Origin of the sequence: Paraburkholderia sp. 40, from assembly GCF_050434105.1 — a bacterium.
GTDB lineage: Bacteria > Pseudomonadota > Gammaproteobacteria > Burkholderiales > Burkholderiaceae > Paraburkholderia > Paraburkholderia tuberum.
This window is the reverse complement of the sequence record NZ_JBNPVY010000002.1, coordinates 1725347-1840689: the sequence shown is the minus strand read 5'-3', so window position 1 is coordinate 1840689 and position 115343 is coordinate 1725347. Positions and strand designations below refer to the sequence as shown.

Below are 115343 nucleotides of genomic sequence, written 5' to 3'. Positions count from 1 at the left end.
CCACAACCGCCGCACGCGCCGGCACCTTCTGATCCGGCTGCACCGCGTCTTCCAGATCGAGAATCACCGCATCCGCGCCGGCCGCATAGGCCTTGTCAAACCGCTCAGGCCGATTCCCAGGCACGAACAGATACGACCGGGGCAACGCGCTCATGCCGCCACCATCGTGCGCGAAGTTGCATCGAATACCGAGCCAATCTGCTTCTCTTCGGCAATATGCCATGCGCGGCGAAGCAGTTGCGCCGCCTCCTCTTCGCTAGCCGCACCCGAAAACGCCGCCAGCCGATGCAGCTTCGTCGCAATCTCGTCGCGCGACAAGGTATTGCCTGGATCGCCCTTCGGCTCATCGGCACGCCCATCGAACACGCGGCCGTCGGTCGTCGTCACCGTGACCTTGCCGATCCAGCGTGCGGGATAGGCGGCGTCGACTTCAGCGTCGAGCGCCATTGTGACCTTGTCGCGAAACGCGGCGATCTCGCTCGCGTCGAAACCCTGCTCGAATTCGGTCACGCCGGCATAGCCGTGATGCGCGACCAGCCCGAGCACTGTGCCCATGTTGAACTTCGCCTGATGTACGCTGCGCGGCGCGACCACGGGACCGAGGACATCGATCGCGCCTTGATGCACGTGCGCGACGACCTTCGCGATGTCGCGCGGCGCGAAACGATGCGTCTGCACGACGGCGAGCAGCGCATCGGCGGCCGGATGCGTATGGCGGCACGCCGCGTGATACTTGAACGACGTCTCCGCGGTCGCCCAGCGGCTGCCAAGCCGATCGACGAGGCGCGCCGGATCGGCGTCGCTCGACATGCCCGCGGCCATGCCCTGGGCGCCTTCGAGAATGTGCGTCGCGCCCTTGAAGTCGTCGGCGGCGAGTTGCGCGGCCATCAGGCCGTTCGCGGCGGCCATCGCGGTGTGCAGTTGCTTCGAGTCGGCGGCGTCGCGCAGAAATTCCCATAGGCCGCTCGCCTGCGTGCCCGCCGAGCCGAACGCATCGAGCATCCGCGACGGCAACAAACCCAGCAAGCGTCCTGCCGTTGCCGCGGCCGCGACCGTGCCGACCGTGCCCGTGGTGTGAAACACCTTGTAGTGCGAGCGCCCGAGAAATTCGCCGATGCGAATGCCGACCTCGTATCCCGCCACCGCCGCCGCGATGAAGTCGCGCCCCGACGCTCGCTTTGCCTGTGCCAACGCGAGCGCAACCGGAAACACCACGGTCGCCGGATGAAACACCGAGCCATTGTGCACGTCGTCCTGTTCGGCGAAATGCGATGCCGCGCCGTTGATCATCGCGGCGAAATACGGCGTGGTACGACCGCGGTCGATCAGCACCTCGCAGAGGCCCTCGTTCGTCGCCCCCGCTGCCGTGCGTGCGAACCGCGCGATCGTCTCGACCGGGCGCGCGCCTTTGCCGGCCAGCGCCGAGCCGAGCCAATCGACGTACAGGTTGACGGTACGCTCGACGACCTCGTGCGGGATACGGTCGAAGTCGAGTTGCGCGGCGAAAGTGGCAAGCGTGAGACTGGGATGGTCGTTCATGGGGTCGTTAGCGAATCAGATCGTGCCCGCCGCGCGCAGCGCGTCGATACGCCCATTGTCGTAGCCAAGCTCACGCAGAATTGCTTCCGTATGTTGACCAAGCGTGGGCACAGGGTCCATTCGCGGCTCGAGGTCGGAAGGCAGACCGGGCGGCCGCAATGCGGGTATCGTCCCCGTTGCCGTGCCGACTTCCTGCCAGCGCTCGCGCGCCTTCAGTTGCGGATGCGCCCACACGTCGGCGAGCGTATTCATCTGCGCGTTCGCGATGCCTGCCTCATCGAGTCGATCGATCACGTGCGCCGCGCTCTGCTTCGCGAACGCCGCGACGATCACCTCGCGCAAGGCGTCGCGCGCCGCAGTGCGTTTCGAGTTCGATGCAAAGCGTTCGTCGGTTGCCAGTTCAGGCTGTTCGAGCACGCGCTCGCAGAACAGCTTCCATTCCCGTTCGTTCTGCAGGCCAAGCATGACCGTCTTGCCATCGCCAGCGGGAAACGGGCCATAAGGATAGATCGTTGCATGCGCGGCGCCCGCAAGCGCGGGCTGCGACTGACCGTCGATCGCGTAGTAGAGCGGATAACCCATCCACTCGACCATGCTCTCGAGCATCGATACATCGATGCGGCAACCGCGCCCTGTGCGCCCACGCTGCAACAGCGCGCTCAGGACGTTCGAATACGCGTACATGCCCGCCGCGATATCGGCGATCGAACAGCCCGCTTTCGCTGGCGCGCCGGGCGAACCGGTGATCGACAGGAAGCCGGACTCGCTTTGAATCAGCAGGTCGTACGCCTTCTTGTCGCGATACGGACCGTCCGCGCCGTAGCCGGAAATATCGCAGACGATCAACTTCGGATACTTGTGGCTCAATGTGTCGTAGCCGAGGCCAAGCCGTTCGGCCGCGCCTGGCGCGAGGTTCTGCACGAGCACGTCGGCATCGGCAACCAACGCATCGAGAATCTCGGCCGCCGCGGGCTGCTTCAGGTCGAGCGAAAGACTCTCCTTCGAGCGATTGGTCCACACGAAGTGCGACGACAGCCCATGCACACGTTCGTCATAGCCGCGCGCGAAATCGCCGACGCCGGGCCGTTCGATCTTGATCACGCGCGCCCCGAGATCGGCCAGTTGACGCGTGCAGAACGGCGCGGCAATCGCGTGTTCGAGCGTGATGACCTTGATACCGTCGAGTGGTCTCATGATGTCCGCCAGCGGGTCAGAACGAACGCGGCAGCCCGAGGATATGCTCGGCCACGTACGAGAGAATCAGATTGGTCGATATCGGCGCGACTTGATACAGACGCGTTTCACGAAACTTGCGCTCGATGTCGTACTCGCACGCGAAGCCGAAACCGCCGTGAAATTGCAGGCACGCATTGGCCGCTTCCCACGACGCATCCGCCGCGAGCAGCTTCGCCATATTCGCCTGCGCACCGCACGGTTGATGTGCGTCGAAACGACGTGCCGCTTCGAAGCGCATCAGGCTCGCTGCCTCGACGTTGATGAACGAGCGCGCGATCGGAAACTGCACGCCCTGGTTCTGTCCGATCGGCCGGCCGAATACGACGCGCTCCTTCGCGTATTCGGTGACTTTATCGACAAACCAGTAACCGTCGCCGATGCATTCCGCGGCGATCAGCGTGCGCTCCGCGTTCAGGCCATCGAGAATGTATTTGAAGCCTTGCCCTTCCTCGCCGATCAGATTCTCGGCCGGAATTTCGAGGTTGTCGAAAAAGAGCTCGTTGGTCTCGTGATTGACCATGTTCAGAATCGGCTGCACGGTCAGGCCATGACCGATCGCCTCGGGCAGATCGACGATGAAGATCGACATGCCCTCTGATTTCCTCTTCACGTCCGCGAGCGAAGTGGTGCGTGCGAGCAGAATCATCAGGTCCGAGTGTTGCACGCGCGAGATCCACACCTTCTGACCGTTGATCACGTAACGGTCACCGCGCCGCTCTGCGGTCGTCTTGATCTTCGTCGTATCGGTGCCGGTGGTCGGTTCGGTCACGCCCATCGATTGCAAACGCAGGTCGCCGTTCGCGATCTTCGGCAGATACTTGCGCTTCTGTTCTTCCGAACCGTGCCGCAGCAGCGTGCCCATGTTGTACATCTGCCCGTGGCACGCGCCCGAGTTGCCGCCCGCGCGATTGATCTCCTCCATGATCACCGACGCTTCCGTGAGCCCGAGCCCCGAGCCGCCGAAGTCCTGCGGAATCAGCGCGGCGAGCCAACCGGCCTTCGTCAGCGCGTCGACGAACTCTTCCGGATAACCGCGCGCCTCGTCGATCTTGCGAAAGTACTCGCCGGAAAACTGCTGACACAGATCGCGCACGGCCTCGCGAATGTCCTCGAACGAATCGTGTTGCGTGGTTTGCATAGTGGAGTCTCGCGGAATTCAGGCGAGCGCGGCGGTCGCGCGCATGGTCAGATAACCTTCGTGGTCCTTCGCCCACAGGTCGATGGTCTTGCCGTCGGCGGCCGCCTTGCCGCATACCGTGAACGGCTGGTCCGCGAACGTGGGGCGAAGCGCGCGAAACGCGAAGCTTTGCAGCGTCGCTTGCGGCAGTTCTCGGCGCACGAGATCGACCAGCAGCGTCGCAATCAGCGGGCCATGCACGACGAGGCCCGGATAGCCTTCGACCTGCGTGACATAAGGATGGTCGTAGTGAATGCGATGGCCGTTGAAAGTCAGCGCCGAGTAGCGCAACAGCATCACGGCATCGGCGTCGATCGTGCGGCGCCATGTTTCGTCTTCGGGCGCGGGCGCCGGCTGTTGCGGCCGCGCGCCCTCCTGCGGCGCGTCGCGATAGACGATGTCGTGCTCCTCTTCGAGCTTCAACTCACCATCGACTTCGATCGTATGTTGCACGGTGACGAACACGAGGCGGCCCGAGCGGCCGGTCTTGTCCTCGATATTGGCGATCGTCGACGTGCGCCGCGCATGCTCGCCGATCTTCAGCGGCGCATGAAACGTGAGCCGGCCGCCAGCCCACATGCGGCGCGGCAGTGGCACGGGCGGCAGAAAACCGCCACGCTTCGGATGTCCGTCGGGACCGACTTCGGATAGCGGCGTGACCGGCAGAAAGTACAGCCAGTGCCACAACGGCGGCACGGTGTTACCGTTTTCCTCCCGATCGAGCGTGGCGGCAAGCGCCTTCAATGGAAACGCGGTGATGTCGTCTTCGGCCACCGCCTGCTTGTTGAGCCAATCGTCGAGTTTCTCTGGGGCAGCGGACATGACGGAGTCTCCAGATTCAGTGTGTTGATCCTCGTGAGGGCCCACTATGACCGACGCGCTGCGTTCCGCGAAGTTCGATTTTCCGAAGCGGGCCTTTGTTTTTCGTTAAGACGTTGAGCCCAGCGAGCGGCGCTGACGATCTGTTGTCAGCGCGATCGGCGGTTCGATGTGGCTTGACCTTAGTGCCGGGCCGCGACGGCACCCCTGCGCCTGTTCGCTTATTTGAGCCCGAGCCGTTTAGCCAGCCGATTCAGATTCGCCCGGTCCAGCCCCAGCTCGCGCGCGACCGCCGCCCAGTTCTGCCTGTTGCGGATCAGCGCTTCGAGAACGAGATTGCGTTCGAACTCGGTGACCGCGCTGCGAAAGTCTTTCGTCTCGCTTTCCTCGCTCTGCGTGGCGATTTGATTGGCTTCATGATCTTGTGCGTCCGGCAACGCGAAGTCCGCGGCCGTCAACGTCAGAATACGGCGGCGCTCACGATTGGCCGCCAACGCCTTCAGTGCACTGCGTCCGATCAGATGCTCCAGTTCGCGCACATTGCCGGGCCATGAGTAGTGCAGCAATGCGGCCTGCGCGTCAGCCGCAAGGCGCAGGCTCAGCAAACCGAGCCGGGAGCGATTGTCTTCGAGGAAGAAGCCCGCCAGCAGTAGCACGTCGCGGCCACGCTCGCGCAACGGCGGCACGCGTAGCGGATACACGCTGAGGCGATGATAGAGGTCGGCGCGAAAGCGGCCCGCGCGCACTTCTTCGGCGAGGTCGCGATTGGTTGCGGCGATGAGCCGCACGTCGACTCTGTGTTCGTGGTCCGAGCCGATGCGCTGCAACTGGCCGTTCTGCAGCACGCGCAACAGCTTTGCCTGCACCGCGAGGGGCAACTCACCGACTTCGTCGAGGAAAATGGTGCCGCCGTCCGCGAGTTCGAACTTGCCGCGTCGATCCGCCGAGGCTCCCGAAAACGCGCCGCGCACGTGCCCGAACAGTTCGCTCTCGACGAGCGTATCGGGCAACGCCGCGCAGTTCAGGCTGATCAGCGGCTTGTTCGCGCGCGGCGACAGCGCGTGGATCGCATTGGCGACAAGTTCCTTGCCGACGCCGGTCTCGCCGGTGACGAGCACGGTCAGATCGCTGGCGGCCACCACCTCGATGTCCTTGATCATGCGGCGATGCGCGTCGCTGCTGCCGATCAGCTCGCGCCGGCTCTCGCTGCTCGCCAGCCGATACGCTTCCGCGCGGCGCTGCGCCTCCTCGCCATTGCGCGCCAACGCGTCGATGCGTTCGACGACGCTCACGGTCGCGGCCGCGAGGCCGAGAAACGCCTGCAGCGAGGCCATGTCGAGTGTGTCGAAGCGCGCCGGGTCGAGTGCGTCGAGCGTGAGCAAGCCCCAAGGCTCGCCGCGGATGAACAGCGCGCACCCCAGACAGTCGTGCACTTCGAGGTGCCCGGCCGCCATGACTTGCACGAGGCCATCGTAGGGATCGGGCAGACCGGAATCGGCGGCGAAGCGCGTCGGCCCTGGCTGGGCCAGCAGCTCCTGAAAGCGCGGATGCTCGGCGACGCGAAAACGCCGCCCGAGCGTATCGCTGCTCAAGCCGTCGATGGCGAGTGGCACCAGCGTATCGCCTTCGAGGCGTAGCAGAGCCGCCGCGTCGCCCGGAAATAGCGAGCGCAGCGCGCTGAGCAGCCGCCGATAACGCTCGCGCTCGGACAGCTCGCGCGACAGGTCGAGAATCAGCGGGGTAAGAACATCGAGGACCGCCCCTGTAGTCAGATCGACTGCGGGTCGAGTCTTTTCGACTAGGGTCGAATGAACCATCTTAATTGCCAGATCGTTGATCTAAATGCATTTTATACCTGGCACGAATCGTGGATCGTAAAGGCAGTCTGCCGAAACCGGCTGTGACATTCGCTGATAGACAGACGCTCACTCAGACTCTCACCAGGACTTAAAAACATGCTATCCGCCGAACACCGCGCCATCATCAAAGCAACCGTGCCGCTCCTGGAAAGCGGCGGCGAGGCGCTCACCACGCACTTCTACAATCTCATGCTCAGCGAGCATCCGGAAGTGCGCCCGATGTTCAATCAAGCCAATCAGGCAAGCGGCGCGCAACCGCGCGCGTTGGCCAACGGCGTGCTGATGTATGCGCGCCATATCGATCAGTTCGAGCAGTTGGGCGGGCTAGTCGCGCAGATCATCAACAAGCACGTGTCGCTGAACGTGCAGCCTGAGCACTATCCGATCGTCGGCAAGTGTCTGCTGCGCGCGATTCGCGAAGTACTCGGCGCGGACGTCGCAACCGACGCCGTGATCGAAGCGTGGGCCGCCGCGTATCAACAACTCGCCGATCTGCTGATCGGCCTCGAAGAGAAGATCTACGCCGAAAGCGCAGCAGCGCCCGGCGGCGGCTGGCGCGGCACGCGGTTGTTCCGCGTCGCGCGCAAAATGCGTGAAAGCGACGAGATCACGTCGTTCTATCTGCGTCCCGATGACGGCGGCGAATTGCTCGCGTTTCAGCCGGGTCAGTACATTGGCGTGCGACTGGTGATCGACGGCGAAGAAGTGCGTCGCAACTATTCGCTGTCCGCAATGAGCGATGGCCGCGAATATCGCATCAGCGTGAAGCGTGAACCGAATGGCACCGTGTCGAAGTATCTGCACGAGCAGATCAAGGAAAACGACTCGCTCGATCTGTTCGCGCCGTCCGGCGAATTTACGCTGCAACCTGGCGACAAGCCGTTGGTGCTGATCAGCGGCGGTGTTGGCATTACGCCGACGATGGCGATGCTGGAGGTCGCGCTGAAGACCAATCGTACGGTGCATTTCATTCACGCGGCCCGTCATGGTGGCGTGCATGCATTCCGCGGCGCAATCGATGCATTGGCCGCACGCCATCCGCAACTGAAGCGCTTCTATTGCTACGAGGAGCGCCGTGATGGCGATGCCGAATCGCACGCGGTCGGTTATGTCGACGAAGCGAATCTGAAGAAGTGGTTGCCCGAAACGCGCGATGTCGACGTGTATTTCCTCGGGCCCGTCGCGTTCATGAAGGCAATCAAGAAAGGCCTGAAGACGATCGGCGTGCCGGAATCGCAGAGCCATTATGAGTTCTTTGGGCCGGCTGCCGCGCTCGAATAAAGCACCCGAGTAATCGACGAGTATTTGCCCTCTTTGAATCGCTGCGAAGCGCATTCGAAGACGGGCATGTTCGGGCTTCGATCACGCCGGCGGTTTGGCCTCGTAAAAAGCGGGCCAAATCTGCTGCGCCTTCTAGCGCTCCCTTCGGCGGCGAAACGCCCACCAGCCTGTCAGCCCGGTAAAACCGGCGACCAGCACCACCATCAGCCAGAAGCCATGCTTGTTCTCGGCGAGCGGAATGCCACCGACGTTCATGCCGAAGAAACCGGCGACGATATTGATCGGCATCACCAGCACCGTGACTAGCGTCAGCGTAAATAGCGTCCGGTTGTTCTACTCCTCGAGGCGCGAGGTGATTTCTTCCTGCAGCAATCTGACCCGCTCGATCAATCCCGCTACGTCCGAAAGCACGACCGAGAACTCCTCCGTCGATTCACGCAGATCTTGCACGTCTTCCGCATGAAGCCAGCGAGGCGGCCTCGCCAGCAAGCGGAAAATCGCGCCCGGTTCGGGTGCCAGCATGCGTTGCAGGCGTGTCAGCGTGCGACGCATCGCGCCGCGAGGTCCAGGCGGTTTTGCGTCGGCCGTTGCGACAGAAAGCGATCCTCGATTCGATCGACGTCGACACTGGTTCGGCGGACGATCTGCACGAGCAGGTCGGCCTGATCGCGCATCAGATGAACTAGCAGTTCGGCAGGTGACCTGAATATTTCACCTTCGCGCACCGACGCGCGCAAACGGTCGACCGAGCGCAGCGGCTTCAGCCGCGCCGTCACGATGAGCCGCTTATGTGCGTAGATCCACAGCGTCGCGATTTCTGACGGGATGAATTCGAGGTTGAACATGACGTCGTTGACGACCGCGCGCAGTGCGCCGTCCGCATGCTCGATCCGCGTCGAATGCGAGCCTTCGCGCAAGGCGTCGAAAAAGGTTTCGGGCAGATCGAGTTGTGACCGTATCCAGCGCTCGCTCGCGCTATGCGCGAGATTGAAGTGAAGCCATAGAAACTCGCCAGCGTCCGTCGCGCTAGTGCCGGCATCGTCCTCGCGCTCGCGGAACCGGTCGATGACTTCGTCCGCGTCGATCGGCCGCCCGGCGAGCGTCGGCGAAAACCGGAAACCGCAGACCATACCCGACGAATCCGCGCCGTAGGTTTGCATTGCCAGATCTGATTTCATAGGTCGTTCGATGCCAGCGCTTCCGAAAGGAATACGTGAGCATAGCGCGAACAATTGAAAGAGAGTTGACGCGCGCACTTTCCGACGTCGTATTGTCGAATTGTGGCGGCTGGATTGTCTCCGAAACGTCATCTCTGCCGATGACGGCCGCGTAAACGCAAAAACCCCACCGCGGCGGGTGGGGTTTCTGACTGGGGAGGAGCCTGACGATTACCTACTTTCACACGGGCAATCCGCACTATCATCGGCGTGGAGTCGTTTCACGGTCCTGTTCGGGATGGGAAGGGGTGGGACCGACTCGCTATGGTCATCAGGCATGACGGGTTGCTGCGTCGCAGGGTTGGAGTCAACCGGTTGCGCCACAGCCAATCGGGAAGAAGCGTAAAGGATTCGGGTGGGGGGTTGTGTTGTTTCTGGCACAACACCGATCTCAACCGTGTGCGTGTTCCTGCCCCCTTCGGGGGTGGGGTCCGGGTAAGCGCTTTGCATGGGCCCGGAGTAAGTGCTGAAGCACTAACTCCGGCCGACAGCTGAAGCGCTCACGCTGACCGCAAAACACACCGGTTATAGGATCAAGCCTTACGGGCAATTAGTATCAGTTAGCTCAGTACATTACTGTACGTGCACACCTGACCTATCAACGTCCTGGTCTTGAACGACCCTTCAAGGGGCTCGAAGCCCCGGGGATATCTCATCTTAAGGCGAGTTTCCCGCTTAGATGCTTTCAGCGGTTATCTCTTCCGAACATAGCTACCCGGCGATGCCACTGGCGTGACAACCGGTACACCAGAGGTTCGTCCACTCCGGTCCTCTCGTACTAGGAGCAGCCCCCTTCAAATATCCAGCGCCCACGGCAGATAGGGACCAAACTGTCTCACGACGTTTTAAACCCAGCTCACGTACCTCTTTAAATGGCGAACAGCCATACCCTTGGGACCGGCTACAGCCCCAGGATGAGATGAGCCGACATCGAGGTGCCAAACACCGCCGTCGATATGAACTCTTGGGCGGTATCAGCCTGTTATCCCCAGAGTACCTTTTATCCGTTGAGCGATGGCCCTTCCATACAGAACCACCGGATCACTATGACCTGCTTTCGCACCTGTTCGACTTGTCAGTCTCACAGTCAAGCACGCTTATGCCATTGCACTATCAGCACGATTTCCGACCGTACCTAGCGTACCTTCGTACTCCTCCGTTACACTTTGGGAGGAGACCGCCCCAGTCAAACTGCCTACCATGCACTGTCCCCGACCCGGATCACGGGCCAAGGTTAGAACCTCAAACAGATCAGGGTGGTATTTCAAGGACGGCTCCACGCAGACTGGCGTCCACGCTTCATAGCCTCCCACCTATCCTACACAGACCGGTTCAAAGTCCAATGCAAAGCTACAGTAAAGGTTCATGGGGTCTTTCCGTCTAGCCGCGGGGAGATTGCATCATCACAAACACTTCAACTTCGCTGAGTCTCGGGAGGAGACAGTGTGGCCATCGTTACGCCATTCGTGCAGGTCGGAACTTACCCGACAAGGAATTTCGCTACCTTAGGACCGTTATAGTTACGGCCGCCGTTTACCGGGACTTCAATCAGGAGCTTGCACCCCATCATTTAATCTTCCGGCACCGGGCAGGCGTCACACCCTATACGTCCACTTTCGTGTTTGCAGAGTGCTGTGTTTTTATTAAACAGTCGCAGCCACCAGTTTATTGCAACCCTTTCACCCTTCTGGCGCAGGCCAGTCAGGCTATGAGGGCGTACCTTATCCCGAAGTTACGGTACCAATTTGCCGAGTTCCTTCTCCCGAGTTCTCTCAAGCGCCTTAGAATACTCATCTCGCCCACCTGTGTCGGTTTGCGGTACGGTCACTGTGAAACTGAAGCTTAGAGGCTTTTCCTGGAACCCCTTCCAGTTGCTTCGTCGCCTGAGCGACTCGCCTCGCACCCTTGAATTCCGCGCCCGGATTTGCCAAAGCGCCTTCTCCAATGCAAGGACCGGGACTTCCAACACCCGGACAACCTTCCGCGATCCGTCCCCCCATCGCATTTCACAATGGTGCAGAAATATTAATCTGCTTCCCATCAGCTACGCATTTCTGCCTCGCCTTAGGGGCCGACTCACCCTACGCCGATGAACGTTGCGTAGGAAACCTTGGGCTTACGGCGAGGGGGCCTTTCACCCCCTTTATCGCTACTCATGTCAGCATTCGCACTTCCGATACCTCCAGCACACTTTCCAGTGCACCTTCGCAGGCTTACGGAACGCTCTCCTACCATGCACATTACTGTGCATCCGCAGCTTCGGTATATGGCTTAGCCCCGTTACATCTTCCGCGCAGGACGACTCGATCAGTGAGCTATTACGCTTTCTTTAAAGGGTGGCTGCTTCTAAGCCAACCTCCTGACTGTTTTAGCCTTCCCACTTCGTTTCCCACTTAGCCATATTTGGGGACCTTAGCTGGCGGTCTGGGTTGTTTCCCTCTTGACACCGGACGTTAGCACCCGATGTCTGTCTCCCGTGATTGCACTCTTCGGTATTCGGAGTTTGCTATGGCGTAGTAATCCGCAATGGACCCCACAACCATGACAGTGCTCTACCCCCGAAGGTGATACACGAGGCACTACCTAAATAGTTTTCGGAGAGAACCAGCTATTTCCAGGTTTGTTTAGCCTTTCACCCCTATCCACAGCTCATCCCCTAACTTTTCAACGTTAGTGGGTTCGGTCCTCCAGCACGTGTTACCGTGCCTTCAACCTGGCCATGGATAGATCACCTGGTTTCGGGTCTACACCCAGCGACTGGACGCCCTGTTCGGACTCGCTTTCGCTACGCCTGCCCTAATCGGTTAAGCTCGCCACTGAATGTAAGTCGCTGACCCATTATACAAAAGGTACGCCGTCACCCCTTCGCAGAGGCTCCGACTGTTTGTATGCATGCGGTTTCAGGATCTGTTTCACTCCCCTCCCGGGGTTCTTTTCGCCTTTCCCTCACGGTACTGGTTCACTATCGGTCGATCACGAGTATTTAGCCTTGGAGGATGGTCCCCCCATCTTCAGACAGGATTTCACGTGTCCCGCCCTACTTCTCGTACACCCAGTTCTTCCATGCTGTTTTCGTCTACAGGGCTATCACCTGCTATGGCCGCACTTTCCAGAGCGTTCGACTAACAATACAGATAACGTGTACAGGCTGATCCCATTTCGCTCGCCACTACTCTGGGAATCTCGGTTGATTTCTTTTCCTGCGGTTACTTAGATGTTTCAGTTCACCGCGTTCGCCTCACGCAGCCTATGGATTCAGCTACGGATACTCCATTAGGAGTGGGTTTCCCCATTCGGACATCTCCGGATCAATGCTCGTTTGCCAGCTCCCCGGAGCTTTTCGCAGGCTACCGCGTCCTTCATCGCCTGTGATCGCCAAGGCATCCACCACATGCACTTGTTCGCTTGACCCTATAACGGGTGTGTCTCTGTCGACCAGTGTTAGCGCTTTAGCGCTTACTCTGGTCCCATCCCCGGAGGGGACAGGTTCCCGAAGGAGTCGACCATTCACGTTCCGTTACAGGTTGAGTATTCGTGTTGCGCCGTATTCCAAGGCAATCTTTCGATCACCTTTAAAATACATCGATACAATCACAACCCTGATTCACCTACTCACACACCCATCTCCAGGCATGCTTTCGTGAATCTCTTTACTACTTCTTCCTGATTGTTAAAGAACGGCAGCCGGTATAAAGCCTGTGCCTCATACCGCCCTGACTGGCTCAATCGCCAATGCGCAACGCTCTGCCTTCAGGCAGAACCCTGCGCATTGAGGATTGGTGGAGGATGACGGGATCGAACCGACGACCCCCTGCTTGCAAAGCAGGTGCTCTCCCAGCTGAGCTAATCCCCCAGTCCCACAGCTATTCCAGCGGCCCCAGCCCTTCAGCTCACCAGACAAGACCGTGGTGGGTCTGGATGGATTCGAACCATCGACCCCCGCCTTATCAAGACGGTGCTCTAACCGGCTGAGCTACAGACCCCTGATGTCTGTCTGCGTTGCTTCCATTAACCACAGCCGATAAGCGTGAGCACTTGAGTGCAGTGAATGCACAGCTCTGGAAAGGAGGTGATCCAGCCGCACCTTCCGATACGGCTACCTTGTTACGACTTCACCCCAGTCATGAATCCTACCGTGGTGACCGTCCTCCTTGCGGTTAGACTAGCCACTTCTGGTAAAACCCACTCCCATGGTGTGACGGGCGGTGTGTACAAGACCCGGGAACGTATTCACCGCGGCATGCTGATCCGCGATTACTAGCGATTCCAGCTTCACGCACCCGAGTTGCAGAGTGCGATCCGGACTACGATCGGTTTTCCGGGATTGGCTCCACCTCGCGGCTTGGCAACCCTCTGTTCCGACCATTGTATGACGTGTGAAGCCCTACCCATAAGGGCCATGAGGACTTGACGTCATCCCCACCTTCCTCCGGTTTGTCACCGGCAGTCTCCCTGGAGTGCTCTTGCGTAGCAACTAGGGACAAGGGTTGCGCTCGTTGCGGGACTTAACCCAACATCTCACGACACGAGCTGACGACAGCCATGCAGCACCTGTGTTACGGCTCCCTTTCGGGCACTCCCGCCTCTCGGCAGGATTCCATACATGTCAAGGGTAGGTAAGGTTTTTCGCGTTGCATCGAATTAATCCACATCATCCACCGCTTGTGCGGGTCCCCGTCAATTCCTTTGAGTTTTAATCTTGCGACCGTACTCCCCAGGCGGTCAACTTCACGCGTTAGCTACGTTACCAAGCCAATGAAGGCCCGACAACCAGTTGACATCGTTTAGGGCGTGGACTACCAGGGTATCTAATCCTGTTTGCTCCCCACGCTTTCGTGCATGAGCGTCAGTATTGGCCCAGGGGGCTGCCTTCGCCATCGGTGTTCCTCCACATCTCTACGCATTTCACTGCTACACGTGGAATTCCACCCCCCTCTGCCATACTCCAGCGCTGCAGTCACCAATGCAGTTCCCAGGTTAAGCCCGGGGATTTCACATCGGTCTTACAGCACCGCCTGCGCACGCTTTACGCCCAGTAATTCCGATTAACGCTCGCACCCTACGTATTACCGCGGCTGCTGGCACGTAGTTAGCCGGTGCTTATTCTTCCGGTACCGTCATCCCTCACGGATATTAGCCACGAGGTTTTCTTTCCGGACAAAAGTGCTTTACAACCCGAAGGCCTTCTTCACACACGCGGCATTGCTGGATCAGGCTTGCGCCCATTGTCCAAAATTCCCCACTGCTGCCTCCCGTAGGAGTCTGGGCCGTGTCTCAGTCCCAGTGTGGCTGGTCGTCCTCTCAGACCAGCTACAGATCGTCGGCTTGGTAGGCCTTTACCCCACCAACTACCTAATCTGCCATCGGCCGCCCCTTGAGCGCGAGGTCTTGCGATCCCCCGCTTTCCTCTCCCGAGCGTATGCGGTATTAATCCGGCTTTCGCCGGGCTATCCCCCACTCCAGGACACGTTCCGATGTATTACTCACCCGTTCGCCACTCGCCACCAGACCGAAGTCCGTGCTGCCGTTCGACTTGCATGTGTAAGGCATGCCGCCAGCGTTCAATCTGAGCCAGGATCAAACTCTTCAGTTCAAACCTGTTACTGTTTTCGGGCTCTCTCGAACCCGGTCGCTCACTCAACGTACTGACGATGATTGATCCGTCTTCCGACAGACAAACCTTCCTCCAATACTGTGTGAGGCTTCTGATACTTCTGCCTGACAGCAGATTCCACAGAATCCGCCGCCGCATTCCGCATCAAGCGCCCACACTTATCGACTGTTAGTTTTTAAAGATCGGTCCGCCAAACCCGCCGCGCCTGAACCACCACTACCCGGCACTGCTTCGTTTGCGTCGCTGCGTCTGCAGCAGAGAAACGAGATTATGGAGAGCGGTCGACAACACGTCAATACCCTTCTCACAATTTATTTTAAAAAGTTGAAAAGCTTAAAAATTGAGCAGCGCCGCGTGCAACCTGAATTAGTTAGGCTTCCAATTGAATTCTCCGGAGCGCCGCGGCGAAAGGGAGAGATGAGTGGAGTTGCGAAAAACCGTTAAGCAGCTTTTCCACAGAAAATGTTTGCAAGGCTGTGGATAACCGCTCCACAACCGCGGCAAGTGCTTGATCCAAAACCATTCCCGCGCGTTGCGCGCGAAGCATGGCCGCTTGCGCGGCCACGTGTCACCGTCACAATCAGGCGGACTTCATCGTCACCCGCGCATTCGTACGCATAAAAGCGCTGCGCTCGACCATCGCGCCAAACAGCAGCCCGATCGTCGTCCACATGACCACCTGCATGCCGATCGCCGCGACGCGGAACTTCCACAGCAGCACAGCCGGGAACGCGGCCGGCACTTCATTGATGACCGGCATCGACAGTTGCACGGCCGCGATGACCACAACGAACAAGAGCCCCGCGACGATCGAACCGTTCCACGCACCCAGCTTCGCCGCCGCGCGACGCCGCACCTTCAGCGAAAACACCATCGTCGCGAGCGAAATCGCGATCATCAGAAAGAACAGGCCCGTGCGCGTGCCGATCGTCTCCGGATCACCGATCGACGGCGGATTAGCCGGATACTTGATATTCGGCACGATCACGAGCGTCATGAACGCGCCAAGCGCGAGCCACGCGGACAGCGCACGCACGCTCAACGTACCCGCGCGTCCATACGCATACGCAAACACCAGCGAGAACAGGCCGCCAAATGCCGCGCCATACGTGACCACGCCAGTCAGCAGGCCGAGGCCAGCCTGCGTCTGACGGCTCACGATTTCGGGCTCGGGCGCCTCGCCGCGCGCGGCGGCCGCTTTTTCTTCGAATGAAATGGCCTGATCGACCTGTGGTTCGCCGACGATTCGAGCGAACGCAAACGTGAGCAAGCCCGCGACGATGCCCGCGAGCATCCCGCGCACCAACAATTTACCTACCATGTCGAACTCCGTTAGTGGCAGGGAAAGCCGAGCAGATGGCGGCCGTCGTGCACGAACTCATGCACGTACATGCCGGGCACGAGCGACGTCGCCCCCTGTTCCGCACCAACGAAGTAAAGCGCGAGCAACAGCAGCAAGCCGCCGAACACGACCCACGGCAGCAGTTCGCGCAAAGGAATGGGAGTGGGCTGGGCCGCCGGTTGCGCAGCGCGATCAAGAACAGCTTCGGTCATGATGGACATCTCCTGGGGGTGACGCGCCCCGAAAGTCGATTGCAGAGGAATGGTGCGAAGCTCAGGTCTGGCTTTCGGCTCTTGTGGATTGCAATGCCGATTACAGTGGCGCGACCGCGCCGGGCTCTCACCGGCTTCCGTGCTTCGCAGTGCCACCATTCTACGCGCTAAACTGCGGCTTCCGTGACGGCGAGGGTTACCTCGCAACGCTCGCCGCGAACCGATGAAACCTCGCAGGCAAGTGCAAATGGAGCGCCAACGCAAAGAAAATGGATACGCGACTACTACTGGTGAGCCACGCGGCAACGGCCGCGCAGCGCGCGGGCCGCTTCCCTGCCGACGATCCGCTCGACGCGCGCGGTCGCGCCGAAGCCGAAGCGGCGCGACCGCGTCTCGCGCTTCCCGCCGACGGCGCCGTGTTCACCAGCCCCGCCGCCAGCGCGCGCGAAACGGCCGCCGCTCTCGGTCTGAGCGCCACGCCTGCCGACGCATTGGCGGATATCGACTATGGCAAATGGCGCGGCCAGCGCCTCGCGGACATTGCCGACGAAACGCCCCGCGAACTCGCCGCCTGGACACGCGAGCCCGACGCCGCGCCGCCCGGCGGCGAATCGTTCGGTCAACTCGTGCAGCGGGTTGGAGAGTGGCTCGACGCGCAGCAGGCAGACGTGCGTTCATGCAATGCCGTCAACGAAGCAAGCTTCGCGGCCTTTGCGCACAGTCGAACCATCGTCGCAATCACCCACGCGACTCTGCTGCGAGCGGCAATCGTGCACGCCCTCGGCGCATCGCCAACCGTGTTCTGTCGCATCGAGATCGCGCCGCTGTCGGTCGTCGAATTACGCCACTCGCGACGCGGCTGGTCGTGGTGGCCCGCTGCCGCCTGAGCGGCACCGCCGCTTACCTGCCCGACACCACGAGCCGCAACCGGTTGGCCCCCTCTGGCGTCAGCGTGATTTCGGTGCGTCGATCCTTCGCGCCGAGATAAAAGTGCTGACGTCCCGGCGAATTCTGATCGTGCGTTGCATCGGGCAGGCAGGACGCGACGTCGGCCGCGACCGCTTCCAATGCATCCGCGTTCGAGCCCGCCGCCTGATGCGGCGTCCACGTGCACTGGAAACTTCGATGCGCGGCCGAACATTGCGCGTCATCGCCATAAGGTTGCGCAACGCCTTTGCCGTCGTCGGGTGTCAGCGAGGCGAAGCCGTCCGGCGCCGCGGCCACGATCCGTTTGAGCGCACCGCAAGGTCTGGGGCTATCGTCGGCGGATGCACTGACCGGCAGCAGCGCAACGAGCGATGCCGCGGTAAGCGCGATAGCGGAAAGTCGATAGGTTTTCATGGTGTGCGTGAAGCTTCCAAAGTGCCGCTGATGAAAAACTCGCAGCGAGTCACCTTTAACAGCACGCTTCATGCCCATGCGCGCGAGGCCCGAGCACGCATGCAATGCACGACGGCACACAAATGGCGTAGCGCCATACCGGCCGCGACATCGCGCCCGTTTCGATCAAAGCCACTGCCGACGTCATTTCAACCATCATGTCGACCACTACCGCCGCCCCTACCCCCGCCCGCATATCGTCGGGCATCGAAGGCATCGACGACATCCTCGGCGGTGGTCTTACGCCGAACCGCATGTACCTCGTGGAGGGTGTGCCAGGCACGGGTAAGACCACCCTAGCGTTGCAATTCTTACTCAAGGGCCTGCACGAAGGGCAGACCGGCCTTTATATCGCGCTGTCCGAAACCCGTGCTGAACTGCTCGCGATCGGCGCGAGCCATGGTTGGGATCTGAGCCGTTTCACGATACCTGTTCCGCTATTTCGAGCACCACGGCGAAGTGCTGACGGCAATAACCGCCGTCAAGAGCCGCGCGAACGATCATGAACGCACGATCCGCCAGTTCCGCCTCGGCACCGAAGGCGTCGAGGTCGGCGAAGCGCTGCGCGACTTCAAGGGCGTGCTGTCGGGGCTGCCCTTGTATCGCGGCAGCACCGCGATGCTCGGCACGACGAACCATCTGATCGATACGTCAGGACAGTGAGCGATGGAGCAGCGTGTCCTCATCCTCGCACCGTTCGGCTGCTCGCGTGAATCAAGCTCAAGTGAATCAAGTAGACCACTTGCCTCAAAATGCCCATTAAATCGCGGCGCACCGCACACCCAACGATTCTGTAAGCCCACCTCCTGGCCACCGATTTAATGCCGCTGTCGCATTCGCGCCGCAGACTCCTCCGGTTCGGCCACGATTTCCAATTCAATAGTTTGCTAACGAATATTTTGGAAATACAATACCGGCCATGTCGAATCTCGATGCCCTGCGCCGCACCGTCAGCAGCACGCTGGTCGTCGCCGCCAGAAAGTGGCGGCGCACGAGTCATGGTGTGCTCGCGGCCTTCAACGTATCCGAAGCGTGCGCGACGCCGCTTCTGACCGCGAGCCGGCTCGGCTCGGCGGTGCGTCAGGTCACGCTCGCCGATCACATCGGCATCGAGGGGCCTTCCCTCGTGCGGCTGCTCGACCAGTTGTGCGCGGCCGGCCTGATGCGCCGCGACGAAGATCCCGAAGACCGCCGCGCGAAGACCGTCGTACTGACCGACGAAGGCCGCGCCGTCACCGCGAAGATGGAAGAGGAGCTGGTCACGTTGCGCGCGCAGGCGCTCAAAGGCGTATCGCGCGACGATCTCGAGGCCGCCCTGCGCGTGCTCGACGCATTCACGGCCGATGCCGCCGGACGGGCCGAACCGGGAAGCGTCGAGCGCGACACGCGTCACGAACGCGCGCAGCCCGTGCGCCCGGAATCGGTCAGGCACGAGGCGACGAAGCACACCTCGTCGGCGAAGCGCGAGCCCGCCAAAAGCGCAGCGCTTGCCAGCAAGGTCAAACGGACGAGCGGCAAAAGCGCTGCCAAAACGGCCGGCAAATCACGCGGCACCGCCAAGGCGCGCAAGTCCACCAAGCGCGGCGCGCGAGCCACCGCGCCGCACAACGCAGATTCCGCGTAACGGTTTATGGTCTATCCCACTCTCCGCGACTGGCTGTTTTCCGTCAAAACGTTCGCCGCGGCCATGCTCGCGCTTTACATCGGCCTCGCGTTCGAACTGCCGCGGCCGTACTGGGCGATGGCGACCGTCTACATCGTGTCGAACCCGTTCGTCGGCGCGACCCGCTCGAAGGCGATCTATCGTGCGCTGGGCACTGCGCTCGGCGCGTCGGGCGCGGTGCTGCTGGTGCCGCCGTTCGTCGAATCGCCGTACCTGTTCAGCGTGATCGTCGCGGCGTGGACCGGCACGATGCTCTACCTCGCGGTGTCCGACCGCACCGCGCGCAGCTACGTGTTCATGCTGGCGGCCTATACGATGCCGATCATCGCGCTGCCGTCGGTGACGAATCCGACCGGCGTCTTCGATCTCGCCGTGAGCCGGACCGAGGAGATCATTCTCGGCATCGTCTGTGCGAGCATCGTCGGCAGCGCGGTGTTTCCGAGCCGGCTCGCGCCGACGATCATCGAGCGCACCGACGCATGGTTTCGCGACGCCGCGTTCTACGCGACCGAAACGCTGTCGGGCCGCATCGCAAGCTCGGCGATTTCCGGCGCTCGGCAACGACTCGCGAGCACGATCAACGGTCTCGAACTGCTGCTGAGCCAGCTCGCCTACGATCACACGCGGCCCGACGTCCTCGCGCGCACGCATGAACTACGTGGCCGCATGCAACTGCTGCTGCCGATCATGTCGTCGCTCGCCGATCCGCTGCTCGCGCTCTACAACAACGGCCCGCAACACTGGCCCGAAGGACTTCAGACGCTGATCGACGACGTCATCAAGTGGTTCAACCAACCGCTGCCCGCGCCGAGCGAGGGTGATCACGCGGACGAGACCGCCAACGCGCTGCGCGCGCGCATCGCCGCGATGCACCCGCCCGCCGCCGCGCTCACGCATTGGGACGGCGCGCTGCTGTCGAATGCACTGTGGCGCCTAGGGCAAGTGATCGACGTGTGGCAAGACTGCCGCTCGCTGCGCATCATCATCACACGCGAGGAAGGTTCGTGGCGGCCGCATTTCCGTCACTGGCGACTCGGCGGCACCGAGCGCTTCTACGATCGCGGCATGATGCTGTTCGCGACCGTGTCCGCGGCCGCGGCTGTGGTGCTCGCGTGCGCGCTGTGGATCGGCTCGGGCTGGAACGACGGCGCGAGCGCGGTCACGCTCGCGGCGGTCGCCTGCTGCTTCTTCGCCGCGCTCGACGAACCCGCGCCGTTCGTGTTCCGCTTCTTCCTCGCGACCGGCGTCGCCGTCGTGGCCGCGGGTCTCTATCTGTTCGTCGTGCTGCCGCAGGTGCACGACTTCCCGATGCTGGTGATCCTGTTCGCCGCGCCGTTCATTCTGGTCGGCACGCTGATTCCGCGCCCGCAGTTCAACATGGTGACGGTGCTGGTCGCGGTGAACACGGCCACCTTCATCAGCATTCAGGACGCGTACGACGCGAACTTCCTGACGTTCCTGAACGCCAACCTCGCGGGCCTCTCCGGCCTGCTCTATGCATACTTGTGGACCCGTGCAACGCGCCCATTCGGCGCCGAGCTGGCCGCGGCGCGCCTGTTGCGCTCGAGCTGGGCCGACGTCGCGCTGACCGCGTCGACGCGGCCGATCGAAGATCCGCGCAATCTCGCCGCGCGCATGCTCGACCGGCTGATGCAATTGATCCCGCGCCTCGCGGCCACCGACGATTACCGCCATCCGTCGATCGAGAGCTTCCGCGATCTGCGCATCGGGTTCAACGCGCTGGACCTGCGCCGCCTCACACGCAAGCTCGGCGGCGAAACGGCCGGCGCGATCGACCATGTTCTCGATGGAGTGCGTACATACTACGAGAGCTGCATCGATCGACGCCACCGCGAGCCGGTGCCGGACAGCCTGATGTCGTTGATCGACGTGGCCGTCGCGCGCGTCACCGCGCAGGGGCTCGCCAACGCCGCGGCGCCGACCGAGACCTCGAAGACCTCGGCGCGTCAGTTGCGCGATGCGCTGCACGCGCTGGTCGGCTTGCGTCTTTCGCTGTTTCCGGCGACCCTCACGAAACCAACGCCGACCGAACCGGAGGCCGCTGCGTGACGCACCCATTCTTGCGCCCCTGCTTGCGCCCGCTTGCCCACCCCACCCCGCCCCGCCCTTTTCCCGGTTCCCGCGATGATCGGTGAAATCGATATCTTCGGCGTGTTCGTACCGGCCGTGCTGGTGCTGATGTTGATTGCGTATCTGATCAACCTCGGCATTCGCACCGCGCTCGATTACACCGGCTTTTACCGCTTCGTCTGGCATCGCTCCATCTTCGATCTCGGTGTCTATGTGCTGGTGTTGGGCCTTGTCGTCGTCGTTTCGCACAGACTAATAACGTGAAAAAAACCTGGTTCTCCGTCGGTCAGATCCTGCTGACCCTGATCGTCGTAGTGGTCGCAGCATTCGTGCTGTGGAAACTCGTCGACTACTACCTGTTCGCGCCGTGGACCCGCGACGGGCGCGTACGCGCCGATGTGATCCAGGTCGCGCCCGACGTGTCGGGACTGATTTCGTCGGTCGAGGTCATGGACAACCAGCAGGTCAAGCAGGGCCAGGTGCTGTTCAGGATCGATCAGGCGCGCTACACGCTCGCATTGCGACAGGCCGAGGCAACGGCGCAGCAGCGCCGCGCGACGCTCGATCAGGCGCGCCGCGAATACGCGCGCAATCGTCAGCTCGGCAACCTCGTCGCCGCCGAAGTACTCGAAGAAAGCCGCTCGCGCGTCGACGCGGGCGAAGCCGCGCTCGTCGACGCGAACGTCGCGATCGACACCGCGAAGCTGAACCTCGAGCGCTCGACGATCAAAAGCCCGGTAGACGGCTATCTGAACGACCGCGCCCCGCGCGCCGGCGAATTCGTCGCGGCCGGCCGCGCGGTGGTCGCGGTGGTCGACATGCATTCGTTCCGCGTCGACGGCTACTTCGAGGAAACCAAGCTGCGCGGCATCGACATCGGCCAACCGGTCGACATCATCGTGATGGGCGAGCCGAAGCCGCTGCGCGGGCACGTGCAGAGCATCGTCGCCGGTATCGAAGACCGCGACCGCACGCAAAGCGCCAATCTGCTGCCGAACGTGAACCCGGCGTTCAGCTGGGTGCGGCTCGCGCAGCGCATTCCGGTGCGGGTCGCGCTCGATGAGGTGCCGGCTGATTTCCGCCTGATCGCGGGGCGTACCGCGACGGTGTCGGTGCGTGACCTGTCGCCGCTCAGGAGACGAGCCGTGTCGGGCACGGGTGGCGCATCTGGCACGGTCGCCGCTTCGGCTGCGCCGGTGGCGCCGGGTTCGTCGGTGGCCTCCGGGTCCGCTGGGTCGGGCACCGCACCGTCGGGCGCGTCGCAATGAAGTTCGTGCGTACCTTGTCCTCGCTGGCGCCGCGCTTGCCGCTGCTGCCACTGCTGCCGCTGCTGCCGTTGTTGCCGCTCACCGTCGCGCTGAACGGCTGCATCAACGTCGGGCCGAACTACACGCTGCCGAAACAGGCGCTCGTCAATGCCCCGCTCGCGAACGGAGCGATCGAGGGCGCCGATCCCAAGCTGACGTCAACCCTCAATCTGCCGACCGTCTGGTGGAAGCTGTACGACGATCCGGTGCTGAACGGTCTGGTCGACGAGGCGTTGAAATCGAATACCGACCTGCGCGTCGCGACCGCGAATCTCGCGCGCTCGCGCGAGGCGCTGGGCATAGCACAAGCGCAGGGCGGTTTTTCGGGCAACGCGTCGGTGGCGATCCAGCGCGCGCAGGAATCGGCCGAGCAATTCCTGCTCTTCGAGAAACTGCCGGTCGCCAACCTGGGTGACATGGGCATCAACGTCTCGTACGAAATCGACCTGTTCGGCAAACTGCGCCGCGGCGTCGAGGCGGCGGCGGCGGACACCGAGGCCGTGGAAGCCGCGGGCGACCTCGCGCGCATCACTGTCGTCGCGGACGTGGTGCGCTCGTACGTCGAACAATGCTCGGCGGCCGAGGAGCTGCGCATCGCGCAGCAATCGCTCGCGCTACAGAAGGAGCGCGTGGACGTGTCGCGCCGTCTGCGCGACGCGGGACGCGGAAACCAGACCGCGGTCACGAGCGGCCAGACTCAGGTCGAGACTCTGACGGCCGACATTCCGCGCTACACCGCGCGCCGCAAGATCGCACAATACCGGCTCGCGATGCTGCTCGCCCAGGCGCCGTCGCAATTGCCGCCGGCCGTGCTCGCCTGCGACCGGCTGCCGCAAATCCACCAGCCGATTCCGATCGGCGACGGCGCCGGGCTGCTGCGGCGACGCCCGGACGTGCACGAAGCCGAGCGTCAGCTCGCGGCGTCGACGGCGCGCATCGGCGTCGCGACCGGGGCGCTTTATCCAAGCATCAGCATTGGCGCGTCGGCGGGCTTCACCGGCATTCTGGAAGACATTCCCACCTCGCCGACAGCGCGTTGGGCCTTCGGTCCGCTGATCAGCTGGACCTTCCCGACCAATGGCGCGCGCCAACGGGTCCACGAAGCCGAAGCGTCGAGCCAGGTCGCGCTCGCGAAGTTCGACGGCGTGGTGCTGACCGCGCTGCGCGAAACCGAGACCAACCTCGCGACCTACGCGTCCGATTACGCGCGCGCCGAATCGCTGCGCGCGGCGCTGAAGTCGGCGGCGCAATCGGCGGATGAAACGCATCGGCTGTATCGCGCCGGGCGCGAGTCGTTCATCTCCGATCTCGACGCGACGCGCACGCTGACGGCCGCGAAGTCGCAGCTCGCGGCGGCGGAGGGCCAGGTGGCGATCGATCAGGTCAATCTGTTCCTGTCGCTGGGCGGCGGGTGGGAAGTTGGCGGGCAAAGCACGCCGGGTGAAACGCGGCCGCAGCTGAAGGCAACACCTGTCGCGGCCAGGCCGTCCGCGAAGTCGGGAGCGTCGACGGCCGCAACTGCGAAAGCGCCTTGATCGGCCGTCTTACGATTTATTTTTGAGAATCTTTCTTTTTGCTTTCACTTTCGGTTAAATACGTGACACCACTTCACGCTACGGGGTCTCGTATGTCGCCATTCATGCAGGGTGTAGTCACGTTGGGCGGATGCATCGGTATCTTCACCGCGGTGGTTGCGGTGGTCGAAATGTTGGCTAATTGAGTTGGGCGGGCGGCGGACCGAAAGAGTGGCTAGCTGTTCCGCACTTTCGCCGCCGCCTGATGTATCGCTGCCCGTACCCGCGGATACGTGCCGCAACGGCACACCACCGGCGTCATCGCCTCGTCGACGTCGGCATCGGTCGGATCGGGCTTGTGCTTCAGCAACGCGCAAGCCGCCATCAATTGCGCGCTCTGGCAATAGCCGCACTGCACCACATCGAGTTCGATCCACGCGGCCTTCAGCGCCTGCGATTCGCGTCCCTGCAAACCCTCGATCGTCGTGATCTTCTGCGTATGCAGGCTCGACATCAACGTCTGGCACGCGAAGCACGCGGCATCGTCGAGATTGATCGTGCACGCGCCGCAGATGCCCACGCCGCAGCCGAACTTGGTGCCGGTCATGCCGAGATCGCAGCGCAGCACCCATAGCAGCGGCATGTCCGGATCGGCATCGACCTTCACCTTGCGTCCGTTGATATTCAGTACCGCCATGCTTGCCTCCTGAGTCGCCGCGCTACACCGCAAGCTTTTGCTCATCGACCGTCCGTCATGCAAGCCGCAACGGCAGCGTCCGCAAACGCTGCCCCGTCAGTGCGAACACCGCATTGCCCACCGCCGGCGCGATCGGCGGCACGCCCGGCTCGCCGACACCTTGCGGGTGCAGCTGGCTCGGCATGATGTCGACTTCGATCGCAGGGCACCCGTTCATCCGCACGACCGGAAAGTCCACGAAGTTCTTCTGCTGCACCTGGCCGTTGACGATCGTGATCTCGTTCTGCAACGCGCTCGACAGCCCGAACACGATGCCGCCTTCCATCTGCTGACGGATCAGATTCGGATTCACCGGCAAGCCGCAATCGATTACGCACACCACCCGATGCACGCGAATCTGCCGGTTCGCGCCGATCGACACCTCCGTGACCTGCGCGACCACGCTGCCGAACGCCTCGTGCAACGCGACGCCACGAGCGCGACGCGCGCCATCGGCGGCGGGTTTTAGCGGACGCCCCCAGTCGGACAACTTCTCGACACGCTTCAGGACCGCCAGATGACGCGGATGCTGCGCGAGCAGCATCGCGCGAAACGCGATCGGGTCCTGGCCGGCCGCGGCGGCGGCTTCGTCGGTGAAGCTCTCGGTGAAGAAGGCCTGATGCGAGTGGCCGACCGAACGCCAGAAGCCGATCGGCACCGGTAATTCGACTATCTTGTGCGACACGCGCGCGGCCGGCCACTCGTAGGGCTGATCGAACGCGCCTTCGCAGGTGGTCTTGTCGATCGGGATGTGCGGCACGCCGTAGTAACGCGCGAGCGCATCCGGCACGATCGCCTGACCCGCCGACTTCGCGTGCCAGGCGACCAGCTTGCCGTGCTCGTCGAAGCCGGCCTGAAACCATGCTGCGCATGCGGGCCGGTAGAAGTCGTGCGTGAAGTCCTGCGCGCGCGACCAGATGGTTTGCACCGGACGGCCATCGGCCTCGCGCGCGATCGCCGCGGCCTGCGCGACGAAATCGAGTTCGAGGCGCCGGCCGAACGCGCCGCCCAACAGCTGCGTCTGTACATCGACGAGATCGACGTCGAGGCCGAGCACTTTCGCCGCATGATGCCGCGCCAGCCGCGGCATCTGCGTCGACACCCAGACGGTCGCTGCGCCGTCCGCGACCTGCACCGTGCAGTTCAGCGGCTCGACCGCGCCATGCGCGAGATACGGTGCGTGATAGACCGCTTCGATCGTGCGCGCCGCGCGACTCATCGCGTTGTCGACGTTGCCGACGTGGTAATACACGTGGCCGTCCGTATGGTCGAGCGTCTCGACGAGGCGGCGGTCTACCGCCGCGCTCGACACCTTCGCGGCCGCGCCGTCATGCCAGGTCACGTTGATCGCCTCGACCGCGCTCATCGCGCGAAACGCGTTGTCCGCGATCACGGCCACGCCGCCGGTGCCGCCCGCGTACGGCGGCACGGCGAACGCCTTGATGAAGCCCCGCATCTTTTGCGCGGGCGTCGCGTCGAAATGCGCGACCGTGCCGCCGAGCGTCGGACACATCACGACGCTCGCATAGACCAAACCGTCGGGCAACACGTCGATGCCGAAGCGCGCCGCACCGTCGATTTTCGACGCGGCTTCGATGCGCCGCACGGGCTGGCCGATCAGCTTGAAGTCGGCCGGCTGCTTCAGGACGACGCTGCGCGGCAGCGGCTGGCGCGCGGCCATCGACGACAACTCGCCGAACGTCGCCTTGTGCCCCCACGGGTGCAGCACGTAGCCCTTTTCCGCGCGGCATTCGCGGACCGGCACGTCCCAGCGTTCGGCCGCCGCCTCGATCAGCATCACACGCGCCGACGCGCCGGCCTCGCGCATCGGCGTCCAGAGATCGTTCATGCTCGAGGAGCCGCCCGTCATCATCGTGCCGATCTCACGCACTGCCTTGCTCGTGATCCACACGGTGCCGCGGCGGATGTAGCTGTCGTCGTCGGGGCGAAACGGCAGATCGTCGACGATACCCTGCACCGCGTTGTAGATCCGGTCGATCGGCGCCGCTTCGACTTGCACCTGCCGCCAGTCTGCGTCGAGCTCCTCGGCGAGCAGCATCGCAAGCCCCGTATGGATGCCCTGCCCCATTTCGGCCTTCGGCACCATGATCGTCACGCGGTTGTCGGCGTCGATCTTCACCCAGCCGTTTAGCCCAACCTGAGTGCCTTGCGTCGGCAGCGGCGTCGACGTCATCAGGCGCTGCCGCGGCGGCAGCACGGCCCAGCCGACCAGCAGCCCGCCCAACGCACTGGCGCCGCCAAGCAGAAAGGTTCTGCGCGTCAACATGGCATGGCTCGCTCGGCTGGCTCGATGGTAGGAAAGCGGCGACAGCGCCGATGCACCCCGTCTTTGTCTGCGAATAGTAATAAGACGAATCAGCGAGCGTGAGACTTAAATGCGCGCGTGAACCTCGAGCGGCCGTGCGGCGTGGGAAGGCGGGGACTGAAAGCGGCGGGGGAAAGTCGTGGGGTGTTTCATTAACTGCGTCCGCGCAGAGGCGGCGGTGTGCCGGCGTAAGTCACCGCCGGCACACCGCGAACCCTGCGCTTGATTCAATCAGGCGATCATGCGACTGGATCAACGGCGGTTCGAACCCGACACCACGTCGATCCACACGGCCAGCACGAGGATGCCGCCCTTCACGATCATCTGCCAGTACGCGTCGACGTCGAGCATGGACATGCCGTTGTCGAGGCTCGCCATTACGAGCGCGCCGATCAGCGCGCCATACACGGTGCCGGAGCCGCCGCGCATCGAGGTGCCGCCGATAAAGCACGCGGCGATCGCGTCGAGTTCGCCCATCGAGCCCGCCGACGGCGAACCGGCCGCGAGCCGCGCCGTGTTGACGATGCCGGCAAACGCGCACATCAGCCCCATCAGCGCGAAGATCGCGAGCTTCACGCGGTCGGTGTTGACACCCGACAGCCGCGTCGCTTCGAGGTTCGAGCCGACCGCGTAGATGCGGCGTCCGAACACGGTCTGCGTCGCGATCCATGTGAAGACCCCGAGCAGCGCGAGCAGCAGCAACACCGGCACCGGAATGCCGCCGTAATTGTCGAGCATCGCGATGAAGCCGGCGAGAATCGCCCCTGCGCCGATCACCTTCGCGACGTCCTGCCAGAAAGGCACGACGCGCAACTGATAACGCTGCCGATTCGCGCGCTGGCGGATCGTCAGGAATGCCAGCAGCAGGAACAGCACGACGGCGAGCGTGTCGCCGGCGAGCCGCGGCAGATAGCCCTGACCGACGAACACGAAGCTGTCCGACACTGGCGCGATCGTCGACCCTCCGGTAATGCCGAGCAGAATGCCGCGATACGCGAGCATGCCGCCGAGCCCGACGATAAACGACGGCACGCGCCGATACGTCGACCACCAGCCGTTGAACACGCCGACCGCGATGCCGAGCAGCAGCACGACCGGAATCGTCACGCCGATCGGCCAGTGCCGGTTCACGTCGAGAATCGCCGCAACGCCGCCGAGCAAACCGAGCAGCGAACCGACCGACAGATCGATTTCACCGGCGATGATCACGAACACCATGCCGCACGCGAGCATGCCGGTAATCGACATCTGCCGCAGCAGATTCGACAGATTGCGCGGCGTGACGAACGCGCCGTGCGTGAGCGCCGAAAAGAAAATCCAGATCACGGCGACGGCAATCAGCAGCGCGAGAATCTTGTAGCGCGCGAACAGTTGCTGGATCCGTTGCGTGCCGCCGAATGCGCCTCGCGGCGCGGCGTTGTCGGTGCGTTGGGAAGTTACTTCGGGAGTCATGCGGCACTCGCTGCGGTTGGGTTCGAAGATAGATGCACGGGGCGGATCGCGGCGCCGAGAATGTCTTCCTGCGTGAGGCCGTCGTTGATGAAGTCGCCGCGCAACTCGCCTTCGCCGATCACGAGCACTCGGTCGCTGATGCCGAGCACTTCCGGCAATTCGGACGACACCATCACGATCGACATGCCGCGCTGCGCCAGTTGGAAGATCAGCTTGTAGATTTCGTATTTGGCGCCGACATCGACGCCGCGTGTCGGTTCGTCGAGAATCAGCACGGTCGGGTTGGTCAGCAGCATTCGCGTGAGCACGGCCTTCTGCTGATTGCCGCCCGACAGACTTGCAATCGATAACATCGGATTCGCGGCGCGCACGGAAAGCCGCTTCATTTCCGTCTGAATCGTGTCGAGTTCGGCCGCGGAATCGATACGTCCGCCCGACGCGAAACGCTGCAACACCGCAAGCGTGATGTTATGACCGACGCTCATGCCGGGCACGATGCCGTGGCGTTTGCGATCCTCGGGCACCATCGCGATGCCGGCGCGAATCGCGTCGATCGGCGCGCGAATTTTCAGCGGCTTGCCGTCGAGCATGACGTGCGCCTCGCTGATGCCTGCATACGCGCCGAAAATCGCCTGCATCAGTTCGGTGCGGCCCGCGCCGACGAGCCCGGCGACACCGAGTATTTCGCCGCGCCGCAACGAGAACGACACGTCGTCCACGCGCTTGCGGCGCGGATTCGTCACGTCGAAACAGGTCACGTTGCGCGCTTCGAAGATCACGTCGCCGATCGGATGCGGCTCGCGCGGAAACAGGTTCTTGATCTCTCGGCCGACCATCAGCGAGATGATCCGCTCGGTCGTCAGGGCGTGCATCGGCTCGGTCGCGACATGACGGCCGTCGCGAATCACGCTGATCGTGTCGCAGACGGCGGCGACTTCGTCGAGCTTGTGCGAAATGTACACGCAGGCAATGCCGCGCCGTTTCAGATCGCGCACGATATCGAGCAGAATCGCGATTTCGGAGGCGGTCAGCGACGACGACGGTTCGTCGAGGATCAGCAGCTTCGCGCGCTTGTTCAGCGCCTTCGCGATTTCGATCAGCTGCTGATGGCCGCCCCCGTAGTTCATCACGGGCTGCGCGGCGTTGATGCCGCTGATGCCGAGTTCGCGCAACAGTTCGTCGGCGCGCTGATACATCGCCGCGTAGTTCATGCGGCCGCCGGGCAGCGTGATTTCGTTGCCGAGAAAGATGTTTTCCGCGACCGACAACTCCGGCACGAGCATCAGTTCCTGGTGGATGATGATGATGCCCGCGCGTTCGGTGTCGCGCACGCTCGCGGCCTTCAGCGTCTCGCCTTCCCAGGTTATTTCGCCATCCCACGTACCGTGCGGATACACGCCGGACAGCACCTTCATCAGCGTCGATTTGCCCGCGCCGTTTTCGCCGCACAGGCCCACGCATTCGCCCGGCGATACGGTCAGATCGATGCCGTCGAGCGCCTTCACGCCGGAAAAAGCTTTGACGATGCCGCGCATCGTCAGAAGAGGTTGCGTCATTCGCTATGTCTCGCTGCAAGTTGGGCCGATGTTCGATCACGCTCCCGGGCGCCATGACCCGGGAGCGTGGCGTTCACATAGGGCCCGTCTCCGTGTTATTTGCTCGCGAGTTGCTCTTGCGTGTAGAAGCCGTCCCTCACGACGGTGTCGAGGTTCGCCTTCGTCAGCTTGGTCGGCTGCAGCAGCACCGTATCGACCTTCTTCTTGCCGTTGTCGTATTGCGCGTTGAACGCCGGCTTGTCACCCTTGGCAAGCGCGACCGACAGCTTCGCTGCTTCGCCCGCGATCAGCTTCAGCGGCTTGTAGACCGTCATCGTCTGCGTGCCGGCCGCCACGCGCTTCACGGCAGCGAGGTCGGCATCCTGACCCGAGATCGGTACCTTGCCCGCGAGGCCCTGCGCGGCGAGCGCCTGGATCGCGCCGCCAGCGGTGCCGTCATTCGACGCGACGACTGCGTCGATCTTGTTGTTGTTCGCGGTCAGCGCGTCTTCCATGATGCGCAGCGCGGTCGATGCGCTCCACTCCGGCACCCACTGCTGGCCGACCACCTTGATGTCACCCTTGTCGATCGCCGGTTGCAGCACCTTCAGCTGGCCCTGGCGCAGCATCTTCGCGTTGTTGTCGGTCGGTGCGCCGCCGAGCAGGAAGTAGTTGCCCTTCGGCCGCACGTCATAGACGCCCTGCGCCTGCATCTCGCCGACCTTCTCGTTGTCGAACGAGATATAGGCGTCGATATCGGCGTCGAGAATCAGGCGGTCATACGAGACTACCTTGATGCCCGCTTTGCGCGCTTCGGCCACGACGTTGCCGAGCGTCTTCGAGTTGAACGGCACGATCACGATCACGTCGACGCCGCGCGAGATCAGGTTTTCGATCTGCGAGATCTGACGCTCTTCGCTCGCATCGGCCGATTGAACCGACACCTTCGCGCCGAGCTTTTCCGCCGCGGCGACGAAATAGTCGCGATCGCGCGACCAGCGCTCGACGCGCAGATCGTCGATACAGAAGCCGATTTCCGGATGAGCCTTGCTGGCGTGCGCGAGCGGCGCGGCGAGCGACAGGCTGGCGAGTACCGCGCCGCACAACAGCGAACTCAGGACGTTACGACGCATTGCGAATTTCATTGATGTCTCCTTTATGTAGTGATAGCCGGAATACCGGACGTATCGGTCTGCGCTGCGAGCCGCAGACTCGGACAAGCGACAACCCACAGCTTGCTGGTGCGCGCGGTCGACGTGGCCGCGCGATCTTTATTCAACGTCCGCTATAAATCGCCTGATTTACGATGTTTTCCATCTGTTCCTGTTGCCCGCTCACATGCCGCGGATTCAGATCGCGCGCCAACGTGTCCGCCGCAAGCGTCGACAGCGAGTAGTCGCCGGACAGGATCTTGCGGCCGAACTCGCCATCCCAGCCCGCGTAGCGTTGCCGCTTGAACTGCTCGAGGCGCTCGTTTTCGACCAGCACCGCGGCGCGTTCGAGGCCGAGCGCGAGGTTGTCGATCGCGCCGACGTGGCCATAAAACAGGTCTTCCGCATCGACACTTTGGCGCCGCACCTTCGCATCGAAGTTCATGCCGCCGCTCGTGAAGCCGCCGTGGCGCAGGATCTCGTAGAAGGCCAGCGTGAGTTCCTCGACGCTGTTGGGAAATTGGTCGGTATCCCAGCCATTTTGCGGATCGCCGCGATTCGCATCGACGCTACCGAAGATGCCGAGCGCAAATGCGGTCGCAATCTCGTGATGGAACGAGTGCCCCGCGAGCGTCGCGTGATTCGCCTCGATGTTGACGCGAATCTCCTTGTCGAGGCCGTGCTGCAGCAGGAAGCCGTGCACGGTGGCGACGTCGTAGTCGTACTGATGTTTGGTTGGCTCCTGCGGCTTCGGCTCGATCAGCAGCGCGCCCTTGAAACCGATCTGATGCTTGTGTTCGACCACCATGTGCAGGAAGCGCGCGAACTGCTCGCGCTCGCGCACGAGGTCGGTGTTCAGCAGTGTGTCGTAGCCTTCGCGGCCGCCCCACAACACGTAGTTTTCGCCGCCGAGGCGCAGCGTCGCGTCGAGCGCATGACGCACCTGGGTCGCCGCAAAGGCGAAAACCTCCGGATTCGGATTGGTCGCGGCGCCGGCCGCGTAACGCGGATGCGAAAACAGATTCGCGGTGCCCCACAGCAATTTGACACCGGTATCCTGCTGCTTGCGCGCGAGGTAGTCGGACACGCGCAGGAAGTTCTCGCTGTATTCCTTCACGCTCGCGCCTTCGGGCGCGACGTCGGTATCGTGGAACGTGTAGTACGGCGTGCCGAGCTTCGAGAAGAATTCGAACGCGGCGTCGGCCTTCTGCAGCGCCCGCTCCATTGCGTCGCCGGGTTGCTGCCACGGCCGCCGGAACGTGCCCTGACCGAAGATATCGACGCCGGGCCATACGAAGGTATGCCAGTAGCAGACGGCGATACGCAGATGTTCCTCGAGCGTCTTGCCGAGTACCTTCCTCGTTTTGTCGTAGTGACGGTACGCGAGCGGGTTGTCCGATTGCGGGCCTTCGTAACGAATCTCTGGAATGTGTTCGAAGTAGGACATCGGCGTCTCCAATGTATGCTGCATTGCAACCCACGCGAGAAGCCGCGCAGGCCGACAAAGTGACGCCATGCTGCCGCTTGCACGATGTGCCGGCAATTGCGAAATTGCGCAGCGCGCTTGATGTTTCTTACCGCCCGCGCGTTTGTTTACTGCCGTCGCGCGATTCGGCGCCTAGAATAACCAGACGCTTAAAAACGGGATTGCTCCCAGGCACCCGACACAATGGAGACAAAGGCGCGTGGTCCATCGATCCACCCGCCGCTCACCGCCATGACCCGTCCACAAGCACCTCAGACAACCCATCGCATCGCGCTGCTGTTCAACGCGAACAAGGTCTACGATCGCGAGATCATCACCGGCATCGGCAACTACCTGCTGTCGACGCGGGTCGCGTGGGATCTCTTCCTCGAAGAAGACTTCCGCTGCCGGCTCGCGGGTATCCAGCGCTTCGACGGCGACGGCATCATCGCGGACTTCGACGATCCCGCCGTCGACGAAGCCCTGCGCGACTGTCCACTACCGGTTGTCGCGGTCGGTTCGTCGTACGAGGATCCGACGCAGTACCCCCCGGATTTACCCTATATCGCGACCGACAACAGCAAGCTCGTGTCGCTCGCGTACACGCACCTGATCGGCGCGGGCCTCGAAAACTTCGCGCTGTACAGCCTGCCGCAGGCGCAGGAAAACCGTTGGGCGCAACAGCGCGAACTCGCCTTCGCGCATCTGCGCAGCGCCGACGGACGCAGCTCGGCGCAGATCGATAGCGAGATCTATCGCGGTCTGTCGACGAGCGCGCCGTCCTGGAACCAGGCCATCGAACAGCTGACCACCTGGCTGCGGCAACTGCCGAAGCCGGTCGGCATCATCGCGGTGACCGACGCGCGTGCGCGGCATTTGCTGCAGGCATGTCTGATCGCGGGCATTCCGGTGCCCGAGGAAGTCGCGATCATCGGCATCGACAACGATCCGCTCACGCGTACGCTGACGCGCATTCCGCTGTCGTCGGTGATCCAGGGCACCGAGGAAATGGGCCGTACCGCCGCGCACATCCTGCATCAGATGCTGCACGGCGCGCGCTTTCCGGGGCGCCGCATTCTGGTGCCGCCGGTCGGCATCAACGTGCTCGAATCGACGCGGCATCAGCCGCTCGCGAGTCCTTACGTGATGCGCGCCCGCCATTTCATTCGCCAGTACGCGTGCCAGGGCATCCGCACCGAGCAGGTGGCCGACTATGTGGGCGTGTCGCGTTCGTCGCTCGAAGAGTATTTCCGGCGCGAGCGTCAGTGCACCGTGCATCAGGAGATCTTGCGCCACAAGCTCGACGTCGCGAAGTCGCTGCTCGCGAAACGCGATGCGTCGAGCGCGGAAGTCGCGATCCGTTGCGGCTTCACGTCGCTGCAATACATGTACGCGGTATTTCGCCGCGAACTCGGCTGCACGCCGCGCGAATACCAGGAGCGCGTGGGCCCGAAGACCAAAACCGCTGGCTGAGCATGCTTTCTATTTTTTCTTCGCACTGACCACATGATCAGCATCGCACAACTCTCTTCCGAGCCGTGGGGCACGCTGCAGGGCGGCGATCGCGTACGGCTTTACACGTTGCGCAACGCGCACGGCATGAAAGTCGCCATCAGCGACCTCGGCGCGACGCTGGTTTCGTGGCACGCACCGGACCGCGCCGGACGTCTCGGCGATATTCTGCTCGGTCACGACACGCCCGCCGAATACGTGGCGGCCTCGACCTACATGGGCGGACTGATCGGCCGCTGGGCGAATCGCATTGCGGGCGCGCGCTTTTCGCTCGACGGCATCGAGTACACGCTCGATCGCAACGAAGGTCCGAATCTGCTGCACGGCGGCACGGTCGGTTTTCATCGGGCGTTGTGGGAGGTCGCCGAGGACGACGGCGCGTTGCTGATGCGGCTCGAGTCGCCCGAAGGCGATGCCGGTTTTCCGGGCAACGTGACGGTGCAAGTACGCTATTCGCTCGACGACGACGGCACGCTGACGATCGGCTACGAAGCGATCACCGACGCACCGACGCCGCTCAATCTGACGAGCCATCCGTACTTCAACCTGACCGGGCGCGCGGGTACCGACATTCGCGGCCACGTGCTGTCGATCGACGCCGAGCGCTTTTTCGAAGTCGACGCGACGATGATTCCGTGCAAGCTCGCCGACGTCGCGGGCAACGCATTCGACTTCCGGCAGAGCGCGCCGATCGGCGGCCGGCTCGACTGGCCGCACGCGCAACTCGCGCGCGCCGGCGGCTTCGATCATTGCTACGTGCTGCGCGAGGCACCGGCAAACGCGATAAAGGGCAACGACGGCCACGCGCCGCCGCTGCGCGAAGTCGCCTGTGCATACGATCCGGGCAGCGGACGCGAACTGACCGTCGCGACCGATCAGCGGGGCTTGCAGTTTTACACGGGCAACGCGTTGAACGGCAACCCGGGACGCGGCGGTGTCCGCTATCAACGGCACGCCGGCTTGTGCCTCGAGGCGGGCGGTTTCCCGAACGAGGTCAATATGACCGGGCAGAACGAAGTGATCGTGCGACCCGGAGATACTTATCGGCAAATCACGAGTTATCGCGTCGACGTGCGCAAAGGTGTGTGACGAGATTTGCGGCCGCTTTTGCGCTGTTTTACGAGAACCAGCGACGGCGAGATTACAGCTCGCCGACTACCCGTTCTTTGCAATACTGAATTAGTCGGCTAGTGGTTTTCCCCAAGTTCGCCCCCCTCTAAACTGCGCTTATGGCACCGGTATCGCAGCGGTGCTGGATAGACAGACAACTACGGAGGGAAACATCATGAAATCGCTTATCCAGGCAGTTGCGCTTACGGCCCTGATCGCTGCGCCGGTCGCGTCGTTCGCGCAATCGGAACAGCCGATCACGCGGGCCGAAGTCAAGGCAGAGGTGCAGCAACTCGAACAGATTGGCTATAACCCGGCCATCGTGCTCGATGCCCAGTATCCCGCGGACATCCAGGCGGCCGAGGCACGCGTCTCCGCGATGAAAGCGAAGGGCCAAGGCGACACGTCTGGCTATGGGTCGTCGATGGGCGGATCATCGCAAGCGGGCCATCATCCGATGTGGGTCAATCCGGACGGTCAGTGACGAGTCGCGAACGTATAGTGAATGTCCGTAGCGAGGAAAGATTCTTGAGTTAACGGCCCTTTCCCCTCTTTGCGGTTTTCGCCGTTTCGAACCGATATGAAGCGGGCGCATGTTTTCAAGGCATGCGCCCGCTTTTTACGTTTATGCGGCACCAACAACGTACCGCTAATTCTGACGCCGCGGCAGATTCACCCAGCCCGTGCCTGCGGGCATTCCGCCTGATACCAGACGTCCACCTGCCTCTGCGCGCGCTCAAGGCTCGCCGGATAGTCAGGATCAAAGCGTCGTTCAGGGTGGTAGCCCGCTTGCTGCAGCGCTGTCAGTTCGCTCATGCTCCGCTGGTGCGTGGCCGGTGCCTTGTTCCTGAGGTCGGTCAGATCGCGGCATTGCGTTGCACTCAGATGCGTTTGCGCGCCGCCATTCCCGCCGCCCGCGGCGCAGCCAACGAGCGTGAGCACCAACACGGCAGGGATCGACCGCATCTGGGTCGCGATGTTCATGTTGTGCCTCCTTTGGGGAAATGACCTCGTCGCGAATGCCGTCTTCCCACGCGGCCCTTCGCATCTCTGAACCGGCTTCTTCGCCTGTCGTCATTTTGAATTATTGGAAACGTCTGTGAAAGTCGCCACCAATATCATCAACCACGGTTTCGATACGGACATAGACTTTCCCCTGGTGAATGCCGATTCGCCTGCGCAACAGTTGGCGCGGCGTTTTCCCCTCAACGAGGGAGCCGCTCCCTCACACCAAGGAGACATGCGATGCCCCGCACCGCCGCTGAAAAACGCGCCGCTTTCCGCGCGCTGCACTCGTCTGGCTGTTTCGTGCTGCCCAATCCGTGGGACGCGGGCAGCGCCCGTTATCTGCATACACTAGGCTTCAAGGCGCTCGCGACGACGAGTTCCGGTTTTGCGTGGTCGACCGGACATGCGGACAACACATTGCCGCGCGAAACGATCCTCGCGCACCTGCGCGCAATCGTCGACGCGACCGATCTGCCGGTCAACGCCGACTTCGAAAACGGCTTCGGCCGCGACCCGGAAGAAGTCGCCGAGAGTGTGACGCTCGCGGTGGAAACGGGCGTCGCGGGTCTGTCGATCGAAGACTCGACCGGCAACCCCGCCGCACCGCTGTTTCCGGTCGACGTCGCCGTGCAGCGGCTCAGCGCGGCACGACGTGCGATCGATCAGAACGGCGGCGATACGCTACTCGTCGGCCGCGCGGAGAATTTCTTCGCCGGCAAGCCCGATCTCGACGATGCCATTGCGCGTCTGAAGGCCTATGCGGCGGCGGGCGCCGACTGCCTGTATGCGCCGGGTATCCAGACGCGCGAGCAGATCGAAGCGGTGGTCGCGGCCGTCGCGCCGAAGCCCGTCAATCTGCTGATCGGCTCGACATCGACCCTGACGTTGCAGGACGTGGCCGCGCTCGGCGTGCGGCGGATCAGCGTCGGCGGCGGGCTCGCGCGCGCGGCGTGGGGTGGCTTCATGCACGCCGCTCAGGCGCTGGCCGATGGCCGCTTCGACTTCACCGGCGCGACGGCTGGCACGCAGCTCAATGAGCTTATCAATCGCAGCGCGTGAAAAACGCCGCGCAAACGACGCCTCATCAACGTGAGATCGCCACGCTGCGTCGAACTCATCGGAAAAGCCACGACGTTTCCGATGAGAAAAGCGCTCGAACGCCTGAATCGGCGCACAAAGGCCCCGGTCACGCCAAATGTTATGATCGGAAACATTATTCGCCCGATCAAGCGCGTACCCGACCGGCAGCAAGCCTCATGGACACCCACCTCACCAAATCCGCCGACACGTCCTCCACCGATCTCGGCCGGCGCGTGCGCGCCGCCCGTCAAGCGCAGGATCTGACGCTCGAAACCGCGAGCCGCCTGTGCGGTGTCTCGCGCTCGACGCTGTCGAAAGTCGAAAACGGCCTGATGTCCCCCACGTTCGACGTGCTGCAAAAAATCGTGCTGGGCCTGAAGATCGAAATTGGCGAACTGTTCGGCTCGACGCCGAAAGTCAGCGCGAGCGGCCGGCGCGCGCTGACGCGCAAGAACGAAGGCCAGCGCCACGCTTATCGCGGCTATCAGATGGAGTTGCTCGCCACCGACCTGGCCCACAAGGCGATGCTGCCGTTTCGCATCCGCATCTCGGCGCACACGCTCGATGCATTCGACGACTGGGGCCGCCACGAAGGCGAGGAGTTTCTCTACGTGATCAGCGGCAGCGTGTGCCTCTATTCGGAGCTGTACGCGCCGACACATCTGAACGCGGGCGACAGCCTCTACTTCGACAGCCGCACGGGTCACGCGGCGGTGTCGACCAGCGAGGAAGACGCCGAAGTGTTGTGGATGGCGACCAATGCGGACCTTCCGCATACACCGCCTGCCGCGAACGAGTCAGCGAAGAAATAGCGCGCCCTGCACGGCGCGCGCACTCAGCGCGCCGCCAGAGCCCGTTGCGCGAGTTGCGCGATATGCAGTGCGTGTCGCCCTGTGCCGTGCTCGATCTGCTCGCGACAACTGAAGCCGTTGGTCAGCACGATCGTTTCCGCATTCGCCGCCATAGCGTCGCGCACGGCCTCAAACATGTCCTCGCCGATCTTTTCCGACAACGCGTGATGCTCGATGTTGAAGCCGAACGATCCCGCCATCCCGCAGCAGCCGGTATCGAGCAGCTTCCATTTGACGCCGAGCTTGTTCAGCAACGCCGCATCGCCCTGCATGCCAAATAGCGCCTTCTGATGACAATGGCCATGCACCATCACATCGGCCGCGAGCGTCGGCCACTCGAACGGCTGACGCGCGACGAAATCGGCAAACAGATACGTTTGCGCGGACAGCTTCTTCGCCAACGCATGATCGGGGAGTTGCTTCAGCAACTCGTCCTTGAACACCGATAGACAGCCAGGCTCCAGACCGACCAGCGGCACGCCGGCGGCGATGTCGTCCGCGAGGTCGTCGACGATATGCGTGAGCAGCTCGCGCGCGCGTTCGAGCAGGCCGAAGTCGTACAGCGGACGCCCGCAACACAAACGTTTCTTCGGTAACGCGACGTGCCAGCCGAGTTGCGTGAGCACCTCAGCGGCGGCCTGCGCGATCTCGGGCGTGAAGTGGTCGTTGAATGTATCGACCCACAGGATCACCTTCTTTGCGTCGCCGCCGAACGCATGAATCGCGGATGCTTGCGACGACGCACTCCGTCTATAAGTCGCAGCGGCGAACCGCGGCAACGCACGCGTCTGCGCCACACCCGCGATCCATTTGCCGAGCGCGGACAAAACGGGCGCCGTCGTCAGAAAGTTCGTCACGCGCGGAAAACGCGCGGCCCACGGTGCCCATTCGCCGATCCGCCCCATGAACAGCGCCTGACGCGGCCGACGATTGTTCTCATAGTAGTGAGAAAGGAACTCCGCCTTGTACGACGCCATATCCGTATGCGTCGGGCAATCGGACTTGCAGCCCTTGCATGCGAGGCAGGTATCGAGCGCTTCTTTCACTTCGCGACTGTTCCAGCCGTCGGCGATCACGTCGCCTTGCAGCATTTCCCAGAACAGATGCGCGCGCCCGCGCGTCGAGTACTTTTCCTCGCGCGTGCCGCGATAGCTAGGACACATCGTGCCGCCTTCGAGCGAGCGGCATTTGCCCATGCCGATGCAGCGTTCGATCGCACGCTGAAAGCCGTCGCCTTCCCGGCTCGCGAACGCGAGCTTCGTATGCAGCGTCACCGGCTTGTACGCAGGGCCCATGCGCAGGTTTTCGTCGGCGCGGTATGCATGCACGACTTTGCCCGGATTCAGACGATTCGCCGGGTCCCAGATCGCCTTGAACTGCTCCATCGCCTGCATCAGCTCGGGGCCGTACATGATCGGCAGAAACTCGGCCTTCGCCTGGCCATCGCCGTGTTCGCCCGACAGCGAGCCGCCGAATTCGACCACCAGTTCCGCCGCTTCGCGCAAGAACCCGCGCCACGTCGCGATACCTTCCGCGCTGCGCAGATCGAACGTGATGCGCGCGTGCACGCAGCCGTCGCCGAAATGGCCGTACAGGCTCGTCTCGTAGCCATGGCGATCGACGAGCGCCTGAAACGCGCGCAGATAATCGCCGAGCCGCAGCGGATCGACCGCCGCGTCTTCCCAGCCGACCACCGGATCGGGCTTGTCGCGATCCACTGACAACGCGACCGCCGACGCCCCCGTCTCGCGAATCGACCACACCTTCGCCTGCAAGGCGCGATCTTCGACGAGCATCGTCGAGATTTGCGGCCCGGCCGCGCCCGATTGGAAATACGCGGCGGCGTCGCGTGCCTGTTGCAGCACCTCGTCCTGCGTGTCCGCGCCGAATTCGAGCACGACCCACGCATCGCCTTCGGGCAGCAGTGCGATCTCGTCCTTCTTCAGGCCGCGCGCCTGCAAGCCGCGAATGATCGCGCGGTCGAGTCCCTCGACTGCGATCGGCCCGCAGCGCATGAAATGCGGCACAGCGTCCGCCGCCGTATAGATGTCGGTGAAGCCGACCACGACGATCACGCGCCTGGCCGGACTCTTCACGAGCCTCACTTTCGCCTGCAACGTGACCGCGCACGTGCCTTCGCTGCCGACGAGCGCACGCGCGACGTTGAAGCCGTTTTCCGGCAGCAGTTGATCGAGATTGAAGCCCGACACGCGCCGTTTGATCTGCGGGAATTTCGCGCGAATCCGTTCGGCGTACGTGTCGCGCAGTTGCTTGAGCGCCGCGTAGATTTCGCCTTGACGGCCACCCGCCGCGATGATGCGTTCGAGTTCTTCCTCGGAGGTCGGGCCGACCCAGAAACGCGCGCCGTCGAAGGTCGCGATTTCGAGCGCTTCGATGTTCTCGACGGTCTTACCGGCCATCACCGAATGCGCGCCGCACGAGTTGTTCGCGATCATGCCGCCGAGCGTGCAGCGGCTATGCGTGGCGGGATCGGGCGCGAACGTGAGGCCGTGCTGTTCGGCGGCATCGCGCAAGGAGTCGCACACGACGCCCGGCTCGACGACCGCGACGCCCGCAAGCGGATCGATCGAGACGACGCGGTTCAGATACTTGCTCGCGTCGGCCACGACCGCGACGTTTACGCATTGGCCGTTCTGCGACGTGCCGCCACCGCGCGCGAGAAACGGCACGTCGTTGCGACGGCATGCGGCGAGCGTTGCGAGCAGATCGTCGAGATCGGCCGGCACCACGACACCGAGCGGGACTTGCCGATAGTTCGACGCATCCGATGCGTACAATGCTTTGGAACCCTGATCGAATCGCACCTCGCCGCGCACGTGCTGGCGCAGGTCGCTTTCGAGCGCCTGCAATAGCTCCGCGCTGGCCGAGAAAAGCGTGGCGACACGCGGTTCATTCAAAGCGCCCCGCTGCGCGCCAACCCGCCGCTCTTCATCCAATGACAATGACGTCCCCACTGCGCACCTCGTCTGCGATGCCGGCGCTCGCGCCGCCGTATGCGCTCAGGCCGCCTGGCTCGCGGTCATCCGGAAGATGCCCTGTGCGTTGCCCGCGTCGAAACGCAGGTCCGTTTCCCAGCGGCGCGCGTCCTGATCGAAACTGCGCTTGCGCGTAATGAATTCGTAGAACGAGCCCGGCACGTCGCGCGTGACGACGCTGCCGTCGGCCGCGCGAAATTCACGCTGCACGACATCCGCGCGATACGCGGTCTGGAACACGCGGCCGGAACGCGAATGCTCGACTTCGGGCTTCATCGGCCGAGCCTTCGCCTTCTGTTCGTCCGACAGCTTGAAGACGTCCGCGACGCGATCGGTCGCGTGATTGAACGCGTTACCTTCGGTCGCGATCCACGCCATCTCCGCCGATTCCTTCAACAATACTTCGTAATCGGCTTCGCGTGGCATCTCGTGCTGACGCGCGAACGCACCGACGATCACCGGTAGCAACTCCTGCGCCGCATCGAGCGGCAGCACGCCATCGCGTTCGAGTTCCCACAAGAGGCCATGGGCGCGCGGCGTCAACGGATCGCGCGAGGCACCGATCACGTTCGTCACCGCCTGCTGAAACGCCGCGGAAAAACGCTCCGGGTGCAGTTCGCTGACGAAGAACTGCGCGATCTCGTCGGCGGCGTCCTCATGCGCCCACGCGCGGCCGGTCATGCCGAGACGATCGAGCGGGTAACGGCCGTTGATCCGAAAGCCGAGCGGCCGCAGGATGCGCGCGAACGCGGCCTCGCCGGGCGGCAGCGCGCCGCTTTGCGGCCAGCGCACGGTGCGCAGCGCGCCATGATCGAAGTACACACTGCCGCCGGCGGCGACGGTTTCCTCCGTATAGCGGCGGCCGTTTTCCGAGCGCGCGAGCAGATCGTCGAACAGCGCCATGTTCATCGCCTGTGCGAGTTCGGCGCGCGTGACGCTGCCGCTTTCCCACTCGTTCAACACACGCGGATGATTCAGCGTCGCAAAAAGGCGCGCGGCTTTCTCCGCGCCCAGCAGCTTCACCAGCAGTTGTTCGACGTTCGCATTCTTCAAGTTTCGCATCCGGCTTCTCCACGCTATACGTTGAGCGCTGCACGAGCGCCTCCTAACGGGCGAGATTATTCAGAATGCGCTGCGCCCCCGTAAAGCGAGATAAACTCGCCACTTGATGCGTTTTTGGAATTAACGTGCGAAAGTTCAAGATTCCCAACATGGGCGCGCTGCTCGCATTCGAAGCCGCCGCGCGGCACGAGAGCTTCACGCATGCGGCGCGCGAACTGTTCCTCACCGAAAGCGCGGTGTCGCGACAGATCAATACGCTCGAAAGCAATCTCGGCGTGCGGCTGTTCGTGCGCGTCAAGCAACGCGTGGTGCTGACGCGCGCGGGCAAGGTCTACAGCGCGCAGGTGCGACGCTCGCTCGAACACCTCGATCGCGACACGCTATCGATCATCGCGCACGGCAGCGGCGGCGGCTATCTGGAACTCGCGGTATTGCCGACGTTCGCATCGCAATGGCTGATTCCGCGCATGGCCACATTCAATGAACAATACCCGGACGTGCGCGTGAACATGGGCGTGCGTACCGCGACGTTCCCGTTCGCCGAGACGCATTTCGAAGCGGCAATTCACTACGGCAAGCCGACGTGGCCGGGTACGTCGGCCGATTTTCTGTTCCGCGAGGAAGTGGTGCCGGTCTGCGCAGCGAGTCTGCTGAAGCGGCCGGTCCGCAACGTCGCCGAACTACTCAACTATCCGCTGCTGCATTCGACGACGCGACCCGACGGCTGGGCGACCTGGTTCTCGAATCTCGGCATCGACGACAACCGCACGATGCAGGGCGTGCGCTACGAACTGCACACGATGCTGATCAGCGCTGCCGCGGCCGGACTCGGCATCGCGCTGGTGCCGCGCTTTTTCGTCGACACGCAGTTGCGGCAATTCGGTCTCGTGATTCCGTTCGACACACCCGCGCTCGCCGAGGCCGCGTACTACCTTGTCTATCCGACCGAGTTGAGCCACGGCAAGCCGCTCGCGAGTTTCCGCGAGTGGCTGCTGCGCGAAGCCGCCGCATACGGCGCGATTTATCCGGACTTGGTGGAGCGGCCCGAGGGGGCGTGAGGTGACGAAAGCCGCATGCGTGAGTGATCCAATCACGCATGCGGCTACGCGCAGTGTTCAGCTGCCGGTGCGCGCCTGGGCCAATGCGGCGAGATTGCCTTCGCCGAAGCCATGATGTCCCTGGCGTTGCACGATCTCGAAGAAAATCTCGCCGGCGCGGCGGCGCACGAAGGTCTGGAAAAACAGCAGCGGTACGCCGTCCGCGCCGATCTCGCCATCTACGAGCACATGCGTGCGCCGCAGTCGCTCGACATCGAGCCCGTGGCCCGGCAAACGTGCATCGAGCTGCTCGTAGTAGCGCGGCGGCGGCTCGACGAATTCGACGCCGTTCGCGAGCAGACGCTCGACGCACACGAAGATGTCGTCGGTGGCGAGCGCGATGTGCTGCACGCCTTCGCCCGGATGATCGGGCAAATACTCGTGCATCAAGTTGGTCCGGCCCGTGCCTTCCTCGTACAGCGGCACGCGGATCGCGCCGCACGGCGACACCATCACGCGCGATTCCGCCGACACATGCCAGTTGGCGTGCAGCTCGTGGATCTCGCGAAAATTCAGCAGGTCGCGATAGAAGTCGATCCATTCCTGCATGCGGCCTTCGCCAACGGTTTGCGTCAGATGGTCGACCGCGATCAGGCCGCTGCCCGCGTGATTCAGATCGGCTTCGGCGGTGTCGATTTCGATGGGCCGGAAGTCGATGTCGAAGATCGAGATATCGCCGAGGCCGCCGCGCTGACCGCCGCGCCCGCGCCAACGATCGACGAAATAGATGTGCGAATCGCCGATGCCTTGAATGGCCGGAATCAGCAGTTCGCCGGCACCGAGGCGTTCGCCCTCGAACTCCCATGCGCCGAGTTCCACCGCGCGTTCGAACGCGCGCTGTGCGTCGGCGACGCGAATCCCGATCGCGCAGATGCCGACCCCGTATTCTTCCGCGTAGCGCGCTGCGAACGAATCGGGCTCCGCGTTGATCAGGAAATTCATCTCGCCCTGGCGATACAGCGTCACATCCTTGCTGATATGACGCGCGATCGCCTTGAAGCCGAGCCGCGTGAAAGTCTCGCCGAGCGTCTGCGGATCGCGCGCGGCGAACTCCACGAACTCGAGGCCCGCCGTGCCGAGCGGATTGTGCTGCGGCGCCAATACGGCGCGCTGCGCGGCCTCTGGCGTGGGCAAGTCGCTGGGCATGGCAATCTCCTTGTACGGTCTTTCGATGCGGAGCCGGTCTTTCCGAGTTCGGCGCGACGTGTTCCGGTCGTTCGCGAGGGGCTGCGTGGTGCGTGCTCGCTCGTGGCGTGCACGCGGCGTGCCGCGGGAACAACGGGCTGCGGCGGCTTTCGCACCGTGTTTTTACACCGGGTCGCGGGGCGTCCGCAACCTTCCTTTTGTACTGGTTGGTTCATATGCCGAACGGCACGCCACTGGTGCTCGCGGGCAGGCGTGCGGGAGGCGGGCGTATCAGTCGAGCGGCGCGTCCCCTGGGCTGCCTTTGCGCGCCGTTTTGCCAACGGTTTTACCGACGCCTTTGCCCGGATCCTTGCCCGGCATCGCCGCCATTCTGCCCCGCGCGACCTCGCGCACCGCCTCGATGAACGCGCGTCCCACCGTCGACGGCTGCGTATCCGAGCGACGAATCAGCCCCACCGGCTCGCCGGTGCCCGCAAACGGCAGCGGCAAGCGCACCAGCATGCCGTGCGCGAGCTCGTATTCGACCGCGCTTTGCGGCACGAACCACACCGCGCCGTTTTCGAGCGTCAGCGCGCGCCCCGTCGATACCGACAACACCTCGACGAACGCCGACAACGGCGGCACGCCCCACGCGCCGAGCAGGCTCTCGGCCGATTGGCGGATCAGCGTGCCGAACGGCGGCAGCACGATCGGAAATTCCTCCAGCGACGTGGCGGGCAAGGCCTTCCCTTGCGCCAGCGGATGCCCGGCGCGCACGACCGCGATCAGCGGCTCGGTAAACAGTTGCTCGAAACTCAGGCCGACCATCCGCTCCGGGTCCGCGAGGCGGCCGATCGCGAATTCGATCGACCCCGCTTTCAGGCGTTCGAGCAATTCCGGATTTGCGCCGGTCGCGAGGCGCACGATCACGCGCGGCCACTGCGTCGCGAACTGTCTCAGCACGGGCGGTACCAGCACCGCGGCGACAGTGGGCAGCACACCGACTTCGAGCGTCGCGGCGGCCGCGCCCTCGGCCCGCGCAAGCAGATCGACGCCCTGGCGCAGCGCGCTCACGCAGGCGCTCGCGTGCGGCATGAAAAGCTGCCCCTCGCGCGTCGGCACCGCGCCGTGACGGCCGCGCTCGAACAGCTTCACGCCGAGAATGGTCTCCAGCTCGGCGACCGTCTTCGATACCGCCGGCTGCGTGATGGACAAACTGTCCGCCGCCCGCTGGACGCTGCCGAACTGCGCGACGGCCAGAAAGCACTGGAGATGACGGAATTTGACGCGGCTATCCGCGAGACTGCGTTGCATAACGGAAGGTTATACGAAACGGGCAAAAACGTCATTTTTCATAACCGCACGCTTTGTATAAAGTGCGAGTCATAACGTCGCATCCCCCCGATTCCTCCAACGGAGACACCTCATGGAAGATTCAATTCTTTCGCCGCGAGATTTCGCGTCCCATCCCGAGTACATCTATCCGCCGTACGGTTCGTCGGTCAAACGCGGTCCGTCGCGTCCGCTGATTCCGCTGAAGGAACGGCTGCGCGACCAGCGCGTGCCGGTCTACGGCACCGACGACCTCGACCCGCTCGACAGCGACCTGACCCGCAACGCGGTGCGCAATGGCGAACCGCTCGGCGAGCGCATCATCGTGACGGGCCGTGTGCTCGACGAAGGCGGCCGGCCGGTGCGCAACACGCTGGTGGAAGTCTGGCAAGCGAACGCCGCCGGCCGCTATGTGCACAAGGCCGACCAGCACGACGCGCCGCTCGACCCGAACTTCCTCGGCGCGGGCCGCTGCATCACCGACAACGAAGGCCGTTACCGCTTCATGACCATCAAGCCGGGCGCGTATCCGTGGGGCAACCATCCGAACGCCTGGCGTCCGCAGCACATCCATTTCTCGCTGTTCGGCGACCACTTCGGCTCGCGTCTCGTCACGCAGATGTACTTTCCCGGCGATCCGCTGCTCGCATTCGACCCGATCTACCAGGGCACGCCCGAGCACGCCCGTGAGCGCATGATCTCGAAGTTCTCGCTCGACACCACGCAAGAGGCCTACGCGCTCGGCTACGATTTCGACATCGTGCTGCGCGGCCCGAACGAAACCCCGATGGAGCGCTAAGCCATGACGACTCTCAAGCAAACGCCTTCGCAAACCGTTGGTCCGTACTTCGCCTACGGTCTTTGCCCGCAGCAATACGATTTCGACTTCAAGAGCCTGTTCACGAACGTTCTGGCCGACATGGAAGCGGCCGGCGAGCACATCACGATCGTCGGTCAGGTGTTCGACGGCGACGGCAAGGTGATCGGCGACGCGATGATCGAGATGTCGCAAGTCGACTCGAGCGGCCACTATCCGGAATCGCGCGAAGAAATCCTGAAGACCGGCTTTCACGGCTTTGCGCGCGTCGGTACGGGCACGGATCCGCACAAGCGCTTCATCGTCGAGACGGTGAAGCCGGGCCGCTCGAATCCGCACGAAGCGCCGCACATCGACGTAATCCTGACGATGCGCGGCATGCTGCTGCACACGTTCACCCGCATCTATTTCGAGGACGAAGCGCAGGCGAACGAGCAGGACACCGTGCTGGCGTCGGTGCCGGCCGAGCGCCGTAATACGCTGATCGCGCGCCGCGTTGCCGGTACGGCCAACGTGTATCGCTTCGACATCCACATGCAGGGCGATCAGGAAACCGTGTTTTTCGACCTGTGATGCGCGATTCGTCGCGAGACTCCGAGCAGTAAAGATCGAGCCCGCCTTGCGCGGGCTTTTTTTCGCGCGGGCGTTTCGCGGTGCGCCTGCGCGCGCTCAGCAGCGGAAATGATCGATGCTTTGTCCGGCGTGAATCGCGCGCGCGAGCCACGTCGGTTTATCGCCGCGACCGTCCCACGTGTTACCGAACGCGTCGCGATACAGCACTGCGGCCACGGCGTTCGCATCGGCTTCGAGCGATTCGGCCAGCGCTTCGAGTGTGATGCCGTGGTCGTCCATGCGTCGGCGGATCCACGCGATCATGCGCTCGCGCAGGTTCTCGTCGCGTTCGAACAGTCGTTGTTGTCCTTCTCGTTGTTTCATAACGTATTGGTGTCGCAGCTCTTGCTGGCATTAGACAAACGGGCAACTCGCATAACAACGCGAGGCTCGTGCGTAATTCAATTTGAATGGAAGCAATTCGACGAATTCACGCGATCCATGCAAATGCGTGAAAAACCGCATTTGCAAGTGATGCCTGTCAGATCCTGAATTAAAGCGCCTGAAGTAAAGCGCCTGAGTTGAAGCGCTGGGATCAAGCGAATCGGCTACTCGAAAAATCGGCGTGGCTCGAATTGCGCCCGTGTTTCGCGTCGTGCGTCGCTTCGTCGTGACGAGGGAGCTTCCGCGTATGGAAAGTCATTCTAGCATTCGATGTATTTTGGCCGCAGCAAAGAACTTTTTCTAATTGTACTGATTGCGCGGCTTCCGAGTTTTCGGTATTCGTGGCTTCCGCCGCGCGATTGGCGGACAATGCGAGACTCGGTATTCGCCAGAACTTCTGGCATCAGCCCGACATCAGGAGACACGACCATGCCCGCCTCGACTGCCATCCTCACGATCCTCGCCGCGCTGCTATTGGGCGCGATGAGTCCGGGGCCCAGCTTCGTCATCGTCGCACGCAATGCGATCGGTCTGTCGCGCGGCGACGGTCTCGCGACAGCGCTCGGCATGGGTATCGGCGGTGTGTTTTTTAGCGGCATCGCGCTGCTCGGGCTCTATACGCTGCTCGCGACGGTCGAATGGCTCTACGTCGGGCTGAAAGTGGCCGGCGGCGTCTACCTGGTCTATCTGGCGTCGAAAATCTGGCGCGGCGCCGCGAAGCCGCTCGCGTTCAGCGAAACGCGAACCGGCACCGGCGGCAATCCGCGCAAGTCGTTCTGGATCGGCTTGAGCACGCAGCTCAGCAATCCGAAAACGGCTGTCTATTACGGCAGTATCTTCGCTGCGCTGCTGCCGCAGCATCCGCCGGTGTGGTGCTATTTCGCGCTGCCGCCGGCGATCTTCGCGATCGAGGCGGGCTGGTACACGATCGTCGCACTGTGCTTTTCGAGCCAACGGCCGCGCGAAATCTATCTGCGCTGGAAGGCGTGGATCGATCGCATCGCCGCGAGCGCGGTGACCGCGCTGGGCCTGCGGCTGATTTTTAACGCGCACAAGGTGGGAATTTGACGGCGACACGAAGCGGCGCGCACCGTCGTGACTCGATGCGCGCCACTCGCGCCGCCCTGAATCAGCGGTAGTCGCGGCGCGTTACCCTTTCCCCTCCGCCTTGATCCGCGCGCGCAACTCGAACTTCTGGATCTTCCCCGTCGACGTCTTGGGCAACTCGCCAAAGCGCACCGCCTTCGGCAACTTGTAGCCGGCCAGAAACAGCCGGCAGTGCGCGATGATTTCCTCCTCGGTCACCTGCGCGCCTTCCTTCAACTCGATGAACGCGCACGGCACCTCGCCCCACTTCGGATCGGCCATCGCGACCACCGCCGCCACCGACACCGCGGGATGCCGGTACAGCGTGTCCTCGACCTCGATGCTCGAAATGTTCTCTCCGCCCGAAATGATAATGTCCTTGCTGCGGTCGCGGATGCGGATATAGCCGTCGGCCGTCCGCACGCCGAGATCGCCGGTATGGAACCAGCCGCCTTTGAAAACCGCTTCGGTCGCGCGCTCGTTCTTCAGATAGCCCTTCATGCAGATGTTGCCGCGAAACATGATCTCGCCGATCGTTTCGCCGTCGTCCGGCACCGGCGCGAGCGTGTCCGCATCGAGCACCGCGACCGCCGCCTGCAGGTGATAACGCACGCCCTGGCGCGCGGTCAGGTCGGCGCGGATTTGATCGTCGAGCGCGTCCCATTCGTCCTGCTTTGCGCAGACAGCCGCCGGCCCGTAGGTTTCGGTGAGCCCGTACACGTGCGTCAGATCGAAGCCGATCTGCTTCATCTTCGCGATCACCGCGGGCGGCGGCGCGGCGCCCGCGACCATCGTCGACACGCGATGCGTGATGCCCCCGCGCCATTCGGCCGGCGCATTCACGAGCGAACTCTGTACGATCGGCGCTCCGCAGTAATGCGTGATGTGTTCGCGGCGAATCAACTCGAACACGGTCTTCGCGTCGAACTTGCGCAGACAGACGTTGACGCCCGCACGGGCGGCCACCGTCCACGGAAAGCACCAGCCGTTGCAGTGGAACAGCGGCAACGTCCACAGATAGACCGCGTGCTTCGGCATGTCCCATTCGAGGATGTTGCTCAGCGCGTTCAGATATGCGCCACGGTGATGGTAGACGACGCCCTTCGGGTCACCGGTCGTGCCCGATGTGTAGTTCAGCGCGATCGCGTCCCATTCGTCGGCGGGCGGAGTCCACTCGAAGGAAGGGTCGCCGGTTTGCAGGAACTGCTCGTAGTCCGTCGCGCGAATGAACTGCGCAGCGTCGGCGGGCTGCGCGTCGGCCACGCTGATCACGCGGAGCTTCGGGAATTCTAGCGCCGCGCGATGCGCGAACTCGCCGTATTCGGTGTCGACGATCAGCGCCTTCGCCTCACCGTGGCGCAGCATGAACAGCAGCGTCGCGACGTCGAGCCGCGTGTTCAGTGTATTCAGCACGGCGCCGGCCATCGGCACGCCGAAGTGCGCCTCGACCATCGGCGGGATGTTCGGCAGCAGCGCGGCGACCGTCTCGCCGCGGCCGATGCCGGCCTCGCGCAGCGCGCTCGCGAGCCGCCGCGCACGCTCATAGGTCTCGCGCCAGTTGCGGCGGATCTCCCCATGGACGATCGCGAGCCGCTCGCCATACACTTGCGCTGCGCGCACGAGGAAATCGATCGGCGTCAACGGGACATAATTGGCCTCGCGCCGCCCGAGGCCTTCGTCGAACATGTGCTGTGTCATTGCTTCGTCTCCTGAGGCGCGAGCCGCGCCGCCGATTGTTGTGACCGTGTTCTATGAATGAACCAGGGCCTAGCCTAGCAATTGTCGTCAAGAACTGTCTGTCATTCAAATATGCGTTGCTCGAATCGAGTCTGCCGTTCACGGGCTTCGTGATCCGGCAATTGAACAACCGGATGGGGGAATTCATCGCGTCGATCCAGAACACCCGGCTGCCCGACGTGGACGCACGCGTCGCGCAATCGCTCGCGCAGCTGTTCAATCCGGATCTGTATCCGGACACGGGTCGCACACTGGCGATTTCACAGGAAGAAATCGGTCTGCTCGCGGGAGTGTCGCGGCAGCGCATCAATCAGGCGCTGCAGAACCTCGAGAAGCTGCGGATTTTGCGACTGTCGTATAACCGGATCGAGGTGCTCGATCTCGAGCGGCTGGCTGCGTACGGGCGGGAACAGATCTAGCGACGCGACTGGCGCTCGCTACCCGGCGCGCACGCCGCCCTTGCGCGTCGCGCGCGTTTCGAGAGCGTCGTCGGTCTTGAACAGCGCGAGCATGATCGCGCTCAACACGCCCGTTTTTTTCCAGCGCAGATAGTAGCGATGCGCGGTCTGGTACGGAACGTAGTGCTCGGGCATTGCGCTCCACGGCGCGCGCGCGTGCAGCACCCACATCACGCTATTGAGCACGTGGCGAATTTCGATCGGCGGACGACCACGGCGCGGGCCGTCATCATGCAAGGTTTCAGGTAACAGCGGCGCGACCCGCTGCCATTGCTCGTCGGTCAGCTCCTGAACGACTGGCGAGGTCGCGATGGATTCGGAAGATGGACTATTCATGCGTGAAAGCGCACGCGTAAAACGCGTGCCGGCGTCGCTCCGAAAGTCGTGTCGATACGTCAATTCGCTCGAGACTACTTGAAGCTTGCCTGGGAGAAAGTCAACTTTTGTCACCAGGAACGGCGCGATTGTCAAAAATGGCGACAGGTTATTGCGCGATAGCGGCGATGGCGCCGCGCGGACGGTGATCTATCATCGGCGCGCCCGGCGCCGCCCCACTCGGCGCGCGCCGCGTCCGAACTAGAAAATCTCTCCACACGCTGGAAATCCTTTGAGACCCATCCGCTTTATCAAGACCGCCGCGCTCGTCGGCGGCGGCGCCCTTGCCGTGACGTCCGAACAAGCATCGGCACAAAGCTCGATCACGCTGTATGGCGTCGCCGACGTCAGCGTGCGCTATCTGACGAACTCGAACGCCAAAAACGACGATCGTCTGTACATGACGAACAGCGCGATCACCAACAGCCGCTGGGGTCTGCGCGGCTCGGAAGACCTCGGTGGCGGTCTCAAGGCGATCTTCGATCTGGAAAGCGGCATCAACCTGCAGGACGGCTCGGCCTCGGATAGCCGGCGCATTTTCAATCGCAACGCGTACGTCGGTGTCAGCAGTCCGTACGGCACGCTGACGCTCGGTCGCCAGAAGACGCCGCTGTTCGACCTGCTCGGCGACACCTACGACCCGCTCACGGTCGGCAACTACAACGAGAACTCGTGGCTGCCTGGCGCGCTCGGCGCGGGGCTTTACGCCGATAACGCGATCAAGTACACGGGCACGTTCAAAGGCCTGACGGTGGCCGCGATGTACTCATTCGGCACGAAGTCGGAATCGACCGGCGACGGCGGCTTCTCGGGCCAGGTGCCAGGCCATCTCGGCGCGGGCAACATGTACGGCTTCACGCTGTCGTACGGGTGTCCGCTAGCGGTCGCGGCCGGCGTGCAGCAGAACAGCGACAACAGCAATCACAAGCAGACCATCTTCAACGCGAACGCGGCCTATGCGTTCAGCTCGACGAAGCTGTACGTCGGCTATCTGCATTCGAAGGACGACACCGGCTTCGTCGACAGCGCGCTCGCGCAGCAGACGCTCGTGCCGGGCGTCGATATCGTCAAGGGCTCGGGCCGCATCGACAACGGACCGTTCGCCGGCGTCACGTGGCAGGCCACGCGCGCGCTGACGCTGACGGGCGCCGCGTACTACGACCACCTGTCGAACGCGGCGATCGGCGCTGGTCAGCTCGGCAGTGGCTATCGCTACACGTTCGTCGCACTGGCCGAGTACGCGCTGTCGAAGCGCACCGCGGTGTACGGCACCGTCGATTTCGACAAGGTGTCGGGCGCGGCGTCGGTCGAACTGCCGGGCCGCGACAACCAGACCGGCGTTGCGCTCGGTTTGCGGACAATTTTCTGAATCGTTTCACGTCGTCATGGCAAAACGGGCGTCCTCTAGGGACGCCCGTTTTTTTCGCCTCGCATACGGAAACCGGCTCACCGGTCTGCCGCGCGCATAAAAAAAGGTGCCGCGAACGGCACCTTTCTGTACTACAGGCAGCTTCTGCTGAAGCTTAGAAGCGGTGACGCAGACCGACCGTAGCAGCCGTCTGGTTCTTCGACGACGAGGTCGGAACCGTGTTGTCGCCGCTGTAGATCGAAGCCACGCCGCCGTCACCCATTGCGTGCTGGTACACAGCCTGAGCGTAGACGTCGGTGCGACGCGACAGCGAGTAGTCAGCCTGCAGGCCGATCTGGTGGTAACGGGTCTTCATGTCGTTACCGTCGGCGTTGATGCCGTAGCCGCGCGCGTCGGTGAACGTGTACGCGACGCCGAGAGCCATAGCCGGGGTCACGTTGTACTTGCCGTTGATTTCGTAGTTGTTGGTGTGGCCTTGACGCTGACCAGGAGCTTCACCAACCAGGTTGTCGACGCGCGATTGCGTCCATGCCACGCCAACCAGCGCCGGGCCGAAGCCGTACGAAGCGCCTGCGCCGAACTGACGCTGACGGAAGTTGCCTTGCAGCACGCCCGCGGTGTTCGCCAGAACGCCGTCCGATGCGCCGCTTGCGTTAGCAGCCGGGTTGTTTTGCTGAGCGTAGGCAGCACCGAGGTGCAGGCCTTGCCACTGGTATGCGGCGCCCAAGCTGTACTGACGGTTGTTTGCGAAGCCACCAGCCTGGTTCGAGAAGCCGTACGTGCCGCCGAACGTGAAGCCAGCGTAGTTAGCGCTCGAGTACTTGACCGAGTTGTTGACCGACAGACCACCGTTGGTGTTCAGGTTGTCGTTGTTGAACGGGTGCGCGAAGTACGTGCCGCCCCAGCTGCCCGTTGCGGTCAGCGGTGCGAGGTAGTCCTGCGCTGCGTCGTACTGGCGACCCAGCGTGACCGTACCGAATTGCGAGCTCGACAGACCGACGAAGGCCTGACGGTTGAACATGCCGTTGTTGTTAGCGTACTTGCCGTTGTTGATGTTGAAGCCGCTTTCCAACGTGAAGATTGCCTTCAGACCGCCGCCCAGATCTTCCGAACCACGCAGGCCGAACATGCTCTGGTTGATGCCGCCGCTACCTGCTGCCCACTTGGAGTTGTGGGCAACGTTGCTGGTGTACGTCAGACCTGCGTCGAGCAGACCGTACAGGGTCACGCTGCTTTGTGCGTGAGCGACCGAAGCGAACGATGCGGCAGCCGCAACGACGATGAGACTCTTTTTCATGGGAACTCCAATTCGAAAAATTTATACGGGGAGCAGGACCTGCCTCAGCAGCCGATGCATCGCATTTGCCGCCGCCCGCTTGGCCGAATCGTGGGGATCGGCCGGGCACCCTTGAAGCGAAGCGTGAGTGTAGGGGGACACCCTGGTACCGACGCAGGCAATTCACGCAACAGGATCTTTCGAAATTCGCAACAATGTTGGAGCCGATGGGGATAACTTCTTGTTTTTCCACCGTTTATTGCAAGATCGAGGTGCCGGATCGACAGCTCCAGCCAAAACGAATTTGCAACGCGTCAATATTCTAAGTTGTGCATTTGCAACAGTGCTTTAATACGCGTGACGTAATCGGGTCGGAGCAAATTGACGAAAAGACCGGCCGATATTTTTTGTAATCGAATGGTTGAAGTGACGGTTTTCCGCGTCGTTTGAGATTTATTTTTGGAGCGCCGGAACTTAATAGAGTTAAATGCAGTCTTGCTCGCGCACCCGCCAATTAATGGTTTCCGGCGGGCGATTAACTCGTCGAATCACCGAGACGGCTTATTCACCTAATCTTTATTGACCGACGCAAGCAATCGCTGCCGCCCCCGGGCAGCACAACGGTCTGAGCCTGCCGCGTCGAATCAGCATTCACTATTGAGACACTGCCATTGCGGCGGTCTTCTGATTTCCCGCTTTAGTGAGCACCCTCTGTCACGTCTCTATAAGATGCGCGCGCGATTCGAAAAAGCCTTTAGCACGGGCGTTGCCCGGAGGTGAATTGCGACGCCGGCCGCCGCGTGACAAGACCCGCCCTGAAAGCGGACGGCATGCATCAACAACCCTTCCGCATTTAATTAACGGCGGGGTTGCGCCCGTTTTTACACGGAGTTTCCCTGATTACGCGTGATCACCGCTTATGGCTGGCGCGGAGCGCGCTTAAGCGCCTCCACGTGCGGGCGAGGTCCGGCGCGAGCGGGTCGGTGTCGGGCGGTGTGGGGCAACGGACGCGGCTCGCCGGGGTTGAGGCTGGGCACTGGTCGCCCAGCTGAGGCAGCCGAAGGCCGCCCAAAAACAAAAAAGGGTTCCGGAATTCGGAACCCTTTTTTCGATACTTTGGTGGGCCGGGTGGGATTCGAACCCACGATGTCCTTTCGGAGGTGGATTATGAGTCCACTGCCTGCAACCAGCACGGCGTCCAGCCCAAGAAAAAAGACCCGGTCGTGAAGGCCGGGCCCGTTTCGTCGATTGGCCGACATACTACACGAAAAAGGGGCCTCCGCAACCGCTTCGCTTCGGCGAAACGACCGGGAGGCCCCTTTGATCGCATCATTTGCGGCCAACCGCGGCCGTCGCCGTCAATTCCCTTCGAGGAATGACTTCAGCTTGTCCGAACGGCTCGGATGACGCAGCTTGCGCAGCGCCTTCGCCTCGATCTGACGAATTCGCTCACGCGTCACGTCGAACTGCTTACCGACTTCTTCGAGCGTGTGATCCGTGCTCATCTCGATACCGAAACGCATGCGCAACACCTTCGCTTCGCGCGGCGTCAGCGAATCGAGCACGTCCTTCACGACGTCGCGCATACTCGCGTGCAACGCCGCATCCGCCGGGGCGACCGTGTTCGTATCTTCGATGAAGTCGCCCAGATGAGAATCGTCGTCGTCACCGATCGGCGTTTCCATCGAGATCGGCTCCTTCGCGATCTTCATGATCTTGCGGATCTTGTCTTCCGGCATTTCCATCTTCTCGGCCAGCGTCGCCGGATCCGGCTCGAGACCGGTTTCCTGCAGGATCTGACGCGAGATGCGGTTCATCTTGTTGATCGTTTCGATCATGTGAACCGGAATCCGGATCGTGCGCGCCTGGTCGGCGATCGAACGCGTAATGGCCTGGCGGATCCACCACGTCGCATACGTGGAGAACTTGTAGCCACGACGGTATTCGAACTTGTCCACCGCCTTCATCAGGCCGATGTTGCCTTCCTGAATCAGGTCGAGGAACTGCAGACCGCGGTTCGTGTACTTCTTCGCGATCGAGATCACGAGCCGCAGGTTGGCCTCGGTCATTTCGCGCTTCGCCTGGCGCGCCTTCAGTTCGCCGGCCGCCATCTGACGGTTGGTTTCCTTCAGGTCCTTCAGCGGCAGCACCACGCGCGCCTGCAGATCGAGCAGACGTTGCTGCTGTTCGCGGATCGCCGGAATGTTGCGCGTGAGGATCGCGCTATACCCATGACCTTCGGCGACGATCTTGTCGGCCCATTCGAGGTCCGTCTCGCTGCCCGGGAAACGCGCGATGAATTCCGCACGCGGCATGCCGCACTTGTCGACGACCGTATGCAGGATCTGACGCTCGACCTGACGCACTTCATCCACCTGCGCGCGCAGCGTGTCGCACAGACGCTCGACGGTACGCGCGGTGAAGCGGATCGTCATCAGCTCGTTCTGGATGGTTTCCTGCGCCTTCAGATACGACTTGGACTTGTAGCCTTCCTTCTCGAACGCGCGACGCATCTTGTCGAACCATTCGCTGATCGACGCGAATTTTTCGAGCGACGCGCGCCGCAGCGCTTCGAGTTGCGCGGCGTTGGCGGTGGCTTGCGCCGCGCCATCGTCTTCTTCCTCGTCCTCTTCGTCCTCTTCCTCGGCTTCCTCGTCTTCATTCTCGATCGCTTCCGCCTCCTGCGCGGAGAAGCCGTCGGCGTCTGCCGCGTCGGCGTCGATCAGACCGTCGACGAGTTCGTCGATGCGCGCTTCGTCGTTGGCGACGCGCTCGGCCATCGCGAGAATGTCGGCGATCGTGGTCGGGCATGCAGAGATCGCCATCACCATGTGCTTCAGGCCGTCTTCGATGCGCTTCGCGATTTCGATTTCGCCTTCACGCGTAAGCAGCTCGACCGTGCCCATTTCGCGCATGTACATACGCACGGGATCGGTGGTGCGGCCAAATTCGGAGTCGACGGTGGACAGCGCGACTTCAGCTTCCTCTTCGACTTCGTCGTCTGACGAAGCCGCGGGCGCGTTGTCGTTGAGCAGCAGCGTTTCAGCGTCCGGGGCCTGTTCGTAGACCGCGACGCCCATGTCGTTGAACGTGCTGATGATGCCTTCGATCGCCTCGGTCTCGGTGAAGTTGTCCGGCAGGTGATCGTTGATTTCAGCGTACGTGAGGAAGCCGCGCTCCTTGCCGAGCTTGATCAGGGCGCGCAGCTTGGAGCGACGCTCCTCGAGTTCCTCCACCGTGCCAGGCTGCGACGACGCGAACGCATCCTTCAGCAGCGCTTTTTCCTTTGCACGACGGTCGCGAGCCTTGACCTTCTCCGGCTTGCCCGGTGCGGCGGCAGCGGTTTCTTCGGTCTGGGTTGCATCGTCATCGACGGGTACTTCATTCAGCTTTTTCGTCATGGAGTTCGCCGTACCGGCTGTAGTCTCGGCCCCCGGCTGTTGGACAACAGCCGGTTGAACCGTGGATACTGAAGTCACGCGCGCTACCGCATCGTTCTGAACGGCAGCCGCTTCCCTTGCGCTTCTGACACCCGCCCGCTTGGCAGCCGGCGGTGCTACAGCTTTCGCCGCCCGAACCGGTGCGGCCTGCGCGGCCGCAGTGGTCGACGACTTCTTCCCGGCAGCCGGCGCAACGCTGACAGCAGACGTTCTTCTGGCGGATGCAGTCAGCTTGGCTTCGGGAACTTTTCCGGTGCGCTCTTTAGCGCGAGAGCCCATTGCATGATTTCCGCCTGTCGTCTTTGCCATCGCATCGCCTTTCGCCTTTGCTAGGAAAACCCTTGAAAAAACAAACCGCTAGAAACTTTTGATTATACCACCCGAGGTTTCGGACTCTCCGCTACAGCCCGAGCTGACGCTTCATGTCGGCCCGCTTCCGGTTGAGCTCCGAAAACTCGGCAAACTCTTCAGGCGTATGCCGCGACTGTCGCGAAAGCTGTTCGAGACGATCGCAATAAGCGTCGTATCGCATCTTCAAAATCGCGGCTTTCAGCTCCTCGCCGACAATTCGTTCCTGCTCGCGCCGTTCCTCGATGACGGCCGCGTCCTTCGGGTCTTTCAGCAGCAAATCCCGGACGTTTTCATCATAGTCTAGAATTTTGCGAAAGATTTCCTCGAAAGTTGGGGCGTTCGCGCCATTTCGCAAGAGATCGGACAACAACTGGAACGCTGCCGAATCGCCGAGGGCTCGCGCGTGCGTCGTCACTTCCGCGAACAGTTCGCCGTGCCGGGTCACGGTGAGCAGCGCCTCTTCGGCCTCTTCGTCGAGCATCGCGACCGTGCGCGGATACATCACCAGATTGCGCAGCGTCTTTTCCTCGATGCCGGTCACGCTGCGCCGGTCCTTGCGGGCCGGCGCCTCGCGCGACGCGGCCGCGATCCGCGCGTCGACTTCGCAAAGCGCCGCGACTTCGCTGAATGGCACATCGAGCCGGTCTGCGAACATATGCATGATCTGCGCGCGCAGCGCATTGGCCGGCAACGCCTGTAGCAGCGGTTTCGCGTCGAACAGCGCGCGGGCCTTGCCTTCGGGCTGATCGAGCTCCTTGCCGGTCAACACCTCGTTGAGCATGAACTGCGACAATGGCATCGCCCGTTCGACCTGCTCGGCGAAAGCCTCGGTGCCGAACTCGCGCACGTAGCTGTCGGGATCATGCTCGCTGGGCAGGAACAGGAAACGGATCGTCCGGTTGTCGGCGGCGTGCGGCAGGCACGCATCGAGCGCGCGACGCGCGGCGCGCCGGCCGGCCGCGTCGCCGTCGAAACTGAAGATGACCGTATCGGTCTGGCGCATCAGTTTCTGCACATGAATCGGCGTGCAAGCGGTGCCGAGGGTCGCGACGGCGTTCTGGAAGCCCAATTGGGCCAGCGCGACCACGTCCATATAACCTTCGACGACCAGCACGTAATGTTGCTCTCGAATCGCAAGACGCGCCTCGAACAGCCCGTACAGCTCGCTGCCCTTGTTAAATAGCGGCGTTTCCGGTGAATTCAAATACTTTGGCTCGCCGCCGTCGAGCACGCGGCCGCCGAAGCCGATCACCTGCCCCTTGACATTGCGGATCGGGAACATGATCCGCTCGCGAAAGCGGTCGTAGCGGCGGTTCTGACCCTGCGCGTCCGACTTTTCGCTGACGATCACGAGACCCGCTTCGACCAGGGCGTCGTCGCGATAGTTCGGGAACGCCGCCTCGAGGTTTTGCCACCCGTCCGGCGCATAGCCGAGACCGAAGCGCGCGGCGACTTCGCCGGTCAGGCCGCGCTTCTTCAAATATTGGATCGCGCCCGGCGCACCGCGCAGTTGCTTACGGTAGTAGTCGCAGGCGATCTGCATGAGATCGGACAGCGCGGTTGTGACGGCCTTCGATGCCGCCGGCGCGTAGCCGCCAGTTGCGGCACCACCGCCGCCGCCATATCCGGGAGAAGGCTCGTGCGGTACGGTGAGACCCACCGATTGCGCGAGCTCGTTGACCGCTTCGGGAAACGACGCGCCCACGTGTTCCATCAGGAAACCGATGGCCGTACCATGCGCACCGCAGCCGAAGCAGTGATAAAACTGTTTAGTCGGACTAACCGTAAACGAGGGGCTCTTCTCGTTGTGAAACGGGCACAGCCCCATGAAGTTCGCGCCGCCCTTTTTCAGCTGCACATACCGGCCGACCACGTCGACGATATCGACGCGGTTGAGCAGGTCCTGCAGGAATGACGGTGGGATCACAGTAAATGACGCTGCCTGGAAAGCTTCAAAATCCAAGCCCGGAGACCGGGCTCGACACCGCGCCCGGGTCCCGCGCCTCGCCTTCAGGAGGCGCGCGACCCGGACAAATCGACAGAGTTACTTAGCGAGCGCGGCCTTGACCTGTGCGGAGACGGCGGTCATGTCGGCGCGGCCGGCCAGCTTCGGCTTCAGCACGCCCATCACCTTGCCCATGTCCTGCGCGCCGGCAGCGCCGGTTTGCGCGACCGCCGCCTGCACCTCGGCAACGATTTCCGCTTCGGACATCTGCTCAGGCATGTACGCGGAAAGAATGGCCAACTCGGCCTTTTCCTTGTCCGCAAGATCCGTACGTCCTGCGGCCTCGAACTGGCTGATCGAATCCTTGCGCTGCTTGATCATCTTGTCGACGACGGAGGTTATGGCGGCATCGTCGAGCGTGACCCGCTCATCGACTTCACGCTGCTTGATCGCGGCGAGCAGCAGGCGGATCGTCCCGAGACGTTCGGTCTCGCGCGCCCGCATGGCAGCTTTCATATCGTCGTTGATCCGGTCCTTGAGACTCATCACTCACCTGAATTGCGTTGAAAAGTTGAAAAACCGGCCGGTCGACGGCGGCGATACCGCCGCATCAGCACAAAAACCCGCTTGGGACTTCTTCCTCAAGCGGGTTGGCGCAATTTTGCGTAGCGGATGCGACCCTGCCGGTTGGCCCGATGGGCCGGGTTTGCCATGATGACACCTGTCGTGCCGCCATCGGTTTGGATGCTGCCGCGCCGTGTACAGCGGGGCAACGCCAGAATCAGTAGAGCTTCCTTGGCAGCATCTGGCCACGCAGACGCTTGAAATGACGCTTCACTGCCGCCGCCTTCTTGCGCTTGCGTTCGGCTGTGGGTTTCTCGTAAAACTCGCGAGCGCGAAGTTCCGTCAGTAAGCCGTTTTTCTCCATGGTGCGCTTGAAACGGCGCATGGCGACTTCGAACGGCTCATTGTCTTTTACGCGGATGGTCGTCATTTTTCAATAACGGAACTTTGTAAAGGTTCAGGAGTATAGCAGAGCTTTCTCACAAAGCCATTGCGCCGTCAAGCCCCCGGGTATATTCGGCCGCCGCCTCGCCCGCCGCGACACCCGACGCCCACGCCCACTGGAAGTTGTAGCCGCCGAGCCAACCAGTCACGTCGACCGCCTCGCCGATGAAGTAGAGGCCCGGCACCCGCGCGCTCATCATCGTGGTCGATGACAAACCGCGCGTATCGACCCCGCCGCGCGTCACTTCGGCCTTGCGATAACCCTCGGTGCCGTTCGGCGTGAGGGTCCAGCGCGACAGCGCCTCACCGATGCCGCGCAGCGCCTTGTCCGGCAGATCGGCGACGCGGGCCTCGGCGGCCACCTGGTGAGTGTCGAGCCACACATGCGCGAGCCGCTGCGGCACCCATTCCGATAGCAGATTGGCGATCTGCCGCTTCGTGCCGTTTTTCGCGTCGATGAGCGCAGTCGCGGCGTCGCGCTCCGGCAGCAGATTGATGTGAATCGGCTCGCCGGGCTGCCAGTAGCTCGAGATCTGCAGCACGCCTGGGCCCGACAGGCCGCGGTGCGTGAGCAGCAGATCTTCGGTGAATTCGGCGCCGGTCTTCGTATTGCCAGTCGACAGTTGTACTTCAAGCGACACGCCCGATAGCGCCGCGAACGGCTCCCAGTCGGCCGGAGCGAAGGTCAGCGGAACCAGCGCGGGACGCGTGTCGATCAACTTGTGGCCGAACTGCTTGGCGATCCGGTACGCGAAATCGGTCGCGCCGATCTTCGGGATCGACAGACCGCCCGTCGCGATCACGAGCGCACGGGCGGCGATCGTGCCCGCCGTCGTGCCGAGCAGGAACTGTCCTTCGGCGTCCTGGCGCACCTCTTCGACCGACAGCGGCGTGCGCCATGCAACCCCACCGGCGCCGCACTCGTTCTTCAGCACGTCGATGACCGCGTCGCTCGACTGATCGCAGAACAGCTGGCCCTTGTGCTTCTCGTGCCATGTCACGCGATGCTGCTTCAGCAGCGCCATGAAATCGCGCGGCGTATAGCGCGCGAGCGCCGAGCGGCAAAAATGCGGATTCGCCGACACATAATTGGCCGGCCCCGCATACAGATTCGTGAAGTTGCACCGGCCACCGCCGGAGATGCGGATTTTTTCCGCGAGACGCTGCGAGTGGTCGATCAGCGCCACACGCCGGCCGAGTTGACCTGCCACGGCCGCGCACATCATGCCGGCCGCGCCCGCGCCGATCACCGCGATATCGAAGGATTCCATGGGGCCGCATTGTACCTGCCGGGCCCTCGCGTCCATGCTCGTGCTCTGCCGGCCGCCTGTCCGCGCTGGTATACTTTGAGGCTTACCTTTCACTTCCGGACGCGCGTCGCGCGCGCCCGTCTCAAGCGATTCATCATGCTCGTTCTCGGCATCGAAAGCTCCTGCGACGAAACCGGTCTCGCGCTCTACGACACGGAGCGCGGCCTGCTCGCGCACGCGCTGCATTCGCAGATTGCGATGCATCGGGAGTACGGCGGCGTCGTGCCGGAGCTTGCATCGCGCGACCATATCCGCCGCGCGCTGCCGCTGCTCGAAGAGGTGATGGAGCGCGCCGGCGTCGCGCGCGGCGACATCGACGCGATCGCTTACACGCAAGGGCCCGGGCTCGCGGGCGCGCTGCTGGTCGGCGCGAGCGTCGCGAATTCGCTGGCGATGGCGTGGAACAAGCCGACCGTGGGCATTCACCATCTCGAAGGCCATCTGCTGTCGCCGCTGCTCGTCGACGAGCCGCCGCCGTTCCCGTTCGTCGCGCTGCTGGTCTCGGGCGGCCACACGCAGTTGATGCGCGTGACGGACGTCGGCTTCTACGAGACGCTCGGCGAGACGCTCGACGACGCCGCCGGCGAAGCCTTCGACAAAACCGCCAAGCTGCTGGGCCTCGGCTATCCGGGCGGCCCCGAAGTCTCGCGCATGGCCGAGTTCGGTACACCCGGCGCAGTCGTGCTGCCGCGCCCGATGCTGCATTCCGGCGACCTCGATTTCAGCTTCAGCGGCCTGAAGACCGCCGTGCTCACGCACGCGAACCGGCTGGGCGGCGCGAACATCTGCGAGCAGGCCAAGGCCGACCTCGCGCGCGGTTTCGTCGATGCCGCCGTCGACGTGCTGGCCGCGAAATCTCTAGCGGCGCTCAAGCGCACGAAGCTGAACCGGCTGGTGGTGGCGGGCGGCGTCGGCGCGAACCGGCAGTTGCGCGAAGCGCTATCGGCCGCCGCGCAGAAGCGCAATTTCTACGTCCACTACCCGGACCTGTCGCTGTGCACGGACAACGGGGCGATGATCGCGCTGGCCGGCGCGCTGCGTTTGCAACGCTGGCCCGAACAGGCCGGCCACGACTACGCGTTCACCGTGAAGCCGCGTTGGGATCTGACGTCGCTCGCGCACTGAACCGCCGCCCCAAGAGGACAAAAAGCCGCTTTACAAGCGGCTTTTTGCTTCAATGCTTTCGAAAGGAAACGGCGTGGAGCGATCAGGAACGTATCAGGCGAGGCGCTTGTCCCGCTCGATCACCGCATACGCGCTGTGATTGTGAATCGACTCGAAGTTCTCCGCTTCGAGCACATACGCGACGATGCGCTCGTCGGCATTCAGACGCTGGGCAACGTCGCGCACGAGGTCTTCGACGAACTTCGGATTTTCATACGCGCGCTCGGTGACGAACTTCTCGTCCGGGCGCTTGAGCAGGCCCCACAGTTCACACGACGCTTCTTCCTCGGCGATACGGATCAACTCTTCGACAGCGACGTCGCCGTTCAGCTCGGTATCGATCGTCACGTGCGAACGCTGATTGTGCGCGCCGTACTGCGAAATCTTCTTCGAGCACGGGCACAGGCTCGTGACCGGCACCAGCACCTTCAGGAACACCCGCGTCGCGCCATGGCGGGTCTCGCCGGTCAGCGTGACTTCATAATCGAGCAAGCTCTGCACGCCCGACACCGGCGCGGTCTTGTTCACGAAGTACGGGAACGACACTTCGATGCGGCCCGCCTCGGCCTCGAGTTTTTCGAGCATAGCCGCGAGCATCGTGCGCAACGTGGCCGGTTCGAGCGGCGCCTTGTTCTCTTCGAGCAACGCGACGAAGCGCGACATGTGGGTGCCCTTCTGCTCGGCCGGCAGATGCACGTCGAGATTCCACGTGCCGACCGACGGCTGCACTTCGCCACCTTGCGTGCGAATCGTCAACGGATGACGCACGCCCCTCACGCCGACCCGCTGGATCGGAATCTGGCGCGTGTCGGGGGTGCTTTGCACGTCGGGCATCACGAAAGCGGGATTCATCTGATTCATTGTTTTGTCCTTTCTGGAAAGCGCCGGGCTGCGCCAAGGTCTCGCTGCATCGGCGACTATCGCGCAGCGAATTCGAGGCGCCCAGCGGCCATGCGGATCAGCGCGCGCAACGGCGAACGCCGGCTCGCGCCGGCGTTGGGTGACGGGCCGCAACACCCGTCGGTACAAACTGGAGATTGCCGAAGCCGCCGTCGCATGACGGCGGCATGAGTCGCACCTACGACGGCACGAGAGCCGACAGCGCTTTACGCGACGCGCTTCACGGACGACTGACCGCCGACCGCGCCGCTCGCAAGGAAGCGTTCGCGGATCGACCGGGCGATACCCGCGGCGTCGAGACCGCAAGCGGCGAGCAGCTTGGCCGGGTCCCCGTGATCGATGAACCGATCGGGGAGGCCCAATTGTAGTACGGGGCGCATAACCCCACTTGCGAGCAGGGCTTCGACGCACGCCGAACCCGCGCCACCCATGATGCAGCCTTCCTCGACGGTGACGATCGCGTCGTGCGTCTCGGCCAGCTTGCGCACGAGTTCGGTGTCGAGCGGCTTCACGAAGCGCATGTTCGCGACGGTGGCGTCGAGTTGCTCAGCAGCCGCGAGCGACGGCGCGACCATCGTGCCGAACGCGAGAATCGCGATGCGCTTGCCGGCCGGCACTGACGTCTCGCGACGCACTTCGCCCTTGCCGAGCGGCAACGCGGCCATCTGCTTGACCGTTGCGACCCCGGTACCCGCGCCGCGCGCGTAGCGCACAGCGGTCGGATGCGACTGCTGCAACGCGGTGTACAGCATCTGGCGGCACTCGTTTTCGTCCGACGGCGCCATCACGGTCATGTTCGGAATACAGCGCATGAACGCGAGGTCGTACGCGCCCGCATGCGTCGCGCCGTCCGCACCAACGAGACCCGCACGATCGATTGCGAACACCACCGGCAGGTTTTGCAGCGCGACGTCGTGAATCAGCTGGTCATATGCGCGTTGCAGAAAGGTCGAATAGATCGCGACGACAGGCTTCATGCCGTCCGCGGCAAGGCCGCCCGCGAACGTCACCGCGTGCTGCTCGGCGATGCCGACGTCGAAGTAACGATCCGGGAAGCGCTTTTCGAACTCGACCATGCCCGAGCCTTCACGCATTGCCGGCGTAATGCCGATCACGCGCGAGTCGAGTTCGGCCGCGTCGCACAGCCACTCGCCGAACACCTGCGTGTAGGTCTTTTTCGACGGCGTCGCGGCCGGTTTGATACCCTCGGCCGGATTGAACTTGCCCGGGCCGTGGTACAGCACCGGATCAGCCTCGGCCAGCTTGTAGCCCTGGCCTTTCTTCGTGACCACATGCAGGAATTGCGGCCCGCGCAGTTCCTTGATGTTTTGCAGCGTCGGAATCAGCGAATCGAGATCGTGACCGTCGATCGGCCCGATGTAGTTGAAGCCGAACTCCTCGAACAGCGTGGCCGGCACGATCATGCCCTTCGCGTGCTCCTCGAGCTTGCGCGCGAGATCGAGCACCGGCGGCGCGACGCGCAGCACGCGTTCGACGCCCGCGCGCGCGGCCGCATAGAAGCGCCCCGACATCAGGCGCGCGAGATGGCGATTCAGCGCGCCGACCGGCGGCGAGATCGACATGTCGTTGTCGTTGAGGATCACGAGCAGCGGCACGTCGTCTTCGACGCCCGCGTTGTTCATTGCCTCGAAGGCCATGCCGGCCGTCATCGCGCCGTCGCCGATCACGGCGATGCCCATGCGGTTGTCGCCTTGCAGCTTGCTCGCGATCGCCATGCCGAGCGCGGCCGAAATCGACGTGCTCGAGTGCGCGGTGCCGAAGGTGTCGTATTCCGATTCGTCGCGCTTCGGGAAGCCCGAGATGCCGCCCAACTGACGCAGCGTGTGCATCTGGTCGCGACGACCGGTCAGGATCTTGTGCGGATAGGTCTGATGGCCGACGTCCCAGACGATCCGGTCGTGCGGCGTATCGAAGACGTAGTGCAGCGCGATGGTCAACTCGACCGTGCCGAGGTTGGACGAGAGATGGCCGCCCGTCTGCGATACGCTGTCGAGCACGAAGGCACGCAACTCGTCGGCAAGCGGCTGCAATTGGCGGCGATCGAGGCGGCGCAGGGCTGCCGGGTCGTCGATGGTTTTCAGCAAGTCGTACATCGTCGTTCCATTGTAGGAAAACTTACGCGCCCGCACTTCATACATGCACCCCGGGGATGGAAGGTGCGCGGCGGCGGGCTTTCGCGTTCAGCTGACCCGGTTCACCACCAGGTCGGCCAGTTCGGCAAGACGCTGCGCGCGCGCGCCGAACGGCGCGAGCGCGGCGTGCGCGTCGCTGCGCAGTTGCGCCGCGAGCGCGCGCGACGCGTCGAGCCCAATAATCGACACGTAGGTCGGCTTGCCGTCCTTCGCGTCCTTGCCGGCGGTCTTGCCGAGCGTTGCGGAGTCGGTCGTGACGTCGAGAATGTCGTCGACGACCTGAAACGCGAGACCGACCGCGGCGGCGTAGGCGTCGAGCGACGCCAGACCCTGCGCGTCCGGCGTCTCGCCGGCCAATGCGCCCATGCGCACGGCCGCGCGCAGCAACGCGCCGGTCTTCATGCGATGCATGGTCTCCAGCTGCGGGCGGGTCAGCGTGTGGCCGACGCTCGCCAGATCGATGGCCTGGCCGCCGCACATGCCGATCGAGCCGCTTGCGAGCGCGAGTTCGCGTACGAGCGAGGCCTGCTGCGGCCGGCCGAGTACGTCGGACGTGAGCACAATGAATGCCTGCGACTGCAGCGCGTCGCCGACCAGCAGCGCGGTCGCTTCGTCATACTTGACGTGGACCGTCGGCTTGCCGCGGCGCAGTTCGTCGTCGTCCATGCAGGGCATGTCGTCGTGCACGAGCGAGTACACGTGAATCATTTCCAGCGCCGCCGCCGCCGCATCGAGGCATTCGGCACGCGCGCCGGTCAGCTCGCCGGCCGCGTGGCACAGGAGCGGCCGCACCCGCTTGCCGCCGCCGAGCACCGCATAGCGCATCGCCTCGTGCAGCCTGGCGGGTTCGGTCGTCTCGGCCGGCAGATAGTGTTCCAGAGCCGTTTCGACGCGTTCGAGCACCGAGCGCGTCCATTGTTCGAATGTCATAGGTCGTCCCCGCTCTCAGTCGCGGCTGTTCCTGCGGTATTCATGGGCAGCGGCTTGAGGGTCTCGCCATCGAGGACCCGCACCTGCTGCTCGACCTTTTCGAGCTGCTGTTGACAGAATGCGACAAGTGCCGCCCCGCGACGGTAAGCGGCCAGCGATTCCTCGAGGCTCAGACTGCCACCTTCCATGCGCGCGACGAGCTCTTCCAGTTCGGTCTGCGCGGCCTCGTAGTTCTCCGGCAGCGGCGCGCTATCGCCACTTTCGGCTGGTGCGGCGGCGGAATCGTTCGATGCGGTCTTCGCCATGAATAGTCGCAAAATTAAAACAAGTCGGACATTCTACGGCAAAAGCGACATTTTCGATCCGCTCGCCGGCCTGCGCCCCGCCGTGCTGTCTCGCATCGAGCCTGTCCGATGCCACCCTTGCCCCGCTTCGACCCTGAAGTCTCGCAGAAAAAAAGCTCGAGGTCTGCGGCGAAAATGCCGAACTTTCTTGACATTTTTAACCCAAATCAGGGACTTAAGTGCCCCTGTCACAGGGAAACGGGTATAATTGCGGGCTCCCTAAATCGAATCTTCGATGGTTGGGTTGTTCACTGCTTTCACGTCTTCATCGGGAGTGGGAATGTCCAATCTGAGCAATGCATTGCAGTTGCGGTCTGTTCACAGCCAGCTGCCAGTCACGGCTTACTTTGACGAAGCGCTTCTTACGCGCGAAATCGACACCCTTTTCAAGAAAGGTCCTCGCTACATCGGCCACGATCTCATGGTGCCCGAATCGGGGGATTATTTTGCCTTGCCCAGCGAACGCGAGGGGCGGATACTCGTCCGTAACCAGCAGTCGCAAGTCGAGTTGCTGTCGAACGTGTGCCGCCACCGGCAAGCCATCATGCTCAACGGCCGCGGACAGACGCAGAACATCGTCTGTCCGCTGCATCGCTGGACGTACGACCTGAAGGGCGAGCTGCTCGGCGCGCCCCATTTCGCCGACAACCCGTGCCTGAATCTCGGCGCCACGCCACTGCAAAACTGGCAAGGTCTGCTGTTCGAGGCCCAAGGTCGGGACGTCGCGAAAGATCTCGCACGCCTCGGCACCAAGCGCCACTTCGATTTCTCGGGCTTCATGTTCGATCACGTCGAAGTCCATGAGTGCAACTACAACTGGAAGACCTTCATCGAGGTCTATCTGGAGGACTATCACGTCGCCCCGTTCCATCCGGGCCTCGGCAGCTTCGTCAATTGCGACGATCTGACGTGGGAGTTCGGCGACTGGTACAGCGTGCAGACGGTCGGCGTGCACAAGGCGCTCGAGCAACCGGGCAGCCCGACGTATCGCAGGTGGCACGACGAAGTGCTGCGCTTTCGCGACGGCAATCCGCCCGAGTTCGGCGCGATCTGGATGGTGTACTACCCGGGCATCATGATCGAGTGGTATCCGCACGTGCTGGTCGTGTCGTGGCTGATTCCGCGCGGTCCGCAGAAGACCACCAACGTGGTGGAGTTCTATTACCCCGAGGAAATCGCGCTGTTCGAGCGCGACTTCGTCGAAGCCGAGCGCGCCGCCTATATGGAGACAGCCCGCGAAGACGACGAGATCGCCGAGCGCATGGACGCCGGCCGCCTCGCGTTGATGGAGCGCGGCGAATCACAGGTCGGACCGTATCAGAGCCCAATGGAAGACGGTATGCAGCATTTCCACGAGTTTCTGCGGCGCGAACTCGGCACGGTCTGATCCGCGCCGCGTGGCGCATCGATCGACTCAAGGAAAGACGGGCTTCGACCCGTCTTTTTTTGTTTAGACTACCAACATAGACCGGCCATTCGCCAGCCGCGTGAACGACGCGGCCCGCAGCCGCCATCGCCCGTATCGAGGAGACGCTCATGCCCCACACTCATTACACCACCCTGATCTCCGCGACCAATCTTGCCGAGCGGCTCACGGCCGCGCCGGGCAGCGTGTTCGTGATCGACTGCCGGTTCGACCTCGCCGATACCGACGCGGGCGAGAAAGCCTGGCTTGCCGGCCATCTGCCGGGCGCGCACTATCTGCATCTCGATCGCGATCTGTCCGGGCCGACGAACGGCTCGAACGGCCGGCATCCGCTGCCCGATCGCGCGCGGCTCGTCGAAACGCTGGAGTCGCGGGGACTGAAGCAAGGTCAACAGGTCGTCGCATATGACGCACAAGGCGGCATGTACGCGGCGCGCGTCTGGTGGCTGTTGCGCTGGCTCGGTCACGACGCGGTCGCGCTGCTCGACGGCGGGCTGCAGGCATGGGAAGCGGCCGGCCAACCGCTGACGCAGGACGTGCCCGCGCAGAACACCGGCGACTTCAAGGCGGCCGCGCCGCTCGCCGTGACCATCGATACCCAGGCGGTCGAGCGCAACCTCGGTTCGAAGGAGCGAATCGTCGTCGATGCGCGCGCGGCCGATCGCTATCGCGGCGAAAACGAGACGCTCGACCGCGTCGGCGGCCATATCCCGGGCGCGCTGAACCGCTTCTTCAAGGACAACCTGACCCCCGACGGCCGCTTCAAGCCGGCGCACACACTGCGCGAGGAATTCCACGCGCTGCTCGGCGACACGCCGCCCGAACACGTGGTGCTGCAGTGCGGCTCCGGCGTGACCGCCTGCGTCAATTCGCTTGCGATGGAGGTTGCCGGCCTGCATGGTTCAGCGTTGTACGCGGGCTCTTGGAGCGAATGGAGTTCCGACCCGAAACGGCCGGTGGCGACGGGGGCGAAACCTTGAGCGCGAGCCGCCGCAAGTCGTAACCAGACGCGACAAATTCGAGCAGCGCTTCATGCCACGCCATGCTGCTTGAACCACACGAGCGTACGACGCCAGCCATCCTCGGCATCGGCCTTCTTGTAGCTCGGACGGTAATCGGCGAAAAACGCGTGACCTGCGTCGTCATATACGACGAACTGCGAGCCGCGTCCCGCTTGCGGCCCTTGCGCGATCGCCTGCTTCATCTGCTCGAGCGTGTCCTGCGGAATGCTTTGATCCTGGCGTCCATACAAGCCGAGCACAGGCGCATGCAGGTCGGCGACGAGATCAAGCGGATTGGCCGGCGTCATCGCATTCTTCGCGCCGGTGACGCGACCATACCAGGCGACGCCTGCCTTCACGCGCGGATTGTGCTCGGCATACAGCCACGAGATGCGCCCGCCCCAGCAGAAGCCGTTCACGCCGAGCCGGTTGAGGTCGCCGCCATTCTCGCCGGCCCACGCGGCGGCCGCGTCGAGGTCGGCCAGCACCTGCTCGTCTGGCACCTTGCTGACCAGTTGCTCGTCGAGTTGCTGCATGCTCGTATAGACAGTCGGATCGCCCTCGCGCTCGTACAGGTTCGGCGCGATCGCCAGATAGCCCTGCTTCGCGAAGCGCCGGCAGACGTCGGCGATATGCTCGTGCACGCCGAAGATTTCATGCACGACGAGGATCACCGGCAGATGCGTCTTGCCCTTCGGCTGCGCGCGATAAGCCGGTATCAGCGTACCGCCCGAATGGAACGCCACTTCCCCTGCTTCGAGACCGTCGCTATCGGTATGGATGGTTTGCGCCGAGACTGGCAGCACCGCCGCCGCGAAGCCGGAACCCAGCGTCGCCTTGATGAAGGTGCGCCGATCGAAAGGAACGTGCGGGATCAGACAGTCGACTTCAGGCTTCAGCATGGGGCGCTCCTCGAAGTATTGTTAGAGGCAACAGGATACGCCTTGCGCGCATCCCGTTGCACATTCAACTGAGGAGATCGTCGGCGCGCGTCAGTGCAGCTTGACGCGCGGCAGCGTGGTACGGCGCAACCAATGCGCGAAGGTGTCGAGCACCATGCGCGGATAGCCGTGCAGCGCCGCGATATGCAGCCGGTACAGCGACATATACATGAAGCGCGCGAACAGCCCTTCGATCAGCATATTGCCGCCGATCACCCCGCCCATCAGATTGCCGACCGCGCTGAAGTGGCCGAGCGAGACCAGTGAACCAAAGTCGCGATAGGTGAATTCCGGCAGCGGCTTGTTGTCGAGGCGCGCCGCCAGTGCCTTCAGCAGAAAGCTCGCCTGCTGATGCGCGGCCTGCGCGCGCGGCGGCACGTTGCGCTCGTTGCCCGGCCACTCGCAGGCCGCGCAGTCGCCGAGCGCGAAGATGTTGTCGTCGATCCCGGATTGCAGCGTACGGCGCACGACCAGCTGGCCGAGCCGGTTGACCGGCAAGCCGTCGAGCTGACCGAGGACCGCCGGCGCCTTGATGCCCGCCGCCCACACGGTCAGATCGGCCCGCACGGTGTGACCGCTCGCGGTGCGGATGTAGCCCGGCGCGACCTCGGCCACCGTCTCGCCGATCATCAGCTTCACGCCGAGCTTGGTCAGTAATTCGGCGGTGGCCGTGGAAACGCGCTCCTGCAACGCGGGCAGAATGCGCGGCCCCGCCTCGATCAGCACGATGCCGACGTCATGCCGCGGATCGAGCTTGTGCAAGCCATACGCGGACAAAACCTGCGCGGTATTGCGCAACTCCGCCGACAACTCGACCCCCGTCGCGCCGCCGCCGACGATCGCCACCTGAATGCGCGGCTCGCTGGACGTCCACGTGCCGGGGCCCGGTCTCGACTCGACGGGTTCGTGCGCCTGATGCTCGGCGCGCATGCACGCCGCTATCAGGCGCTTGCGGAAACGCTCTGCCTCGCTAACCGTATCCAGTGCGATGGAGAATTCGGCCGCTCCCTTGACGCCGAAGAAGGCCGTGGTACTGCCAATCGCGATGATCAGCGTGTCGTACTCGAGCTCGCGTTCGGGCAGCAGTTCAGCACCGTCGTCGTCCAGCACGGTGCCGAGCGTAATGCGTCGGTTCGTGCGGTCGAGTGCGGTCAGGTCGCCTTGCTGGAATGCGAAGCCATGCCAGCGCGCCTGCGCCGCGTACGGGAGCTCCTGCGTGAACGGGTCCATGCTGCCCGCCGCCACCTCGTGCAGCAGCGGCTTCCAGATATGCGTCGGATAGCGGTCGACCAGCGTGACCTGGGCCTGCGCGCTGCGCCCCTTCTTGCCGGCCCCATAGCGATCGCCAAGACGCGTCGCCAGTTCCAATCCTCCCGCACCTCCGCCAACGACGATAAATCGATGCATTGCACTTCTCCGTGTAGCCGATGAATTATCTGTCGCGACGCTGCGCATGAATACGCCGTCCTGAACCGATTGTCCTCGACCCGCCTGGGAAGTCACAAGTCGCCAAAACCCATGTGTGACATGCGCACGACGTTATCGTGCGCACGTCACGGGCATGTCAATGCGCTTCCTCCCAGTTCAGGCCCGCACCGACCTCGGCGACGAGCGGCACCTTCAGCGCGGCGACGCCGCACATCAGTTCTGGCAGGCGCTTGCGGACTTCGGACAACTCAGCGTCGGGCACTTCGAGAATCAGTTCGTCATGCACCTGCATGATCATCCGCGTGCCGATCTTCGAGCCTTCGATCCAGTTCTGCACGGCGATCATCGAAAGCTTGATCAGGTCGGCCGCGGTGCCCTGCATCGGCGCGTTGATCGCGGCACGCTCGGCGGCCTGGCGGCGCGGACCGTTGCCGCCGTTGATCTCGGGCAGCCACAGACGGCGGCCGAACACGGTTTCGACGTAGCCCTTCGCCTTCGCGCTCAAGCGCGTCTCGTCCATATAGCGCGCGACGCCGGGATAGCGCGCGAAGTAGCGGTCGATATAAATCTTCGCCGCATCGCGCGTGATGCCGAGGTTCGACGCGAGTCCGAACGCGCTCATGCCGTAGATGAGCCCAAAGTTGATGACCTTCGCAACGCGCCGCTGATCGCTCGACACTTCGAGCGGCGTCACGCTGAAGATTTCCGACGCGGTGGCGCGGTGAATGTCCTCGCCCTGCGAAAACGCGCGCAACAACGATTCGTCGCCCGAGATGTGGGCCATGATGCGCAATTCGATCTGCGAATAATCGGCGGAGACGAGCTTGTGCCCGAGGGGCGCGATGAACGCCTCGCGGATGCGCCGACCTTCGCCGGTACGCACCGGAATGTTCTGCAGGTTCGGATCGTTCGACGCGAGCCGCCCCGTCACCGCGACGGCCTGCGCGTAGTTCGTATGCACGCGGCCGGTGTGCGGATTGACCATGCGCGGCAGCTTGTCGGTATAGGTCGACTTCAGTTTCGACAGGCCGCGATGTTCGAGCAGAATCTTCGGCAGCGGATAGTCTTCGGCGAGCTTCTGCAACACCTCTTCGTCGGTGGAAGGCGCACCGCTCGGCGTCTTCTTGATGACCGGCAGTTCGAGCTTCTCGAAGAAAATCTGACCAATCTGCTTTGGCGAGCCGAGGTTGAATTCGCCGCCGGCCAGTTCGTACGCCTTGCCTTCGAGTTCGATCAGACGCGTGGCAATCTCACTGCTCTGCTGACGCAGCTTCTCCGCGTCGATCAGCACGCCGGTCCGCTCCATCTTGCGCAGTACGCGCGAAGTCGGCACTTCGATCTCGCGATACACATGGTCGAGCGGCTTCTCCGCGGCGATCTGCGGATACAAGGCCTGATGCAGACGCAGCGTGATGTCTGCGTCTTCGGCCGCATATTCGGCGGCTTTGTCGAGCGCGACTTCGTCGAAGCCGATCTGCTGCGCGCCCTTGCCCGCGACCTCTTCGTACTTGATCGTCTTCACGCCGAGATGACGCAGCGCGAGGCTGTCCATGTCGTGCGTGCGATGCGATTCGAGCACGTACGACTCGAGCAGCGTGTCATGCTCGACGCCGCGCATTTCGATGCCGTAATTCGCGAGCACCTGTTCGTCGTACTTCAGATGCTGGCCGACCTTCTTGTGGTCGGCGCTTTCGAGCCACGGCTTGAGCTTCGCGAGCACTTCGTCGCGCGGCAGTTGCACTGGCGCGTCGGGGCCGCGATGCGCGAGCGGCACATACGCGGCGCGGCCCGCTTCGACCGACAGCGACAAGCCGACGATCTGCGCGATCATCGGATCGAGCGACGTGGTCTCGGTATCGAACGAGGTCAGCTCGGCCGCATTGCTCCTGTCGAGCCACGCGTCGAGCTGCTCCCATGTTTGCACGGTCTCGTAGTGGCGCTCGTGATCGACGGACAACGCGGGGGGCACGTCGGTTTCCGGACCTTCGACCGCATCGGCGATTTCGACTTCTCGCAGCCACGTCTTGAAGCCGTGGCGCGTGAACACCTCGCGCAACTCTTCGCGCGATTCGGGAAGGCTCGGCAAACTCTCCTCGATCGACACGATGTGCCCGGTCAGATCGCAATGACGCTCGACTGTGACGAGCTTGCGCGCCATCGGCAAAAAGTCCAGCGCGCGGCGCAGATTCTCGCCGACCGCGCCCTTGATCTCGCTCGCATGCTCGACGATGCCATCTAACGACTCATATTGCGTCAGCCATTTGACCGCGGTTTTCGGACCGCACTTCTCGACGCCCGGCACGTTGTCGACGGTATCGCCGATCAGCGACAGATAATCGATGATGCGCTCCGGCGGCACACCGAACTTCGCGACCACGCCGTCGCGGTCGAGCGTTTCGTTGGTCATCGTATTGACGAGCGTCACGCGGTTCGACACGAGCTGCGCGAGATCCTTGTCGCCGGTCGACACGACCACGTTCATGCCGAGCTTTTCCGCTTCAGTGCACAGCGTGCCGATCACGTCATCCGCTTCGACGCGATCGATCATCAGCAGCGGCCAGCCGAGCGCACGCACCGCGACGTGAATCGGCTCGATCTGACGGGCAAGATCTTCCGGCATCGACGGACGGTTCGCCTTGTATTCCGGATACCAGTCGTCGCGAAAGGTTTTGCCCTTGGCGTCGAACACGCACGCGCTATACTCTGCTGTGACTTCCTTGCGCATGCGCCGCAGCATGTTGATCATCCCGTAGAGCGCACCCGTCGGGCCACCCTCGGGACCGCGCAGATCAGGCATCGCATGGTAGGCCCGGTACAGATAACTCGAACCGTCGACCAACAGCAGGGTCTTACCTTCAAGGCTTCGTTCTTCAGGCATTATGACTAAGAGAAAAGTGATTCCGAGTCTGCGATCGCTCGCAGATCAAGAGCGCGCAACGGCCAAGAAAGCCCGCGCATCGTGGCAGATGTTCACGATTATGGCAGAGTTTATCGAGGCGACCGAGTACCTGTCGGAGATTCGCCCGGCGGTCAGCATCTACGGTTCGGCGCGCCTGAAACCGAACTCGCCGTACTACAAACTCGCCACGCAGATCGCGCGCAAATTGTCGGATGCTGGCTTCGCGGTGATCTCCGGCGGCGGCCCCGGCATCATGGAAGCGGCCAACAAGGGCGCGCATGCGGGCAAGGCGCCTTCGGTCGGTCTGAACATCGAGTTGCCGCACGAACAGTCGGGCAACCAGTGGCAGGACATCTCGCTGCGCTTCCGCCATTTCTTCACGCGCAAGGTCACGTTCGTGAAGAACTCGGACGCGGTGATCGTGATGCCCGGCGGCTTCGGCACACTCGACGAACTGGCCGAAGTGCTCACGCTGATCCAGACCAAGAAGTCGCGCCATGTGCCGATCATTCTGGTCGGCGCCGAGTTCTGGGAAGGTCTGCTCGCGTGGTTCAAGAGCGCTCTGATTCCGATGGGTTTGATCAATCCGACCGACATCGATCTGATGCAGGTGATCGACAATCCGGACCAGGTGCTCGAAGCGGTGCTCAAGTTCTACGAAGACCGCGAGGAAGGCGAAGTTCATCCGGTCAAGTCGGAAGAAGACCGGATGTTCTACCTGTGATGGCAAGAGGCGGCGCGCCTCGCATTATGCGTAGCACGATGCCCATCGTCGCGCACATGGCGGGCAGCCTTCGGGCTGCCCGCTTTCGTTTTGCAGACCAGTTTCCGGCGCGCTGACTGTCAACCGGATTGGGAACAAATCGTTTGCACGCTTGCCGTCCGGCGCTAACGTGCTTAGCTGGTACTCGAAGCTCGCAATCTGAACGAACTCACCTCACCCGAAGCCGCGCTCGCGCCGACGTTGCGTGAGATCTTCAGCGGTTTTCTCGGCCTCGGTCTCATTTCATTCGGCGGCGCGTTGCCGCTCGCGCGCCGCGCACTCGTCGATGCTGCGACTGCCGCTGCTGCCGACGATGCTCGTGCTCACGCCGCTCAGCATTTATCTTGCTGCAAGGAGCGCGCGATGAACGACACGCTCGTTTCACTTGCGGCGATTTTTAGTCAGCTGTCACTGCTCGCGTTCGGCCGCGGCAATACGATCCTTCCGGAGATGCAGCGGCAGGTGGTCGACGTGCATCACTGGATGCCGGCCAGCGAGTTCAGCGCGCTGTTCGCGCTCGCTCAAGCCGCGCCCGGCCCGAACCAGATGATCGTCACGCTGGTCGGCTGGCATGTGGCCGGCTGGGCCGGCATGCTCGTCACGTCGATTGCGAAGTTCGGGCCGTCGTCGCTCCCGACGATCCTCGCGCTGCATGCGTGGGACCGCTTCAAGTCGTGCCGGTGACGGCCGGCCTCGTCGCGGCGAGCGCGGCGCTGATCGCACGCGCGTCGAATCCGACCGCGATAGCGTGGTCGATTACTGCGTTCACGGCCGTGATGGCGACGAAGACGCGGATTCATCCGCTGTGGCTGCTGGCGGCGGGGAGTTTGATCGGGTTGACCGGTTTCGGGCAGGGTTGAGCCGGCGAGCGTCACCTCGACAACCAACGAAGCCGATTGGTTCCGACGTCGCTCGCGAGCCATCTTCAAAGCGGCACATCCAGCGTAAGCGGGCTGTTTATCAGTGCCTCCGCCTGAGTTACTGAAACGCGACTTCCGCGAAACTCCGCAGCTTGCGGCTATGCAATCGATGCAGCCCATTCATCCGCAGCAGTTCCATCGCCTTCACGCCGATCTGCAGATGCTGATCGACCTGCGCGCGATAGAACTGATCGGCCATGCCCGGCAGCTTCAGCTCGCCGTGCAGCGGCTTGTCCGACACGCACAGCAACGTGCCGTAAGGCACGCGGAAGCGGAAGCCGTTCGCGGCGATCGTCGCGCTTTCCATATCGAGCGCGATTGCACGGCTTTGCGACAGCCGCTGCACCGGCTCGCGATGATCGCGCAGCTCCCAGTTGCGATTGTCGACGCTCGCCACCGTGCCCGTGCGCATCACGCGCTTCAGCTCGACGCCGTCGAGCTGCGTGACCTGCGCGACCGCGCGCTCGAGCGCGACCTGCACTTCGGCGAGCGCCGGAATCGGCACCCACAGCGGCAGATCTGCATCGAGCACATGATCTTCGCGCACATAGCCGTGCGCGAGCACGTAGTCGCCGAGACGCTGCGTGTTGCGCAGTCCCGCGCAGTGGCCGAGCATGATCCACGCATGCGGACGCAGCACCGCGATGTGATCGGTGATGGTCTTCGCATTCGACGGCCCGACCCCAATGTTGATCATCGTGATGCCGCTGCCGTCCGCGCGTTTCAGGTGATAGGCCGGCATCTGCGGCAGACGTGGCGGCAGCGTGCCCTCCTGCGCCTGCTCGCCGAGATTCTCGTTGTAGGTGATGACGTCGCCGGGCTCGACGAACGACGTGTATTCGCTGCGATAGGCGCGCAATTCCTCGTCGTCGGTACGGGCCATCATGCCCCGGCCGAGCTTGACGAATTCGTCGATATAGAACTGGTAGTTGGTGTACAGCACGTAGTTCTGCACATGCGTCGGCGAGGTCGCCGTGTAGTGCTTCAGCCGATGCAGTGAAAAATCGACGCGCGCCGCCGTGAACAACGCGAGCGGATGCGGCTCGCCCGGCAGCGGCTCGTACGTGCCGTTGACGATGCGGTCGTCGAGCAGCGCGAGGTCCGGTATATCGAAGATGTCGCGCATCAGGAACAGGCGCTCGCGGTCCAGATCGCCTTCGAGGTGGATGCCCTCGGCGAACGCGAAATGAATCGGAATCGGCTGGTCCGACACACCGACCTCGATCTGCACGTGATGATTCTTCGCCAGCAGCCGCAGTTGCTCGCGATAGTAGTTGCCGAACAGGTCTGGCCGCGTGACGGTCGTCTCGAACACGCCCGGCCCCGCGACGAAACCGTACGAGCGGCGTGAATCGACGTGCGTGTTGACCTCGGTTCGCACGCGCACGAACGGATAGCAGGCGCGCACGCGATGGTCGAACTGCTCGTTGCGGCGATAGCGCGCGAACGCATCGCGCAGGAACGACGTGTTCGCCTCGTAGATCGCGGCGAGGCGGGTGACGGCCTCGGCCGCGTCGTCGAAGCCTTCGGTTGGGAAGCTGTTGGCGGGAGTCTGCACCGTGCGCTGATTGATATCGTTGTTGATCATCATCGTTCACCCTTTTTGATGAGACGACATTACCACGGAACCCGCTGTTGCCAAATGTCGGCGGCGACGCTTGCAACAGCGCCCGCGAGAACGCGCGCAGGTTGCGCGAAAGCGGCGCAAAATAAGGCTTCGCGCCCGTGCGTCAGGCCGGATTTGCTAGAATCTGGGCACCCAATCGGAGAATCACCATGAAGCTGCTCCTTCCCATCGCTGTTGCGCTGGCTCTGGCCTTCGGCAACGCCGCGATGGCTGCCCAGCCCGTCGACGAACCGCCGGCCGCCGGCGTGCCCCAGTCCGCCAATGAACGGGCCGGTCTGCCGGACCTGGACAAGATCAATCGTCCGGGCGCAGAGGTCAGCTCGAAGGTCGACATCAACGTTCCGCGCACGCCGAGCTTTCACGAAGTCAGCCCGAACGGCACCGAAATCACCGAATTCCGCGACAAGGGCAAGCCGGTCGAAATCAACGTGCAATCGAATTTCGGCACCCGCTACCAGATGAGCGCGTCGCCCGACACGTCGCCCACCGTCCACGACAGCGGCAAGCCCAGTACGCGCTTGCCATCGGTGAATCTCCACTATTGATCGTTACGAAAGCGGCACGCCGGCAACGGCGGCCGCGGCGCGACCGCGCCCCGCTCAACCCGATCGCGGCCGCTGCGCGATGAACCCGCGCTGAATTCGGCGACGCTTGCACTTCGCCGTTCCGCATTCGTCGCCCGCTCCGCCACATTCGTTTGTCTCACCTCGCACTGGCCGCACCGCGCCAGCCCGAACAACCTGATCCGACGTTTCCGCATGGCCGTCTTCACCGCTGTCAACGAATCCCAACTCGCAGAATGGATGAGTCACTACGATCTCGGCGATGTCGTCGAGTTTCGCGGCATTTCGTCCGGCATTGAAAACAGCAACTTCTTTCTGACGACGACGCGCGGCGAATACGTGCTGACGATTTTCGAAAAGCTGACAGCTGAACAACTGCCGTTCTATCTGAACCTGATGCGGCATCTTGCCGCGCATCGCGTGCCGGTACCGGATCCGATGCCGCGTCTCGACGGCGCGCTGTTCGGCATGCTGCACGGCAAACCCGCGACCATCGTGACGAAGCTCGAAGGCGCACCCGAACTCTCGCCGGGCGTCGAGCATTGCGTCGAGGTCGGCCAGATGCTCGCGCGCCTGCACCTCGCGGGCCGCGACTATCCGCGCTATCAGCCGAACCTGCGCAGCCTGCCGTGGTGGCGCGAAACCGTGCCGACGATCCTGCCGTATCTGGAAGGCAAGCAGCGCGATCTGCTGGCCTCCGAGCTTGCGCATCAGGAAGCGTTCTTCGCCTCCGCCGATTACGCGGCAATGCCCGCGGGCCCGTGCCACGCCGACCTGTTCCGCGACAACGCGATGTTCGCTCACGCGGCGCCCGACACCGGCCACGAAGTGCGGCTCGGTGGTTTCTTCGATTTCTATTTCGCCGGCTGCGACAAGTGGCTGTTCGACGTCGCGGTGACGGTCAACGACTGGTGCGTCGACCTCGCGACCGGCAAGCTCGACGCCGAGCGCACCGAGGCGCTGTTGCGCGCGTATCAGACGGTGCGGCCGTTCACCGTCGAGGAAAATCATCACTGGGGCGACATGCTGCGTGCGGGCGCATACCGTTTCTGGGTCTCGCGCCTGTATGATTTTCATTTGCCGCGCGCGGCCGAACTGCTGAAGCCGCACGACCCCGGTCATTTCGAACGCATTCTGCGCGAGCGCCTGCAGGGCGTCGCAAATCCAGGCATCCATACCTCATGCAACTGATCGAAGTCCCCGCGAAAACCGGCTATGTGTGGTTCCGCCAGGGTATCTGGCTGTTCCGCAAGAATCCGCTCGCCTTTCTGACGCTGTTCTTCACCTATTTGCTGGTGATGACGCTCGTGTCACAGATTCCGGTGGTCGGCGGCGTGTTGCCGCTATTGTTCATTCCCGGTGTCGCGGTCGGCTTCATGGCCGCATGCCGCAACACGATCGCGGGCAAACCGGTGTTTCCGACCATCCTTGTCGACGGCTTTCATTCGTATGGCCCGGTGGTCGCGCGGCGGCTGCTCGTGCTCGGCGTGCTGTATGTCATCGCCATGGCGCTCGTGCTGGCCGGCTCGGCGCTCGCCGACGGCGGCATGCTGCTGAAGGTGATGCTCGGCAACGCGTCGATGGACGAGAACACGATCGCCAACAGCAATATCCCGCTCGCGGTGATCACCGCGCTCGCGTTCTACATACCGGTCGCGATGCTGTTCTGGTTCTCGCCCATCCTCGCCGCCTGGCACGACGTGCCGCCCGTCAAGGCCATGTTCTTCAGCGTCGTCAGTTGCTGGCGCAATCGCGGCGCTTTCGTCGTATTCGCGGCGCTGTGGTTCGCAGTCGCAACGGTCGTGTCGATCGGGCTGTCCGCGCTGATGCAGGCGCTCGGCGCGGCCGACTTCGCGTTCGCGATCCTGATGCCCGCGACGATGATCGTCACGACCATGCTGTACTGCTCGTTCTACGCGACCTATCGCGGCTGCTTCGGCGTGCAGACGCCGCAAACGCCGGATCTGCCGACCACGCCGGCGGCCTGATCCGTCGTTCCCGCGCGGGAGCCGTTCTGGCGCCCGCGCGCCGCGTGTTCCGCGCGCATCTTCCCGACGTCTCTGTCGACACACCTGTTCCCGACGCTCGGCATCCTGAATCGACTTGCGGCACAATGGTTTGCGTGCAATCCATTTGCACGCTCTTTTTGCCGAGATGAATCATGACCCAGCGCCCCGCTCTCCCCTTCACGCTCGACGAGCAACTGTGCTTCGCGCTCTACTCGACCTCGCTCGCGATGACGAAAGCGTACAAGCCGCTGCTCGAAAAGCTCGGACTCACGTATCCACAGTATCTGGCGATGCTCGTGCTGTGGGAAACCGATGACATCACCGTCAAGGACATGGCCGCGCGCCTGAATCTCGATCCGGCGACGGTCACGCCGCTGCTCAAGCGCCTCGAAGCGCAGGGACTCATCGAGCGCGCGCGCGGCACCGACGATGAGCGCCTCGTCTACATTCGCCTGACGGGCGCGGGCAAGGCGCTCAAGCGTCAGGCGCGCGACGTGCCCGGCGAAATCTTCTGCGCGACGCAGCAGACGGCGGACTTCCTGCTGCGTCTGCGCGACGACCTCACACGCCTGCGCACGACGCTCAACGACTTCATGGACCAGTAGGGCGATAACTGAAAAGGACTAGTTCCGGTTCCATCGCAAAATTAATTTGTACACAAATGATTTGTGTACTATCTTACTCATATGCTGCTTAGCTAGCGCTTCGCCGGACCGGCGAACCGGCAGCCAGCGGCAAACATGCCAATCGTGACACCCCAGACTAGGAGCTGCACCATGAACATCCTCTACAAGGCAAGCGCAACGAGCACCGGCGGCCGCGACGGCCGCGCCGTATCGTCGGACAATGCATTGGACGTGAAGCTGGCGGCACCGCGTGAACTCGGCGGAAATGGCGCAGCAGGCACGAATCCCGAACAGCTGTTTGCAGCCGGCTACTCGGCCTGTTTCCTGAGCGCCATGAAATTTGTCGCCGGGCAGCGCAAACAGGCCCTGCCGGCCGACACGCAGGTTTCCGCCGACGTCGGCATCGGTCCGAACGACAAGGGCGGCTTCGCGCTCGACATCGATCTGCGTATCACTCTGCCGGGTCTGGCTGCGGACGCTGCCAGGGAATTGGTGGATGCAGCGCACCAGGTCTGCCCGTACTCGAACGCTACGCGTAACAACGTCGCGGTTCGTCTGCACGTCGCTTGAGGTCAGGTCGGCCGTTGCGCCGATCAGCAATGCTCAAGAAGAACCGCTCACGGCGCATTACCCTGCGCCGTCGCGAGCAGCGCCCGCACCCTGCGCAATAGGGCCGGGCGTTGATTTTTTTCGCGCGCACGGCACGCATCCTGCTTAGCCGGTCCTCGACCACCTTCAGCCCGACTGCCTCTCCCGATGACACGCGCCCGCCGCCTGCACGACAGCTTCGACTCCGGCCTCGTCTGGTTCCGCCGCGATCTGCGCAGCACCGATCATGCCGCGCTGTACGACGCGCCCAAGCATTGCGAGCGTGTCTGGGGCGTGTTCGTGTTCGACACGACGATCCTGCAGCCGGTTGTCGATGCCTGGCAGACGCGCCACCCAGGCGAGCCGTTGCAGGATCGCCACACTCGACCAGCTCGGCTTCGCGCCTTGGCAACCTGACGGACTTGCAACTGCCCGCCGGCATGAGCGGCGCCCAACAGCTGCTCGACGATTTCCTCACGCGCATCGACATCTACGCGGAACGGCGCGATTTCCCCGCTGCGAAAAGCCGATCTATCTGTCGGTGCATCTGCGCTTCGGCACGGTGTCGATCCGAACATTGGCGCGGCTCGCGTACGAGATTTCGCTGCAACCCGATGGCAAAGGCGCTGCGACGTTGCTGTCGGGACTGATCTGGTGGAATTTTTACTTCATGGTCCTCGCGCACCACCCGCGCCTCGCGAAAAGCGCGCCGTTCAAGCCGGAATACGAGCAGTTGCACTGGGAAAAAGGCCGCTCGGCCGACGCAGCGTTCGCCGCCTGGTGCGACGGCCGCACCGGCTATCCGCTCGTCGATGCCGCGATGCTGCAGTTGAACCAGACCGGCTATATGCACAACCGTCTGCGGATGGTCACGGCAAGCTTCCTCGCGAAGGATCTCGGCATCGACTGGCGGCTCGGCGAGCGATACTTTGCCGATTTGCTGAACGACTTCGATTTCTCGGCGAACAACGGCGACGGCGGCTGGCAGTGGGCCGCCTCGACCGGCTACGGCGCGCAAACTTATGTTCAATCCGGTCACGCGATCCGAAAAATTCGACCCCGACGGGCGCTTGATCAAACGATATCTACCGCAGCTCGCGAACTTGCCGGCAAAATGGATTCACGCGCGGTGGCTGGCCGGCGCGGAGCGGCTCGCGGAATTCGGTGCATGGTACTGGGCGGGAATTATCCCGAACGGATCGTCGACCAGGCACAGGCCCGCGAGCGCACACTGGCCCGATACGGAAAGTGAGTGCCTGCTCACATTTTTGAATAAGAAGGTCTGAAGGGGGCGAAGATGCGCCGTCTGCCGTCGCTGCTCGTGTTTTTGATCCTGACGCTGGCGGCCGGCTGGGCCGCGAGTCTGTCTCTGCCGGACGTGTGGTACACGGGCCTGCAAAAGCCTGTGTTCAATCCGCCGAACTGGGTTTTCCCACCGGTCTGGACCGTACTTTACGTGTTGATGGCGTTTTCCGCGTGGCGCGTGTGGAAGCGCGACGGCCTGACCGCGGCGATCGTACTGTGGGTCGTGCAACTGGTGTTCAACGCCGCGTGGATGTGGCTGTTTTTCGGCCTGCATCGGCCAGAGACAGCGCTGATCGACATCCTGATTCTGCTGCTACTGATCGTGACGCTGACGTATGTGTTCTGGCGGCGCGATCGTCTCGCGGGCATTCTGCTCGTGCCGTATGTCGTGTGGGTCGCGTACGCCGCGCTTTTGAACTACGCGTTGTGGCAGCTGAATCCGGCTGCTTGAGTGGAGTCCGCCAAGCGGGCGCGAAGGCCGCGCGATGAGAAAAGGGGAGTGCGCGACAGGGCACTAGCCTTGATGACCAACCCCAAACACCAGCGCCTCACCACGCGCCGATGTTCCGATTGCTGACTGCCTGATGCCGATTTTACAGGCAGTCGGCTTAGCCGTAGTGCTGGCTCATCCACGACGGACGCGCGTTCGTCTCTTGATCGAGCTTGCGCATGCGGAATTCGAGATCGTAGAGATCGGTCGCTTCAGCGAGATAGGCGTCAGCGCGCTCCTTCGCGAGCTGGTCCGGCGACTTGGTCAGAAACAGGAACAGGCGGCTGATCAGATACATGGTTCACCTCGGCAATGATAGCTAGGCGTTTACGCCTAAGGGATAACCCGTATTATAGGGAAAACCCTGATTTCATGCCACTACTCATTTTCGAGGTGTTGCTCGGACGTCACCGCCCGACCGACGATGCCGCCAATCCTTCCGCGATGCGGCCCGCGTCCGTACGACGCTGATGCCGGAAAAACTCCCACAGCATGGCGCTCGCGTCCGGGCCCTTGGACGAGTGGAAGGGCAGCGCATCGTCGCCGCCGGCCCATGCGTGACCCAGCCCCTGCACACGACAAACCCGTACCACGCGCCGGCCACCGCGCAGATAATCGCGCATCACGACGCCATTTTTGCGGTCCTCGCGCGTCTCGCCGCCTTTGCGCGCGCCGTTTGCGTCAATGAGGCGGTTCAGACGCAGGAACTGTGTCGCCAACTGGTCCGCGTTGACCGGCGCCACCACATGGTCGGCATCGCCGTGGACGATCAATGCCGGCATGCCTGGGTATTGCGCGACGTTCGTGGTTTCGTCGACGAGTTCCGCCGGCTCGCGACGCGCGCCGCGCCGCATCACGTCCATCGCGGTAATGCCGGAGCGCGCCTCGCCGAAAGCGGGGCCGGAATGCAGCGCGACCGCAGCGAAATGCCCGGGGTACTTGACGGCCAATAGCGCGGTCAGCCCCGCGCCCGCCGAAATCCCCGCCACGTAGACACGCGCGCGGTCAAAGCCGTGTTGCTCGACCAGCGAATCCACCAGCGACACGACCGCACGCGCTTCCGCGCCGCCCGCGTTATCGCCGGCATCGTACCAATGCCAGCAGCGGTGCGAGTGCGCGTGCTTCGATTGCTCCGGATACACGACCGCGAAGCCGTAGCGGTCGGCGAGCAGGTTCATGCGCGTACCCTCGGCGAATTGGTCGATCGACTGCGTGCAGCCATGCAGCATCACGACCAGCGGCATCGCCTCATGCGCGTGCCCGGAAGGGATATAGAGCCCGTACTGCAGGTGATTGACCAGCCGGCCCGGCGCGGCCGGCGCGGAATGGAACGAGCGCGTCCACGCGCCGCTCGCCCACGCGGCCGCGCGTGGACGCACGCGCGACTCGCGCGGCGCTTCGCGTTTCATCGGCGTGCGTAGCGCGGCAGCCGGCTTCAGTGGATGAGCCTTGCTCGACGGTTTGGTGGTGGCGGCGCGAACCGGTCGCGCCTGCGCTCGCTTGGCGGTTTTTTGCGCGTGTTCGGTTTGGATCGCAAGCAGGCGCTTGAAACCACGCAGCCAGATTTTCGACAGGCTTTTTGCCATCGGCGATAACCTCGCAAAAGGGACAAATGTGGACCCCAAAACTGTGGATCAGATGAAGTTGTGCAATGCACAATAACATCATTTTTCTTGCGGTGCTGAACACCAGCGCCGCTCTTCGTGGCCATTTCGATCGTCGCGAACCTTGCCGGGGCCCTGTCGTCAAACCACGTCGATAGCCGTTCGGCAGCTCACATTCGGCGTGCAAAAGCGCTGTGCGCCGCAAGACCGTCGCGCAACACCCGACTATACTGGCGGTTGATTTCCCGACGTGTCGATCCGGGCCGCATCGGCGTTTCGTGCCGGCCGCGCGCCGATTTCCACCAACCCGATTTCACGCGACCCGCGTCGCGCTCCCGCCATGCCCGATTTTCCGATCCACCTGTGGTATTCGATCACCAGTCTCGGCGGCGCCGGCTTGACGCTACCGCTCGCGCTCGCCATCGCGCTGTGGTTGGCGGTCGGCTACTCGTGGCGGCTCGCGGCCTGCTGGCTCGCGCTGCTCGGTACGGCGATCGGCGTCGTGACCGTGACCAAGCTCGCCTTCCTCGGCTGGGGCGTCGGTGTGCGCGAGCTCGATTTCACCGGCGTCAGCGGTCACTCCATGCTGTCCACGGCCGTCTATCCGGTCGCGCTGTTTTTGATGCTATTGCCCGCGCGCCGCGCCGTCCGGCTGCTCGGCGTGCTCGGGGGGCTTGCCGCCGGCCTGGCGGTGGGCTTGTCGCGCGTCGTGCTGAGCGCGCATTCGCCGTCCGAAGCCGTGACTGGCTGCCTCGTCGGCGCGCTCACCGCGCTCGTGTTCGTGCGCATCGCGTGGAATGCGGAGCCGGGCCGGCTGTCGGCGCTCCCGGTCACCGTCAGCCTGATGGTGCTGGCAATCCTGATGCACGGCGTGCACGTGCCCACGCAGCGCTGGGTCACGCATATCGCATTGAAGGTGTCCGGCCACGACCGGCCGTTCATTCGCGCGAAATGGCGGTCCCCCCGCGACATTCGACCGTCGGCCGCGCCGCTGTCGCAAACGCGCAATACGCTTGAGCTGATGCGCGCGTCGGACATCTGAGCACGCTGCGCCGGCCCTTCCGCCGCGTTTTCAAGCTTCCCTTTACAGTTTTGTAGCACTTCCCTCGCTTCACGCCATACGTGAAGCGCTGCGCCGAATCGACCGTTTCGCGCACCGCTATAACCGCGCATATATTACGATAGCGTTTTTAGGACACTGCTTCCCGTTCACGTCAGACTCCAGGTCCTTCATGACACTCTCTTGCCATCTGAAGCAGTACGCGCTGTGCGTCGCAGCCGCCGTCGCCGTCGTGGTCAGCGTCAAGGCCCACGCCGATGAACTGGTGGTCTCGGCCGCCGCCAGCCTGACCAATGCGTTCAAGGCGGTCGGCAAAGCGTTCGAGCAACAGCATCCGGGCACCAAGGTCCTGTTGAACTTCGGCGCGTCCGACGTGCTGATGCAACAAATCGTCAAAGGCGCGCCCGCCGACGTATTCGCGTCCGCGGATCAGAAGGCAATGGACAAGGCCGCCGCCGAAAAGGTGATCGTGCCGTCGACGCGGCGCGACTTCGCCGCCAACTCGCTGGTGCTGATCGTGCCAGCCGACAGTCATTTCGCGCCCGCCAACCTCAACGCGCTGACGACCGCGAACGTCAAGCGCGTCGCGTTCGGCGATCCGGCCTCGGTGCCGGTTGGCCGCTACACGCAAGGCGCGCTTCAGGCCGCCGGCGTGTGGGACGCGGTCAGCGCGAAGGCGGTGCTCGCGTCGAACGTGCGTCAGAGCCTTGATTACGTCGCGCGCGGCGAAGTCGACGCCGGCTTCGTGTTCGGCACCGATGCCGCGATCATGCCCGACAAGGTCAAGGTCGCGCTGAACCTGCCGACGCAAACGCCGATCAGCTATCCGATCGCGCAGGTCGAAGGCAGCCATCACGCGGCCGACGCGCAAGCCTTCATCGACTTCGTGCTGTCGCCGGCCGGTCAGGCGGTGCTCGCGAAGTACGGCTTCAAGCCGGCGCATTGATTCACGGGGAGAGCACACGCTCATGCAACAGGCCTGGGTTCCGCTGCTGCTATCGCTGAAGGTCGCAGGCTGGGCCACCGCGCTCACTCTCGTGCTCGGCGTCGCGGCCGCGCTCGGCCTGTCGCGCTGGCGCTCCGGCGCGCGCGACGTGATCGATTCGCTGCTGATGCTGCCGCTCGTGCTGCCGCCCACCGTGCTCGGCTATTACCTGCTCGTGCTGCTCGGCCGACGCGGCGTGATCGGCGCGTGGCTCGACCGCTTCGACATCCAGCTCGTCTTCACGTGGCAGGGCGCGGTGATCGCGTCGACGGTGGTCGCGTTTCCGCTCGTGCTGAAGTCCTCGCGCGCTGCCTTTGAAGGCGTCGATCCGCAGTTGGAGCGCGCGGCGCGCACGCTCGGCGTCAGCGAAGCCGCGGTGTTTTTCCGCGTGACGCTGCCGCTCGCCGCGCGCGGCATCCTCGCGGGCGGCCTGCTCGCGTTCGCGCGCGCGCTCGGCGAATTCGGCGCGACGCTGATGATCGCGGGCAATCTGCCAGGCCGCACGCAGACACTGTCGGTCGCGGTCTATTCGGCGGTGCAGGCCGGCGACGACAGCACCGCCAACTTCCTCGTGCTCGTGACATCGGTCGCGTGCGTGACGATCCTGCTGCTCGCGGGGCGTCTCGTGCCGCAGCACACGCTTCTGAGAGCCCGCTGACATGCCGCTCAACGTCGCCATCCGCAAGACCTTCGAGACCGCCGAGCGGCGCTTTACGCTCGACGTCGCGTTCAGCGCGAGCACGCAGCGGCTCGTGCTGTTCGGGCCGTCGGGCGCGGGCAAGAGCCTGACCTTGCAGGCGATCGCCGGCTTGCTGCGTCCCGATGAAGGGACCATCACGCTGCACGGCACCACCTTGTTCGATAGCGCGGTCGGCATCGATCAGAAGCCGCAGGCGCGCAAGATCGCGTATCTGTTTCAGGACTACGCGCTGTTTCCGCATCTGAACGTGCGGCAGAACATCGGCTTCGGGTTGCACCGGGGCTGGCTCAATCCGCGTGCGCGCGGCGCGCATGCGCAGGTCGATTACTGGCTCGATGCGCTCGAATTGAGGGGCTTGGCGGGCAATCACCCGGCGCAGCTGTCCGGCGGGCAGAAGCAGCGTGTGGCGCTCGCGCGCGCGCTGGTTTCGCAGCCGCGCCTGCTGCTGCTCGACGAGCCGTTTTCCGCACTGGATAGTGAGTTGCGCCAGCGCATGCGACGCGAGCTATCGGACCTGCAAACGCGGCTCGATATTCCGATGGTGCTGATCACGCACGATCCGGACGACGTCGCCGCATTCGGCGATCAGGTCGTGCAGGTCAGCGACGGCCGCGTGCGCGAGGATCATCCGTTCGCAGGATATGCGCGCAGCGAGGCGTCGCCTCGTTGAGCGGGTGGCATTGCGCCTTCGTTATGCCCCGGCAATCTCAATCCTTCACGCCAAGTATCACGCTCGACGCCTTGAACGCCGCGACCGCGCTCGCGCCTTCCTGCAAACCGAGCATGTCGACGCTGCCATTGGTGACGACCGCCGTGACCACCGCGCCGCCTTCGAGCCCGAGCGACACTTCCGCGTTCACCGCGCCGCGCTTCACGCTGTGCACGGTGCCAAACAACTGATTGCGCGCCGACAGGTTCAACGGCGCATCGCGATCGCCATCACCCGGTACGAGCAAAACGACCCACGACGCCTTGATCAGCGCAAACGCCGCCACGCCGACCGCGAGTCCGAGGGCTTCGGTGCTCTCGTGCGTGAGCACGGCGACGATCGTGTGGCCGCCGGGCAGCGCGAGCGACACTTCGTCGTTGACGGTGCCGCGCTCGATCGCCGACACCGTGCCGTAGAACTGATTGCGCGCGCTCGTCTTCACGCCGATGCGGCCGATCAGGTCCCAGTCCGTCGCGAAGCCCTCGCCAATCGCCGCGCCCGCGCGTTCGAGAAAGCGCCGATGCTCGCGCTCGACCGCGCGAAACGTCTCGATCAGCTTCACCGCGCGCGGCGTCAGCGTCGTGCCGCCGCCACCCTTGCCGCCGGTCAGACGCACGACGAGCGGCTCGCCGGCGAGGTTGTTCATCGTGTCGATGGCATCCCACGCGCCTTTGTAGCTGATGCCGACCGCCTTCGCCGCGCTCGTGATCGAGCCGGTCTCGCCAATCGCCGCAAGCAGCGCGATGCGGGCCGCGCCGCCGAGCGTCTGCGTGCCCGCCTGAAACCAGACGGAGCCGCCGAGTTCGAGGGCATCGCGGGGAGGATCGGGGCGGTCGATGGTCATGGCAGAGAGTGGTTGAGGGTACGTGGTAGGGCGGCGAATCATTATAGCGACGCGCTCTTGCGCCGCTGGCCCCTACGCTTGCCGCTCACCATGGCACGACTCTGCCGAGGTAGTCGAGGTAATGCAAACCGGCACGGCCGTCGTATGCGTCGATCGTGCTGACCAGGTTCGGGATGCTTTCGTCGATGCTCAGACACGCGTCCGGCCCGCCCATGTCGGTTCGCACCCAGCCGGGCGCCATCAGCAGCAGGGTTCTGGTATCGCTTCGATGACGTGCGGCAAAGCTGCGCATGAACATGTTGAGCGCGGCCTTGCTGCCGCGATAGACCTCGTAGTTGCCGTTCTCGTTGTTGGCGACGCTGCCCTGCCCCGACGACATCACGCCGATCGTGCCAGTCGGCCGAACGAGATCCTGCAAGGCCTCGACGACCCGCATCGGACTCAACGCGTTCGTCACCATCACGCGCACGAATTCGTCGGTCGATACATCCGCGATCGTTTCACTATCGTCGTTCTTGACGCCGGCGTTGACGAACAGCAGGTCGATCGGACGTCCTTCGAGGCGGCCCCGCAACGCGGCGACCTGTTCGGGAATCGTGATGTCGACCGTTTCGACTTCAAGTGCGTCATGTGACGCCGTCGCAAGCTGAAGGAGCCTGGTCGTGGAATTTTGCCTGCCGGTCGCGATGACTCGCCAGCCGCGCTTCAGATACTCCTCGACCATCGCGAAGCCGAGGCCGCGCGAGGCGCCGATCAGAAGCGCGGTTTTTTGCTGGTTTGCGGGTTGCATGGAGCGTTTCCTGTCGATGAACTCGGGTTGAAGCCGGTCCAGGAAATATAGTCCCGCGTGATACAGGGCGGAAGATGCAATGCTTGCACTTACCGACCGTGAATCGTCGACAATGAGCAAGCGCACGAATCAGGAGACCGCGCGATGTCACCCACTCGTGAATACTGGTTCCCAGCCAAACGCTATGGCTGGGGTTGGGGCCTTCCCGTGCGCTGGCAAGGATGGGTGACGCTGCTCGCGTATTTCGTGTTGCTCGGGGTGGTCGTTTTCCGGTTTCGACCCGCGGGTCATCCGCTCACGTTCGCCTTGCTGGTCGCGCTATTAACAGTGGCCCTCGTGGTCGTGTGCTGGCTGAAGGGCGAGCCGCCGCGCTGGCGGTGGGGTAAGGACTAGCAAGTCCGCTCAGCCACGCCAGCACCCACGTCTCTAGCCGGGCATGCAGGTGGTCGGGTTCATTCGGTTTCGCTGTCGTCGGTGTCGGCATTGGAGTTGATTTCGTGTCGCATCGCCGAGCCAGCAAGTACGCTCGCTTGCAGGGGCGCGGCCTCCTTGCGCTCGCTGTATCGATCGGTCAGATAGTCCGAACGGTCCCGCACGAGCAGCGTGAACTTGAACAGCTCTTCCATCACGTCGACCACGCGATCATAGTAGGACGAGGGCTTCATACGGCCATCGGAATCGAATTCCTGGTATGCCTTCGCGACCGACGACTGATTGGGGATGGTCACCATCCGCATCCAGCGGCCAAGCACGCGCAGCGCGTTTACCGCATTGAACGATTGCGAGCCTCCGCACACTTGCATCACAGCCAGCGTGCGCCCTTGGGTCGGCCGTATTCCCGCGCTTTCGAGCGGCAGCCAGTCGATCTGATTCTTGAATACGGCCGTGAGATTGCCGTGGCGCTCCGGGCTGCACCAAACCTGCCCCTCCGACCACTCGGACAGCTTGCGCAGTTCGACGACCTTCGGATGATCTGCCGGGACGCTATCGGCGAGCGGCAGGCCGTGCGGGTCGAATACCCGCGTTTGCGCTCCGAAATGCCGGAGGATGCGCTCGGCTTCGAGCGTCAGCAGCCGGCTATACGACGTTGCTCGCAGCGACCCGTAAAGCAGCAGGATGCGTGGCGGATGCGTTGAAGTCGTCACGGGTGCCAGCTTGTCCACGTCCGGTATATCGAGGTGAATAGGGCTGACGTTCGGCAGATCACTCATCACGATCCGTTTCTCCTCAAGTTGGGCGCGACTTTGCGCTGCCCTGATTCGTACCATGCTTGCGAACGGTTCACGACCCCCACGACGAGCAGCATCACGGGGACCTCGATCAGAACCCCAACCACCGTCGCCAGTGCGGCACCCGAATGAAAGCCGAACAGGCTGATTGCCGTGGCCACGGCGAGTTCGAAGAAGTTGCTTGCGCCGATCAGACTCGACGGGCCAGCGACGCAATGTGCGACGCCCAACTGGCGGTTGAGCAGGTAGGCCAGTCCCGAGTTCAGAAACACCTGAATGAGGATTGGCACGGCGAGCATCGCGATCACCAGCGGCTGCTCAACGATCTGCTGACCCTGAAACGCGAACAGCAGGACCAGCGTCACGAGCAAGGCGCAGATGGACCAGGGACCGAGACGGGCGACGACGCTCCGGAAATGCTCTTCGCCCTTTCGAAGAAAGCGTTGGCGCAGCAGTTGCGCGAGGATGACTGGGATCACTATGTAAAGGCCAACCGAAGCGATCAGTGTGTCCCAAGGCACTGTGATCGCGGACAGCCCGAGCAGCAACGCGACGAGTGGCGCGAACGCCACGACCATGATCGAGTCGTTCAGCGCGACCTGCGACAGAGTGAAATACGGGTCGCCCTTGCACAGCTGCGACCACACGAAGACCATTGCCGTGCACGGCGCGGCGGCGAGCAGGATGAGACCTGCGACGTAGCTGTCGAGTTGCTCGACGGGCAGCCACGGCCTGAACACGTGACGAATGAACACCCAGCCCAACGCGGCCATCGAGAACGGTTTGACGAGCCAGTTGACCGCGAGCGTCACGCCGATGCCGCGCCATTGGCTGCCGACCTGCTTCATCGCCGAAAAGTCGATCTTGATGAGCATCGGGATGATCATCACCCAGATCAGCACGCCGGCGGGCAGGTTGGACGTGCGCGACTTCCATGCGCCCGAGCGCCTGAAATGCGCCCGGCAACACCTGGCCGAGTATCACGCCTGCCACGATGCACAGCGCGACCCACACCGTCAGATAGCGCTCGAAGAAGCCGATAGCCGGGCGCGCGGCTGCACGAGCCTCAGCGCGACTCATTGGTTTCCTCTGCCGGACGCTCGCCAATGGCACGCATTTCGCGCTGGATTGCGTCGTGGTTGAGCGCGCGCAGCGGCAGGTTCACGAACTGGCTCACGCGATTCATGATCTGTCGATAGACCTTGTCGAAAACTTCGCGCTTCCCGTCGTCGGTTCCCTGGCAGGCTGCGGGATCTTCAAAGCCCCAGTGTGCGCTGATCGGCTTGCCGGGCCAGATCGGGCAGACCTCGCCCGCAGCCTGATCGCATACGGTAATGACGAAGTCCATCTGCGGCGCGTCGGGCGTTGCGAACTCGTCCCAGCTCTTACTGCGCATCTTCGCGGTGTCGTAGCCCAGTGCCGCGCATTTCTCGATCGCGAACGGATTGACTGCGCCGGATGGATGGCTGCCCGCGCTGTACGCGCGAAACTGTCCTTTGCCGAGCACGTTGAACAGCGCCTCGGCCATGATGCTGCGTGCGCTGTTGCCGGTGCAGAGAATCAGTACGGAATACGGTTTGCCGCTCATGTGCGGCTCCGAAATGAAATGCCTGTCTGGGACGGAGCGCAGCAGGCTGCTGCGGATTCGTTTGCTGCCAATGCCTGAGTATGAGATTGCCCATAGATGGGAGCCGATTCGAGCGTCAGGAAGGTTTCCCAGGCCACGCCTTGCGGATCGACGGTCCACGCCTTGTCCGACTTCGCGTAACAGCATGTCGTGCCGCTCTGGTGCTGCACGGGAACTTCAGCGGCGGCGAAGCGCGCGTTCATCTCTGCCAGTTCTTCATCGGTTTCGACCTGGATGCCAATGTGATCGACGCCAGGTTTCGCCCCGCGTTGCGAGATCGCGAAGTTCACGACGGGGTCGCTCAACTCCCACTTGCAGTAATCGCTCTTGATGACCGTCGGCTCGACGTTGCCAAACATCGCGCTGTAGAAGCGGATGCTGTCGGCAAGATTGTCCACAGCCACGTGAATGTGCATGCGTTTCATGTTTCGTCTCGGCAGTTGGAAAGGTCGCTCGCGGCGCACGATGCACCGGAGCAGCAGTTCTCTGTGAGGAAGCCGATCAGCGACGTCATCGCGTCGAAGTTTGCGGTGTAGATGACGAAGCGCCCTTCCTGTCGCGGACTCACCAGTCCGGCGTGTGTCAGGTCTTTCAGGTGGAATGAAAGGCCGGAAGGCGAAATGCCTAACCGCTGCGCTATTTCGCCAGCCGCCATGCCTTCGGGGCCGGCAACGACGAGCTGGCGAAAGATCGCGAGACGGGATTCGTGAGCGAGCGCGCCGAGCGCGCGTACGGCATTGATCGTGTCCATAAAGACACTATATCCACTTCATCGTTATATTTCAATATTTGTTGAAATGTCGCAATTTGGTCGGTGGTTCGCTCTTTGATGACGCATTTCGCTAGTCGGGACGGCTTGCGTACTGCGCAATCCCATTCCCAAACGACCAGTTCTCCTTCTCGACCTCGACGAGATTGATGAACACATCCTCGGGCCGCACGCCCGGCGACTTCCCGAGTTCATCGACGATGCGTCGGTACAGCGCCTTCTTCTGCTCGACCGAGCGCGTGTTGCTAACGGTCAGTTGGATCACGACGAGATCGTCGCCGCGCTCGATATTCTGGTACTGCCGGTCGTAGATCATGTTGTCGGGCGTGTGCTCGGTGATCAGCATGAACATGTCGTCCTTCGGCACGTTGAACGTGTCCACCAGCGAGCGCTGGATGCCGGCGGTCAGCGCCTGACGGTAATCGGCCGGCTTGCCGGCGCGCAGTGAGATCCGGGTGAGCGGCATGATGGGCTCCTTGTTTGCGGTGTTGGGTTGAACACAGCTTAGGCGCGCTCGGTCATAATAAACAGATATCCCTGTCTATTTCATCCATTTTCATCCGAAATGAAAGTCCTCGATCTCGATGCGGTGCGCGCCTTCGTGCTGGTCGCCGATCTGCGCAGCTTCACGCGCGCCGCGGACGCGCTCGACACCACGCAATCGGCCGTCAGCCTGAAGCTGAAGCGACTGGAGGCGCACCTGGGCAAGCAGTTGCTGGAGCGCACGCCGCGCATCGTGCGTCTGTCCGCCGACGGCCACGCGTTTCTCGGCGCCGCGCGCGAGTTGCTGAACGCGCACGAGCGCGCGCTCGGCGCGCTGTCGGTGGAGCGGCGACGGCTCGTGCTCGGGCTCAGCGAGCACGTTGCGGGCTCCGATCTGCCACACCTGCTCGGCCGGCTCAACGCACACGATCCGGGCCTCGTGATCGAGTTGCATATGGGCACATCGGCAGCGTTGCTCGCGCAGTTCGACGAACGCCGGCTCGATGCGGCGATCGTCCGCTACGGCGCCGACGAACCGCCGCGCGATGACGCGCAGACGCTGTTCAGTGAACCGCTCGGTTGGCTCGCGACGCCGACATGGCTGCCGCGAGTCGGTGAGCCGCTAGCGCTCGCGCTATTGAGCCCGCCGTGCAACGTGCGTGACGTCGCGTTGCGCACGCTGACGGCGGCGGGGATCGCCTGGCAGGAGGTGTTTGTGGGTGGTGGCGTCGCGGCAGTGGGCGCGGCTGTGGCCGCTGGGCTCGCCGTGTCGCCGCTCGCGCGTCGGGTTGCGCCGCGCGGTCTGATCGACGTCGGCGCGCGGCTCAGCTTGCCGGCCCTGCCGGAATCGCGTGTGACGCTGCATTCGCGCGTGCGCGAGGCCCGCTCGGCGGAAACGCTGCGGCTGCTTGCAAACGGCCTCGCCACGGCGTGACGCCACGACCGATGCCACACCGCGCCGCTCGAAGCAGCCTTAGTGGATGATCGGCGGCAGCGAACCGCTGCTGGCGGTCGCCGGATTGGGCACGGAGCCCATCGGCGCGCTGTCGCTAACGTTTGCGGACGCGTCCGACGAAGTCCGCACGGGCGGTTTGATCAGATTCGCGCGGGAAATCGCGGGCTTCGCCGCGACCTTGTCCACATGCGGACGCGCGGTGTGAGCCGCCGCGAAATCGGCGTGCACGACCTTGCCCTGAGCCGGCTTCGCGTGCGCCAGTTGCACATGCGGCTGCGCGTGCTTCGCGGTCGGCGCGGTCACGGTGGCGTGCGACCGGTTCGGGCCCGACGCCGCGACTTTCGTACCGCCTTTCACGTTCCCGCCCGCCACGAGACGTTTGACGCCGTTCCCATGCGCCGCGAGTTTGCCGCCGTGGGCCGCGCTAGCCGACGCGACATGGGTTGCCGCGTGCCGGGCGCTCGCCGTCTGCCGCGCATGCGCACCAGCTTTGGTCTTGATTCCGCCCTTGGCGCCCGCCTTCACTTTCACCGCCTCGGGTTTTTTCCGCGCGTGCGCCTGTTGGGTAACGTGTCCGCCCGCGATATGCCCGCCCGCCTCCGGCGGATTCCACACTTCCGCATAACCGGCAGCCAACGCCACCTCCGACACACACCACACGGCCAGCGCCGCTGCTACTCCTCGAACCCGCATCTGCTGCTTCTCCTGATCGACGGCTGCCAAAACGAGCCGGGATTATATTCTCTTGCAAAAATCCACTTTTGGACTAATATTCTTAAAAAGTACACATAGGGACTTACCCGCAATGGCTCACGCTGCCCGAATTTCCTCGCCCGAGGCATCGCCGCGACGATCGCTTTCGGAACCCACGCTGACGCAGATGTCCGCGGCCGGTCTGCGTGCGTTCTTCAACATCGCGCGCGACTGGGACCTGAGCGCCGACGAGCAGATCGTGCTGCTCGGCAAGCCGGGCCGTTCGACGTTCTTCAAGTGGAGGGCGACGCCCGAGACCGCGCGCCTCAGCCACGACACGCTGGAGCGATTGTCGCTGCTGCTCGGCATCTACAAGGCGCTGCAGATTCTGCTGCCGCAGCCGAGCGCCGCCGACACCTGGGTCAAACGTCCCAACAGCGCGCCGCCGTTCGGCGGCAAACGCGCGCTGGACCGCATGCTGGCGGGCAACATCAGCGATCTCGTGGCCGTGCGCCAGTATCTCGACGCAATGCGAGGCGGCTGGGCGTGACACAACCGCAATGGCAGGACCGCTGGACCAGCGCAGCGCTCGATTGGTCGCCCGCGTATCGCGTGATTCCGACGCGCTTTCCGGCCATCAACCTGTTCGATCGGGTCGCATCGCCGGAGGATTTCGACGCGCTGTACGCGCTCGAAGCGATGACCAACGACCGGCTGCGCACCGAAATCGGCGAACTCGATCTGGTGCCGCGCGAGGAGCGCCGTTTCGGGCCCGGCTACGGGCCGATCATGGCCGCGCTCACGCATCTGAATCCGCTCGGCAGCCGCTTTTCCGACGGCACCTACGGCGTGTTCTATTGCGCGCGTTCACGCGCGACTGCGATCGCGGAAACACGCTATCACACGGGTCGGTTTCTCCAGGCGACCGCCGAGCCGCCTATGCGTCAACAGATGCGTCTCTACACGGTAGTCGCACAAGGCAGCGTGGTCGACTTGCGTCGCGATCCCGAGTTCGATCCCGCCGTGTTGTCGCCCGACGACTACCTTCCCGGACAGGCGCTCGGGCGCGCGGTACGCGCGGCAGGCGCGCCGGGCATCGCGTATCCGTCGGTGCGCGACAGCGCTGGCGAATGCCTCGCGGCATTCCGCACGATGCTGCTGCGCGACTGCCATCACGCGGCATACCTCGAATACAACTGGAACGGCACGAGCGTCGATATGGTGTTCGAGTTGAATCAGGTCGGGTGACAGAAGAGCGGCGAAGCAGCGCGGGGACTTCAGCCGTTCAAGGCAAGGCCAATTCCGCCGCCCCTTCCGCGCGCGCGGCCTCGACCGAGATCGACCAACGACGCAACGCCTGCGGCTGCACGATCGTCAACGTGCCGTCCGGCCCGAACGCGCCCGTATCGATGAACACTTGCGAACCGATCTGCATGATGTCGCGCACCGGCGTATGGCCGCAATAAGTCAGCGACAGCCCGCGCTGCCGCAGCGGATCGCCGTTGCCCAGCGCGAGCTCGCGACCCCACAGCAATTGCTGGCGCGTTTCGGCCGAATAATTGCCCGCGTCGAGCTCGGCGTCGGAGCCGAAAAATTCGGCGTGCAGAACGTTGAAGCGCGCCTTGCCGCTGCCGATCACGCGCACGAGCGGCAGCGTGCGCAGATGCTCGGCGTAATAGCGCAGACGCTCGTCGGGCACGTCGGCCGCCCACGCGCCGCCGATGCCGTACCACCACTGCCGCCGCAAGCGGCCGTCGGCGACCGCGCACAGCGCGTCCTCGTGATTGCCGAGCACCGCATGGAACCACGGCTTCGCGAGCAGCGCGAGCGCCTGCTCCGAGTGCTCGCCCCGATCGACCAGATCGCCGACCGAAAACAGCCGGTCGCACGTCGGATCGAACGCGATCTGACGCAGCAGGTAGCGCAAAGCGTCGACGCAGCCGTGCAGGTCGCCGACCACGAAATCGCGGCCGGCCTCGTTGGCGTCGTGATGCTGAACGAAGTTGGCGGGGGTGGAATCCATCCCACCATGATAATGCGGCCGACGCGCGCGCGTATGCGGGGTGCCTATCGTATCCGCACGCTTCATCGAGCAAGAAAGACATCGAACGACGCAAAAATGACGCTGAAACGGCACATTTGCGGTATGTGTTACCGGAAATGCACGTTTGCGCGAGTCACTCCTGGCGCGCGCCCGAGTCGTCCCGCGCGCTATTGCAGCGTGCGCAACTTCGCCACCTGGTCGGCCGCGATCGTCGCCTGCGGATTGCCGAACCGTTTCGTCACGTAGTTGGTGATCGCCGCGATCTGCTCGTCGTCGAGATGGCTGCCGAACCCGGGCATCAGCACGTCCGCGTGCGCGGTCGTGCGATTCACGCCGTGCAGAATGACCAACGTGAGATTGTTCGCGTCGTTCGCGCCGACCGTCGAGTTGTGGATCAGCGACGGATACGCGCCCGGCGCGCTCGCGCCCACGCCCTGCCCGGTCCAGCTATGACAGGTCGCGCAATTGGCGACGAACAGCTGCGCGCCGTTCACGCCGGTGATCGCGGTGCCGCGCATGGCGGTGACGTCGCTGGCCGGCTTGCCCCATTGATGACGGGGACGCGCGTCGCCGCCGCTCACGGCCGGCACCGAGCGCAAGAACACGACGATCGAGCGCAGATCCACCGGCGTCAGGTACTGCGTGCTGTTCGCGACCACTTCGCCCATCGGGCCGGCCGCGTTTGCGCGGCTCGGCGCCGCGCCGGTCGACAGATACGCCGTGAGTTCGTCGTCGCGCCAGTCGCCGACGCCGCTCAGCTTGTCCGGCGTGATATTGAACGCATGCCAGCCGGCCTGCGCCGCACCGGAGAAACGCGCGCTCGACTTCAGCCCCTGCATGAAATTGCGCGGTGTATGGCATTCCTCGCAATGCGCGAGCCCTTCGACCAGATACGCGCCTCGGTTCCATTCGGGGCTCTGTTTCGGGTCCGGCACGAAGCGCCCCTCGGTGAAGTTGAACATGTTCCAGAACACCATTAGCCAGCGCTGATTGAACGGGAACTTGAGGCTGTTCGAGGGCGGCGTGTAGTGAATCGGCGCGAGCGTGTTCAGATACGCGCGAATCGCGAGCACGTCCTGTTCGGTCACGCGTGTGTAGGCGGTGTACGGGAACGCCGGATAGAGCCGCTCGCCGCCTTTGCCGATGCCTTCGTGCATCGCGCGCATGAAATCGGCGTCGCTCCATTGGCCGATGCCGGTGTCGGGATCGGGCGTGATGTTCGGCGTCACGATCGTGCCGAACGGTGTGCTGATCGGCAGGCCGCCCGCGAATGGGCGCGACTTGTCCGCCGTATGGCAGGCCGCGCAATCGGCAGCACGGGTCAGGTATTGGCCGCGCTTCACGAGTTCGCCATTCGCGGCCTTGCCTGCGAGCATGGCCGGGCCGCCGACCGAAGCCTGCGCCGCGTCGTCGGCGCGCGCCTGGGTGATCGGCATTTCGTCGGTCGAGTTTGCGTCCGGGCCGTGCGACTCGTGCCACGCTATCGACAGCGCAAACAGCGAAAACGCGGCCGCGAGCGCCGCGCCGCCGAAGCGGCGGCGCTGGTTGACGTGCATCAGCGCAGGGTCCGGCTGCACGCGACAGGTGTTCTTCGTCATTGTGGCTCTCCGGTCGGCGCTCAGATTTCGCGCTTCAGCTTGTCGCCCAGTTTCAGCGACAGCGCAGCGATCGTTAGCGTGCAGTTCACCGACGCGGCGGTGGGCATCACGCCGCTACTCGCGATGAACAGGTTCGAATGATCGTGCGTGCGGCAGTCCGCGTCGACGACCGAACTCGCCGCATCGCTGCCCATTATCGTCGTGCCCATGATGTGATTGTTGGGCGCGAAGCTGTCGTCGAACGAGACCTCGGTGCCGCTGAATAGCGTCGCGATCTGCGCATACAGTTCGTGCGTATTGGCGGCGCTCTTCTTCACGTAGTCGTTGATCGAGTAGTAGATCTCGGGCTGAGGAATCCCGAGCGCGTCCTTGTGATCTGCCGACGGCACGATGCGGTTCTGCGGCTCCGGCAGATGTTCGTGAAAGCTGTTGATGTTCAGCGTGCGCGCCGCGCGGTCGCGAATCTGCCGGTCGAGCTCGGCGCCGGTCAGGCCTTTTTTCAGCAGGTCGGCGGTGACCCCCATCGTCGGCACGCCGTTCGACAAATGCAGCTTCTTCGACGAGTAATCGGAGCGGAACGCGCCGTCGCGGAAGTTGACGATCGAGGTCATCTCCATCGGGCCACGGCCGGGCCACAGCGGTTCGTTGGCGAGAAACGTGACGCCGGTGCCGGGATGGTCCATCAGGTTGCGGCCCAGCTGATCGGAGCTGTTGCCGACGCCGTGCGGGAATTTGTCGGAGGTCGACATCAACATCAGCTTCGGCGTTTCGATGCCGTTCGCCGCGAGCACGAACAGCTTGCCGGTGACGCGTGTGCTGTTGCCGTTCGGGTCCTTGTAGTGGACCGCGGTGATGAGCCCTTTGTCGTCCGCTTCGATGCGATACACGACCGCTTCGGGAATCAGTTTCGCGCCGGCCTGCTCGGCCTTCTCCGCGTGAATCACGCCGTTGTACATCGCGGCGATCGGGCAGATCGGCATGCAGTTGTTGTTGCCGCAGCAGGTGGGCCGCGCATCGTACGGACGGCTGTTGCGCGCGACCGGTTCGGGCACGACCTTGAAGCCCTGCGCGTTGAGCACGTCGCTGAACCGCCGATCCATGTACGACAGTGGCAGCTGCTGCATCGGATAGGGCTTCGAGCGCGGCGAACCGAGATCGATCGAACTATCGGGACCGGACACGCCGAGCTGCACTTCGGCGGCCACGTACCACGGCTCGAGCGTTTCGTACGGATACGGCCAGTCGCGCCCGACGCCATACAGCTTGCGCAACTGGAAGTCCGACGGCAGCAGCCGCCACGCGGCGGCCGCCCAGTGCCAGGTCGTGCCGCCGACCAGCCGCACGTATTGTGAGTTGTACGGATAATCGCCCTTCTGGATCAGGTAGTTGTTCGCGGGCGCGTACTCGGGATGCGGCGCGTAAGGCGTCGACGGATACGGCGTCGCGAAGTCGGACTTGGCCGGCGAGTTGCGGAAGTTCTCGACGATCTGCCAGCGCGGAATGCGCGGCCCCGCTTCGAGCAGGATCACCGACGCGCCCGCCAGCGCCAGCTGATGCGCAACCAGACTGCCGGCGACGCCGGAGCCGACCACGACGATATCGGCGGATTGTGTGTTTGCCATCGTTTCTCTCTTCGATGCCCTGCCAGTTGCGGGCTTTGTTCGTGCGACGCTTGCGGGTCCGGCGTGCTGGTTGCGCTGCTGGCGTGGCCCGCTCGCGGGCTCGCGCGGCTTACGCGGGCGTCGGCTTCTGCGTCCAGTAGAACGGCACGTCGCGGCAATAGGAGGGAATCGTGAGCACGTCTTGCACGGGCTCGAACATCAGCGCCTTTTCATACGCGATCACCTGGACGTGCGGCATGTCGCCGACGAGGCCCAGATACCACGCGCGCATGATCGCGCCGACCGTTTTCGCGAGCGCGGGCTGGTCGGTCTGCAGCGCCTGCGTGACCGTATCGGACGGCACGCCGCCGTGGCCTTGCAGCCACGTGTTGAGCGCCGCGACGTCCGGCGCGAACTGGTTATCGGCACGCGACAGCGCATCGTAGACACGTTGGCCAAGCACGGTATCGAAACTGCTACGACCGGTGAGGTGTTGCGAAAGCGCGAGGAAGGCATCGAGTCCGCCCCCGGCTGGCCGCGTATCGGCGAAGGCGGGCGCGATCCACGACAGCGAACGGCTCGCGCCGGCGAACCCGAGCGCCGCGGCCGTCGCGCACGAGCCGAGCACCCAGGCCCTGCGCGAAGCGGAAAACGACGGCGGCAAGCCGGTGAAACGTGTGGCATTGCGATAAGACTTCGCTCCTTGCCGATGCGTCACGTGGGGATGCGCATCGTTATCCTCAGGAACATCTGTCATGGGGGCTCCAGATGATGAGTCGTTCTCGACGAACAGCGCGGCGAGGGCATGATGCCGTTCGCCTGCCGCTTCGTTTGCTCTTCCCCAAACCTGGTCTTACGCCGCTTCAGCGGTCTCGTATCTGTGCGCGTGATTCACGCGCGCCGCATGTGTGGAGTTGCATGCATGATCGCAACGATTGCTGCCGTTTTCTGCCAATCGCCTTTCAACTGAAAGCGGCGCGCAAGGCCGCTGCGAAAGACTATAGCCTGTGACCCACCATTCGACAATCGGTCCGCGTTGCACGCGTAGAATCCGCGACACCGACTGCCCTACACTTCGTCGTTCATCGAGTCCATGTCCATCAACTACTATCCGCAGCTTCTTCGCAATCGGCCCCGCACGGTGATCGGCCTCGTGATCGGGATCGTCGTCGCGTTCCTCGTGCCCGGTCATACGAGTCCGATCGCCCGCACACTGATCGGCTGGGACGCGGCCATCTGGAGCTACCTGCTGATGATCTGGGTGCATATGGCTCTTGCCGACGAGCACCGCGTGCGCGAATACGCGATGCGCGACGACGAAAACGCGGGCGTCGTGCTGGTCGTCATCTGCGTCGCGACGATCGCGAGCGTCGCCGCGATCGTGCTCGAACTCGCGTCGGCCAAGGGCGCGGGCGGCGCAACGACCGTCTGGCACTACCTGCTGACCGGTCTGACGCTGATCGGCGCATGGTTTCTGATTCCGACGATCTTCACGCAGCACTACGCGCGCCTCTACTACGACACGGACGCGCAAGAGACCGCGTTGAAGTTTCCCGATCATCATTTGCTGCCGAACTACTGGGACTTCCTGTACTACTCGTTCACGATCGCGGTCGCGTCGCAGACTTCCGATGTCGTGTTGCGCTCACGCGAAATTCGCCGCGCGACGCTCGCCCAATCGGTCCTGTCGTTCTACTTCAACGTCGCGGTGCTCGGCCTGTGCGTGAACATCGCGGCGGGGCTGCTGGGTTCGTGACACGGCCGCTGCGCAGCGTTCGGATGAATTTCATGCGAATGCCACGCGCGTGCCACATGGCTGCCACGTGAGCGGCACCCGGGCTTCACGCGTCCGCTTGAACCGCATTCCGTGCAACGCGGGGCCGCCCGTGTAAAACCGGCCCCACACCATCCCGTTTTACATGCCGGCCACCCGCGGCGTGCGTAACAATGCCCGCATTTTTGCGCGCGCTCCGTGCGCGCGCGCACCTTCGGCACCCGCCATCTCACCGTAACCTCCCCGCTTCCGCGCTAGCGCGGTGCCTGGCTGCCCGCGCGTTGGCACACGGTTTGCTGCTTTCCGCGACGAGTGACGACCAGTCCCGCGAGACCGGCGTCTGGCGTCAAAGCACCCGCGACTGGCCAGCGGCGCGACGATCTTTGCACTACATTGACCAGTACGTGCCCCCGCTGACGCATCGCGCGGCATCCGGCTCGGGAAGCCTAATGAGCGCTGTGATCGCATGCCAAGTGCATCCACACCGCAGCAGGACAACTCTGGAAACGACCGATGGAATCTCCAAACGGGTACGCGCCGCGGATTTACTTTTTTCATTCTCTTCTCGTCGGGCCCCTCGATGCCTGGCCCGCGCAGTTCGCTCATGCGGCCGGGCTCGGCTTCGATCATGCGTTGATCGGCGGGCTGTTCGAGCCCGGCCAGGCCGGCCATGGCCAGGTGGTCGGCAATCACGCTCGGCTGCATCCGGTGTTCGAGGCGCAGCATTCGGTGCACGACGCCGTACGCATGCTCGCCGATGCCGCGCGCCGCAACAACCTGACACTGCTGGTCGATCTCGTGATCGACCGCATGGCCGCCGACGGCGTGCTGTACAGCGAGCATTCGGACTGGTTTCACGCGCGTGAGTCCGAGCTCGCACGGCTCGATCCGCGCCACGTGCATCGCGAAGACAACGTTGCCTACGCGAATTTCGACGACCCCGCGACGAGTGCCTCGCTGAGCGTCTGGTGGACCCAGCAACTGCTCGCGCTCGCCGAGGCGGGTGTCGGCGGCTTCCGTTTCGATTCGCCGCATCGCGTGCCGGCTGCCGTATGGCGGCACCTCGGCGATGAAGTGCGCGCGAAGCATCCGCACGTGCGCTTTCTCGCGGCAACGCCGGGCCTGTCGCGCGGCGATCTGCCCGGTCTCGAAGCAGCCGGCTTCGACAGCGCGTTTTCGTCGGTGCGCTGGTGGGATTTCCGTTCGAGCTGGATGGCCGAGGAGCATGCGGCGCTCGCGCGCGTTGGTGCGCCGATCGCCTTTCCCGAAGCGCCGTACGGTACGCGCCTCGCCGCCGAGCTGAGCGACGTGCATGATGCGGCGATCGTCGAGCGGGCGTATCGACGCGCGCTGTTCACGTCGGTTGCATTGGGCAGCGGCTGGATGATGCCGATGGGCTTCGAATACGGCATCGCCGAACCGATGTCGCAAACGCGCGGCGACGCCGCGCAGTTCGCCCGCTCCGCGCAGTCGCGCCGCTTCGATCTGAGCGCGGCCGTCACCCAGGCCAACGACTTCGCGCGCAACACCCCGACGCTGCACGCGAACGGTGAATTGCGCCCATTGAGCGGCCCCGGCGCATCGGCCGCAGTTCTGCTGCGCGGCGACGCAGCCGATCTGCGCGACGCCAGCGAAGCAGTCCTGATCTTCGTGAATCCCGAACTCGGCGCGCCAGTGCGTGTCGATCCCGCGCGCTTCCTCGCGGGCGTGCCGGGCAGCTTTACGCGCTTCGCGCCGCTCGATGCGCGCGGCCGAACCGAACCCGCGGCACTCGCGCCGTTCGCGCTCGCGCCCGGTGCGGTGCGGCTGCTGCGCGCGTTCAAGGAAAAGCCGATCTACCTCGCGCCGCCCATCGACAAGGCGAACAGCAAGCGCAGCGGCCGCAAGACAGTGCTCGACGCGATCGAAGCGCCGCGCGTCGCGATCGAGAGCGTGTCGCCGTCGGTGGAGAACGGTCGCTTCGCAGCCAAGCGCAGCGTCGGCGCGCGCGCGGAAATTCGCGCGGCGATCTTCGCCGAAGGTCACGACAAGATCGCGGCTGCCGTGCTGTGGCGCGCGGCCGACGAAACCGCGTGGCACGAAGAACTGATGTCGCCCGCGCCGCCGGCCGGGCTCGACTTGTGGAGCGCGCGCATTCCGCTCGAGCGGATCGGCCGCTACGAGTTCACCGTGATCGCGTGGCGCGACGACTTCGCGTCGCTCGTCGAGCACATCCAGAAGAAGCAGAAGGCGAACCAGACCGTCGAGATAGAACTCGACGAAGCCACGCATCTGTTCGCGCTCGTGCTCGCCGAAGTCGAGACGACCGAAGGCGCCGACAAGGAGCCGCTCGAACACATCGTGCGCGACTTCCAGAAGGCCGACGCCGAACAGAAACTCGCAGTGATTCTCGCGCCCGCCACAGCGAAGGCAATGACCGCTGCGCGCCATCGCCCGTTTCTGAGCCGCGACCCCGTGATCTACAAGATCGACGCGGAACGCACGGCCGCCTATTTCGCGAGCTGGTACGAGATCTTCCCGCGCTCGATGAGCGACGACGAGTCGCGCCACGGCACGTTCGCGGACGTGACCGCGAAGTTCCCGCGCATCCGCGACATGGGCTTCGACGTGCTGTACTTCCCGCCGATCCACCCGATCGGCCTCGCGAACCGCAAGGGCCGCAACAACACGCTGACCACGCAGCCGGGCGATGTGGGCAGTCCCTATGCGATCGGCGCCGCCGAGGGCGGTCACACCGCCGTGCATCCGCAGCTCGGCACGCTCGACGATTTCAAGGCGATGCTCGCCGCCGCGCATGCGCATGGCCTCGAGATCGCGCTCGACTTCGCGATCCAGTGCTCGCCCGATCACCCGTGGCTGAAGGAGCATCCGACGTGGTTCGCGTGGCGCCCCGACGGTACGCTGCGCTACGCCGAGAATCCGCCGAAGAAGTATCAGGACATCGTCAACCCGGACTTCTACGCGCACGACGCCAGGCCCGACCTGTGGCTCGCGTTGCGCGACGTGATCCTGTTCTGGGTCGACGCGGGCGTGCGCATCTTCCGCGTCGACAATCCGCACACCAAGCCGCTGCCGTTCTGGGAATGGATGATCGCGGACGTGCGTGCGCGCCACCCCGACACGATCTTTCTCGCCGAAGCGTTCACGCGGCCGCGCATGATGAACCGGCTCGGCAAAATCGGCTTCTCGCAGTCGTACACGTACTTCACGTGGCGCGAGTCGAAGCGCGACTTCACCGAGTACATGGGCGAACTCACGCAGACCGGCGCGCGCGATTTCTATCGGCCGAACTTCTTCGTCAATACGCCGGACATCAACCCGCGCCATCTGCAATCGCAGGGACGCACGGGCTTTCTGATCCGCGCGGCGCTGGCCGCGACACTGGCCGGCCTGTGGGGCGTGTATAGCGGCTTCGAACTGTGCGAGGCCACCGCGCTGCCGAACAGCGAAGAGTATCTGGACTCCGAAAAGTATCAGTTGCGGGCGTGGGACTGGCACCGGCCCGGCAATATCGTCGGCGAGATCACCGCACTGAACCGCATCCGTCGCGCGAATCCGGCGCTGCAAACGCATCTCGGTCTCACGTTCCTCGCCGCGCACAACGACCACATCCTGTGCTTCGAGAAAGCGACCGAATCGCGCGACAACGTGATCGTCGTCGCGATCAATCTCGATCCGTTCAACGAACAGGGCGCGGACATCGAGTTGTCGTGGGACACGTTCCAGCGCTGGCATCTACACGATCACGCCACGCTCGAAGTGATCGACCAGATGACCGGCGCGCGCTTCGAATGGCACGGTCGCTGGCAACACGTGCGGCTCGGCTCGGGCCAACCCTTCTCGATCTGGCGCATCGCGCCGCTAGGCGGTCTGCCTGCCGATCGCCCCGAGGACAGCGACCACGACCCCGACAGCGCTCCTCACGCAGACGCTGTCAACCCAACCTGGATGGAAGGTGGAACATGAAGCGCGACGATCCAGCCCAAACCGCGCACGAGGCGCAAACGGCCGTGGCCGTCGGCACCGCGGCGAAGGTACGCACGCGCCGCCGCGGCAAACCCGCGGTCCTCAGCGACGATCCGCTGTGGTACAAGGACGCGATCATCTATCAGGTGCACATCAAGTCGTTCTTCGATGGGAACAACGACGGCGTCGGCGATTTCCCCGGTCTGATGGCCAAGCTCGACTACATCGCCGAGCTCGGCGTCAACGCGATCTGGCTGCTGCCGTTCTATCCGTCGCCACGCCGGGACGACGGCTACGACATCGCCGACTACCGCAACGTGCATCCCGACTATGGTCAGCTCGCGGACGTGCGGCGCTTCATCCAGGAAGCGCACGCGCGCGGCATCCGCGTGATCACCGAGCTCGTCATCAACCACACGTCGGATCAGCACCCGTGGTTCCAGCGCGCGCGGCGCGCGAAGCCCGGCTCGAACTATCGCAACTACTACGTGTGGTCCGATACCGATCAGAAGTACCCGGAGACTCGCATCATCTTCATCGACTCGGAGCCGTCGAACTGGACGCACGATCCGGTTGCGGGCGCGTACTACTGGCACCGCTTCTACTCGCACCAGCCCGATCTGAACTTCGACAATCCGGCGGTGATGAAAGAGGTGCTGCAGGTGATGCGTTTCTGGCTCGACATGGGCATCGACGGGCTGCGGCTCGATGCGGTGCCATACCTCGTCGAACGTGAAGGCACCAACAACGAGAACCTGCCTGAGACGCACGAGATCCTGAAGCGGATTCGCGCGACCATCGACGCCGAGTACCCGAACCGGATGCTGCTCGCCGAGGCGAACCAGTGGCCCGAAGACGTGAAGGAGTATTTCGGCAACGAAGACGAATGCCATATGGCGTTCCACTTCCCGCTGATGCCGCGCATCTACATGTCGATCGCGAGTGAAGACCGCTTCCCGATCACCGACATCATGAAGCAGACACCGGAACTCCCCGAATCGAACCAGTGGGCGATCTTCCTGCGCAATCACGACGAGCTGACGCTCGAAATGGTCACCGATTCCGAGCGTGACTATTTGTGGAACACCTATGCGAGCGATCGCCGCGCACGTTTGAATCTCGGCATTCGCCGCCGTCTCGCGCCGCTGATGGAGCGCGACCGCCGCCGCATCGAGCTGATCAACTCGCTGCTGCTGTCGATGCCCGGCACGCCGGTCATCTACTACGGCGACGAACTCGGCATGGGCGACAACATCCACCTCGGCGACCGCGACGGCGTGCGCACCCCGATGCAGTGGTCGTCGGATCGCAACGGTGGCTTCTCGCGCGCCGACCCTGAGCAACTGGTGCTGCCGCCCGTGATGGGTACGCTGTACGGCTTCGACGCGGTCAACGTCGAAGCGCAGAGCCGCGACCCGCATTCGTTGCTGAACTGGACCCGCCGCATGCTTGCGACGCGGCGCGCGAAGCAGACCTTCGGACGCGGCACGATCCGTTTTTTGAAGCCGGAAAACCGCAAAATTCTCGCGTATCTGCGCGAGATGCCCGGCGAGGCGCCGATCCTGTGCGTCGCGAATCTGTCGCGCGCGCCGCAGGCGGTCGAGCTCGAGCTGTCAGAATTCAACGGCTTCGTGCCGATCGAGATGACCGCCGATTCGGTGTTCCCCGCGATCGGTCAGCTGACCTATCTGCTGACGTTCCCGCCCTACGGCTTCCTGTGGTTCATGCTGTGCGAAGGCGGCGGGCGTCCGACATGGGCGCAGGCGCATTCCGAGCCGCTGCCCGAGTTCGTCACGATCGTGATCCGCGAAGGACAATCCGGGCCGACACCCGAAAACGTGCGGCTGCTGGAATCCGAGGTGCTGCCGTCGTGGCTGAGCCGGCGCCGCTGGTTCGCGTCGAAGGATCAGAAGATGCATGCGGTGCGGCTGGCCGCACTGACCACGATTCCGAACGGCGGCTTTGCCTTCACTGAAATCGAAGCGGACGTCGGCGACCACACTGAGCGCTACGTTGTGCCGATCGCGATCACATGGGGCGGCGAAACCACCACGCCGCTGTTTCTGCAACTGGCGCTTGCACGCGTGCGGCGGGGCCGCAACGTCGGCCATCTGACCGACGCGTTCTCGCTGCCGATCTTCGCGCACAACGTGCTGCGCAAGATGCGCGAGCGCGCGGTCGTGCCGACCGTGCAGAAGAGCGAGATCAAGTTCCTGCCGACTGAGCGCTTCGCCGAACTCGACGGTCTCGGCGAGCGGCCCGAGATTCGCTGGCTCGCGGCCGAACAGAGCAACAGCTCGCTGATCGTCGCCGATGCCGTGGTGCTGAAGCTGGTGCGGCGGCTCGTCAGCGGCATCCATCCGGAAGTGGAAATCAGCCGCTATCTGACGCAGCTCGGCTATGCGAACACCGCGCCGCTGTATGGCGAAGTGGTGCGCGTCGATCCCGAGGGCGTACCGCATACGCTGGCGATCCTGCAGGGCTTCATCGACAATCAGGGCGATGCGTGGAACTGGTCGCTCGACTATGTGCGCCGCTCGGTCGACGAACTCGCGATCGCGATCGACACCGAAACGCAGACCGTATCCGATCGCACGAACGAGTCGATTCTGCTGGACGGTTACGGCGAACTCGCGGGCATCATCGGCCGCAGGCTCGGTGAGTTGCACGTCGCGCTCGCCACGCCGAGCGACGACCCCGCGTTCGCGCCGGAACCGGCCAACGCCGACCAGGTGAAGGCGTGGGTCGACGCGACGCAGACCATGCTAGCGGCCGCGCTCGATCTGCTCGCGCCGCGCATCGCGGACATGAGCGACGCGGACACGAAGGGGCTCGCGCAAAGTCTGATCGATCGCCGCGCCGCGCTCGTCGAGGCCGTCGACAATCTCGTGCCGGGCGACGCGGGCGCGTTGCGCATCCGCATCCATGGCGACTTCCATCTCGGCCAGGTACTGGTCGCGCACGGCGACGCGTATCTGATCGATTTCGAAGGCGAGCCCGCGCGTTCGCTCGACGAGCGTCGCCAGAAATCGAGCCCGTTGCGCGACGTGGCCGGTCTGATGCGCTCGCTGTCGTATGCGAGCGCAGCCGCGCAATCGACCACCGAAAGCGCGCCGCAACAGACCGCCGATCGCAAGCGCGCGCTGTTCGAACGCTTCCGCGCGCACGCGACCAGCGCGTTCCTCGCCGAATACCGCGCGGCCGCCGCGCAGTCGCCGGCGCCGCTCGTCGCGCCCGAATCCGAAGAGGCGCTGCTCGATCTGTTCCTGATCGAGAAAGCCGCTTACGAGATCCGCTATGAGGCGGCCAACCGGCCGACGTGGCTCGGCTTACCGGTGCGCGGCCTCGCGGCGCTCACGAGCCGTCTGCTCGGCGACACCGGCACGCCGCCGCACCACGATCCATCAACCCAGGCGCCTGGCGCGGCCACGCCGCCTAACCCGGCCGAGGGCGACTATGAGTGAGCATGATCCGGCCGCAGGCCTTCAACCCGTCGATATCGACGCGCTCGTCGAAGCGCGTCACCCCGATCCGTTTTCGCAGCTCGGGCTGCATCAGACGGACGCGGGGCCGATCGTGCGCGCGCTGCTGCCGAACGCCGCGCACGTCACCGTGATTTCGCGCGCTGATGGCGCGACGCTCGGCGAACTCGAACAGCTGCGCCCTGGCCTGTTTGCGGGCCGCATCACGTCGGCGATGCCGTATCGCTTGCGCATCGACTGGCATGGTGTGGTGCAGGAAGTGGAGGATACCTATTCGTTTGCTCCGGTGCTCGGCGACGAGCCGCTCGAACGTCTCGCGCGCGGCGATCCGTACGCGGTGCTCGAATGTCTGGGCGCGCGGCCGGTCGACGTCGACGGTGTGCCCGGTGTGCGCTTTGCGGTGTGGGCGCCGAATGCGCGGCGCGTGTCGGTGGTCGGCGACTTCAATGCGTGGGACGGCCGCCGCCATCCGATGCGGCTGCGTCACCAGGCGGGCGTGTGGGAGCTGTTCGTGCCGCGCGTCGGCGCCGGCACGCGCTACAAGTACGAGCTGCTGTCGCGCGACGGCCATCCGCTGCCGCTGAAAGCCGACCCGTGCGCGATGCAGACGGAAAAGCCGCCGGGCACCGCATCGATCGTCGCACACGTCGACGAGATCGAGCAGTTTCCGTGGAGCGATCACGAGTGGATCCAGTCGCGCGCCGACAAGCAGACCGCGCGCACGCCGATCACGATCTACGAAGTGCACGCGGAGTCGTGGCTGCGCGTCGCCGAGGAAGGCCAGCGTGGTCTCGTCTGGGAAGAACTCGCCGAGCGGCTGATCCCCTATGCGAAGAGCATGGGCTTCACGCACATCGAATTTCTGCCGATCGCCGAGCATCCGTTCGGCGGTTCGTGGGGCTATCAGCCGCTCGGGCAGTTCGCGCCGTCCGCGCGCTTCGGCAAGCCCGAGCAGTTCGCGCGTTTCGTCGATCGCGCGCACGAAGCAGGGCTCGGCGTGATTCTCGACTGGGTGCCCGCGCATTTCCCGAACGACGCGCATGGCCTGATCGATTTCGACGGCACGCCTCTCTATGAGCATGCCGATCCGCGCGAAGGCTATCACCAGGACTGGAACACGATGATCTACAACCTCGGCCGCAACGAGGTCAGCGCGTTCCTGATCGCGTCGGGGCTCGCGTGGTTGAAGCGCTATCACATCGACGGCCTGCGCGTCGATGCGGTCGCGTCGATGCTGTATCGCGACTACTCCCGCGCGGCCGGCGAGTGGGTGCCGAACATCTATGGCGGCCGCGAGAATCTCGAATCGATCGCGTTCCTGAAGCGGTTGAATCACGAGGTCCGCTATGTGCCGGGCGCCCCCGGCGCGATCACGGTCGCCGAGGAATCGACCGCATGGCCGGGCGTGACCGCGCGCCTCGCGGACGGCGGCCTCGGCTTCGACTTCAAGTGGAACATGGGCTGGATGCACGACACCCTGCACTACATGCACGAAGACCCGATGTATCGCCAGTATCACCACCACAACATGACGTTCGGCATGGTGTACGCATATTCCGAGCACTTCGTGCTGCCGCTTTCGCACGACGAGGTGGTGCACGGCAAGGGCTCGCTGCTCGGCAAGATGCCCGGCGACCGCTGGCAGCGTTTCGCTAATCTGCGCGCGTACTTCGGTTTCATGTGGACGCACCCGGGCAAGAAGCTGCTGTTCATGGGCGGCGAATTCGGCCAGATGGCGGAGTTCGACCATGACGGCTCGCCGCATTGGCATCTTCTCGACGATTCGAACCACCACGGCGTGCAATTACTGGTGCGCGACCTGAACCATCTGTATCGCAACGAGCCCGCGCTGCATCTGCTCGACAGCGAACCGGGCGGCTTCGAATGGTTGATCGGCGACGACAGCGGCAACAGCGTGTTCGCCTATCGGCGCACCGACGGCGCGGGCCAGGAGTTCGTCGTGGTGTGCAACATGACGCCGGTGCCGCGGCTCGGCTATCGGCTCGGCATGCCGCGCGGCGGACGCTGGGTGGAAGTGCTGAATACCGATGCAGGCGTGTACGGCGGCTCGAACATGGGCAACGGCGGGCTGATTCATTCCGACCATGTATCGAGCCACGGCAGGCCACATTCCGCCGCGCTGACCTTGCCCCCGCTCGCGACGATCGTATTGCGCGCGGACTGAGGAAACGTGCCGTAACACGGGCGCGCGGCGCACAGGCAGCCGCCGCGCGCCCGTTGCATGAAGACCCAGGCAGACCCGAGCTCCAGCTCGACAATCAGAACAGGAAAGGGAAATCATGTCGCATGCGTTGCCCGACCGGTTGCTGCCCGGCTCGCCGTATCCGCTCGGCGCGAACTGGGATGGGCTGGGTGCCAATTTCGCGGTGTTCTCGGCCAATGCGCAGAAAATCGAGCTATGCCTGTTCGACTCAACCGGCCGCAAGGAGATTCGCCGCTTCACCATGCCCGAATGCACCGACGAGATCTGGCACGGCTATCTGCCGAACGCGCATCCGGGCACCGCGTACGGCTTTCGCGCGCATGGGCCGTATCAGCCGCACTTTGGGCATCGTTTCAATCCGCACAAACTGCTGCTCGACCCGTATGCGCGCAAGCTCGTCGGGCAGTTTCGCTGGTCCGACGCGCTGTTCGGCTATCGCGTGCATTCGAATCGCGCGGACCTTTCGATCGACCGGCGCGATTCCGCGCCCGCGATGCCCAAGTGCGTCGTGATCGACGAGGCGTTCGACTCGTCGCACGACAGGCGGCCCGACGTGCCGTGGGGCGAGACCGTGATCTACGAAACGCACTTGCGCGGCGCGTCGATGCTGCGCTCTGATCTGCGCCAGCATGAACGCGGCACATTCGCGGCGCTCGCGTCGCCAGAGTTCATCGAGCATCTGCTGAAGCTCGGCGTGACCGCGGTCGAGCTGCTGCCCGTGCACGCATTTCTGAACGACCGCTTTCTCGTGGAGCGCGGCCTGCGCAATTACTGGGGCTACAACACGGCGGCGTTCTTCGCGCCGGAGCCGACCTATCTGAGCACGCACCGGCTCGACGAAATGCGCATCGCCGTGCGCCAGCTGCACGCGGCCGGCATCGAGGTGATTCTCGACGTGGTCTACAACCACACTTGCGAAAGCAATGAAATGGGCCCGACCATTTCATGGCGCGGCCTCGACAATGCCAGCTATTACCGGCTGATTCCCGGCGACCAGCGTCACCATATCAACGACACGGGCTGCGGCAACACGGTCAATCTGCCGCATCCGCGTGTGCTGCAGATGGTGATGGATTCACTGCGCTACTGGTCGACCGCGTTCAATATCGACGGCTTCCGTTTCGATCTCGGCGTGACGCTCGGGCGCGAAAGCCACGGCTTCGATCCGGGCTCGGGCCTGTTCGACGCGTTGCGCCAGGACCCGGTGCTATCGCAACGCAAGCTGATTTCCGAGCCATGGGATCTCGGCCCTGGCGGCTATCAGCTCGGCAATCATCCGCCGGGATTCAGCGAATGGAACGACCGTTTCCGTGACACGGTGCGACGTTTCTGGCGTGGCGATGCCGGCCTGCGGCCCGACCTCGCCGCGCGCCTGACCGGTTCGGCCGATCTGTTCAACCGGCGGCATCGCAAGCCGTGGGCGTCGATCAACTTCGTCACGTCGCATGACGGCTTCACCTTGGCCGATGTCACCGCGTACGAGCAGAAGCACAACGAAGCCAACCTGGAAGACAACAACGACGGCCACAACGAGAATTGCAGCCGCAATTGGGGTCTCGAAGGCGCGACCGACGACCCCGCGATCCTCGCGATCCGCCGTCGCGTGTCGCGCTCGCTGATCGCGACACTGATGATCGCGCTCGGCACGCCGATGCTGCTTGCCGGCGACGAGGCGCTGCGCACGCAGCGCGGCAACAACAATGCGTACTGTCAGGATAACGACCTATCCTGGATCGACTGGGACCTCGCGGATTCGCCGGAAGGTCAGCGCATGACCGAGTTCGTCGCGCGCGTGATCGGGTTGCGCAAGCGCCATCCGCTGCTGCGTGAAACGCGCTTTCTGTTCGGCGACCGCGAAGTGCTGCCTGGCCT

Annotated in this window: 92 protein-coding genes, 3 tRNA genes, 3 rRNA genes and 8 pseudogenes (2 of these 106 running past the window's edge); 47 read left to right on the top strand and 59 right to left on the bottom strand. The window is 63.6% G+C overall.

From position 1 onward, the window contains the following. The 6 genes from OKW28_RS09770 to norR all read right to left on the bottom strand — a co-directional run. On the bottom strand, positions 1 to 154 hold the beginning of the coding sequence (locus tag OKW28_RS09770) for an HpcH/HpaI aldolase/citrate lyase family protein (protein ID WP_429445096.1). Its footprint begins 683 nt before the window's first position; 154 of the gene's 837 nt are visible here — the first part of the coding sequence; its start codon is at positions 152 to 154; its stop codon lies beyond the left edge, outside the window. Continuing rightward, positions 151 to 1539, bottom strand: coding sequence for an MmgE/PrpD family protein (locus OKW28_RS09765; protein ID WP_429445094.1), 1389 nt, complete (start codon positions 1537 to 1539; stop codon positions 151 to 153). Before OKW28_RS09765 ends, OKW28_RS09770 begins: the two co-directional genes overlap by 4 nt. A 15-nt stretch (positions 1540 to 1554) precedes the next feature. After that, positions 1555 to 2733, bottom strand: a complete 1179-nt coding sequence (locus tag OKW28_RS09760) for a CaiB/BaiF CoA transferase family protein (RefSeq protein ID WP_429445093.1) — start codon at positions 2731 to 2733, stop codon at positions 1555 to 1557. Positions 2734 to 2749: 16 nt separating this feature from the next. After that, entirely contained in the window at positions 2750 to 3913 is a 1164-nt protein-coding gene (locus OKW28_RS09755) for an acyl-CoA dehydrogenase family protein (protein WP_429445091.1), read from the bottom strand. 18 nt (positions 3914 to 3931) lie between these two features. Then, a complete protein-coding gene (locus tag OKW28_RS09750; RefSeq protein ID WP_429445089.1) occupies positions 3932 to 4774 on the bottom strand; it encodes an FAS1-like dehydratase domain-containing protein in 843 nt (280 codons plus the stop codon). 218 nt (positions 4775 to 4992) lie between these two features. Then, the gene (norR, locus tag OKW28_RS09745) at positions 4993 to 6588 is read right to left on the bottom strand and encodes a nitric oxide reductase transcriptional regulator NorR (protein WP_429445088.1); all 1596 of its coding nucleotides are present in this window, start codon (positions 6586 to 6588) and stop codon (positions 4993 to 4995) included. Positions 6589 to 6726: 138 nt separating this feature from the next. Here norR and hmpA point away from each other — a divergent pair, with 138 nt between their 5' ends. Next, entirely contained in the window at positions 6727 to 7911 is a 1185-nt protein-coding gene (gene hmpA / locus OKW28_RS09740; protein WP_429445085.1) for an NO-inducible flavohemoprotein, read from the top strand. 132 nt (positions 7912 to 8043) lie between these two features. On the opposite strand, the pseudogene OKW28_RS09735 reads toward hmpA, so the two are convergent. From OKW28_RS09735 to OKW28_RS09700, 8 genes and pseudogenes are all read right to left on the bottom strand, one after another. Beyond that, positions 8044 to 9089: pseudogene (locus OKW28_RS09735) on the bottom strand (transporter). A gap of 201 nt (positions 9090 to 9290) precedes the next feature. After that, positions 9291 to 9404: ribosomal RNA gene (rrf, locus tag OKW28_RS09730) — 5S ribosomal RNA — on the bottom strand. Positions 9405 to 9657: 253 nt separating this feature from the next. After that, positions 9658 to 12539 (bottom strand): 23S ribosomal RNA (locus OKW28_RS09725). Between the two features lie 366 nt (positions 12540 to 12905). Then, a tRNA-Ala gene (locus OKW28_RS09720) sits at positions 12906 to 12981 on the bottom strand. Between the two features lie 53 nt (positions 12982 to 13034). Continuing rightward, positions 13035 to 13111: transfer RNA gene (locus tag OKW28_RS09715), tRNA-Ile, on the bottom strand. 79 nt (positions 13112 to 13190) lie between these two features. Continuing rightward, positions 13191 to 14721, bottom strand: a 16S ribosomal RNA gene (locus OKW28_RS09710). The 16S, 23S and 5S rRNA genes sit together here with 2 tRNA genes alongside, the layout of an rRNA operon. Positions 14722 to 15322: 601 nt before the next feature. Then, on the bottom strand, positions 15323 to 16063 hold the full coding sequence (locus OKW28_RS09705; protein WP_429445083.1) for a CbtA family protein: 741 nt from the start codon (positions 16061 to 16063) through the stop codon (positions 15323 to 15325). Positions 16064 to 16074: 11 nt separating this feature from the next. Further along, the gene (locus OKW28_RS09700; protein WP_184011521.1) at positions 16075 to 16296 is read right to left on the bottom strand and encodes a CbtB domain-containing protein; all 222 of its coding nucleotides are present in this window, start codon (positions 16294 to 16296) and stop codon (positions 16075 to 16077) included. 269 nt (positions 16297 to 16565) lie between these two features. Between OKW28_RS09700 and OKW28_RS09695 the strand changes: the two genes are divergently transcribed. Continuing rightward, positions 16566 to 17183 carry a histidine phosphatase family protein gene (locus OKW28_RS09695; protein ID WP_429445081.1) on the top strand — a complete coding sequence of 206 codons (618 nt, stop codon included), beginning with the start codon at positions 16566 to 16568 and terminating at the stop codon, positions 17181 to 17183. A 13-nt stretch (positions 17184 to 17196) separates the two neighbouring features. Here OKW28_RS09695 and OKW28_RS09690 read toward each other — a convergent pair whose 3' ends face one another. Further along, complete coding sequence (locus tag OKW28_RS09690) at positions 17197 to 17637, bottom strand: hypothetical protein (protein WP_429445079.1); 441 nt, start codon at positions 17635 to 17637, stop codon at positions 17197 to 17199. A 197-nt stretch (positions 17638 to 17834) separates the two neighbouring features. Between OKW28_RS09690 and OKW28_RS09685 the strand changes: the two are divergent. From OKW28_RS09685 to OKW28_RS09655, 7 genes and pseudogenes are all read left to right on the top strand, one after another. Continuing rightward, a pseudogene (locus OKW28_RS09685) lies at positions 17835 to 18104 on the top strand (ATPase domain-containing protein); the annotation flags it as partial. Between the two features lie 31 nt (positions 18105 to 18135). Then, the gene (locus tag OKW28_RS09680; protein ID WP_429445077.1) at positions 18136 to 18339 is read left to right on the top strand and encodes a hypothetical protein; all 204 of its coding nucleotides are present in this window, start codon (positions 18136 to 18138) and stop codon (positions 18337 to 18339) included. 256 nt (positions 18340 to 18595) lie between these two features. Beyond that, positions 18596 to 19028 (top strand): annotated as a pseudogene (locus tag OKW28_RS09675) (MarR family winged helix-turn-helix transcriptional regulator); the annotation flags it as partial. A 278-nt stretch (positions 19029 to 19306) separates the two neighbouring features. Then, complete coding sequence (locus tag OKW28_RS09670) at positions 19307 to 21409, top strand: FUSC family protein (protein WP_429445075.1); 2103 nt, start codon at positions 19307 to 19309, stop codon at positions 21407 to 21409. Positions 21410 to 21484: 75 nt separating this feature from the next. Further along, complete coding sequence (locus OKW28_RS09665) at positions 21485 to 21694, top strand: DUF1656 domain-containing protein (RefSeq protein WP_018424227.1); 210 nt, start codon at positions 21485 to 21487, stop codon at positions 21692 to 21694. Continuing rightward, on the top strand, positions 21691 to 22698 hold the full coding sequence (locus OKW28_RS09660; protein ID WP_429445073.1) for an efflux RND transporter periplasmic adaptor subunit: 1008 nt from the start codon (positions 21691 to 21693) through the stop codon (positions 22696 to 22698). The genes OKW28_RS09665 and OKW28_RS09660 overlap by 4 nt, the downstream gene beginning before the upstream one ends. Further along, positions 22695 to 24272: an efflux transporter outer membrane subunit gene (locus OKW28_RS09655; protein WP_429445070.1), complete on the top strand. Its 1578-nt coding sequence runs from the start codon at positions 22695 to 22697 to the stop codon at positions 24270 to 24272. Before OKW28_RS09660 ends, OKW28_RS09655 begins: the two co-directional genes overlap by 4 nt. Before the next feature lie 214 nt (positions 24273 to 24486). Here OKW28_RS09655 and OKW28_RS09650 read toward each other — a convergent pair whose 3' ends face one another. The 6 genes from OKW28_RS09650 to xylA all read right to left on the bottom strand — a co-directional run bounded on the left by OKW28_RS09650 (position 24487) and on the right by xylA (position 32898). Beyond that, entirely contained in the window at positions 24487 to 24948 is a 462-nt protein-coding gene (locus OKW28_RS09650) for a (2Fe-2S)-binding protein (RefSeq protein WP_429445068.1), read from the bottom strand. Between the two features lie 55 nt (positions 24949 to 25003). Further along, the gene (locus OKW28_RS09645) at positions 25004 to 27274 is read right to left on the bottom strand and encodes a molybdopterin cofactor-binding domain-containing protein (protein ID WP_429445066.1); all 2271 of its coding nucleotides are present in this window, start codon (positions 27272 to 27274) and stop codon (positions 25004 to 25006) included. A gap of 291 nt (positions 27275 to 27565) precedes the next feature. Then, complete coding sequence (locus OKW28_RS09640; protein WP_429445064.1) at positions 27566 to 28765, bottom strand: sugar ABC transporter permease; 1200 nt, start codon at positions 28763 to 28765, stop codon at positions 27566 to 27568. Next, positions 28762 to 30321, bottom strand: a complete 1560-nt coding sequence (xylG, locus tag OKW28_RS09635) for a D-xylose ABC transporter ATP-binding protein (protein ID WP_429445062.1) — start codon at positions 30319 to 30321, stop codon at positions 28762 to 28764. Before xylG ends, OKW28_RS09640 begins: the two co-directional genes overlap by 4 nt. Before the next feature lie 95 nt (positions 30322 to 30416). Beyond that, entirely contained in the window at positions 30417 to 31445 is a 1029-nt protein-coding gene (xylF, locus tag OKW28_RS09630; protein WP_429445060.1) for a D-xylose ABC transporter substrate-binding protein, read from the bottom strand. A gap of 130 nt (positions 31446 to 31575) precedes the next feature. Further along, entirely contained in the window at positions 31576 to 32898 is a 1323-nt protein-coding gene (gene xylA / locus OKW28_RS09625) for a xylose isomerase (protein WP_429445058.1), read from the bottom strand. 270 nt (positions 32899 to 33168) lie between these two features. Between xylA and OKW28_RS09620 the strand changes: the two genes are divergently transcribed. From OKW28_RS09620 to OKW28_RS09610, 3 genes are all read left to right on the top strand, one after another. After that, positions 33169 to 34389, top strand: a complete 1221-nt coding sequence (locus OKW28_RS09620) for a XylR family transcriptional regulator (RefSeq protein WP_429445056.1) — start codon at positions 33169 to 33171, stop codon at positions 34387 to 34389. A gap of 33 nt (positions 34390 to 34422) precedes the next feature. Further along, on the top strand, positions 34423 to 35517 hold the full coding sequence (locus tag OKW28_RS09615) for an aldose epimerase family protein (RefSeq protein ID WP_429445054.1): 1095 nt from the start codon (positions 34423 to 34425) through the stop codon (positions 35515 to 35517). Positions 35518 to 35713: 196 nt separating this feature from the next. After that, positions 35714 to 36022 (top strand): DUF4148 domain-containing protein, encoded by a 309-nt coding sequence (locus OKW28_RS09610; protein WP_184072160.1) that lies wholly within the window; start codon positions 35714 to 35716, stop codon positions 36020 to 36022. Positions 36023 to 36210: 188 nt separating this feature from the next. On the opposite strand, the gene OKW28_RS09605 is transcribed toward OKW28_RS09610, so the two are convergent. Next, complete coding sequence (locus OKW28_RS09605; RefSeq protein WP_429445053.1) at positions 36211 to 36522, bottom strand: hypothetical protein; 312 nt, start codon at positions 36520 to 36522, stop codon at positions 36211 to 36213. 261 nt (positions 36523 to 36783) lie between these two features. On the opposite strand from OKW28_RS09605, the gene OKW28_RS09600 reads away from it, so the two are divergent. After that, entirely contained in the window at positions 36784 to 37605 is an 822-nt protein-coding gene (locus OKW28_RS09600; protein ID WP_429445051.1) for an isocitrate lyase/PEP mutase family protein, read from the top strand. 197 nt (positions 37606 to 37802) lie between these two features. Further along, positions 37803 to 38438: a helix-turn-helix domain-containing protein gene (locus tag OKW28_RS09595; protein WP_429445049.1), complete on the top strand. Its 636-nt coding sequence runs from the start codon at positions 37803 to 37805 to the stop codon at positions 38436 to 38438. 23 nt (positions 38439 to 38461) lie between these two features. Here OKW28_RS09595 and OKW28_RS09590 read toward each other — a convergent pair whose 3' ends face one another. Both OKW28_RS09590 and OKW28_RS09585 read right to left on the bottom strand, forming a co-directional pair. Next, the gene (locus tag OKW28_RS09590) at positions 38462 to 41395 is read right to left on the bottom strand and encodes an FAD-binding and (Fe-S)-binding domain-containing protein (RefSeq protein WP_429445047.1); all 2934 of its coding nucleotides are present in this window, start codon (positions 41393 to 41395) and stop codon (positions 38462 to 38464) included. A gap of 102 nt (positions 41396 to 41497) precedes the next feature. Continuing rightward, positions 41498 to 42535, bottom strand: coding sequence for a DUF1338 domain-containing protein (locus OKW28_RS09585; protein ID WP_429445044.1), 1038 nt, complete (start codon positions 42533 to 42535; stop codon positions 41498 to 41500). Positions 42536 to 42660: 125 nt separating this feature from the next. On the opposite strand from OKW28_RS09585, the gene OKW28_RS09580 reads away from it, so the two are divergent. Beyond that, positions 42661 to 43593, top strand: coding sequence for a LysR substrate-binding domain-containing protein (locus OKW28_RS09580; RefSeq protein WP_429445043.1), 933 nt, complete (start codon positions 42661 to 42663; stop codon positions 43591 to 43593). 57 nt (positions 43594 to 43650) lie between these two features. On the opposite strand, the gene OKW28_RS09575 is transcribed toward OKW28_RS09580, so the two are convergent. Together OKW28_RS09575 and pcaQ are read right to left on the bottom strand one after the other, a co-directional pair. Further along, positions 43651 to 44778: a 4-hydroxyphenylpyruvate dioxygenase family protein gene (locus OKW28_RS09575; protein ID WP_429445041.1), complete on the bottom strand. Its 1128-nt coding sequence runs from the start codon at positions 44776 to 44778 to the stop codon at positions 43651 to 43653. A gap of 270 nt (positions 44779 to 45048) precedes the next feature. Further along, positions 45049 to 46071, bottom strand: coding sequence for a pca operon transcription factor PcaQ (pcaQ, locus tag OKW28_RS09570; RefSeq protein ID WP_429445039.1), 1023 nt, complete (start codon positions 46069 to 46071; stop codon positions 45049 to 45051). A gap of 112 nt (positions 46072 to 46183) precedes the next feature. Between pcaQ and pcaH the strand changes: the two genes are divergently transcribed. Together pcaH and pcaG are read left to right on the top strand one after the other, a co-directional pair. Then, a complete protein-coding gene (gene pcaH / locus OKW28_RS09565) occupies positions 46184 to 46888 on the top strand; it encodes a protocatechuate 3,4-dioxygenase subunit beta (protein ID WP_429292037.1) in 705 nt (234 codons plus the stop codon). 3 nt (positions 46889 to 46891) lie between these two features. Next, positions 46892 to 47479: a protocatechuate 3,4-dioxygenase subunit alpha gene (pcaG, locus tag OKW28_RS09560; protein ID WP_429445037.1), complete on the top strand. Its 588-nt coding sequence runs from the start codon at positions 46892 to 46894 to the stop codon at positions 47477 to 47479. A 96-nt stretch (positions 47480 to 47575) separates the two neighbouring features. On the opposite strand, the gene OKW28_RS09555 is transcribed toward pcaG, so the two are convergent. Beyond that, a complete protein-coding gene (locus OKW28_RS09555; protein ID WP_429445035.1) occupies positions 47576 to 47842 on the bottom strand; it encodes an H-NS family nucleoid-associated regulatory protein in 267 nt (88 codons plus the stop codon). 489 nt (positions 47843 to 48331) lie between these two features. On the opposite strand from OKW28_RS09555, the gene OKW28_RS09550 reads away from it, so the two are divergent. Continuing rightward, positions 48332 to 48970, top strand: a complete 639-nt coding sequence (locus tag OKW28_RS09550; protein ID WP_429445033.1) for a LysE family translocator — start codon at positions 48332 to 48334, stop codon at positions 48968 to 48970. Positions 48971 to 49051: 81 nt separating this feature from the next. Here the strand turns inward: OKW28_RS09550 and OKW28_RS09545 are convergent, their stop codons facing one another. Then, entirely contained in the window at positions 49052 to 50686 is a 1635-nt protein-coding gene (locus OKW28_RS09545) for an acyl-CoA synthetase (RefSeq protein WP_429445031.1), read from the bottom strand. Between the two features lie 110 nt (positions 50687 to 50796). On the opposite strand from OKW28_RS09545, the pseudogene OKW28_RS09540 reads away from it, so the two are divergent. Continuing rightward, positions 50797 to 51144 (top strand): annotated as a pseudogene (locus tag OKW28_RS09540) (Crp/Fnr family transcriptional regulator); the annotation flags it as partial. Between the two features lie 18 nt (positions 51145 to 51162). On the opposite strand, the gene OKW28_RS09535 reads toward OKW28_RS09540, so the two are convergent. Continuing rightward, complete coding sequence (locus tag OKW28_RS09535; protein ID WP_429445029.1) at positions 51163 to 51519, bottom strand: transposase; 357 nt, start codon at positions 51517 to 51519, stop codon at positions 51163 to 51165. A gap of 271 nt (positions 51520 to 51790) precedes the next feature. Between OKW28_RS09535 and OKW28_RS09530 the strand changes: the two genes are divergently transcribed. Beyond that, positions 51791 to 52927, top strand: coding sequence for a porin (locus tag OKW28_RS09530; protein ID WP_429445027.1), 1137 nt, complete (start codon positions 51791 to 51793; stop codon positions 52925 to 52927). Positions 52928 to 53081: 154 nt separating this feature from the next. On the opposite strand, the gene OKW28_RS09525 is transcribed toward OKW28_RS09530, so the two are convergent. The 7 genes from OKW28_RS09525 to OKW28_RS09495 all read right to left on the bottom strand — a co-directional run bounded on the left by OKW28_RS09525 (position 53082) and on the right by OKW28_RS09495 (position 62443). Next, a complete protein-coding gene (locus OKW28_RS09525) occupies positions 53082 to 54224 on the bottom strand; it encodes a porin (RefSeq protein ID WP_429445025.1) in 1143 nt (380 codons plus the stop codon). A 1096-nt stretch (positions 54225 to 55320) separates the two neighbouring features. After that, positions 55321 to 55408 (bottom strand) — tRNA-Ile (locus OKW28_RS09520). Positions 55409 to 55561: 153 nt separating this feature from the next. Beyond that, entirely contained in the window at positions 55562 to 57952 is a 2391-nt protein-coding gene (rpoD, locus tag OKW28_RS09515) for an RNA polymerase sigma factor RpoD (RefSeq protein WP_429445023.1), read from the bottom strand. 91 nt (positions 57953 to 58043) lie between these two features. Next, entirely contained in the window at positions 58044 to 59921 is a 1878-nt protein-coding gene (gene dnaG, locus OKW28_RS09510) for a DNA primase (protein WP_429445021.1), read from the bottom strand. Positions 59922 to 60038: 117 nt separating this feature from the next. Continuing rightward, entirely contained in the window at positions 60039 to 60485 is a 447-nt protein-coding gene (locus OKW28_RS09505; protein ID WP_429445019.1) for a GatB/YqeY domain-containing protein, read from the bottom strand. 235 nt (positions 60486 to 60720) lie between these two features. Continuing rightward, a complete protein-coding gene (gene rpsU, locus OKW28_RS09500; RefSeq protein ID WP_018424196.1) occupies positions 60721 to 60933 on the bottom strand; it encodes a 30S ribosomal protein S21 in 213 nt (70 codons plus the stop codon). Positions 60934 to 60982: 49 nt separating this feature from the next. Beyond that, the gene (locus OKW28_RS09495) at positions 60983 to 62443 is read right to left on the bottom strand and encodes an NAD(P)/FAD-dependent oxidoreductase (RefSeq protein WP_429445017.1); all 1461 of its coding nucleotides are present in this window, start codon (positions 62441 to 62443) and stop codon (positions 60983 to 60985) included. On the opposite strand from OKW28_RS09495, the gene tsaD reads away from it, so the two are divergent. Further along, a complete protein-coding gene (gene tsaD / locus OKW28_RS09490) occupies positions 62354 to 63382 on the top strand; it encodes a tRNA (adenosine(37)-N6)-threonylcarbamoyltransferase complex transferase subunit TsaD (protein WP_184054832.1) in 1029 nt (342 codons plus the stop codon). The two genes, OKW28_RS09495 and tsaD, sit on opposite strands and share 90 nt — an antisense overlap. A 93-nt stretch (positions 63383 to 63475) precedes the next feature. Here the strand turns inward: tsaD and folE2 are convergent, their stop codons facing one another. From folE2 to OKW28_RS09470, 4 genes are all read right to left on the bottom strand, one after another. Then, positions 63476 to 64282: a GTP cyclohydrolase FolE2 gene (gene folE2, locus OKW28_RS09485; protein WP_429445015.1), complete on the bottom strand. Its 807-nt coding sequence runs from the start codon at positions 64280 to 64282 to the stop codon at positions 63476 to 63478. A gap of 245 nt (positions 64283 to 64527) precedes the next feature. After that, positions 64528 to 66435, bottom strand: a complete 1908-nt coding sequence (gene dxs / locus OKW28_RS09480) for a 1-deoxy-D-xylulose-5-phosphate synthase (RefSeq protein ID WP_429445013.1) — start codon at positions 66433 to 66435, stop codon at positions 64528 to 64530. An 87-nt stretch (positions 66436 to 66522) separates the two neighbouring features. Further along, positions 66523 to 67404, bottom strand: a complete 882-nt coding sequence (locus tag OKW28_RS09475; protein WP_184057461.1) for a polyprenyl synthetase family protein — start codon at positions 67402 to 67404, stop codon at positions 66523 to 66525. Beyond that, a complete protein-coding gene (locus OKW28_RS09470; protein ID WP_090808406.1) occupies positions 67401 to 67709 on the bottom strand; it encodes an exodeoxyribonuclease VII small subunit in 309 nt (102 codons plus the stop codon). Before OKW28_RS09470 ends, OKW28_RS09475 begins: the two co-directional genes overlap by 4 nt. A 319-nt stretch (positions 67710 to 68028) precedes the next feature. Here OKW28_RS09470 and OKW28_RS09465 point away from each other — a divergent pair, with 319 nt between their 5' ends. Both OKW28_RS09465 and OKW28_RS09460 read left to right on the top strand, forming a co-directional pair. Continuing rightward, positions 68029 to 69135, top strand: coding sequence for an aromatic ring-hydroxylating oxygenase subunit alpha (locus tag OKW28_RS09465; protein WP_429445012.1), 1107 nt, complete (start codon positions 68029 to 68031; stop codon positions 69133 to 69135). Between the two features lie 149 nt (positions 69136 to 69284). Continuing rightward, positions 69285 to 70154 (top strand): sulfurtransferase, encoded by an 870-nt coding sequence (locus OKW28_RS09460; RefSeq protein ID WP_429445010.1) that lies wholly within the window; start codon positions 69285 to 69287, stop codon positions 70152 to 70154. 50 nt (positions 70155 to 70204) lie between these two features. On the opposite strand, the gene OKW28_RS09455 is transcribed toward OKW28_RS09460, so the two are convergent. From OKW28_RS09455 to polA, 3 genes are all read right to left on the bottom strand, one after another. Then, positions 70205 to 71077, bottom strand: a complete 873-nt coding sequence (locus OKW28_RS09455; RefSeq protein ID WP_429445008.1) for a dienelactone hydrolase family protein — start codon at positions 71075 to 71077, stop codon at positions 70205 to 70207. A 90-nt stretch (positions 71078 to 71167) separates the two neighbouring features. Beyond that, the gene (locus tag OKW28_RS09450; protein ID WP_429445006.1) at positions 71168 to 72523 is read right to left on the bottom strand and encodes an NAD(P)/FAD-dependent oxidoreductase; all 1356 of its coding nucleotides are present in this window, start codon (positions 72521 to 72523) and stop codon (positions 71168 to 71170) included. A 157-nt stretch (positions 72524 to 72680) separates the two neighbouring features. Further along, positions 72681 to 75422, bottom strand: a complete 2742-nt coding sequence (polA, locus tag OKW28_RS09445) for a DNA polymerase I (protein WP_429445004.1) — start codon at positions 75420 to 75422, stop codon at positions 72681 to 72683. Position 75423: 1 nt separating this feature from the next. On the opposite strand from polA, the gene OKW28_RS09440 reads away from it, so the two are divergent. The 3 genes and pseudogenes from OKW28_RS09440 (at position 75424) to OKW28_RS09430 (ending at position 77066) form a co-directional block, all read left to right on the top strand. Further along, positions 75424 to 76167 carry a TIGR00730 family Rossman fold protein gene (locus OKW28_RS09440; protein WP_035471771.1) on the top strand — a complete coding sequence of 248 codons (744 nt, stop codon included), beginning with the start codon at positions 75424 to 75426 and terminating at the stop codon, positions 76165 to 76167. A 198-nt stretch (positions 76168 to 76365) separates the two neighbouring features. Continuing rightward, positions 76366 to 76521 (top strand): annotated as a pseudogene (locus OKW28_RS09435) (chromate transporter); the annotation flags it as partial. A gap of 48 nt (positions 76522 to 76569) precedes the next feature. Then, positions 76570 to 77066 (top strand): annotated as a pseudogene (locus OKW28_RS09430) (chromate transporter). 118 nt (positions 77067 to 77184) lie between these two features. On the opposite strand, the gene OKW28_RS09425 reads toward OKW28_RS09430, so the two are convergent. Continuing rightward, entirely contained in the window at positions 77185 to 78711 is a 1527-nt protein-coding gene (locus OKW28_RS09425; RefSeq protein ID WP_409259241.1) for an AMP nucleosidase, read from the bottom strand. A 191-nt stretch (positions 78712 to 78902) separates the two neighbouring features. Between OKW28_RS09425 and OKW28_RS09420 the strand changes: the two genes are divergently transcribed. The 8 genes and pseudogenes from OKW28_RS09420 to OKW28_RS09385 all read left to right on the top strand — a co-directional run bounded on the left by OKW28_RS09420 (position 78903) and on the right by OKW28_RS09385 (position 84295). After that, positions 78903 to 79298 (top strand): hypothetical protein, encoded by a 396-nt coding sequence (locus OKW28_RS09420; protein WP_429445002.1) that lies wholly within the window; start codon positions 78903 to 78905, stop codon positions 79296 to 79298. A gap of 213 nt (positions 79299 to 79511) precedes the next feature. Further along, entirely contained in the window at positions 79512 to 80507 is a 996-nt protein-coding gene (locus tag OKW28_RS09415; protein WP_429445000.1) for a homoserine kinase, read from the top strand. Then, positions 80498 to 81304 (top strand): BPSS1780 family membrane protein, encoded by an 807-nt coding sequence (locus tag OKW28_RS09410; RefSeq protein ID WP_187628859.1) that lies wholly within the window; start codon positions 80498 to 80500, stop codon positions 81302 to 81304. The genes OKW28_RS09415 and OKW28_RS09410 overlap by 10 nt, the downstream gene beginning before the upstream one ends. A gap of 173 nt (positions 81305 to 81477) precedes the next feature. Then, positions 81478 to 81930, top strand: a complete 453-nt coding sequence (locus OKW28_RS09405; RefSeq protein WP_429444997.1) for a MarR family winged helix-turn-helix transcriptional regulator — start codon at positions 81478 to 81480, stop codon at positions 81928 to 81930. 171 nt (positions 81931 to 82101) lie between these two features. Next, positions 82102 to 82521, top strand: a complete 420-nt coding sequence (locus OKW28_RS09400) for an organic hydroperoxide resistance protein (protein WP_429444995.1) — start codon at positions 82102 to 82104, stop codon at positions 82519 to 82521. Positions 82522 to 82707: 186 nt separating this feature from the next. After that, the gene (locus tag OKW28_RS09395; protein ID WP_429444993.1) at positions 82708 to 82956 is read left to right on the top strand and encodes a deoxyribodipyrimidine photo-lyase; all 249 of its coding nucleotides are present in this window, start codon (positions 82708 to 82710) and stop codon (positions 82954 to 82956) included. Beyond that, positions 82890 to 83791 (top strand): annotated as a pseudogene (locus OKW28_RS09390) (cryptochrome/photolyase family protein); the annotation flags it as partial. The gene OKW28_RS09395 and the pseudogene OKW28_RS09390, both read left to right, overlap by 67 nt. A 45-nt stretch (positions 83792 to 83836) precedes the next feature. After that, positions 83837 to 84295 carry a TspO/MBR family protein gene (locus tag OKW28_RS09385; protein WP_429444991.1) on the top strand — a complete coding sequence of 153 codons (459 nt, stop codon included), beginning with the start codon at positions 83837 to 83839 and terminating at the stop codon, positions 84293 to 84295. 157 nt (positions 84296 to 84452) lie between these two features. Here OKW28_RS09385 and OKW28_RS09380 read toward each other — a convergent pair whose 3' ends face one another. Both OKW28_RS09380 and OKW28_RS09375 read right to left on the bottom strand, forming a co-directional pair. After that, positions 84453 to 84632 (bottom strand): DUF3563 family protein, encoded by a 180-nt coding sequence (locus OKW28_RS09380; protein ID WP_090808381.1) that lies wholly within the window; start codon positions 84630 to 84632, stop codon positions 84453 to 84455. Between the two features lie 109 nt (positions 84633 to 84741). Next, a complete protein-coding gene (locus OKW28_RS09375; RefSeq protein ID WP_429444990.1) occupies positions 84742 to 85920 on the bottom strand; it encodes an extracellular catalytic domain type 1 short-chain-length polyhydroxyalkanoate depolymerase in 1179 nt (392 codons plus the stop codon). A gap of 358 nt (positions 85921 to 86278) precedes the next feature. On the opposite strand from OKW28_RS09375, the gene OKW28_RS09370 reads away from it, so the two are divergent. The 4 genes from OKW28_RS09370 (at position 86279) to OKW28_RS09355 (ending at position 89353) form a co-directional block, all read left to right on the top strand. Further along, positions 86279 to 86980, top strand: a complete 702-nt coding sequence (locus OKW28_RS09370) for a phosphatase PAP2 family protein (protein WP_429444988.1) — start codon at positions 86279 to 86281, stop codon at positions 86978 to 86980. Between the two features lie 190 nt (positions 86981 to 87170). Next, entirely contained in the window at positions 87171 to 87944 is a 774-nt protein-coding gene (gene modA / locus OKW28_RS09365; RefSeq protein ID WP_429444986.1) for a molybdate ABC transporter substrate-binding protein, read from the top strand. 22 nt (positions 87945 to 87966) lie between these two features. Beyond that, positions 87967 to 88641: a molybdate ABC transporter permease subunit gene (gene modB / locus OKW28_RS09360; protein WP_429444984.1), complete on the top strand. Its 675-nt coding sequence runs from the start codon at positions 87967 to 87969 to the stop codon at positions 88639 to 88641. A gap of 1 nt (position 88642) precedes the next feature. Then, positions 88643 to 89353, top strand: coding sequence for a sulfate/molybdate ABC transporter ATP-binding protein (locus OKW28_RS09355; RefSeq protein WP_187612177.1), 711 nt, complete (start codon positions 88643 to 88645; stop codon positions 89351 to 89353). A 37-nt stretch (positions 89354 to 89390) separates the two neighbouring features. On the opposite strand, the gene OKW28_RS09350 is transcribed toward OKW28_RS09355, so the two are convergent. Both OKW28_RS09350 and OKW28_RS09345 read right to left on the bottom strand, forming a co-directional pair. Further along, positions 89391 to 90236 (bottom strand): TOBE domain-containing protein, encoded by an 846-nt coding sequence (locus OKW28_RS09350; RefSeq protein WP_429444982.1) that lies wholly within the window; start codon positions 90234 to 90236, stop codon positions 89391 to 89393. Positions 90237 to 90321: 85 nt separating this feature from the next. Beyond that, a complete protein-coding gene (locus tag OKW28_RS09345) occupies positions 90322 to 91026 on the bottom strand; it encodes an SDR family NAD(P)-dependent oxidoreductase (RefSeq protein ID WP_429444980.1) in 705 nt (234 codons plus the stop codon). A 144-nt stretch (positions 91027 to 91170) separates the two neighbouring features. Here OKW28_RS09345 and OKW28_RS09340 point away from each other — a divergent pair, with 144 nt between their 5' ends. Further along, on the top strand, positions 91171 to 91419 hold the full coding sequence (locus tag OKW28_RS09340; protein WP_429444979.1) for a hypothetical protein: 249 nt from the start codon (positions 91171 to 91173) through the stop codon (positions 91417 to 91419). A 59-nt stretch (positions 91420 to 91478) separates the two neighbouring features. On the opposite strand, the gene arsH is transcribed toward OKW28_RS09340, so the two are convergent. The 6 genes and pseudogenes from arsH to OKW28_RS09310 all read right to left on the bottom strand — a co-directional run bounded on the left by arsH (position 91479) and on the right by OKW28_RS09310 (position 95117). Beyond that, positions 91479 to 92240, bottom strand: coding sequence for an arsenical resistance protein ArsH (gene arsH / locus OKW28_RS09335; protein WP_429444977.1), 762 nt, complete (start codon positions 92238 to 92240; stop codon positions 91479 to 91481). Continuing rightward, positions 92237 to 93335, bottom strand: a pseudogene (gene arsB / locus OKW28_RS09330) (ACR3 family arsenite efflux transporter). The gene arsH and the pseudogene arsB overlap by 4 nt, the downstream one beginning before the upstream one ends. Further along, positions 93322 to 93843, bottom strand: coding sequence for an arsenate reductase ArsC (locus OKW28_RS09325; RefSeq protein WP_429444975.1), 522 nt, complete (start codon positions 93841 to 93843; stop codon positions 93322 to 93324). Before OKW28_RS09325 ends, arsB begins: the two are co-directional and overlap by 14 nt. Continuing rightward, positions 93840 to 94307 carry an ArsI/CadI family heavy metal resistance metalloenzyme gene (locus OKW28_RS09320; protein ID WP_429444973.1) on the bottom strand — a complete coding sequence of 156 codons (468 nt, stop codon included), beginning with the start codon at positions 94305 to 94307 and terminating at the stop codon, positions 93840 to 93842. Before OKW28_RS09320 ends, OKW28_RS09325 begins: the two co-directional genes overlap by 4 nt. Next, entirely contained in the window at positions 94304 to 94633 is a 330-nt protein-coding gene (locus tag OKW28_RS09315; RefSeq protein ID WP_429444971.1) for an ArsR/SmtB family transcription factor, read from the bottom strand. Before OKW28_RS09315 ends, OKW28_RS09320 begins: the two co-directional genes overlap by 4 nt. A 91-nt stretch (positions 94634 to 94724) precedes the next feature. Further along, positions 94725 to 95117 (bottom strand): tautomerase family protein, encoded by a 393-nt coding sequence (locus tag OKW28_RS09310; protein WP_429444970.1) that lies wholly within the window; start codon positions 95115 to 95117, stop codon positions 94725 to 94727. 99 nt (positions 95118 to 95216) lie between these two features. Here OKW28_RS09310 and OKW28_RS09305 point away from each other — a divergent pair, with 99 nt between their 5' ends. Next, positions 95217 to 96068: a LysR family transcriptional regulator gene (locus tag OKW28_RS09305; protein WP_429444969.1), complete on the top strand. Its 852-nt coding sequence runs from the start codon at positions 95217 to 95219 to the stop codon at positions 96066 to 96068. A 39-nt stretch (positions 96069 to 96107) separates the two neighbouring features. Here the strand turns inward: OKW28_RS09305 and OKW28_RS09300 are convergent, their stop codons facing one another. Then, a complete protein-coding gene (locus OKW28_RS09300; RefSeq protein WP_429444967.1) occupies positions 96108 to 96782 on the bottom strand; it encodes a hypothetical protein in 675 nt (224 codons plus the stop codon). A 187-nt stretch (positions 96783 to 96969) separates the two neighbouring features. On the opposite strand from OKW28_RS09300, the gene OKW28_RS09295 reads away from it, so the two are divergent. Continuing rightward, positions 96970 to 97332, top strand: a complete 363-nt coding sequence (locus tag OKW28_RS09295) for an MbcA/ParS/Xre antitoxin family protein (RefSeq protein ID WP_018424156.1) — start codon at positions 96970 to 96972, stop codon at positions 97330 to 97332. Further along, positions 97329 to 98030 carry an RES family NAD+ phosphorylase gene (locus OKW28_RS09290; RefSeq protein WP_429444965.1) on the top strand — a complete coding sequence of 234 codons (702 nt, stop codon included), beginning with the start codon at positions 97329 to 97331 and terminating at the stop codon, positions 98028 to 98030. Before OKW28_RS09295 ends, OKW28_RS09290 begins: the two co-directional genes overlap by 4 nt. Positions 98031 to 98067: 37 nt before the next feature. Here OKW28_RS09290 and OKW28_RS09285 read toward each other — a convergent pair whose 3' ends face one another. The 4 genes from OKW28_RS09285 to OKW28_RS09270 form a co-directional block, all read right to left on the bottom strand. Beyond that, positions 98068 to 98805: a metallophosphoesterase gene (locus OKW28_RS09285; protein WP_429444963.1), complete on the bottom strand. Its 738-nt coding sequence runs from the start codon at positions 98803 to 98805 to the stop codon at positions 98068 to 98070. A gap of 188 nt (positions 98806 to 98993) precedes the next feature. Further along, positions 98994 to 100424, bottom strand: coding sequence for a cytochrome c (locus tag OKW28_RS09280; protein WP_429444962.1), 1431 nt, complete (start codon positions 100422 to 100424; stop codon positions 98994 to 98996). A gap of 20 nt (positions 100425 to 100444) precedes the next feature. Continuing rightward, positions 100445 to 102046 (bottom strand): GMC family oxidoreductase, encoded by a 1602-nt coding sequence (locus OKW28_RS09275; protein ID WP_429444960.1) that lies wholly within the window; start codon positions 102044 to 102046, stop codon positions 100445 to 100447. 109 nt (positions 102047 to 102155) lie between these two features. Then, positions 102156 to 102782 carry a sugar dehydrogenase complex small subunit gene (locus OKW28_RS09270; protein ID WP_429444958.1) on the bottom strand — a complete coding sequence of 209 codons (627 nt, stop codon included), beginning with the start codon at positions 102780 to 102782 and terminating at the stop codon, positions 102156 to 102158. Positions 102783 to 103118: 336 nt separating this feature from the next. Here OKW28_RS09270 and OKW28_RS09265 point away from each other — a divergent pair, with 336 nt between their 5' ends. The 5 genes from OKW28_RS09265 to glgX form a co-directional block, all read left to right on the top strand. Next, a complete protein-coding gene (locus OKW28_RS09265; RefSeq protein WP_429444956.1) occupies positions 103119 to 103781 on the top strand; it encodes a DUF1345 domain-containing protein in 663 nt (220 codons plus the stop codon). Between the two features lie 531 nt (positions 103782 to 104312). Continuing rightward, on the top strand, positions 104313 to 107765 hold the full coding sequence (locus OKW28_RS09260) for a maltotransferase domain-containing protein (protein ID WP_429444954.1): 3453 nt from the start codon (positions 104313 to 104315) through the stop codon (positions 107763 to 107765). Further along, complete coding sequence (treS, locus tag OKW28_RS09255; protein ID WP_429444952.1) at positions 107762 to 111229, top strand: maltose alpha-D-glucosyltransferase; 3468 nt, start codon at positions 107762 to 107764, stop codon at positions 111227 to 111229. Before OKW28_RS09260 ends, treS begins: the two co-directional genes overlap by 4 nt. Then, positions 111222 to 113432: a 1,4-alpha-glucan branching protein GlgB gene (glgB, locus tag OKW28_RS09250; protein ID WP_429444950.1), complete on the top strand. Its 2211-nt coding sequence runs from the start codon at positions 111222 to 111224 to the stop codon at positions 113430 to 113432. The genes treS and glgB overlap by 8 nt, the downstream gene beginning before the upstream one ends. Before the next feature lie 115 nt (positions 113433 to 113547). Then, on the top strand, positions 113548 to 115343 hold the 5' portion of the coding sequence (glgX, locus tag OKW28_RS09245) for a glycogen debranching protein GlgX (protein WP_429444948.1). The gene runs 418 nt beyond the window's last position; the window shows 1796 of its 2214 coding nt (coding positions 1-1796); its start codon is at positions 113548 to 113550; its stop codon lies off the right edge, out of view.

Coding starts and splice junctions, on each gene's coding strand:
- OKW28_RS09765 (WP_429445094.1), bottom strand. CDS start 1,539: ATGAACGACCATCCCAGTCTCACGCTTGCCACTTTCGCCGCGCAACTC.
- OKW28_RS09760 (WP_429445093.1), bottom strand. CDS start 2,733: ATGAGACCACTCGACGGTATCAAGGTCATCACGCTCGAACACGCGATT.
- OKW28_RS09755 (WP_429445091.1), bottom strand. CDS start 3,913: ATGCAAACCACGCAACACGATTCGTTCGAGGACATTCGCGAGGCCGTG.
- OKW28_RS09750 (WP_429445089.1), bottom strand. CDS start 4,774: ATGTCCGCTGCCCCAGAGAAACTCGACGATTGGCTCAACAAGCAGGCG.
- norR (WP_429445088.1), bottom strand. CDS start 6,588: ATGGTTCATTCGACCCTAGTCGAAAAGACTCGACCCGCAGTCGATCTG.
- hmpA (WP_429445085.1), top strand. CDS start 6,727: ATGCTATCCGCCGAACACCGCGCCATCATCAAAGCAACCGTGCCGCTC.
- OKW28_RS09705 (WP_429445083.1), bottom strand. CDS start 16,063: ATGGTAGGTAAATTGTTGGTGCGCGGGATGCTCGCGGGCATCGTCGCG.
- OKW28_RS09700 (WP_184011521.1), bottom strand. CDS start 16,296: ATGACCGAAGCTGTTCTTGATCGCGCTGCGCAACCGGCGGCCCAGCCC.
- OKW28_RS09695 (WP_429445081.1), top strand. CDS start 16,566: ATGGATACGCGACTACTACTGGTGAGCCACGCGGCAACGGCCGCGCAG.
- OKW28_RS09690 (WP_429445079.1), bottom strand. CDS start 17,637: ATGAAAACCTATCGACTTTCCGCTATCGCGCTTACCGCGGCATCGCTC.
- OKW28_RS09670 (WP_429445075.1), top strand. CDS start 19,307: ATGGTCTATCCCACTCTCCGCGACTGGCTGTTTTCCGTCAAAACGTTC.
- OKW28_RS09665 (WP_018424227.1), top strand. CDS start 21,485: ATGATCGGTGAAATCGATATCTTCGGCGTGTTCGTACCGGCCGTGCTG.
- OKW28_RS09655 (WP_429445070.1), top strand. CDS start 22,695: ATGAAGTTCGTGCGTACCTTGTCCTCGCTGGCGCCGCGCTTGCCGCTG.
- OKW28_RS09650 (WP_429445068.1), bottom strand. CDS start 24,948: ATGGCGGTACTGAATATCAACGGACGCAAGGTGAAGGTCGATGCCGAT.
- OKW28_RS09645 (WP_429445066.1), bottom strand. CDS start 27,274: ATGTTGACGCGCAGAACCTTTCTGCTTGGCGGCGCCAGTGCGTTGGGC.
- OKW28_RS09640 (WP_429445064.1), bottom strand. CDS start 28,765: ATGACTCCCGAAGTAACTTCCCAACGCACCGACAACGCCGCGCCGCGA.
- xylG (WP_429445062.1), bottom strand. CDS start 30,321: ATGACGCAACCTCTTCTGACGATGCGCGGCATCGTCAAAGCTTTTTCC.
- xylF (WP_429445060.1), bottom strand. CDS start 31,445: ATGAAATTCGCAATGCGTCGTAACGTCCTGAGTTCGCTGTTGTGCGGC.
- xylA (WP_429445058.1), bottom strand. CDS start 32,898: ATGTCCTACTTCGAACACATTCCAGAGATTCGTTACGAAGGCCCGCAA.
- OKW28_RS09620 (WP_429445056.1), top strand. CDS start 33,169: ATGACCCGTCCACAAGCACCTCAGACAACCCATCGCATCGCGCTGCTG.
- OKW28_RS09615 (WP_429445054.1), top strand. CDS start 34,423: ATGATCAGCATCGCACAACTCTCTTCCGAGCCGTGGGGCACGCTGCAG.
- OKW28_RS09610 (WP_184072160.1), top strand. CDS start 35,714: ATGAAATCGCTTATCCAGGCAGTTGCGCTTACGGCCCTGATCGCTGCG.
- OKW28_RS09605 (WP_429445053.1), bottom strand. CDS start 36,522: ATGAACATCGCGACCCAGATGCGGTCGATCCCTGCCGTGTTGGTGCTC.
- OKW28_RS09600 (WP_429445051.1), top strand. CDS start 36,784: ATGCCCCGCACCGCCGCTGAAAAACGCGCCGCTTTCCGCGCGCTGCAC.
- OKW28_RS09595 (WP_429445049.1), top strand. CDS start 37,803: ATGGACACCCACCTCACCAAATCCGCCGACACGTCCTCCACCGATCTC.
- OKW28_RS09585 (WP_429445044.1), bottom strand. CDS start 42,535: ATGCGAAACTTGAAGAATGCGAACGTCGAACAACTGCTGGTGAAGCTG.
- OKW28_RS09575 (WP_429445041.1), bottom strand. CDS start 44,778: ATGCCCAGCGACTTGCCCACGCCAGAGGCCGCGCAGCGCGCCGTATTG.
- pcaQ (WP_429445039.1), bottom strand. CDS start 46,071: ATGCAACGCAGTCTCGCGGATAGCCGCGTCAAATTCCGTCATCTCCAG.
- pcaH (WP_429292037.1), top strand. CDS start 46,184: ATGGAAGATTCAATTCTTTCGCCGCGAGATTTCGCGTCCCATCCCGAG.
- pcaG (WP_429445037.1), top strand. CDS start 46,892: ATGACGACTCTCAAGCAAACGCCTTCGCAAACCGTTGGTCCGTACTTC.
- OKW28_RS09555 (WP_429445035.1), bottom strand. CDS start 47,842: ATGAAACAACGAGAAGGACAACAACGACTGTTCGAACGCGACGAGAAC.
- OKW28_RS09550 (WP_429445033.1), top strand. CDS start 48,332: ATGCCCGCCTCGACTGCCATCCTCACGATCCTCGCCGCGCTGCTATTG.
- OKW28_RS09545 (WP_429445031.1), bottom strand. CDS start 50,686: ATGACACAGCACATGTTCGACGAAGGCCTCGGGCGGCGCGAGGCCAAT.
- OKW28_RS09535 (WP_429445029.1), bottom strand. CDS start 51,519: ATGAATAGTCCATCTTCCGAATCCATCGCGACCTCGCCAGTCGTTCAG.
- OKW28_RS09525 (WP_429445025.1), bottom strand. CDS start 54,224: ATGAAAAAGAGTCTCATCGTCGTTGCGGCTGCCGCATCGTTCGCTTCG.
- rpoD (WP_429445023.1), bottom strand. CDS start 57,952: ATGGCAAAGACGACAGGCGGAAATCATGCAATGGGCTCTCGCGCTAAA.
- OKW28_RS09505 (WP_429445019.1), bottom strand. CDS start 60,485: ATGAGTCTCAAGGACCGGATCAACGACGATATGAAAGCTGCCATGCGG.
- rpsU (WP_018424196.1), bottom strand. CDS start 60,933: ATGACGACCATCCGCGTAAAAGACAATGAGCCGTTCGAAGTCGCCATG.
- tsaD (WP_184054832.1), top strand. CDS start 62,354: ATGCTCGTTCTCGGCATCGAAAGCTCCTGCGACGAAACCGGTCTCGCG.
- OKW28_RS09495 (WP_429445017.1), bottom strand. CDS start 62,443: ATGCAGCGCGTGCGCGAGCAGGCCGCGCTCCGTGTCGTAGAGCGCGAG.
- folE2 (WP_429445015.1), bottom strand. CDS start 64,282: ATGAATCAGATGAATCCCGCTTTCGTGATGCCCGACGTGCAAAGCACC.
- dxs (WP_429445013.1), bottom strand. CDS start 66,435: ATGTACGACTTGCTGAAAACCATCGACGACCCGGCAGCCCTGCGCCGC.
- OKW28_RS09475 (WP_184057461.1), bottom strand. CDS start 67,404: ATGACATTCGAACAATGGACGCGCTCGGTGCTCGAACGCGTCGAAACG.
- OKW28_RS09470 (WP_090808406.1), bottom strand. CDS start 67,709: ATGGCGAAGACCGCATCGAACGATTCCGCCGCCGCACCAGCCGAAAGT.
- OKW28_RS09465 (WP_429445012.1), top strand. CDS start 68,029: ATGTCCAATCTGAGCAATGCATTGCAGTTGCGGTCTGTTCACAGCCAG.
- OKW28_RS09460 (WP_429445010.1), top strand. CDS start 69,285: ATGCCCCACACTCATTACACCACCCTGATCTCCGCGACCAATCTTGCC.
- OKW28_RS09455 (WP_429445008.1), bottom strand. CDS start 71,077: ATGCTGAAGCCTGAAGTCGACTGTCTGATCCCGCACGTTCCTTTCGAT.
- OKW28_RS09450 (WP_429445006.1), bottom strand. CDS start 72,523: ATGCATCGATTTATCGTCGTTGGCGGAGGTGCGGGAGGATTGGAACTG.
- polA (WP_429445004.1), bottom strand. CDS start 75,422: ATGCCTGAAGAACGAAGCCTTGAAGGTAAGACCCTGCTGTTGGTCGAC.
- OKW28_RS09440 (WP_035471771.1), top strand. CDS start 75,424: ATGACTAAGAGAAAAGTGATTCCGAGTCTGCGATCGCTCGCAGATCAA.
- OKW28_RS09420 (WP_429445002.1), top strand. CDS start 78,903: ATGAAGCTGCTCCTTCCCATCGCTGTTGCGCTGGCTCTGGCCTTCGGC.
- OKW28_RS09415 (WP_429445000.1), top strand. CDS start 79,512: ATGGCCGTCTTCACCGCTGTCAACGAATCCCAACTCGCAGAATGGATG.
- OKW28_RS09410 (WP_187628859.1), top strand. CDS start 80,498: ATGCAACTGATCGAAGTCCCCGCGAAAACCGGCTATGTGTGGTTCCGC.
- OKW28_RS09405 (WP_429444997.1), top strand. CDS start 81,478: ATGACCCAGCGCCCCGCTCTCCCCTTCACGCTCGACGAGCAACTGTGC.
- OKW28_RS09400 (WP_429444995.1), top strand. CDS start 82,102: ATGAACATCCTCTACAAGGCAAGCGCAACGAGCACCGGCGGCCGCGAC.
- OKW28_RS09395 (WP_429444993.1), top strand. CDS start 82,708: ATGACACGCGCCCGCCGCCTGCACGACAGCTTCGACTCCGGCCTCGTC.
- OKW28_RS09385 (WP_429444991.1), top strand. CDS start 83,837: ATGCGCCGTCTGCCGTCGCTGCTCGTGTTTTTGATCCTGACGCTGGCG.
- OKW28_RS09380 (WP_090808381.1), bottom strand. CDS start 84,632: ATGTATCTGATCAGCCGCCTGTTCCTGTTTCTGACCAAGTCGCCGGAC.
- OKW28_RS09375 (WP_429444990.1), bottom strand. CDS start 85,920: ATGGCAAAAAGCCTGTCGAAAATCTGGCTGCGTGGTTTCAAGCGCCTG.
- OKW28_RS09370 (WP_429444988.1), top strand. CDS start 86,279: ATGCCCGATTTTCCGATCCACCTGTGGTATTCGATCACCAGTCTCGGC.
- modA (WP_429444986.1), top strand. CDS start 87,171: ATGACACTCTCTTGCCATCTGAAGCAGTACGCGCTGTGCGTCGCAGCC.
- modB (WP_429444984.1), top strand. CDS start 87,967: ATGCAACAGGCCTGGGTTCCGCTGCTGCTATCGCTGAAGGTCGCAGGC.
- OKW28_RS09355 (WP_187612177.1), top strand. CDS start 88,643: ATGCCGCTCAACGTCGCCATCCGCAAGACCTTCGAGACCGCCGAGCGG.
- OKW28_RS09350 (WP_429444982.1), bottom strand. CDS start 90,236: ATGACCATCGACCGCCCCGATCCTCCCCGCGATGCCCTCGAACTCGGC.
- OKW28_RS09345 (WP_429444980.1), bottom strand. CDS start 91,026: ATGCAACCCGCAAACCAGCAAAAAACCGCGCTTCTGATCGGCGCCTCG.
- OKW28_RS09340 (WP_429444979.1), top strand. CDS start 91,171: ATGTCACCCACTCGTGAATACTGGTTCCCAGCCAAACGCTATGGCTGG.
- OKW28_RS09325 (WP_429444975.1), bottom strand. CDS start 93,843: ATGAGCGGCAAACCGTATTCCGTACTGATTCTCTGCACCGGCAACAGC.
- OKW28_RS09320 (WP_429444973.1), bottom strand. CDS start 94,307: ATGAAACGCATGCACATTCACGTGGCTGTGGACAATCTTGCCGACAGC.
- OKW28_RS09315 (WP_429444971.1), bottom strand. CDS start 94,633: ATGGACACGATCAATGCCGTACGCGCGCTCGGCGCGCTCGCTCACGAA.
- OKW28_RS09310 (WP_429444970.1), bottom strand. CDS start 95,117: ATGCCGCTCACCCGGATCTCACTGCGCGCCGGCAAGCCGGCCGATTAC.
- OKW28_RS09305 (WP_429444969.1), top strand. CDS start 95,217: ATGAAAGTCCTCGATCTCGATGCGGTGCGCGCCTTCGTGCTGGTCGCC.
- OKW28_RS09300 (WP_429444967.1), bottom strand. CDS start 96,782: ATGCGGGTTCGAGGAGTAGCAGCGGCGCTGGCCGTGTGGTGTGTGTCG.
- OKW28_RS09295 (WP_018424156.1), top strand. CDS start 96,970: ATGTCCGCGGCCGGTCTGCGTGCGTTCTTCAACATCGCGCGCGACTGG.
- OKW28_RS09285 (WP_429444963.1), bottom strand. CDS start 98,805: ATGGATTCCACCCCCGCCAACTTCGTTCAGCATCACGACGCCAACGAG.
- OKW28_RS09280 (WP_429444962.1), bottom strand. CDS start 100,424: ATGACGAAGAACACCTGTCGCGTGCAGCCGGACCCTGCGCTGATGCAC.
- OKW28_RS09275 (WP_429444960.1), bottom strand. CDS start 102,046: ATGGCAAACACACAATCCGCCGATATCGTCGTGGTCGGCTCCGGCGTC.
- OKW28_RS09270 (WP_429444958.1), bottom strand. CDS start 102,782: ATGACAGATGTTCCTGAGGATAACGATGCGCATCCCCACGTGACGCAT.
- OKW28_RS09265 (WP_429444956.1), top strand. CDS start 103,119: ATGTCCATCAACTACTATCCGCAGCTTCTTCGCAATCGGCCCCGCACG.
- OKW28_RS09260 (WP_429444954.1), top strand. CDS start 104,313: ATGGAATCTCCAAACGGGTACGCGCCGCGGATTTACTTTTTTCATTCT.
- treS (WP_429444952.1), top strand. CDS start 107,762: ATGAAGCGCGACGATCCAGCCCAAACCGCGCACGAGGCGCAAACGGCC.
- glgB (WP_429444950.1), top strand. CDS start 111,222: ATGAGTGAGCATGATCCGGCCGCAGGCCTTCAACCCGTCGATATCGAC.